The sequence below is a fragment of the Candidatus Mycoplasma haematobovis genome (assembly GCF_001645765.1).
GTDB lineage: Bacteria > Bacillota_I > Bacilli_A > Mycoplasmatales > Mycoplasmoidaceae > Eperythrozoon_B > Eperythrozoon_B haematobovis.
Window position 1 is genome coordinate 173,015 of the sequence record NZ_LWUJ01000010.1, and the last position, 89,965, is coordinate 262,979.

General features: G+C 30.1%; 94 protein-coding genes, 10 tRNA genes and 1 pseudogene (1 of these 105 only partly in view). 37 read left to right on the forward strand and 68 right to left on the reverse strand.

Annotated elements, in window-relative coordinates; translation table 4 throughout:
- The 13 genes from A6V39_RS01580 to A6V39_RS01640 form a co-directional block, all read left to right on the forward strand.
- Nucleotides 1–269, forward strand: partial view of a hypothetical protein gene (locus A6V39_RS01580; RefSeq protein ID WP_187149928.1) — the 3' end only. 409 nt of this gene lie to the left of the window's left edge; 269 of the gene's 678 nt are visible here — the last part of the coding sequence; its start codon lies beyond the left edge, outside the window; it ends in the stop codon at nt 267–269.
- On the forward strand, nt 269–919 hold the full coding sequence (locus tag A6V39_RS01585) for a hypothetical protein (RefSeq protein WP_187149929.1): 651 nt from the start codon (nt 269–271) through the stop codon (nt 917–919). The genes A6V39_RS01580 and A6V39_RS01585 overlap by 1 nt, the downstream gene beginning before the upstream one ends.
- A gap of 6 nt (nt 920–925) precedes the next feature.
- On the forward strand, nt 926–1,582 hold the full coding sequence (locus A6V39_RS01590) for a hypothetical protein (protein ID WP_187149930.1): 657 nt from the start codon (nt 926–928) through the stop codon (nt 1,580–1,582).
- Nucleotides 1,583–1,588: 6 nt separating this feature from the next.
- The gene (locus A6V39_RS01595) at nt 1,589–2,251 is read left to right on the forward strand and encodes a hypothetical protein (protein ID WP_187149931.1); all 663 of its coding nucleotides are present in this window, start codon (nt 1,589–1,591) and stop codon (nt 2,249–2,251) included.
- Between the two features lie 6 nt (nt 2,252–2,257).
- The gene (locus A6V39_RS01600) at nt 2,258–2,932 is read left to right on the forward strand and encodes a hypothetical protein (protein WP_187149932.1); all 675 of its coding nucleotides are present in this window, start codon (nt 2,258–2,260) and stop codon (nt 2,930–2,932) included.
- Nucleotides 2,932–3,594: a hypothetical protein gene (locus tag A6V39_RS01605; protein ID WP_187149933.1), complete on the forward strand. Its 663-nt coding sequence runs from the start codon at nt 2,932–2,934 to the stop codon at nt 3,592–3,594. Before A6V39_RS01600 ends, A6V39_RS01605 begins: the two co-directional genes overlap by 1 nt.
- A gap of 3 nt (nt 3,595–3,597) precedes the next feature.
- Complete coding sequence (locus A6V39_RS01610; protein WP_187149934.1) at nt 3,598–4,287, forward strand: hypothetical protein; 690 nt, start codon at nt 3,598–3,600, stop codon at nt 4,285–4,287.
- Between the two features lie 6 nt (nt 4,288–4,293).
- Entirely contained in the window at nt 4,294–4,974 is a 681-nt protein-coding gene (locus tag A6V39_RS01615) for a hypothetical protein (protein ID WP_187149935.1), read from the forward strand.
- 9 nt (nt 4,975–4,983) lie between these two features.
- Nucleotides 4,984–5,661 (forward strand): hypothetical protein, encoded by a 678-nt coding sequence (locus A6V39_RS01620; RefSeq protein ID WP_187149936.1) that lies wholly within the window; start codon nt 4,984–4,986, stop codon nt 5,659–5,661.
- 3 nt (nt 5,662–5,664) lie between these two features.
- The gene (locus A6V39_RS01625) at nt 5,665–6,309 is read left to right on the forward strand and encodes a hypothetical protein (protein ID WP_187149937.1); all 645 of its coding nucleotides are present in this window, start codon (nt 5,665–5,667) and stop codon (nt 6,307–6,309) included.
- Nucleotides 6,309–7,007, forward strand: a complete 699-nt coding sequence (locus A6V39_RS01630; protein ID WP_187149938.1) for a hypothetical protein — start codon at nt 6,309–6,311, stop codon at nt 7,005–7,007. The genes A6V39_RS01625 and A6V39_RS01630 overlap by 1 nt, the downstream gene beginning before the upstream one ends.
- 11 nt (nt 7,008–7,018) lie before the next feature.
- The gene (locus A6V39_RS01635; RefSeq protein WP_187149939.1) at nt 7,019–7,678 is read left to right on the forward strand and encodes a hypothetical protein; all 660 of its coding nucleotides are present in this window, start codon (nt 7,019–7,021) and stop codon (nt 7,676–7,678) included.
- Between the two features lie 62 nt (nt 7,679–7,740).
- The gene (locus tag A6V39_RS01640; protein ID WP_187149940.1) at nt 7,741–8,364 is read left to right on the forward strand and encodes a hypothetical protein; all 624 of its coding nucleotides are present in this window, start codon (nt 7,741–7,743) and stop codon (nt 8,362–8,364) included.
- A gap of 329 nt (nt 8,365–8,693) precedes the next feature.
- Here the strand turns inward: A6V39_RS01640 and A6V39_RS01645 are convergent, their stop codons facing one another.
- Genes A6V39_RS01645 through A6V39_RS01655 form a run of 3 tightly spaced genes read right to left on the reverse strand, consistent with a single transcriptional unit; the run spans nt 8,694 to nt 12,024 of the window.
- Entirely contained in the window at nt 8,694–9,197 is a 504-nt protein-coding gene (locus tag A6V39_RS01645) for a hypothetical protein (RefSeq protein ID WP_187149941.1), read from the reverse strand.
- Nucleotides 9,197–10,297 (reverse strand): bis(5'-nucleosyl)-tetraphosphatase (symmetrical) YqeK, encoded by a 1,101-nt coding sequence (yqeK, locus tag A6V39_RS01650; RefSeq protein ID WP_245633476.1) that lies wholly within the window; start codon nt 10,295–10,297, stop codon nt 9,197–9,199. The genes A6V39_RS01645 and yqeK overlap by 1 nt, the downstream gene beginning before the upstream one ends.
- Nucleotides 10,273–12,024, reverse strand: coding sequence for a PTS transporter subunit EIIC (locus A6V39_RS01655; RefSeq protein WP_245633477.1), 1,752 nt, complete (start codon nt 12,022–12,024; stop codon nt 10,273–10,275). Before A6V39_RS01655 ends, yqeK begins: the two co-directional genes overlap by 25 nt.
- A 125-nt stretch (nt 12,025–12,149) precedes the next feature.
- Here A6V39_RS01655 and A6V39_RS01660 point away from each other — a divergent pair, with 125 nt between their 5' ends.
- From A6V39_RS01660 to A6V39_RS01685, 6 genes are all read left to right on the forward strand, one after another.
- The gene (locus A6V39_RS01660) at nt 12,150–12,614 is read left to right on the forward strand and encodes a hypothetical protein (protein ID WP_187149942.1); all 465 of its coding nucleotides are present in this window, start codon (nt 12,150–12,152) and stop codon (nt 12,612–12,614) included.
- Nucleotides 12,615–12,616: 2 nt separating this feature from the next.
- On the forward strand, nt 12,617–13,081 hold the full coding sequence (locus A6V39_RS01665) for a hypothetical protein (RefSeq protein WP_187149943.1): 465 nt from the start codon (nt 12,617–12,619) through the stop codon (nt 13,079–13,081).
- Nucleotides 13,082–13,816: 735 nt separating this feature from the next.
- Nucleotides 13,817–14,935 carry an iron chelate uptake ABC transporter family permease subunit gene (locus A6V39_RS01670; RefSeq protein WP_245633478.1) on the forward strand — a complete coding sequence of 373 codons (1,119 nt, stop codon included), beginning with the start codon at nt 13,817–13,819 and terminating at the stop codon, nt 14,933–14,935.
- Nucleotides 14,935–15,948, forward strand: coding sequence for an iron ABC transporter permease (locus tag A6V39_RS01675; protein WP_187149944.1), 1,014 nt, complete (start codon nt 14,935–14,937; stop codon nt 15,946–15,948). The genes A6V39_RS01670 and A6V39_RS01675 overlap by 1 nt, the downstream gene beginning before the upstream one ends.
- A complete protein-coding gene (locus A6V39_RS01680) occupies nt 15,948–17,447 on the forward strand; it encodes an ABC transporter ATP-binding protein (protein WP_187149945.1) in 1,500 nt (499 codons plus the stop codon). The genes A6V39_RS01675 and A6V39_RS01680 overlap by 1 nt, the downstream gene beginning before the upstream one ends.
- Nucleotides 17,434–18,840 carry an ABC transporter ATP-binding protein gene (locus tag A6V39_RS01685; protein ID WP_187149946.1) on the forward strand — a complete coding sequence of 469 codons (1,407 nt, stop codon included), beginning with the start codon at nt 17,434–17,436 and terminating at the stop codon, nt 18,838–18,840. Before A6V39_RS01680 ends, A6V39_RS01685 begins: the two co-directional genes overlap by 14 nt.
- On the opposite strand, the gene rplA is transcribed toward A6V39_RS01685, so the two are convergent.
- From rplA to A6V39_RS01795, 22 genes are all read right to left on the reverse strand, one after another.
- On the reverse strand, nt 18,824–19,447 hold the full coding sequence (gene rplA / locus A6V39_RS01690) for a 50S ribosomal protein L1 (RefSeq protein ID WP_187149947.1): 624 nt from the start codon (nt 19,445–19,447) through the stop codon (nt 18,824–18,826). The two genes, A6V39_RS01685 and rplA, sit on opposite strands and share 17 nt — an antisense overlap.
- Complete coding sequence (rplK, locus tag A6V39_RS01695) at nt 19,440–19,862, reverse strand: 50S ribosomal protein L11 (RefSeq protein WP_187149948.1); 423 nt, start codon at nt 19,860–19,862, stop codon at nt 19,440–19,442. The genes rplA and rplK overlap by 8 nt, the downstream gene beginning before the upstream one ends.
- Entirely contained in the window at nt 19,862–20,137 is a 276-nt protein-coding gene (rpmA, locus tag A6V39_RS01700; RefSeq protein WP_187149949.1) for a 50S ribosomal protein L27, read from the reverse strand. Before rpmA ends, rplK begins: the two co-directional genes overlap by 1 nt.
- A 12-nt stretch (nt 20,138–20,149) precedes the next feature.
- Complete coding sequence (locus tag A6V39_RS01705; protein WP_187149950.1) at nt 20,150–21,370, reverse strand: phosphoglycerate kinase; 1,221 nt, start codon at nt 21,368–21,370, stop codon at nt 20,150–20,152.
- 5 nt (nt 21,371–21,375) lie between these two features.
- Nucleotides 21,376–22,383: a type I glyceraldehyde-3-phosphate dehydrogenase gene (gap, locus tag A6V39_RS01710; RefSeq protein ID WP_187149951.1), complete on the reverse strand. Its 1,008-nt coding sequence runs from the start codon at nt 22,381–22,383 to the stop codon at nt 21,376–21,378.
- A 6-nt stretch (nt 22,384–22,389) separates the two neighbouring features.
- Complete coding sequence (gap, locus tag A6V39_RS01715) at nt 22,390–23,403, reverse strand: type I glyceraldehyde-3-phosphate dehydrogenase (RefSeq protein WP_187149952.1); 1,014 nt, start codon at nt 23,401–23,403, stop codon at nt 22,390–22,392.
- Between the two features lie 54 nt (nt 23,404–23,457).
- Complete coding sequence (locus A6V39_RS01720; protein WP_306303057.1) at nt 23,458–24,444, reverse strand: aminotransferase class V-fold PLP-dependent enzyme; 987 nt, start codon at nt 24,442–24,444, stop codon at nt 23,458–23,460.
- Nucleotides 24,444–24,602 carry a 50S ribosomal protein L33 gene (gene rpmG, locus A6V39_RS01725; protein WP_187149953.1) on the reverse strand — a complete coding sequence of 53 codons (159 nt, stop codon included), beginning with the start codon at nt 24,600–24,602 and terminating at the stop codon, nt 24,444–24,446. Before rpmG ends, A6V39_RS01720 begins: the two co-directional genes overlap by 1 nt.
- Nucleotides 24,603–24,611: 9 nt before the next feature.
- Nucleotides 24,612–24,687, reverse strand: a tRNA-Phe gene (locus tag A6V39_RS01730).
- A 9-nt stretch (nt 24,688–24,696) separates the two neighbouring features.
- Nucleotides 24,697–24,773, reverse strand: a tRNA-Asp gene (locus A6V39_RS01735).
- A gap of 3 nt (nt 24,774–24,776) precedes the next feature.
- A tRNA-Met gene (locus tag A6V39_RS01740) sits at nt 24,777–24,854 on the reverse strand.
- Nucleotides 24,855–24,889: 35 nt separating this feature from the next.
- Nucleotides 24,890–24,979 (reverse strand) — tRNA-Ser (locus A6V39_RS01745).
- Between the two features lie 2 nt (nt 24,980–24,981).
- Nucleotides 24,982–25,058 (reverse strand) — tRNA-Met (locus tag A6V39_RS01750).
- A 6-nt stretch (nt 25,059–25,064) separates the two neighbouring features.
- Nucleotides 25,065–25,141: transfer RNA gene (locus A6V39_RS01755), tRNA-Pro, on the reverse strand.
- A 1-nt stretch (nt 25,142) separates the two neighbouring features.
- Nucleotides 25,143–25,219: transfer RNA gene (locus A6V39_RS01760), tRNA-Arg, on the reverse strand.
- Nucleotides 25,220–25,224: 5 nt separating this feature from the next.
- A tRNA-Cys gene (locus tag A6V39_RS01765) sits at nt 25,225–25,298 on the reverse strand.
- 79 nt (nt 25,299–25,377) lie between these two features.
- Nucleotides 25,378–26,307 carry a deoxyribonuclease IV gene (locus tag A6V39_RS01770; protein ID WP_187149954.1) on the reverse strand — a complete coding sequence of 310 codons (930 nt, stop codon included), beginning with the start codon at nt 26,305–26,307 and terminating at the stop codon, nt 25,378–25,380.
- On the reverse strand, nt 26,297–26,692 hold the full coding sequence (locus tag A6V39_RS01775; RefSeq protein ID WP_187149955.1) for an iron-sulfur cluster assembly scaffold protein: 396 nt from the start codon (nt 26,690–26,692) through the stop codon (nt 26,297–26,299). The genes A6V39_RS01770 and A6V39_RS01775 overlap by 11 nt, the downstream gene beginning before the upstream one ends.
- Complete coding sequence (locus A6V39_RS01780; RefSeq protein ID WP_187149956.1) at nt 26,685–27,158, reverse strand: hypothetical protein; 474 nt, start codon at nt 27,156–27,158, stop codon at nt 26,685–26,687. The genes A6V39_RS01775 and A6V39_RS01780 overlap by 8 nt, the downstream gene beginning before the upstream one ends.
- A 599-nt stretch (nt 27,159–27,757) precedes the next feature.
- Nucleotides 27,758–28,183, reverse strand: a complete 426-nt coding sequence (locus tag A6V39_RS01785; protein ID WP_187149957.1) for a hypothetical protein — start codon at nt 28,181–28,183, stop codon at nt 27,758–27,760.
- 1 nt (nt 28,184) lies between these two features.
- A complete protein-coding gene (locus A6V39_RS01790; protein ID WP_187149958.1) occupies nt 28,185–28,535 on the reverse strand; it encodes a hypothetical protein in 351 nt (116 codons plus the stop codon).
- Between the two features lie 171 nt (nt 28,536–28,706).
- Nucleotides 28,707–29,000, reverse strand: coding sequence for a hypothetical protein (locus A6V39_RS01795; protein ID WP_187149959.1), 294 nt, complete (start codon nt 28,998–29,000; stop codon nt 28,707–28,709).
- A 37-nt stretch (nt 29,001–29,037) separates the two neighbouring features.
- Here A6V39_RS01795 and A6V39_RS01800 point away from each other — a divergent pair, with 37 nt between their 5' ends.
- The gene (locus A6V39_RS01800) at nt 29,038–31,020 is read left to right on the forward strand and encodes a cysteine peptidase family C39 domain-containing protein (protein ID WP_187149960.1); all 1,983 of its coding nucleotides are present in this window, start codon (nt 29,038–29,040) and stop codon (nt 31,018–31,020) included.
- A complete protein-coding gene (locus A6V39_RS01805; RefSeq protein WP_187149961.1) occupies nt 31,004–31,360 on the forward strand; it encodes a hypothetical protein in 357 nt (118 codons plus the stop codon). Before A6V39_RS01800 ends, A6V39_RS01805 begins: the two co-directional genes overlap by 17 nt.
- Here A6V39_RS01805 and A6V39_RS01810 read toward each other — a convergent pair.
- From A6V39_RS01810 to gmk, 10 genes and pseudogenes are all read right to left on the reverse strand, one after another.
- Nucleotides 31,338–34,373, reverse strand: coding sequence for a hypothetical protein (locus A6V39_RS01810; RefSeq protein ID WP_187149962.1), 3,036 nt, complete (start codon nt 34,371–34,373; stop codon nt 31,338–31,340). The genes A6V39_RS01805 and A6V39_RS01810 overlap by 23 nt on opposite strands.
- Before the next feature lie 11 nt (nt 34,374–34,384).
- Complete coding sequence (locus tag A6V39_RS01815) at nt 34,385–37,438, reverse strand: hypothetical protein (protein ID WP_187149963.1); 3,054 nt, start codon at nt 37,436–37,438, stop codon at nt 34,385–34,387.
- A 13-nt stretch (nt 37,439–37,451) separates the two neighbouring features.
- A complete protein-coding gene (gene deoD, locus A6V39_RS01820) occupies nt 37,452–38,159 on the reverse strand; it encodes a purine-nucleoside phosphorylase (protein ID WP_187149964.1) in 708 nt (235 codons plus the stop codon).
- A gap of 77 nt (nt 38,160–38,236) precedes the next feature.
- Entirely contained in the window at nt 38,237–41,257 is a 3,021-nt protein-coding gene (locus A6V39_RS01825) for a hypothetical protein (protein WP_187149965.1), read from the reverse strand.
- Between the two features lie 13 nt (nt 41,258–41,270).
- A pseudogene (locus A6V39_RS01830) lies at nt 41,271–41,791 on the reverse strand (phosphorylase family protein).
- Between the two features lie 41 nt (nt 41,792–41,832).
- A complete protein-coding gene (locus tag A6V39_RS01840) occupies nt 41,833–41,979 on the reverse strand; it encodes a hypothetical protein (protein ID WP_187149967.1) in 147 nt (48 codons plus the stop codon).
- A gap of 16 nt (nt 41,980–41,995) precedes the next feature.
- The gene (gene deoD, locus A6V39_RS01845; RefSeq protein WP_187149968.1) at nt 41,996–42,706 is read right to left on the reverse strand and encodes a purine-nucleoside phosphorylase; all 711 of its coding nucleotides are present in this window, start codon (nt 42,704–42,706) and stop codon (nt 41,996–41,998) included.
- A 13-nt stretch (nt 42,707–42,719) separates the two neighbouring features.
- Nucleotides 42,720–43,217, reverse strand: a complete 498-nt coding sequence (locus tag A6V39_RS01850) for an NADPH-dependent FMN reductase (RefSeq protein ID WP_187149969.1) — start codon at nt 43,215–43,217, stop codon at nt 42,720–42,722.
- A 343-nt stretch (nt 43,218–43,560) separates the two neighbouring features.
- On the reverse strand, nt 43,561–44,418 hold the full coding sequence (locus A6V39_RS01855; protein WP_187149970.1) for an HAD-IIB family hydrolase: 858 nt from the start codon (nt 44,416–44,418) through the stop codon (nt 43,561–43,563).
- Between the two features lie 13 nt (nt 44,419–44,431).
- Nucleotides 44,432–45,001: a guanylate kinase gene (gmk, locus tag A6V39_RS01860; protein WP_187149971.1), complete on the reverse strand. Its 570-nt coding sequence runs from the start codon at nt 44,999–45,001 to the stop codon at nt 44,432–44,434.
- Nucleotides 45,002–45,102: 101 nt separating this feature from the next.
- Here gmk and ileS point away from each other — a divergent pair, with 101 nt between their 5' ends.
- Nucleotides 45,103–47,679 (forward strand): isoleucine--tRNA ligase, encoded by a 2,577-nt coding sequence (gene ileS / locus A6V39_RS01865; RefSeq protein ID WP_187149972.1) that lies wholly within the window; start codon nt 45,103–45,105, stop codon nt 47,677–47,679.
- Here the strand turns inward: ileS and A6V39_RS01870 are convergent.
- The 5 genes from A6V39_RS01870 to A6V39_RS01890 all read right to left on the reverse strand — a co-directional run bounded on the left by A6V39_RS01870 (nt 47,612) and on the right by A6V39_RS01890 (nt 50,767).
- Nucleotides 47,612–48,670 carry a calcium:cation antiporter family protein gene (locus A6V39_RS01870; RefSeq protein WP_187149973.1) on the reverse strand — a complete coding sequence of 353 codons (1,059 nt, stop codon included), beginning with the start codon at nt 48,668–48,670 and terminating at the stop codon, nt 47,612–47,614. The two genes, ileS and A6V39_RS01870, sit on opposite strands and share 68 nt — an antisense overlap.
- 12 nt (nt 48,671–48,682) lie before the next feature.
- Nucleotides 48,683–48,758, reverse strand: a tRNA-Trp gene (locus tag A6V39_RS01875).
- 1 nt (nt 48,759) lies between these two features.
- A tRNA-Ser gene (locus tag A6V39_RS01880) sits at nt 48,760–48,851 on the reverse strand.
- A 16-nt stretch (nt 48,852–48,867) separates the two neighbouring features.
- Complete coding sequence (locus tag A6V39_RS01885) at nt 48,868–49,914, reverse strand: DHH family phosphoesterase (RefSeq protein WP_187149974.1); 1,047 nt, start codon at nt 49,912–49,914, stop codon at nt 48,868–48,870.
- Complete coding sequence (locus tag A6V39_RS01890) at nt 49,907–50,767, reverse strand: MPN551 family DNA-binding protein (RefSeq protein ID WP_187149975.1); 861 nt, start codon at nt 50,765–50,767, stop codon at nt 49,907–49,909. The genes A6V39_RS01885 and A6V39_RS01890 overlap by 8 nt, the downstream gene beginning before the upstream one ends.
- 14 nt (nt 50,768–50,781) lie before the next feature.
- Between A6V39_RS01890 and A6V39_RS01895 the strand changes: the two genes are divergently transcribed.
- The gene (locus A6V39_RS01895; protein ID WP_187149976.1) at nt 50,782–51,282 is read left to right on the forward strand and encodes a hypothetical protein; all 501 of its coding nucleotides are present in this window, start codon (nt 50,782–50,784) and stop codon (nt 51,280–51,282) included.
- On the opposite strand, the gene A6V39_RS01900 is transcribed toward A6V39_RS01895, so the two are convergent.
- Entirely contained in the window at nt 51,270–51,824 is a 555-nt protein-coding gene (locus tag A6V39_RS01900) for a hypothetical protein (protein ID WP_187149977.1), read from the reverse strand. The genes A6V39_RS01895 and A6V39_RS01900 overlap by 13 nt on opposite strands.
- Before the next feature lie 141 nt (nt 51,825–51,965).
- Nucleotides 51,966–52,364: a hypothetical protein gene (locus A6V39_RS01905; RefSeq protein WP_187149978.1), complete on the reverse strand. Its 399-nt coding sequence runs from the start codon at nt 52,362–52,364 to the stop codon at nt 51,966–51,968.
- A 99-nt stretch (nt 52,365–52,463) separates the two neighbouring features.
- Between A6V39_RS01905 and A6V39_RS01910 the strand changes: the two genes are divergently transcribed.
- The 3 genes from A6V39_RS01910 (at nt 52,464) to A6V39_RS01920 (ending at nt 54,507) form a co-directional block, all read left to right on the forward strand.
- On the forward strand, nt 52,464–52,943 hold the full coding sequence (locus tag A6V39_RS01910) for a restriction endonuclease subunit S (protein WP_187149979.1): 480 nt from the start codon (nt 52,464–52,466) through the stop codon (nt 52,941–52,943).
- 76 nt (nt 52,944–53,019) lie between these two features.
- Nucleotides 53,020–53,634: a restriction endonuclease subunit S gene (locus A6V39_RS01915; protein WP_187149980.1), complete on the forward strand. Its 615-nt coding sequence runs from the start codon at nt 53,020–53,022 to the stop codon at nt 53,632–53,634.
- Nucleotides 53,635–54,192: 558 nt separating this feature from the next.
- Nucleotides 54,193–54,507 (forward strand): hypothetical protein, encoded by a 315-nt coding sequence (locus A6V39_RS01920; RefSeq protein WP_187149981.1) that lies wholly within the window; start codon nt 54,193–54,195, stop codon nt 54,505–54,507.
- A gap of 1,227 nt (nt 54,508–55,734) precedes the next feature.
- Here the strand turns inward: A6V39_RS01920 and A6V39_RS01925 are convergent.
- The 4 genes from A6V39_RS01925 to A6V39_RS01940 are packed head-to-tail and all read right to left on the reverse strand — an operon-like array spanning nt 55,735 to nt 62,103.
- Complete coding sequence (locus A6V39_RS01925; RefSeq protein ID WP_187149982.1) at nt 55,735–57,855, reverse strand: class I tRNA ligase family protein; 2,121 nt, start codon at nt 57,853–57,855, stop codon at nt 55,735–55,737.
- The gene (gene aspS, locus A6V39_RS01930) at nt 57,855–59,531 is read right to left on the reverse strand and encodes an aspartate--tRNA ligase (RefSeq protein WP_187149983.1); all 1,677 of its coding nucleotides are present in this window, start codon (nt 59,529–59,531) and stop codon (nt 57,855–57,857) included. Before aspS ends, A6V39_RS01925 begins: the two co-directional genes overlap by 1 nt.
- 5 nt (nt 59,532–59,536) lie before the next feature.
- Nucleotides 59,537–61,282, reverse strand: coding sequence for an ATP-dependent helicase (locus A6V39_RS01935; protein ID WP_187149984.1), 1,746 nt, complete (start codon nt 61,280–61,282; stop codon nt 59,537–59,539).
- The gene (locus A6V39_RS01940) at nt 61,267–62,103 is read right to left on the reverse strand and encodes a hypothetical protein (protein ID WP_187149985.1); all 837 of its coding nucleotides are present in this window, start codon (nt 62,101–62,103) and stop codon (nt 61,267–61,269) included. The genes A6V39_RS01935 and A6V39_RS01940 overlap by 16 nt, the downstream gene beginning before the upstream one ends.
- 216 nt (nt 62,104–62,319) lie before the next feature.
- Here A6V39_RS01940 and A6V39_RS01945 point away from each other — a divergent pair, with 216 nt between their 5' ends.
- From A6V39_RS01945 to A6V39_RS01965, 5 genes are all read left to right on the forward strand, one after another.
- Nucleotides 62,320–62,604, forward strand: a complete 285-nt coding sequence (locus tag A6V39_RS01945) for a hypothetical protein (RefSeq protein ID WP_187149986.1) — start codon at nt 62,320–62,322, stop codon at nt 62,602–62,604.
- An 81-nt stretch (nt 62,605–62,685) separates the two neighbouring features.
- Nucleotides 62,686–63,075 (forward strand): hypothetical protein, encoded by a 390-nt coding sequence (locus tag A6V39_RS01950; protein WP_187149987.1) that lies wholly within the window; start codon nt 62,686–62,688, stop codon nt 63,073–63,075.
- A gap of 248 nt (nt 63,076–63,323) precedes the next feature.
- Nucleotides 63,324–63,533, forward strand: a complete 210-nt coding sequence (locus A6V39_RS01955; protein WP_187149988.1) for a hypothetical protein — start codon at nt 63,324–63,326, stop codon at nt 63,531–63,533.
- A gap of 358 nt (nt 63,534–63,891) precedes the next feature.
- Entirely contained in the window at nt 63,892–64,365 is a 474-nt protein-coding gene (locus A6V39_RS01960) for a restriction endonuclease subunit S (protein ID WP_187149989.1), read from the forward strand.
- Between the two features lie 88 nt (nt 64,366–64,453).
- Nucleotides 64,454–65,068, forward strand: coding sequence for a restriction endonuclease subunit S (locus tag A6V39_RS01965; protein ID WP_187149990.1), 615 nt, complete (start codon nt 64,454–64,456; stop codon nt 65,066–65,068).
- Nucleotides 65,069–65,825: 757 nt separating this feature from the next.
- Here A6V39_RS01965 and A6V39_RS01970 read toward each other — a convergent pair.
- From A6V39_RS01970 to der, 3 genes are read right to left on the reverse strand one after another with little or no spacing between them, the layout of a single operon-like run.
- A complete protein-coding gene (locus tag A6V39_RS01970) occupies nt 65,826–68,690 on the reverse strand; it encodes a hypothetical protein (RefSeq protein ID WP_187149991.1) in 2,865 nt (954 codons plus the stop codon).
- Between the two features lie 35 nt (nt 68,691–68,725).
- The gene (locus A6V39_RS01975) at nt 68,726–69,181 is read right to left on the reverse strand and encodes a hypothetical protein (RefSeq protein ID WP_187149992.1); all 456 of its coding nucleotides are present in this window, start codon (nt 69,179–69,181) and stop codon (nt 68,726–68,728) included.
- 12 nt (nt 69,182–69,193) lie between these two features.
- On the reverse strand, nt 69,194–70,501 hold the full coding sequence (gene der / locus A6V39_RS01980) for a ribosome biogenesis GTPase Der (RefSeq protein WP_245633481.1): 1,308 nt from the start codon (nt 70,499–70,501) through the stop codon (nt 69,194–69,196).
- Nucleotides 70,502–70,679: 178 nt separating this feature from the next.
- Between der and A6V39_RS01985 the strand changes: the two genes are divergently transcribed.
- The 3 genes from A6V39_RS01985 (at nt 70,680) to A6V39_RS01995 (ending at nt 72,368) form a co-directional block, all read left to right on the forward strand.
- A complete protein-coding gene (locus A6V39_RS01985) occupies nt 70,680–71,036 on the forward strand; it encodes a hypothetical protein (protein WP_187149993.1) in 357 nt (118 codons plus the stop codon).
- Nucleotides 71,037–71,103: 67 nt separating this feature from the next.
- Nucleotides 71,104–71,940 (forward strand): hypothetical protein, encoded by an 837-nt coding sequence (locus A6V39_RS01990; RefSeq protein ID WP_187149994.1) that lies wholly within the window; start codon nt 71,104–71,106, stop codon nt 71,938–71,940.
- Complete coding sequence (locus tag A6V39_RS01995) at nt 71,940–72,368, forward strand: hypothetical protein (protein ID WP_187149995.1); 429 nt, start codon at nt 71,940–71,942, stop codon at nt 72,366–72,368. The genes A6V39_RS01990 and A6V39_RS01995 overlap by 1 nt, the downstream gene beginning before the upstream one ends.
- Nucleotides 72,369–72,483: 115 nt before the next feature.
- Here A6V39_RS01995 and A6V39_RS02000 read toward each other — a convergent pair whose 3' ends face one another.
- The 3 genes from A6V39_RS02000 to A6V39_RS02010 all read right to left on the reverse strand — a co-directional run bounded on the left by A6V39_RS02000 (nt 72,484) and on the right by A6V39_RS02010 (nt 73,790).
- On the reverse strand, nt 72,484–72,624 hold the full coding sequence (locus A6V39_RS02000) for a hypothetical protein (RefSeq protein ID WP_187149996.1): 141 nt from the start codon (nt 72,622–72,624) through the stop codon (nt 72,484–72,486).
- A gap of 540 nt (nt 72,625–73,164) precedes the next feature.
- Nucleotides 73,165–73,413 (reverse strand): hypothetical protein, encoded by a 249-nt coding sequence (locus A6V39_RS02005; RefSeq protein WP_187149997.1) that lies wholly within the window; start codon nt 73,411–73,413, stop codon nt 73,165–73,167.
- 68 nt (nt 73,414–73,481) lie between these two features.
- Nucleotides 73,482–73,790, reverse strand: coding sequence for a hypothetical protein (locus tag A6V39_RS02010; protein ID WP_187149998.1), 309 nt, complete (start codon nt 73,788–73,790; stop codon nt 73,482–73,484).
- A gap of 128 nt (nt 73,791–73,918) precedes the next feature.
- Between A6V39_RS02010 and A6V39_RS02015 the strand changes: the two genes are divergently transcribed.
- Both A6V39_RS02015 and A6V39_RS02020 read left to right on the forward strand, forming a co-directional pair.
- Nucleotides 73,919–74,413, forward strand: a complete 495-nt coding sequence (locus A6V39_RS02015; protein WP_187149999.1) for a hypothetical protein — start codon at nt 73,919–73,921, stop codon at nt 74,411–74,413.
- A gap of 138 nt (nt 74,414–74,551) precedes the next feature.
- Nucleotides 74,552–74,833: a hypothetical protein gene (locus A6V39_RS02020; RefSeq protein WP_187150000.1), complete on the forward strand. Its 282-nt coding sequence runs from the start codon at nt 74,552–74,554 to the stop codon at nt 74,831–74,833.
- 380 nt (nt 74,834–75,213) lie between these two features.
- On the opposite strand, the gene A6V39_RS02025 is transcribed toward A6V39_RS02020, so the two are convergent.
- Complete coding sequence (locus A6V39_RS02025) at nt 75,214–76,968, reverse strand: ATP-dependent helicase (protein ID WP_187150001.1); 1,755 nt, start codon at nt 76,966–76,968, stop codon at nt 75,214–75,216.
- Between the two features lie 3 nt (nt 76,969–76,971).
- The gene (locus A6V39_RS02030) at nt 76,972–77,886 is read right to left on the reverse strand and encodes a hypothetical protein (protein ID WP_187150002.1); all 915 of its coding nucleotides are present in this window, start codon (nt 77,884–77,886) and stop codon (nt 76,972–76,974) included.
- A gap of 338 nt (nt 77,887–78,224) precedes the next feature.
- On the opposite strand from A6V39_RS02030, the gene A6V39_RS02035 reads away from it, so the two are divergent.
- Nucleotides 78,225–78,362, forward strand: a complete 138-nt coding sequence (locus A6V39_RS02035) for a hypothetical protein (RefSeq protein ID WP_187150003.1) — start codon at nt 78,225–78,227, stop codon at nt 78,360–78,362.
- Nucleotides 78,363–78,580: 218 nt separating this feature from the next.
- Here A6V39_RS02035 and A6V39_RS02040 read toward each other — a convergent pair whose 3' ends face one another.
- The 14 genes from A6V39_RS02040 to A6V39_RS05955 all read right to left on the reverse strand — a co-directional run bounded on the left by A6V39_RS02040 (nt 78,581) and on the right by A6V39_RS05955 (nt 89,961).
- Nucleotides 78,581–78,889 carry an ATP phosphoribosyltransferase regulatory subunit gene (locus A6V39_RS02040; RefSeq protein WP_502692842.1) on the reverse strand — a complete coding sequence of 103 codons (309 nt, stop codon included), beginning with the start codon at nt 78,887–78,889 and terminating at the stop codon, nt 78,581–78,583.
- A gap of 320 nt (nt 78,890–79,209) precedes the next feature.
- Complete coding sequence (locus tag A6V39_RS02045) at nt 79,210–79,791, reverse strand: restriction endonuclease subunit S (protein WP_187150005.1); 582 nt, start codon at nt 79,789–79,791, stop codon at nt 79,210–79,212.
- The gene (locus A6V39_RS02050) at nt 79,763–80,344 is read right to left on the reverse strand and encodes a restriction endonuclease subunit S (RefSeq protein WP_187150006.1); all 582 of its coding nucleotides are present in this window, start codon (nt 80,342–80,344) and stop codon (nt 79,763–79,765) included. The genes A6V39_RS02045 and A6V39_RS02050 overlap by 29 nt, the downstream gene beginning before the upstream one ends.
- Nucleotides 80,345–80,346: 2 nt before the next feature.
- The gene (locus A6V39_RS02055; RefSeq protein ID WP_187150007.1) at nt 80,347–83,436 is read right to left on the reverse strand and encodes a type I restriction endonuclease subunit R; all 3,090 of its coding nucleotides are present in this window, start codon (nt 83,434–83,436) and stop codon (nt 80,347–80,349) included.
- A 6-nt stretch (nt 83,437–83,442) separates the two neighbouring features.
- Nucleotides 83,443–85,311 carry a class I SAM-dependent DNA methyltransferase gene (locus A6V39_RS02060; protein ID WP_187150008.1) on the reverse strand — a complete coding sequence of 623 codons (1,869 nt, stop codon included), beginning with the start codon at nt 85,309–85,311 and terminating at the stop codon, nt 83,443–83,445.
- A 12-nt stretch (nt 85,312–85,323) separates the two neighbouring features.
- Nucleotides 85,324–85,896 carry a restriction endonuclease subunit S gene (locus tag A6V39_RS02065; protein ID WP_187150009.1) on the reverse strand — a complete coding sequence of 191 codons (573 nt, stop codon included), beginning with the start codon at nt 85,894–85,896 and terminating at the stop codon, nt 85,324–85,326.
- Entirely contained in the window at nt 85,868–86,446 is a 579-nt protein-coding gene (locus tag A6V39_RS02070) for a restriction endonuclease subunit S (protein WP_187150010.1), read from the reverse strand. The genes A6V39_RS02065 and A6V39_RS02070 overlap by 29 nt, the downstream gene beginning before the upstream one ends.
- Nucleotides 86,447–86,505: 59 nt before the next feature.
- The gene (locus A6V39_RS02075) at nt 86,506–87,087 is read right to left on the reverse strand and encodes a restriction endonuclease subunit S (protein ID WP_187150011.1); all 582 of its coding nucleotides are present in this window, start codon (nt 87,085–87,087) and stop codon (nt 86,506–86,508) included.
- Nucleotides 87,059–87,637, reverse strand: a complete 579-nt coding sequence (locus tag A6V39_RS02080) for a restriction endonuclease subunit S (RefSeq protein ID WP_187150012.1) — start codon at nt 87,635–87,637, stop codon at nt 87,059–87,061. The genes A6V39_RS02075 and A6V39_RS02080 overlap by 29 nt, the downstream gene beginning before the upstream one ends.
- A gap of 58 nt (nt 87,638–87,695) precedes the next feature.
- Nucleotides 87,696–88,232, reverse strand: coding sequence for a hypothetical protein (locus A6V39_RS02085; protein WP_187150013.1), 537 nt, complete (start codon nt 88,230–88,232; stop codon nt 87,696–87,698).
- 4 nt (nt 88,233–88,236) lie between these two features.
- Nucleotides 88,237–88,944 carry a TIR domain-containing protein gene (locus tag A6V39_RS02090; RefSeq protein WP_187150014.1) on the reverse strand — a complete coding sequence of 236 codons (708 nt, stop codon included), beginning with the start codon at nt 88,942–88,944 and terminating at the stop codon, nt 88,237–88,239.
- A 10-nt stretch (nt 88,945–88,954) separates the two neighbouring features.
- The gene (locus tag A6V39_RS02095) at nt 88,955–89,236 is read right to left on the reverse strand and encodes a hypothetical protein (RefSeq protein ID WP_187150015.1); all 282 of its coding nucleotides are present in this window, start codon (nt 89,234–89,236) and stop codon (nt 88,955–88,957) included.
- Between the two features lie 22 nt (nt 89,237–89,258).
- Nucleotides 89,259–89,837: a restriction endonuclease subunit S gene (locus A6V39_RS02100; protein WP_187150016.1), complete on the reverse strand. Its 579-nt coding sequence runs from the start codon at nt 89,835–89,837 to the stop codon at nt 89,259–89,261.
- Nucleotides 89,809–89,961, reverse strand: coding sequence for a restriction endonuclease subunit S (locus tag A6V39_RS05955; protein ID WP_370664255.1), 153 nt, complete (start codon nt 89,959–89,961; stop codon nt 89,809–89,811). The genes A6V39_RS02100 and A6V39_RS05955 overlap by 29 nt, the downstream gene beginning before the upstream one ends.
- Between the last annotated feature and the right edge of the window lie 4 nt (nt 89,962–89,965).

An 89,965-nucleotide genomic window follows, 5' to 3' on the forward strand; every position in this document is an offset into this window, starting at 1 on the left:
ATGTAACAATAAAGGATCAAGCAGGAAAAGAACAACTTAAGGTAATAGATACAAAAGGCAATGACAGTTTATGAACTGAAAAAGTTCAAAATAAAGCAAACCTAACCACACACTTTAATAATCTTGAAATAAGAGCTTCTTCAGGAAGCGAAATTACAGCTAGCGATATCAAAGGGGGCTGTGAAAAAGCTGTAACTAGAAATACATCACAAGATAACTACGATAATGCTTACAATTCATACAAAGAAGTTTGTGCAAATAAAGGATAATGTCTCCAATAGCTAAAGTAGGAATAGGTGTAACTTCCCTAGGAACTTTAGCAACTACTGGATACTTTGGTATTTCTTATTTACAGCAAGATACAGCAATAAACAAATTAATAAAGGAAAAATTTGAATACGTGCTTTTAAATACATCACAAGATTCAGGAAATAGCGATAATAAACATTGAAATACTAAATGGACAAAATACAATAATGACAATGCTACTGCAACAACCGGAAAAGACTTCTTGCAGTTAAATGGATGGACTGCAAATAATCAAATAGATTTAACTTCAGAATTAAAGAAAAAATGTGAAGCTTTAGCAAAATCAAATGAACCTGTAGCTTCTCTTTATGAAAAAATAACTAAATACTGTGCAAGAGGAGTAACTTTCGAAGAACAAGCAAGGAAAGATAAATTATCAATCTTAATTACAGATGCCCAAGGAAAAGATGCATCAATTTGAACATCAAGATTTACAAACAAAAATACACTAACAGACCAACTAAGCAAATTAACAATAACTGACACAAGTACTGCCGACAAAATTAGAGAAGGTTGCGAGACTGCAAAATCCAAAAATAAACAAGTACCTGATTATTCGGCAGTTTACGAAGCATACAAAAAAGTATGTACTAAACAAGCTGGAGAATAATCAATTATGCCATCTCTAGCAAAAATAGGTGTGGTAGTCCTATCTATTGGTTCTTGTACAGCTGCTGGCTGTATAGGAAGTATTTATTTAAGTGGAACACCAATTAAAGATTTAATTAATGAAGAATATGAATACATACTATTAGATACTACAGGAGATAAAGACAGTACAAGTTGAGATGCCAACTGAACAAGTTACAAAAAAGACAATACAGATAAGGATTCCAATAAAGATACTTTTAAATTAGAGGGCTGAACAAAAGGTAGTCAAGCAAATTTAGTAAACAAACTTAAATCTAAGTGTCAGCAACTAGCTGCTTCAAAAGTTTCCAATAAACAAGATAGTCTTTACTCTAAAGTAACTAGTTATTGTGCAAGAAGAGTTACAGTTGCGGATGAGATTGAAAAATTGAAACTAAGTACAAAGATTTTAGATACTTCAGAAAGAAATGGCCAAAACGAAGGAATTTGAGACAATAGAGTGTCAGGAAAAGCAACTTTACAAAGTGAATTGAAAACATTAAATATTGACTTTAATAGCGCAAATAAATCCACAATGAAAACAAAATGTAATGAAGCAAAAACAAAAAAGAAAGGTGAAAAAGGTTATCAAGATACACTTAATGCTTACAAAAGAGTGTGCATTAAGCAATCTGACGAATAGTAGATAATGACATTAACTACTAAAGTTGGAAGTGGTGCACTAATTGCAAGTTCACTTGCCGGACTTGGTGCCGCAGGAGGTAGACAATTAAGACAGGAAGAGCCAAGTACTACACAACAAAAAACAAAAATAATTAATTTAATAACAAATAGATACGATTACATAATATTAGATGATACTGATGCATCTAATCAGTATTGAGGTGAAAATTGAAATGCTTACAGAACAGCTGGAGATAATATCTTTCAATTAACCGGTTGAAAGGCAGGTGACTCAAGCTTAGATTTAACTACAGAACTTAAATCCAAGTGTGCAACATTAGCAAACAAATCTATTTTGGAAAATGACAACACTTCTTATGATAATTTTGCTAAGTATTGTACAAGGGGAGTAACAATAAAGGAAAAAGTAGCTAAATTAGGGCTGAGAATTGTAAGTGTTACAGCTAGCGGTAATGATCCGGATTGAAGTATTTGGGACAAAAGATCTAGAGGAGCTTTAAATAAAGAGTTAAAGGCTCTAAAAGTAAACACAAATTTTCTTGGTAACGCATACAAAATTAGAGATGCTTGTAGAGATATTATTACAACAAACAAAAAGGAGGATGGATATGAAGATATCCTTAAAGCTTATGAGAGAGTATGTGCTAAACAAAAAGGGGAGCCATAATCATTAATGACATTACCTGTAAAGGTTGGGGGAGGCGCCTTAACCTTTGCTACTATATCAGGTTTAAGTGGTGTAGGGAGTGCATATATGAGTGACAAGAAAGTAGTAAATAATACACAGCAAGGAACAGCAATAAGCAAGATAATTGAAGATAAATTTGATTACATACTACTAAGTACAAAAGATGATGAAGATAGTTCCTATTGAAATGCCAATTGAGGTAGCTACAAAAGAGATAACAAAGACAAAGATCCAAAAGAAGATGCATTTAAATTAAAGGGTTGAATTGAAGGAGATAAAGAATCTTTAAATTTAGTTGATCAACTTAAGAAAAAATGTTCTGAGCTATCAGATTCAATTGTTTACGATGGTGGAAAAGCACTTTATGATAATTTAACTAAATATTGTGCAAGAAGTATAACTATAAAGGATCAAGCAGAGAAAGAAAAATTAAAACTTTTAAGTGTTGAGGGTACTACTGGAGGGGGAGATTGAGATGCTTGAACAAGAAAGTCTGGCACAAGAAATAGTTTATTGGTAGATCTAGAAACTTTGGGAGTAGTACAAAAAGACAATGCATACAAAATTATAGAACGTTGCAAAGCTGTTATTACGATTGATAAAAAAGATCCTAATTATTCAAATATCTTTAAAGCTTATGAAAAAGTGTGCACTAGATAATGACATTAACTACTAAATTAGGTGCAAGTTTGCTTGCTACAAGCTCAATAGCAGGGCTTGGATATGCAGGAAGTAAATATTTTGAAAAAGATACAAAAAAAGTAAATACTGTACAACAAGTTACAACAATAAATGATTTAATAACTGAAAGATATGATTACATACTATTAAATACTTCAGATGATGGTGGCGATCAAGATAAATGAAGTGAAAAATGAGAAAGTTACAAAAGAGCTAAAGATAATGTCTTTAACTTAAATGGTTGAGACGCAAACAATGCAAGATTAGATTTAACTAACCCGCTTAAAAAGAAATGCGAAGATCTTGCAAAAGAGGACAGCGCTAAAGTTTCCTATGAAAATGTTACTAAGTATTGTGCAAGAGGAGTAACACTCGAAGAACAAGCCAAAAAAGATACATCAGAAGTTTTGAACACTAGCAATTCAGACCATGCAAGTGTGTGAACAAAAAGGCATGGCGAAAAAGGACAAATAGACGCTGAACTAAAAAAATTAGGAATGACAGGAGATCTTGCAAATGGGGACGCAATTAAAAGCGGTTGCAATAATGCCAAGTCTTGAAATAAACAAGTAAATGATTATCCAAATGTTTACAAAGCATACAAAAGGGTATGCACTAGACAAACAAACGACCCTAAATAAATAATGACGCTACCTGTAAAGATTGGAGTTGGAGCTTTAACTGTTGGTACTATATCAGGAGTAAGCTATGCTGGTAGTGCATATCTTATGAATAGTAAAGAAAAAGCAAGCGATATTAAACAACAATTAACAACAATAGATGAATTAATAAAAGATAAATTTGAATACGTACTATTAAGTACATCACAAGATACAGGAAATACTGATAACAATTTTTGAAAAACTAATTGAGAAAAATACAATAGTGAAAATTCTGCAAGCGAAACCGGAAAAGATCCACTTCAATTAGCAGGTTGAACAAAAAACAATAAGACAGATTTAACATCAGAACTAAAGAAAAAGTGTAGTACATTATCAACTTTAAATGTTCCAAAAGAAGGAAACGCTACTTATTTAAATGTAATTAAGTATTGTAGTAGAGGTGTAACATTAGCAGAACAAGCCAAAAAAGATGGTCTAACAGTTTTAGATACCAGTTCTACAAATAAAGATTCTGCCATTTGAACAAAGAAACACAGCGAAAAACAAACTTTACAAGATAGCCTAAATAAGTTAGAGATAACTAATTCTGATACAGGAGACAAGATTAAAGAAGGTTGTGCAACTGCCCAATCCAAAAATAAACAAGTAACTAATTATCCAGCAATTTACGAAGCATACAAATTAGTCTGCACAAAACAAACAAGTGAATAGTAGATAATGACATTAGCTACCAAAATAGGCGCAGGTATATTGGCTACAGGTTCAGTAGCAGGACTTGGATATGCAGGAAGCGCATACTTTAAAGATGACAAAAAAGAAATAAACAACACACAAAAAGGAACAGCAATAAGTAAGATTATTGAAGATCAATTTGATTACATACTACTAAATACATCTGTCAACAATGACAGTGCGCAATGAAGCTCTAATTGAGCAAAATACAAAAAAGAGAATACTACTAGTAAAGATATTTTTGAACTAGAAAATTGAACTGTAAATAGCCCAACCGATTTAATTCCAGCACTTAAAACAAAATGTGCATCATTAGCAAACACAAATGCTGTAGACAAAGCTGATGCTAATTACCTAAATGTAACTAAATATTGTGCAAGGGAAGTAACGATAGCAGATCAAATTGAAAAATCAGATTTAAAGACAAAGATTCTTGATACTAAAGAGGGTGATACAGAGCATAAAGCTATTTGAGGCAAAAGAGTTTCAGAAAAAACAACATTTAAAGACCACTTCACAAATTTAAATATTTCTTTTGATGACGCAGATATAGCTAAAGTTAAAGCTGGATGTAAAGGAGCTACTTCAAAACCCAAAACAGGAGAAAAATACAAAGAAACCTTGGAAGCCTACAAAGCTGTATGTGTTAAACAAAAAGACGAGTAATAATAAATCATGTCTTTACCTGTTAAAGTTGGAATAGCTACTCTTACGGCAGGTTCGATTGCTGGAGCAGGATATGCTGGTATTGCTTATTTTGGAAAAAATAAACAACAAGGAACAACAATAAGTGATATAGTACAAACAAAATATGAATACATCTTATTAAATACCAAAGACAATACAGATAATACACATTGAAGTATTAACTGAAGTAACTACAAAAAAGATAACGCAAAGAAGGAAGCTAATAAAAATACATTTAAATTAAAGGGTTGAGTTAAAGACAGTACACAAGATTTAGATTTAACTAACGAACTTAAGAAAAAATGTGAAGAATTATCAAAAACCACTGTTTATGACAAAGGAGTTGCTCTTTATGCAGATGTAACTAAATACTGTGGTAGAGGTGTAACTGTAGAGGATGCTGCAAAAAAAGCCGGTGCAGAGATATTAGATACTGTAACTAGAGATAATAATAAGGATTCAAAAATTTGAACATCTAGACATACAAACAAAACCACTTTACAAGATAGTTTAACTAAGTTAGGAATACCAGATGCAGGGGATGCAGACAAAATCAAAAAAGGATGCGAAGATATCAAAACCAAAAATAAACAAGCTGACGATTATCAAGCGGTTTACAATGCCTATATTGCTATTTGTACAAAACAAGAAGGAGACATTCGTTAATACATGTCATTGCTTATTAAAGCTGGAATAGTTACACTTACAATAGGTTCAGTATCAACAGCTGGTTATTTTGGAGGTACATATTTATTTGGAAGAACCCCCATTAAAGATTTAATAAATAAAGAATACCAATACATACTACTTGATACTACAGGAAATAATGATAGTAGTTATTGGGATGCTAATTGAAAAACCTACCAAGATACCAATACCTCAAAAGATTCAGATGATTTAGGATTAGAGGGTTGAATTAAAGGACAGAAAAAAGATTTGAAAGATAAGCTTAAATTAAAGTGCAAAGAATTATCAGGTACATCTGTTTATGGAAATGAAAATTTAACCTACAAACATGTAACTAAATATTGTGCAAGATATGTAAATGTAAAGGATCAAGCCAAAAAAGAAGGATTAACAATAATAGATGATAGCAACGCTGGAGAATCTTGAAATAAGAGAGAACAAAATAAATCAAATTTAACAAATCACTTTACTAATTTAGGAATAAGGCCTTCTGCGGGAGGTGACATTAAAGCTAACGATATCAAAACTGGTTGTGGAAGTATAGCAACTAAGAATAAGTCTGAAAATAACTATCAAACTATTTACGATTCCTACAAAGAAGTTTGCGTGAAGAAAAGTAACGATTAATGACATTACCAGCAAAAGTAGGTATAGGAGTAGCTACTTTAAGTTCTATTTCTGCAGTTAGTTATGTGGGTAAATCATATTTTTCAAATAGTAATTATGATAGTAGTAAAGTTATTGATGAACAACCCCAAAAAATAGCAACATCTAAATTAATCGAAGAGAAATTCGAATACATATTATTAGACTCAAAAACAGAAGGTGTAAATGCAGATGATAAACATTGAACTGAAATTTGAACAGCCTACAAAAGAGATAATGCTAACAACGATGTTGATCCTCTTAATTTAAAGGGATGAAATAAATCAAAACCTAGCGATCTAACAGCAGAACTTAAAAAGAAATGTTCAGATTTATCTAAAGAACAAATACTTAAAGATAACAAAACACATTATCAAAAAGTAACCAAATATTGCGCCAGAAACGTAACAATAGCAGACCATATTAAAAAAGATAAACTAACAGCCATTGACACAAGTAATGCAGAGGGGCTTTGGAAAACAAGAGAATCTGGTAAATCAGCTATCGAAAAATATTTCACAACTTTAGAAATTACTCCTACATCCGAAAATAATGTTACTGCTGAAAATATAAAAAATGGTTGCAAAACAACCATAGAAAAAAGCAAAAAAGAATCAAATTACGATGCTATTTACAGTGCCTATAAAGAAGTATGCGTAAAAAAGAATGGAGAACAATAAATAAGATTTAAATGAATACCAAGCCTTTATTAATTAAATCTGCAATAGGACTTGCAGGAGCTGGTGGAATTGGTTTTACCGCACACCAAGGTTATCAAGCATTCCAATCAAAATATGTAAGAGAAGAGAAGAATAAAGTAAAGAGCCAACTTGAAAGTAAAGGATACATACCTCTTACCAAAGGAAGCACACACTTTACAGCGATACTAAGTAGTTACACAACTATTTCAAAAGCCAAAGCAGCTTTAAAATTTGGTACATTTACCGGAGAAGGAGATACAAGGGACCCTAAGGATATCTTATGAGAACATTGCCAAAATGCATTCAATGATGATGTATCAGATGACTTATTTAACAAAACTAGAAAATGATGTGTTGAACCAATATCCGTTTCCTCTATATTAACTAAACAAGGACATACAAAATTAGATACATCTAGTCAAGATGTTGGAATTAAAGGAAAATGAGATGCAAAAATAACAAAACATAGAAAACAAGACAGTACTCAAAAAATTGCTACTTTAGACGTTGGTACAGGTGTAACTGAAATCACTGACGAACACAGAAATCGCATTAAACAAAAATGTAATGAAATTGGAGAAGTAAAGAGTCATGATGACAAATATGAAGATAATCTAGGTATTTTTAAAATTTGATGTATAGATAATTAAATACAAAAATTACTTAAATAAGTAATCCTCTTTATTCAGAAATAAAAGTTAAATAAATTTAAATGGCTAATCTTAAGACAGCAGGAATTATTGGAGCAGGAGTAAGTGGTGTTAGTGTCGCTTCTGGATTAGGCGCTCATTATTTCTTATCTTCACCTACCATTGAACAATTACTAGATAAGAAATACATAATTTTAGATATTAGTGATACTACCGACACTGCAAAACACTGAAATAAAGCTTGAGATAAATACAAACAAGAGAATCAATCTGCAGGCGCTGGAAAAGATTCATGAAAGTTATCTGATTGAAATGGGCATAGTTCAGCAAGCGCAATTTCAACTCAATTCAGAAGCAAATGTGGGGAATATAGAACATCAAAAGCTTCAGACACAAATGATCCTACCTACAAGCAATTTGTTTCGTTCTGTACCAGAGTAACCAATATTGAAGATCAATTAAAAAATGATGGATTAACTCCTTTAAACAATACAGGAAATGATGCAAAATGAACAGCTAATGTTAAGAAGACAGCGGAATTAAAACAATTAGGAATTGATACTAGCGCAAGTACTTCAATCAACGAACAAACTCTTAAAGAAAAATGTGCATCAGTAAAAACTAAAGACAAAGATGCAACAGATTTCGATACTGTTTATGATGCTTACAAAGAAGTTTGTGTTTAATTAAGCGCTTTTTGGAACAATACAATCACCTTTAACAATTAAATAGTTAATCCATCACTAATATAGTCATATAGTTTTTCTTTCTTATAATTCTCAACACTATTAGTAAAGTTTAATGCATCTTCTTTAATCCTATGCCCCTCAGAAATTAATCTATATGCTACTTTCTTAGGTATGTAACAAAAATCTAATACGTCTTTAAGTCAAGGCTTTACTTGATTACTAATACATCAATCCTTTAATTTATGTTCATCAAAAACACTATTCTCAATTCTTTCTTTTTATTCTTTAAGTACTAACTAAAATAACTCTGTAGCATTCTGATATTCTTAGTTTTGTTTCTTTAACTCCATACAATTACCTTTAACTATGAAATAATTAGTAGTTGTAGCACCATCACTAACATAATCAAACATCTTCTCTTTTGTGCAATCCTGATTAGAATCTGTGGAATCTACAGGATAGTTATTCTTAACTCTATATCCCTCTGTTATCAATCTGTAAGCAACCTTCTTAGGAATGTAGCAAAGCTCAAGTACGTCCTTAAAGTCCTTAACCCAAGGCTTTGCTTGATTACTAATGCACCATTGCTTCAATTGCTCATATCCTGCATGACTACTTCCAAACTTCTTAGTGATCTTATCTCTATTCTCTTTTACTATTAATTCAAATAATTCCTTTTGATTAACATTATCATCCATTATTTTTTTAAACCCTAATTGATAAGGAGAGGGTCTAGTCTTAGACATCCACACTCCTATATTACTAGCAGAAAAACATAAAGTTCCACCCGCAAAAGACGCAAGAATAAGATTATGTCCTCTTAATATCATTATTTACTCTTCTTAGCTCTTACAGCATCACAATAAGCAATTAATGTACTAAATGCTTTATCTATATCTTTTGCCTCTATTAAATTCCATATATTCTCATATACTTCTTGAGGGTATCTATCCTTCTTATTTAACTCTAAATGATCAGCTAAGAAGAGTAATTTAGTTATAGGTTTAGGATTAACAGAAGGTACTGTATGTTGAGCTATAGCCTCTAATATATCAGTGCCTTTAGGAAATAAATAATACTTACTAATATACCATGCGCCTACTGGTCCATGTAATACTTTAGGATGTGGAAATTTAAAGATACCTAATTCACTAGCAGCTATTTCAATAAGAGCTTCATTAGAGAACTCTTTACAAATATCATGATATAGAGCTGCTATGTAAGAATCGTATCTTAATTCCATATCCTTTAATTCAATAATTTCATGTATTTTTTGTACAGTACCAGCCACTCTTAAAGAATGTTTAAATCTTGAATCAGATAAATGATTTTTTATTCTCTTAATAGCGCACTCACTTGATTTATTCATATATTCAATAATTAATGGAGAGAAATAACTCTCGTGCACATTAAATATTGAAGCTTTAGATAATTTACTTATCTCTACAGAATTAGCTATTAATAAAGGATGATGTGTTGTCATAGGAAGTCTTTCCAAGATTTCTTTATCTTCAGGAAATACATAAAGCACTAATTTACATATTGTCAATATGTAAATCAAATCTGTTGAATCCTTTAACCTATTAAATTCTCTTGAATCTAATAAGAGAAAAAGATCTGCATCCTTATGCTTCTCTTTTTGCATCTGTATATTCTCATAAAGAGAAGTATTAATATCCTTAAATGAATTCCCATCTATTATGTACTTAGGTGATAAAGAATTAGGTATTGCTGATCCCAGCAATACTAATTTCTCTTCCTGTGTAAATATCCTATCCCCTTGACTCCTCTTCTCATATATGAATATTACCGAATTAGTATCTAATACTTTTTGGGCTTCCTTTATTAACTCTAACTTGTAATTACTAATGGGTTCATATTCATCAGGCACTAAGAGAATATTCATTACTCTAGCGCCTCTCCCCTCCACTTAACCATCTCGTTATTTATTTCTTCTGCTTTTGGTCCCACTATTACTTGAACATGATTATCTCCCACTCATTTAACTGCTAATGCTCCCGCTGCTTTTAGACCTGCTTCATTTACTTTTGACTTATCAATAATGTCATATCTAAGTCTTGAAGCACAGTTAGATATTTTCCCTAAATTATCTCAACCACCAAAAGCTATAGCTAATTTTCTTGTTTTTTCAGGTACTTTAGAGTTAGATTCTTTTGTTGCTTCTTGTGTAATAGCAGAAGCTATTCTGCCGGGTGTTGGTAAATCATATTTTCAAATAGCAAATGTAAATACTCAATAATAAATAGGAGCTAATATTCCTCCTACAATAAAGATGCATTCAGGCTTAGTCCCTTTAGCTAAAGGAAGCACGCCTAATAGTAAGAATTCAAATAATCCTCCAGAGAATATTGAAGGAATATGAGCTCCCAATATATTCATAAGTGCAAAAGATGCTCCACACATTACTGTGTGGAAACAATAAAACAATTTAGGAGCTAAGAATAAAAAAGTAAACTCTATAGGCTCTGTAATACCCATTAAGAAAGTATTAAGTGCTGCTGGCACTAAAGTAGCAGAAGCTTCTTTCCTATTCTTAGGATCAGCAGCCAATCACATAGCCAAAGCAACGGCAGGCAAGCCAAACTGCATAACAGGATACTTTCCCTGTGTAAATCTACCAACTTTAATGCCTTTCTCATCTAAAAAATCCATTACTTTTTTTCCTCCATTTACTTCATTTGAAGGTAAAGATATAGCAGACATACCAATAAATGAGTCTCCATGTCACATGGCTGATGAAAGTTCTCTCTTATCTAATAAATCTTTAAGTACACCAGCAGCACAATTTAAACCTCCATTATTTCCATTCAATTCATTTGGGCTTTGAAGGCTTTGAACAACATCACCACCTAAAGATGAATACCAAAGAGGAGAATAAAACATATGATGCAATCCAAAAGGAATAAGACTCTTCTCAAGAAAACCAAAAATAAAAGAATCAACACCCTTAGCGTTTGATATTTTGTTACCTACCCAACTAAAACCATGCCCTATTCAAGGTCAAAATAACAAGAATATAGATCCTAATCAAGCTCCTCCTAATGCTGCTGCTAAAGGAATAAATCTTTTGCCAGAAAAAAAAGAAATATAGGTAGGAAGTTTAACCTCTCCCCAATTTTTCTTTAAATAGGGCATCATAACCCCACCTATTAATAAAGAACCAAATATAGATGTGTTAAGTGAAATTATTCCTAAATTTCTGGTAACCAAAAACTTACCTGCTTCATCTCTACCTGCTCCAGGAAATAATACTTTGTATCCTTCAGTGCCAGTGCCATTAGGTTTTATGAAAGCATTTTGTGTTGAAAGAAATACTAGATAGCCAATAATTGATCCTCAGACATACGTTGGATCATTGTTACAAAATGCTACTGCGAAAGCTACACAAAAAAGTAATGGTATTGCTTGAAGTATTGGGAAGGATATAGACTTAACAGCTTGTCCGACAGCTTTAAGTCCCTCATTACTGTTGCCAACACTTTGTAAAAAACCTCCTAAGGCCAAAAACAATGCGGTTATTGCTAAAGTAGATATCGGGAGCATGAATGCTCCAGATATCCCTGATAAAGTAAGCTTTAACTTATTCTTAAATTCAGGAGAATGTCTAAAATTAAAAAATCCTTGTGATTCGATCACGCTAACTAAATATTATGTTTTAGATTAAAAATAGAAAAAATAGGTTGAAAAATATTTATTTTTAAAAAATTTTTTATCTTTCAATAATTTTTTGTTATTAAAATTGTTTTCGTATTAATCAAATCATGTCCTTATTACTACAAAATTGTTTAAGTTTGGTTTTGTTGAATGAAAAACCTAATTGAGATGCTTGAGTAAGCGTTGCTCTTTGTATTCTTGGTTGTATTGGACTTATGTCCGCTATTTTGCCAGGTTGTATTCAAGTTTACAAAACTCAGAATACTATTGACGTTCCGGAAAAAATTTATTTTTTATTAACTGCAATGTGTTGTTGTTTTGCCCTAGGTGCTGAATTTTGATTAATTGAGACTGTACAGGATTTCAAAAACACTTCTGGTAATGCATGAGGGTTGTTAACGGTTCAAGCCTCTCTTTTCCTATTAATGAATATAATTAACGGTTCTGGTAATCTTTATGTGTTGTTATTAAAAAAGGAAAACGATCGTAAAGCAAAAGAGCTTGGTCTTTCTCCAGAAGAATATTATCAACAACACTGTGTGCCAAGAGTAGAGGCTAGAAATAAAAAATAATTATGCTTACTTTTTTGAATGAATTATCTGTGTTGGGGAGTTGAGAAGCTTATCCTTCAGCTTTCTTCAATGTTATTGCAGGTACTTGTCTTTTCTTGGTTATGTTTCCTGACCTTAAAACTGTCATCAAAACTAAGAAAAATTTTTCCATTCCAACAAAATTCTTTGCATCCTTATTTTTTGCTTCTTTCATATTGCTAGTTCATGCTTGTTTTGGAGTTTATGGTGTTTCGAAGGGTGCTCAAAGTGCAAGTAATATTGGAGAAAAAATAAAATTAGCCGCTAAATTTATAATGATGGGTGTATTCTTAATAGTTAATCTTTTTGGTACTGTCGCTAACTATTATCAACTAAAAGTTAAATTAGATATTTGTAAAAAAGCCAAGGCTCATAATATGGGTGAAGCTGAGTATTGAGAAAAACATATACAACCTACTCTTGGTGTTAACTCTAAACAAACTGAATAGTTGGTTTTTTGATAATTATTTGAGTTTAATATAATTACATATACCCTTCTTTATCTATCTATCTATCTATCTATCTATCTAAGTTGTATCAATAATAAAAAACTTTATTGAGACTGTACAGAATTTCAAAACAGAAACTGGTAATGCATAAGAAGTATTAGTTTGGTTTTGTTGAATGAAAAACCTAATTGAGATGCTTAAATAATTAAATGCTGATGTTTCGAAGGGTGCTCAAAGTGCAAAAGATACTGGAGAAAGAATAAAAATAAATTAGTATCCAACACACTTTACAACTTGTACAGGATTTCAAAAACAAAACTGGCAATTAATCAATAAATTTAATTTTGTTGAATGAAAATAAACCTAGTTGAGATAATTTATTTTAAATGGTGCTAAAAGTGCAAGTAATATTGGAGAAAAAATAAAATTAACTAAAATTGTACAGGATTTCAAAAACACTTCTGGTAACAAATATTATTAAAATTCCCTATAGCGGTTTGACAATCACTATTCTGCTTTAAATAATTTACCTTCATTAAGAAATAATATTTTGGTGTTTCGCAGGGTGCTAAAAATGCAAATGATATTGGAGCAAAAATAAAATTAGCCGCTAACTTTAATATTAAAATGCTTACTTTTAAAAATTTTCAATAATAGAAACATTAATAACTAAAATTTTTCATTTTAGCGCCTTGCGCAATACTCTTATAAAATCTTTAATGTGAAAAATAAAAATTGCAACTTGAACATTCTTTATTAAATAACGATCTTTTATTAACTCAAAGAAATTACAGTTTTTTAAAGAAGATATTACTTGCTTCTTTATTACTATTAGTTTTCTTTCTATTCTTTTGAGTTAACATAACTCTCATTCTCAAGAAACAACAAATAAGTTTAAGTGAAATAATAACTGTAATATTCTTTAATAGACTAAGAAAAAATGAAAATACTAATGGTGAGGATGAACTAAGAAGTGTTCTCTCTGTCCCTGCCGTCCAAAGAGCTATCTGAATATGCTCTGCTTCAGCTGTAGCAGCAGTTGCTTTCGTAATATGTGGTTCTGCAATACAATCACTAACTCAAAATCCCCTAGCAGATGCTACTACTCTAGGCTTCATTGATGCCACTATATTTGGTATCATATGTATGAAAGGTATATTTGCAGAAAGAATAGATGCTTCTTATTACCAACTATGCTATTTCATATTTGCTTTACTAGGAGGCTTAATAACTCTTACATTAATAAGTATCCTATTTAAGAAACCACAACATAAGAATCAACATCTCCAAATCATATTCATAGGACTAGTTATGAATATGATGTTCAAGACTCTTTCTTACTTAATTAAAACCTCAAATGCTAATGCAGTTAATCCTGCATTCAAATTAGCTATAGGAGGAGCAGAAAATATACATGATCTATACAATAATCAATTTGGCTTCTTACAATGAACAGCAATCTCCATCTTTATTCTTTTCTTATTAACTTGAGCTTGCTCTAATAAATTCAATTTATTTGAACTAGGAGAAGAGCAAGCTAAAACATTTGGAGTAAATGTAAAGCTATTTAAATACTTTGCTTACAGTTTAGCTTTAATAACTACTACTATTGCTGTTACTTTAGTAGGTAATATAGCTTTCGTAGGTTTAATATCTACGCACATAATAAGACATCTATTTAGAACTAGAAAATATCAAATAATTGTTCCTTATGCTTCTGTATTAGCTATCTTTCTTCTATTAACAGGTATTCTTCTAAATGCTATTCTTCCTTTTGTATTCTCCTCTATCTTTATTCTTTGCTTAGGAGGAATCATTTTGTTATTCTTAACCTTTAATAACAAAGAACTTTAATGCAACTATTTAATGAACATAAAAAAGATGACTTAAGTAAAGTAATTGCATTATTAATAATATGCACTACTATTTCTTTTGCAATGATCTCCATTTTTGAATGGAGATATGACTTCTCTGGAAATATTGGAACAATAAGAATATGACAATTCTTATTAGCTTTCTTTAGTGGGGGTGCCTTAGGAGTCTCAGGTTTATTACTTCAAAAATTAACAAGAAATAACTTAGCAGATATCTCAATATTAGGAATAGGCTCTTTAAACCTAATATTCATAATTATCTTTATTATTTGTAAATATGATGGAACTACTGATAGCTCAGCTGTTTTAAGAGTTTATTTACCTCTAATATCTATTGCTTCCTCTATATTAGGAACTTCCATAATTTACACACTATCAAAAAACAAATCAGATAGCTGTGAAAAGTTCACTATCATTGGAATAGCACTTCAATTTGTTTTTGAAGCTATTTCAGTAACATTAACTAATACAAAATTAATTAATGATGCTAGCGATAAAGCAAAAATTAATGCTGAAATACAGAACTTTACTTATGGTAGATTTCCTGATGTAAGTAAGCTTTCTCAAAACATACTATGAAGAGGCATGACTATTGCCTTCGTAATAGCTATTATTTTCATAACTTGTATTATCTATTTTTTCAGAAGAGAAATAGATTTACTAGAGCTAAATGAAGAACTTGCTAAATTCTACGGAGTAAATGTTAAAGTCCTTAAAGGCTTCCTTTATTTTTGTATTTCTTTATTAGTAGGAATAGAATCTGCTATGATAGGTAGTGTTGCCTTACTAGGAATAGTATCAGCTAGTTTTACTAGACTTATTTTTGGTAATAGATCAGAAATAGGCATAATAGTATCATTCTTAGTAGGAGGGATGCTAGTTACGCTAGCATCTTTCATATCTGTAAACTTAAATAAGAATGTACCAATAGGTTTTCTTTCTACTTCTCTTATTTCCCCTGTATTCATTTATTTACTCTTCAAAAGAAATTAGTGCTTGTATACATTAAAAAAAATAGGTCTCTTTTTCTATTAGCTCTATTTACTTTCCTCCAAATATTCTTTCTTTGAGCTTTATTTATTAGCTACTTAAGAAATTATGCTGCTTACACTTACATGTACACTGATCAGTTTAAAGATGAGCAATATTCTTATTGGAAATATTTATCTAAAGCAGGAAAGGCTATGGATGTACAAAAGAACATAGGAAGATATCAAAACTTTAATGATGAAAAGATCCCAATCTTCTTAAAGGCCTTTTTTGAAAAAGAGGGTTTATCTCCCACTTTAGCTAAACACTTCTTCTGATTTAACTTACATCTCCAACTCTCTATCCTTTATTTATCCCTGATTGCTTTCTTTAATATAGCAGGCATATTCATCTTCTTTAACTCTTTAAGAAAATACTTACTAATAGGAAAAACCTTTAATTTTTATAAATTATTCTTAGTTACTTGTTTAAACCTATGAGGCTTTTGAATATGTAAAGAATGAGAGCATTCTCTCACAGAAAGAAAAGATCCTTTACTACATACTAAGTGCTCTTTCTTAGTTAACTCTAAATTATGAAAAAGATTCTGAAAACTTAAGAAAAAATCAAATCCTTTTAGATTTAACAAACCTCAGGATTTAATAGTAGTAGAAAAGCTGTGCTTTTCTCCAGAACTAAAACATAGCTATTTCAAACACCTTAAAGACTATCTCTTATTCTTTAAACAAGATAGAGAAATTAATGAAAAGACTCACATCTACCCTAAAAAATCCCTCTGACATAAACCATACAAATACATCCTAAAAAATATTAATTTAACTATTAAACGTGGCTCTTTCAATGTAATAATAGGATGTAATGGTTCAGGAAAAACTACTCTTATTAAATCCTTAATTAACTTAAATGAAAATATAACAGGAAGAGTATTATGGAATGGTTTAGATATTACAAAAATAAATAAAAATGTATTTGCTAGGAATGTATCTTACATTCCTCAATTCTTAAATATATATCAATCACTTAAAGTAATAGACTTCTTAACTTTTGCTAGATATCCCTACAAAGATAAGAATGAATATGCTATTCTTAAAGCTATTCAAGAAAGTGAATGTGTAGAATTTGCTGATAAAAATTTAGATTCACTTTCTGGAGGCCAAAAACAGAAAATACTATTAGCAAGCATACTAGTACAAGAAGCAGATACCATAATACTAGACGAACCCACTTCCTTCTTAGATATTAAGAATCAACATATCTTTCTTGAATCATTAAAGAAATTGAACTCAGAAGGCAAAACCATAATCATGATTCTTCATGACTTACAACAAGCTATTAATTATGCTAATAATTTAATAGTTATGAAAGAAGGAGAAGTTTATGCTTCTGGTACACCAAATGAAGTAATAACAGAAGAATTATTAAGAGATGTATTTAATATAGGCTGTACACTATACAAAAACAATACAGAATTAGAGATACAAGACATATATGCCATATCTTAAAGAAATCTTTCTATATTCTTTAGGATATTACACTTCTTTAAAGAAACTACTAAGAATATTATTTTGAATGCACATAGTAATATGTGCATTATGACTCTTGTTACTACTTAATTTTATTTGTATTAAAGTAATTGGTTCTTCTCTTTCTTCTCACAATAAATTCTCAGCAGTAAAGCACTTTGATGTTTGATCTAATAATTATGAATTCTTCTTAAGAGATACTAGTGTAAAGCAAAGCTCTATACTAACGTTCGCCTTCTATGTTTTCTTTGTCAAATTATTCTTATTAAATATATTGGCTCTATTAATATGTGCTCCTCTTAAATTTGCACTAGCTTGCTCTATAGATATGCAAGAAACTAATTTAAAGAATAAGAGTCAAATATTCTTAGATGTAGCACTTAATCCTTTCTTTCCTATTATTGCTTACAATACTCTAAATAATAAAAATATTATTCATTATCAAAGAGAAAGAACTTTTTCTTTGGCTAAAGTAATGAATGAATATTTAGAATTTAAGTCTTTTCCTGAAATTAATAGTGAAGAATTAATAAATGTAAAAGATTTATCCTTTATTTACCATGGGGATAATAGTTGAGATAAATATTTACACTTATTCTTAAAGAAATTTTTTCCTACTCTTTACAGAAAACACTTACTCTCTAAGAATTATTACAAATCTCATGGCAAAAAAGAACTATACAACTTACCTGCTTTAAAGAATATTAATTTAACTATTAAAGCTTCTAAATTTACTACTATATTAGGCTGTAATGGTTCTAGTAAGACTACATTCCTAAAAACTATTATTAATTTATTTGAAAAATATACTGGAAATATACTTTGAATCTCTCAAGATTTAAAGAAAATATCTAATAGGTCATTCTATAAGAATGTATCCTATATAGCTCAAAATACAATAATACATAGTAATATCTCTGTATATGATTTTGTTGCTTGTGGTTTATTCCCCTCCCTTTCTTTTTTCCAAATGAATTATCCCCAAGATCATCCTTTAGTACTAGAGAACTTAAAAAAAATAGGAATACTTGAATTTAAGGACAAGAGTCTTAATACTCTTTCTGGCGGGGAAAAACAAAAAGCTATTATTGCTAGAGCTCTTACACAAAAAACTAAAATAATAATATTAGATGAGCCTACAACTTACTTAGATATTAGTAATCAATATTTAATACTTAATATATTAAAAAAGCTTCAAAAAGAAGAGAATAAAACCATAATAGCTATTCTTCATGATTTAAAGCAAGCAAAGCAGTTCTCAGATGAAGTAATAATATTAGATAATGGTGAGGTATTTGCTTATGGAAAAACAGAAAAAGTAATGACTAAAGAGAATATTAATAAAGTATTTGGAATTAATAATCTATTCTAAAAGAAGAACCCATAGTACTAGTTAAATAAACTTTATCTATATATTTACCTTTAAATCCTTTTGGTTTCTTTTGTCTAATTAAATTCATAGCATATTCAAAGTTTTCTTTAAGTTGTTCTTTAGTAAAGTTTAACTTTCCAATAACTACATGTACATTACCAAAAGTATCATTTTTTAAAGATACTTTACCTTTCTTAAATTCTTTTACAGCTCTCTTAACATCAGTAACCACTGTACCCAATTTAGGACTAGGCATAAGATTTCTGGGTCCTAGAATTTTACCTAACTTTGAAATAAGCGGCATCATCTTTGCAGTGGTAATAATTACATCAAAATCTAACCATCCTTCTTTAATCTTATCTACCATTTCTTTGCCGCCGTAATGATCAATCTTTAATTCATCTATTGCTTCTTTAGAAAGAGAATCATCTATTACTAAAATCTTTACTTCTTTAGGAATAGAGTGAGGCAAAGTAAATAAGTCTTTAAAGTTATGTTCTGGTTTCTTAGTATTTAAATTTAATTTAACTGCAATCTCTACAGTTTCAACGAACTTCCTCTTCTTTCCTGCTTGTAGTGACTCTACAGAACTTTCAAAATTACTCACCGATTATTATTCCCATTTGTCTTGCAGTTCCCATAACCATGCGCTCCATAGCCTCTAAAGACGCAGCATTTGAGTCTGGTAATTTATATTTAGCTATTTTAGTTAATTGTTCTTTAGTTATTGTAGCTACTTTATTGCCTTTAGCATTTGAAGAACCTTTTTCTAATTTAGCTTCCTTTTTAAGGAGAATAGCTGTAGGAGTAGTTCTAAGTATAAAGGAATAGTTCTTATTAGGAAAGATAGTAAATACTACAGGAACCACATCCCCATTTCTATCTTTAGTACGATCATTAAAATCTTTAATAAACTGACCCATATTAATACCCAAAGAGGCTAATGCAGGACCAGGTTTTGCTTGGGCTCCAATAAGCTCTAATTTAGCTATTCTTTTTCTAGCTTTTTTAACTACTGCCATTATCTCTTCTCGATGACTAATACTCTTGTTTTATCTTTACCAAACTTTTCATATTTAACTCATCCTTCTTTAAGAGCAAATAAAGTAAAGTCATTTCCTTGACCTACATTAAAGCCAGGATAAACTACATTACCTTTTTGTCTATATATTATTTGCCCAGCATTAGTATATTGTCCATCTCCTAATTTAGCCCCTCTATATTTTGGCTTTGAGTCTCTACCGTTCTTAGTAGATCCTACCCCTTTCTTTGAAGCAAAGAATTGTAAATTATACATACCATATATATTTTATTTATTTGGAATAGCTTCAATACCAGGCATTTTAGATCCTTCAAAGAAAGCTAAAGAAGCGCCTCCACCAGTAGAAATAAAACTCATATCTTGAGTTAATTTAAATTTTTCAGCTGCTGCCGCTGAATCACCTCCACCAATAACCGTATAAGCTCCTTTCTTAGTAATTTCTGCTAATTTAAGTGCTACAGATTTAGTACCATTCTCATAATTATCAAATTCAAATACTCCCATAGGACCATTTCAAATAACTACTTTAGCACCCTCCAAAGCTTCACAATAAAGCTTAACTGTTTTACTACCAATATCTAAAGCCATCTTACCTCCTCAATTTTTTTCTTCTAAATCTAACTCTTCACCCTTAACATCTTTAAATTCAGAAGCCACAATATGATCTACAGGTAATAATAATTTATCTCCATATCTACTTAACAAACTCTTACATTCTTCGATCATTTCATCTTCAACAATAGATTTACCTACTTCTTTACCCATAGCCTTAAGGAAAGTGTAAGACATACCCCCACCAATTAATAACTTATCTACTTTAGGAGCGATAGCATTAATAAGTTTTAATTTATCTGATACTTTACTACCTCCTAAAATTAATACCCTTGGACTATCGGTAGAAGTAACTGCTTTTGAAAGGGCTTCTAGTTCTCTCTTTACTAGGAAGCCTACTCCAGAAGGAAGTAATTCAGAAACACCTACATTTGAAGCATGCGCTCTATGAGAAGTACCAAAAGCATCATTAATAAATACTTCTCCTAGAGAAGCTCAAAATTTAGCTAATTCTGGATAGTTTTTTGATTCTCATTTAACAACATTATTACTTTCATCAACATCATAATATCTAGTATTTTCAAGCACTAAAATATCAGCACTAAAATCAATCTTATCTTTAGAAAATTTATCTCCTTCTCTAGGAACAAACAATACTTTTGCACTTGGCAATTGTTTTTGAATTTCTTTAGCAACTATAGCTAATGATTTCTTGCCTGAATTAATATCATTTAAATCTTTAATTCTGGAAAAGTGACTAAGTACAACTATTTTGCATTGTTTATCCAGTAAGTATTTAAGAGTAGGGAGACTTTGAACTATTCTATTATTATCAGTAATAACGCCATCCTTTACAGGAACATTTAAGTCTAATCTAAGAATTACTTTCTTATTATTTAACTCTAAATCCTCTAAGGAACGTTTATTAAAAACCACTACAACTAAAGAGTAACAAAATGAGTAAGTGTTCTTACTAATTGATTTACGTAGGAAGACTCATTATCATATCAAGTATAAAGTTTCACTTCTCCTGTTGGAAGTACTTTAGTTAGTAAAGAGTCAAAAATAGATCCGGCAGTGTGAGAAATAATATCTGCTGAAACTATTGGATCTGTACAATAGCAAAGTGTTTCTGAAGCAGCTTCTTCAACAGCTTTATTAATCTCTTCAGCTGTAGCAGGTTTTTCTAATTTAAGAGTCATATCTACTAGAGAACCAGTAATAGTTGGAACTCTGTGAGCAACACCATCCATTTTTCCTAGTAATTCAGGAATAACTTTACCAATAGCTGCTGCTGCACCAGTTGATGTAGGAATAATAGAAAAACCAGCTGCTCTTGCTCTTCTTAAATCAGAGTGAGGTGAGTCTTGTAATCTTTGATCTGCAGTGTAAGCGTGAATAGTTGTCATGAAACCAGAAGCAACACCAAATTTTTTGTGAACCGCATTAACTACAGGAGCTAATGCATTGGTTGTACAAGAAGCCGCTGAAATAACTTTGTCATCTCCACTAAGAACTTGGTGGTTAACATTGTAAACAATTGTCTTTAGATCTCCTTTAGCGGGAGCAGAGATAACTACTTTTTTAGCGCCTGCTTCAATGTGAGCCATAGCGGCATCTTTATCAGTAAAACGTCCTGTGCATTCAAGAACACAATCAACATTTAAAGATGCTCAAGGAAGAGCTTTAGGATCCCTTTCAGAAATAACTTTAAAGGAACGCTTTTCGCTAGTACACTTATTTATTAATACAATAGAGTCACCGTCCACAGAAACTTCTCAGCATTTTGTAATCCCTCCGTGGGCTGTATCATATTTAAGAAGGTGTGCTAAAGTTTTTGGATCTGTTAAATCATTAATTGCGACAATGTTAATATCTTTATTAGACAGTAACTCTCTGAAAGCTAATCTACCAATTCTTCCAAATCCGTTGATCGCAATATTTTTCATAATCAATTAAAGAGTAACAAAATGAGTAAGTGTTCTTACTAATTGATTTACGTAGGAAGACTCATTATCATATCAAGTATAAAGTTTCACTTCTCCTGTTGGAAGTACTTTAGTTAGTAAAGAGTCAAAAATAGATCCGGCAGTGTGAGAAATAATATCTGCTGAAACTATTGGATCTGTACAATAGCAAAGTGTTTCTGAAGCAGCTTCTTCAACAGCTTTATTAATCTCTTCAGCTGTAGCAGGTTTTTCTAATTTAAGAGTCATATCTACTAGAGAACCAGTAATAGTTGGAACTCTGTGAGCAACACCATCCATTTTTCCTAGTAATTCAGGAATAACTTTACCAATAGCTGCTGCTGCACCAGTTGATGTAGGAATAATAGAAAAACCAGCTGCTCTTGCTCTTCTTAAATCAGAGTGAGGTGAGTCTTGTAATCTTTGATCTGCAGTGTAAGCGTGAATAGTTGTCATGAAACCAGAAGCAACACCAAATTTTTTGTGAACCGCATTAACTACAGGAGCTAATGCATTGGTTGTACAAGAAGCCGCTGAAATAACTTTGTCATCTCCACTAAGAACTTGGTGGTTAACATTGTAAACAATTGTCTTTAGATCTCCTTTAGCGGGAGCAGAGATAACTACTTTTTTAGCGCCTGCTTCAATGTGAGCCATAGCGGCATCTTTATCAGTAAAACGTCCTGTGCATTCAAGAACACAATCAACATTTAAAGATGCTCAAGGAAGAGCTTTAGGATCCCTTTCAGAAATAACTTTAAAGGAACGTTTCTCATTTTTGCAATGACTATATAAAACTATTGAATCTCCTTCAACACTAACTTCATAACAACAAAGTTTGGTAATAGCTCCGTGGGCTGTATCATATTTAAGAAGGTGCGCTAAAGTTTTTGGATCTGTTAAATCATTAATTGCGACAATGTTAATATCTTTATTAGACAGTAACTCTCTGAAAGCTAATCTACCAATTCTTCCAAATCCGTTGATTGCAATATTTTTCATAATGTAATGATAATTATATACTTACATTTACTCAAAACTCCAAAAAATTTTATATTAAAGACAATCAGAGAGTTTGAAATCTCTTATCACATCAAAGAAATAATTTATTTCTTCAATAGTATTTTGAGCATTTAAAGAAGCTCTAAATATTTCTTTAGGATCATATCTTTCCGCAGACAGCCAAGAACAAGATAGTCCTGATCTAACTAATACTTCTTTCTTAGCTAAATAAAATACATAATCATGGGCTGTTATTTCTTTCTTAACTCTTATTAAGAATATACATCCTTTAGTATCTTTATTTAGTAACTCTAAATATTCATTATTAGGAAAATTAGTAATAAAGTACTTATTTAATTCGCTCTCTTGCTTAGCTCAAGCAGAAGAAGTTAAATTAGCGACAATAGTGGGAAGCGCTTCATTTCAAGCATACAAAGCACATCAGTCTAAGTCATAATTTTCTTTATCTCAAATCATTCCTTCTCTAGCATAAATAACTCCTAATCCATTAGGACCAAAACATTTATGTGCTGAGAAGAATAAGAAGTCAGCTCTCTTACTCCTAATTACCTTATGTTGTATATATTGAGAAATATCAAGAATAAGAATATGTGGAGTATCTTTAAATTTCTCCTCTATTTTTTCTAAAGAGTGCTCTAATCCATCTAAATTAGTCATTAAAGAGAGAGAGAATATAGACCTTTCTTTGGGTAGCTCTAACTTTAATAAGTCTTGGTAGTTAAAGTAATTAATAGAGCTATAAAGGCTTAATCAAATAGCATGATTAGAAGAATGTTCTGAAGTACTTAAATATACACCTAGCTCTTTTGGTAAATAATGAGCTATCTCATTAGCTGCATAAGTAGCATTAGGTACTAAGTAATAATTCTCTGGCTTACCTCCTAAGAATTTAGTTAATAATATTAAAGTTTCTTTCTTTAACTCTCTAGGATTTAGTTCTTTGGATAAAGCTTCGCAATATGCCTCTACTAATTCTTTAGATCTTAAAGAAGTAGCTGCATTATCAAAATAAACAATAATTACTTAATTTTGATCTCTTGATGTACAATGCTCTTTCTACACCACTTGCAATACTTCTTTAATTGGAGCTTGTCTACAGTATTTTTAGGGTTCTTACGAGACAAATAACCAATATTAGAGCACTCTTTACACTTGAATCTTATCTTTAATTTTGGCATAGAAAATAATGGTGGCTTTAGGCGGAATCGAACCACCGACACACGGTTCTTCAGACCGTTGCTCTACCGACTGAGCTATAAAGCCACGTCAATATGGCGGGCCTTACGGGATTCAAACCCGTGATCTCCACAGTGACAGTGTGGTGTGTTAGGTCACTACACTAAAAGCCCAAATGGTAGCGGGGGTAGGATTTGAACCTACGACCTTCAGATTATGAGCCTGACGAGCTAACCAAGCTGCTCCACCCCGCGATAAAGCTCTAACTTCCAATTATAACAAAATAATATGGTGGAAGCTGAGGGATTCGAACCCCCGCGCACTTTAAATGCCTCTCAGTTTTCAAGACTGACCCCTTCATCCACTTGGGTAAGCTTCCTTTGGTAGCAGGAGCGGGACTCGAACCCGCGACATCTCGGGTATGAGCCGAGCCCTCTAACCAGCTGAGGTATCCTGCCTAATAATGGTCGGGATAACAGGATTCGAACCTGCGACCTCCTGCTCCCAAAGCAGGCGCTCTACCAAGCTAAGCTATATCCCGCTGGCCTGCCTAATAAGATTCGAACTTATAACCTTTAGCTCCGCAAGCTAATGCTCTTTCCAATTGAGCTATAGACAGTTAAATGGAGGTGTCTGTCAGAATCGAACTGACGATATGGAGGTTGCAGCTCCAGGCCTTTCCTCTTGGCTAAGACACCCTATTCTATATCTTAGTAAAAATAAGTTTTATAAGGCAAAGAAGTATTCACGTACTACCAACAGTAAATTATATTGGAACTATTGTAAAATAAATTTATTATAAATAGGGATATATTTCTTATTAGGAATAGGTTTTCATTCCCTGCTCCTAATTAACTTAATTTCATGTTTGTAGGGAGAGATTAATTTACCCTTCTCTCTCCAATAAGGAGTTTCAACAATTATTGGTAATTTCCTGAATAAGGGCTCATATGCCCATTCCATTAATATCTCAAAACCTATATGACCATAATCTAAATTAGCATGTCTATCTTTGCCAGAGCCTCTAACATTCATAGAGTCTCCTAAATGTACTACTTTAATTCTCTCTAATCCTATTAATTCATCAAACTTCTTTAAGAATTCATCTTTCTTAGATAAGTCATATCCAGCATCGTGTAAATGTACAGTATCTAAGCATACTGCTAATTTAGGATGATTATCACATCCCTTTATTATTTTTGCTATTTCCTCTAATGTCTTGCCTATTTGATTCTTCTTTCCTGCCATAGTCTCTAAACATATAAAGACATTAGTATCTTTACATTCTTTCAATACTAATTTAAGATTTTCTATTAATAACTCTATACCTTCATCTAAAGTATTCCCTACATGGTATCCTGGATGTAATACTATATAGGGAATACCCATAGCGCCTGTTCTCTTTACTTCTTCACTTAAGAAAGAAATAGTAAAGTCTTTATTTTCTGAATTAGTATTAGCTGGATTAATTATGTAAGGAGCATGTACTACACAATTAGAGAAATCTATTCCATGTTCTTTTCCTAACTTCTGAGCTTCCTCTAAATAAAGCTCAGAAATAGCCACTCTTCTCTTATTCTGGGGCGGTCCTGTAAAGATCATAAAAACATCAGCACCATTATGTATAGTCTCTTCAACTACTCCCAATAAATACTTGGAAGGTCTATTTAAAGAGATATGCGAACCTAATAATAACTTAGGATTCATTAAGAATCTTTAACATTAAATCACAACCTAGCAATAAACAAGCATGTCTTGAAGAATATTTAGAAAACTTCTTAAATTCCAATAGTTTTTCACTAAGTACTTTTGGAATTTGCTTTCCTAAAATCATATTTTTAAATCCTTTAAGAATTGCATTAGCTTCTTCAACAGTCTTATTCTCTATCTCTTCCATTAACACATTAATAGAAGCTCTAGAAAGAATACATCCATTATGCGAGAACTTTAAATTACTTACTATATTTGAATCTTTAGAGAAAGTAATACTACATCAGTCATCACAAGCACTAGTGCTTATTCTTACAGGCTTATCCTCTTTGGATATATATCTACTTACTTTAGAGAATTTAAAAATTTCAGATCTACCCACCCTTCCTTAATAAACAAATCGAATAATTGTTTTCTCTCGCGCATTTGAATAAATGTATCTCTATATTTCATACAATAGTTTGAAATAATTTTTGTAATTTAACAAAGAGAACAATTAATCATGAAAAAGAAATAAATACTCATAGTTGCTTGAAAATTCAAGAAAAAAATTCTACTAGTTTCCTTTTGCTTAAATTTAAATAAAACTTATGAGTGCCATAATCTTTCTTAGCATCTAATCCAAGAACACCAAAAACATTTCTAGGATTTAAACTCTTAACTAATCTATCACAAGTACTGGTTGAAAGATTTAAATTACGTTTAAATATTTTTGAAAAGAAAAAGAGAAAACAAACAAATACTACTAATGCTAAAGTATTTCAGAATGAATCAGATAAAATTGCTTCTTTTAAAAAAAGAAAGTTTACTCTCCTAAAGCTGAAAGAACCATTATTTTTTAATACCAACTAACCTGTAAAAATTCTATACAAAAGTAATTAATAATTTCAAATATTTTTTCTTAATGACTTTAATTTAAACAATAATTTTTTATTTTTGTTTACTTAAAAAGAGGTAAATGATTGGCTATTAATGGTTAGGTAAATTGTTTTCCTATCTTATTATTTATCAAAAAATATCTTCCTAATTAATTATAAGAATTTCTTGAACCAAAATACACCCACCAAGATAGTAAAATCAAACGACCTCTTCACTCTTTTTAGAATCAAGAGATTTGCTTAACCTGTTTACTTACAGCAGTGTCCGCAAGGAGTGGTACAAGAAGAACACTTACACATGCAAGACTTAGAGCTATGACAACAACAAGTGCATGAAACGACGGTACAAGAACCACAAGAGCAATTACACTTATGACAATTACAGGAACAACTGGAACAATTCATATTTATTTAATTCCCACAATAATTATATTCAAAAATATATGATTAAATTCAACAAATTTAATTCTTCACATCATTTAAACTTTTTGAAACTATTAATAAGTAGCTACAAAAACTCCCTAAAAGAGTTTATTCTTAACTCTAAGAATCAATGATATTTAAATAAATTAAGATGTTATTTTCGAGAAAGCGCAAATTTCCTCTTTATTTAACTCTTGTTTATATTTGGCAATTAAAGATTGTTCATCATCTTGTCTTTCACATCACTGCACTAATGATGCTACAGGCATACCCTCATCGTCCATAAAACGTCCATCATCTCCAATAGAAAAAACTACTGCCGTTCCTGATCTTCCATCAATAATTCTTGCTAACTCTTGAGTGGCCGTTGCATCATTCTTATATTTAGCAAATAATTTTTCTAATATTCTAAGCCCATTGCTTCTTTGTCTCTCTTTAGCGACCATATTTTGTTTTCCAATATTAACCTGCTCCTCCTTTTGAGAAGGCCAAGTTGCAAAAATCGTTCCTGCCGCAGTTACGCCAGTTAAAGCCAGTCCTATTAGGGACTTTACAATAGTAGAATTATTCATTCTAGGTTTTACAACCTTCTTGTCTTACTTTTGTAAACTCACTATCCTTAGGTTCAGCTTCACACCACTCCTTAAATTTTTTGCTTAACTCAAGCTCCTCAATACTTCTATTACTTTCCGAATACTTTTTCTTTCAACTAGTTCATTCATTAAATAAACCATTATCACTTCCAATTGCTCTTACCTTTCCATAAAAAGGTCTCCAATTTTTATTGAACCAATCTAAATTGCGTCTTTTTCAAGAATCCAAAGAATCTGAATTAAAATCTAAATTGTTCCATCCATAATAACTTCCTGCTACAGTAATGCCAGTTATTGCCAATCCTATTAAAGATTTTGCTATATTATTCAATTTGATATTTAGGGTTGTTGGATTTTCCCTTCTCTAAATTTTTCAATCTTTTTTAAACTTAATAACATGCCAATATCAATAAAAACTTTGACAATCCTTTAGCAAAACCATTTAAGAAAAGCGCCTTTAACTATAATTAAGGCTAACGAAGAACCTTTCATTTAAATTAATTTACAAATCATCCAACTCCTCCTTTGTCATTTTTTTACCATATCTATATTGTTTATCTCTAAAGAAATATCTCTTTAATTTACGAAAATCTATTCTGTCTTCTAAAGCAGTATTAATTTCATTCTGCAATAGTCTTACTTTAATCTCTAATTCTTGCATATAGAAAGCACAAGTCTTTAATTCCTCTTTAGTTAATTTAGCTCTTAATTCTGGCAAATGTAATTTCTGTAATAGCTCTCATCACTCTTTAGTTTTCTCAAAAATTATTCTTTCGTAGCTCTTAGGTCCAAACATAACACTTCTTTTAACTTTTCTCCATATTAATAAGAATATGAAAGTTTATCCACAAAATAATGAAAATGATTGTGGAATTTCAGTTACTCAATCACTAATAAAGCATTATTACGGTAAAGAAATATCAAGAGAAGAATTATGTAGTAAATCTAATTTAACTGAAGAAGGATTATCTATTCTTGATTTAGAGATGCTAAATCAAGAATATGGTATTCAATTAACTGCATATGAAATGGATTATGAAGAATTTACTAATTATTTAACTAATGATTACTTCTTATTACTAATAAAGTCTGGACATTTAAATCACTATGCAATAGCTAAGAAAAATAAGAAAGAAGTAATTATTTTTGATTCTGCTAAAGGTAAATTAAAGCTTAAGTATGAAAGCTTTAAAGAATACTACTTAAATATATTCATTACTATTGAAGCTAATGGAAAAAAGAATAAATTAATAGCTCAAATACAGAAAGAAGAGAACTTTCATGACTATGAAAAAACAGCCATAAGTGCTTTTCTTAATATTGCTATCTTTTCTTTAACTTTAATTATCTCTTTTGCTACTAAATATAGTATTAATCATATAGTTAATAACTATCCTTTAATTAAGCTGGGCGGAATAGGCTTAATACTAATAGCTAGTTATGCAATAGTTAATTTTGGAGAATACTTACAAAAACAAATAAATCTTAATCATATTAATTACTATTCAAAATCGCTCTTTCAAAGCTTAATTAATGCTTTCAAAAATAAGAAGAATTCTTTTTTTCAAAAAGCAGGAAAAGATCAATTCTTATTAATACAAAAACATATAGAGAATATTGCTACTTACCATACAGAACAATTAAATCAATGAATAATTAGCTTAGTAATATTAATAACTCTATCTATATTCCTTACTTCTCTACACCACTATTTCTTATTAATAATTTTTATTTCTTTCGTTATTCAAGCTTTCTATTTATGAATAATGAAAGAAGAACATAAATACAACTTTCCAAAATTAATTGAAGCACAGAATACCAATAAGAGAAATAACTTTGAATTAGAGGAATTCCTAAAGAATGAAATTAATTTAGTTAAATTAAGTGCAATCTGTCATCAATTTAAAGAAAGCTGATTTAAAGAGATAACTCTTAATAAATCAATTACTCTAAGACAAGCTTTTTTTGAAAAAATAAATACATTCTTTAATAACTTAATTCAATTAACACTCTATTTCTTATTGGCTTATTTCTTCTTTACTAATACACTAGACTTTAGTTACTTTGTAGTAATTAATGTATTCTATGCACACATTAATAAATCCTTTAATAACTTAGTTAATTATTATTTCTTTAGATATCCTTACCAATATTCAAAAAAAATATATTTAAACTTATTAAATACAGATACTGTTGAAGAAACAGAAGAATGAAAACTACCTAATAGTATTCAAATTAATAAACTAAATTATTATTCTTCTTCTAAAAATATCTTTAATAACTTAACTCTATCTCTATTACCTAATACTTTTTTATTTGGCTCTTCTGGTATAGGCAAAACTACTCTCTATAAATTAATTAGTAATAAGCTACCTATACAGGGCAATCAAATTAATTTTGATAATGGTATTAGTATTAATAAGAAAGAGTTTTCTGAGAATGTAATTTATCAATCAAGTAATAGTTGATTAGGTGAAATAAATATAGCTAAATCTATTCGATCTTTAACAGCTAGAGATAAAGCAAAAATATTAGGCATATGTAAAGATATGAAGTTAGATGAGAATATTAAAGTTGAAGGTTTAAGTGCTGGACAAAAACAATTACTCAATTTATTAAATCTAATTCCTTTCAAAAACAAAATAATTCTTCTTGATGAAGCTATTTCTCATATTAATTACATATCTAAAGAAAAGATACTAAAGAGTATCTTTCCCATAATAATGAAACGTAATTTTGTAGTATGTAGTGAACATTGCCAAGAACTAAAGAAATACTTTAAGAACTTTATTAATTTGAATGAATTACTCCAATAATTTATTCATCTTTTGTAGCTCTACATTAGCCTTTGCTTCTTTGGGTTTTGTAATACCTATAGATAACTATGAGAATAATCAATTACTTAATGTAAGTAATAGTCATTCTCAATTATTCTTATCTCCAAAAAGCTTTAAGAAATTAGGGCTTAAAGAAAGCAATTGATTTAAGTACTATACAGAAGGAAAAGAGAAACACAGTAAAGTAATAAGTATTATTGCAGAAGCTAATAGATACGTACTTTACTTATCAGAATCTAAAGATACTAAATTAATAACAAACATCTCTTATTTATTAGATTCTTCTTATTTCTGAGCTAACCTTTTTGACCACCTTTAGAGTACTTAAACTCAAACTTACTTATCTGAAAGCCAGCAGAACCTGCTGCTCCAACAGTTAAATGAGCATAAGCATTCTCAATCTTTCTTGTTACTAAACCAATAGGTCTAACTTGAGTAGCATAATGTAATTCTTTTCCGCTTTTTCAAAGGAATACTGAATACCAGAAAGCCAACATTGAAACGTTAGGTATTTCTTCTGCGGACGGATCTTTTCCAGATGTATGCTGAAAAAATTTTTCTAACTGAGATTGAATTTTGTTAAAGCTATGCTCATCCCCTGTCTGTGGTTTCTTTGATAAATCTCTCTTATCTGCTCTGTTGTAAGTTACTCTAAATTTAATCTCTAAAGCGCTACTTTCTTCAGTCTTAGAACTTAATTCTTTAACATCTACATCTACCTTTTGAGATCCCCACAATTTATGTAATTCAGAAGAAGTCTTATCTTTCTCCTCTTCATCATATTTATTTCCGTCTGCACATTTTCCTGCTTGTCCTGCTTCATATTTCTTACTTAGGCATAATGTTGTCAAAGTACTGAAGTGATTACTATGAAAGAATGAATTGTAAGAATTCTTGGAACCATCCAAATGTAAAGTAATTGATTTAAGATTGTCCAAACTCACATCAGTTAGTTTTCCTTTAGTTCTTCTTGGGTACCAATAATAAACCTGCTGGTTTGACTTAAATCAAGTATCAAGATTCAAAGGAAAACCCTCATCCATTTTTTCTCCATAAGCGGCTATATCTTTAAAGTAAACATCGGCTTTTGTAGATTCATCGGTTTCAATAATAGTAACTATTTCTTTTGACTCCAACTTTGAATTTAATTCTGACAATGTTTTGACAGGATTCTCTTCGCCCGTCTTTTCTTGTTGTGTTAGCTCGCTTGCCCCAGATTGTTTATCTATGTAAAAAGAAGATAATTCAGGCTCTTTATCTAATGAAAAAATTAAATAAGATGGAATATGGATATGTTGTCGATAACTTCAACCACTATCTTCAGAACACTTTCATTTTTGATTAAATGTATTATCTCCATTGTTGTAACCAGATTGAGTTATTTTGTAAAGTCTGTGTCTTAGATCGCAAGACGGGTTTTTTGTGTTTACAAAACCACTGACTCTTGTTGTTAAATTAATCTTTAAATTCTTCTCTATATCTAACTCTAATCCTGCTATTAAAGATAACTTTCCATCAAGTCCGTATTCTTTTTTCTTATGAAGATGTGTTAGAGGATTAAAGCCTTGATAATCTTTACCTATTATTCTATTTTCATTACCAATATCAAATCTAAATACTTCTTTTGAATAAGAACTATTTAAATAAAGATTGCTTAAATCTAATTCTGTTTTCAGAAATAGACTGTGTTTCTTTAAATATCCAGATATAGGATCAAAAAATGAAAAAGATAGTGGATAATAAATCTCTAGTAAAGAAGAAACATCAGGAGATTCATTAAGTTTTTTATCCCCTTCATTTAATTTACCTTGTATTAATTGCTTAATTCAAGTAGCTTTATTAATAATTATGCTAAAGGTGTGACTAGTTTGATTGGCAAGCTCAAACTGAGAACTATATATGCCCTTTTCTTTTAAATTCTCATTTTGCTCAGTTAAATAAGCATTACCTCAGGCCCTAAAAGAAGATTGAACTATTTTGTATTGGGGATAATTTTTTGAATTATTTCCACTTGTAAAGACTTGACTCGTTTGTGAATCTAAATTGATTTCCTTAATTAAAGCATCAGGAATTAATTTTTTTTCAATTGAAGATTTTGGTTCATTTTGCAAAATATGCCCATTATTCACATATTTCTTTAATTGCTCTTTAGTAACTAAATCAACGCCTTTACATTCCTTGTAAAGTTCAGTAGACTCATCATGCGGAACATATGCGCCTTTGTTTTTGATATCTTTCCAATAATATTGCCCATTCCTTTTTGGAGCATCTGTTTTGTAAGAAAAAAATTCAACTCAAGATTTAGTTTGCTTTTCGAGCAGACTTTTTCCGGTGGAATCTATTTTCTCTTTCTTTACCTGTTGTTGTTGTTGTTGTTGTTGTTGTTGTTGTTGTAAATCCTGATCAATAAAGCCTCCTACTTTGTAGGGGTCTTTGCAAGTTGATTTTCAAAAATCTCCATTTGTCTCAAAAGTATATTTTGGCTCTGATGCTTGACCATCTGAGCTATTTTTTCATTTATCAAGAAATACTTTCTTGACTCTGCTACTTGAGGTATCTCCAACTATTGTTTCAAAGCTATCACTATTGGTTGTGAAATAATTTTTTGGGTCTAAAGGAGGACTATCATTAAAGAGAAAATAGAATGATTTGATAATTAAAGATGATGTATCTATTCCTCAAGAAAAACTGGATGGAATTGGTTTTGGAGGATCAAGTTCAAATGTTATTTTTTGTTCTGAGTCCTCTTTCTTAACCTTTAAGTTGTGTGTTTTCTCTTGGCCATTATTCTCTAACTTAGTAGTTACTACAGTGTAAATCTTTTCTGAATTAGTAGTTAAATCTGAAAGTGGAACAATATGTGTAACTGGTATAGGATCAGAATAATTTGCTACTAAATTAAGGGTAATAAGTATATTGATATTACCTTTATCTTGAATAGGAGTAAATCTATCTTTGGCTAGAACAAACTTTTGTGTATTGTGATCTGTTTCTTCTTTAATTATTTCAGTTGCTTCTTGAAATTTGTAATCAGAACTATGACTAAATGTTGAAAGAGGCCTTGTTTCTTCAATTCATAACTCTTCTCCATAAATAGTTTTGGAAATTTTCAAAGCTCCATAATCATCTACATTCTCAGGTAAATCTTGTTGCAAAGAACTTACTAAATTTATTATTGAATCCTTATCTTCTTGAGGATCATTTAATATCGGAGATAAAGTGGCTGCTGGTGCATAAAATGCTAGCTCTTTAGAAGCTAGCGTTACAAGAAATAAAGGAAAAAGGAGGATGAAAGTTCTTTTTAGAAATGAATAGCTCTTGATATATGACATCCAAAAATACTTTACTTTTGTAAGGGTTTGGAATATTTAAGCACAAACTTACTTATCTCAAAGCCAGCGGATCCTGCAGCGCCTATTGTTTCATGTGCATTAGCATTCTTAATTTCTTTCGTTATTAATCCTATTGGTCTAATTTGTGTAGCATAGTGTAAATCATTCTTGTTTTTGTCTTTCCAAAAAAATACAGAATATCAAAAAGCAAGCATTGAAACGTTAGGAATATCTTTCGCAGTAGGTTCTTTTGTATCTGTCTTGAAAAACGTTTCCAATTTTGTCTTTATTTTTTCAAATTTATCATTATCTGTATCTTCTTTCTTTGTTCTTCGATCTGCTCTATTGTAAGTTACTCTAAATTTAACTTCATAAGCTTGTTTTTCATCAGTTTTAGATTGTAAATCTTTTACATCTACATCTACTGTTTGCGACCCCCATAAATCGTGTAATTCAGAAGGTGATTTATCTTTTTCTACTTTCTCATATTTATTTTCATCTCCACATTCTTGCGAACTTGAACTTGAACTTGAAAGAATATATTTATTATTTACACATAGTGTGGTCAAAGTGTTGAAATGATTGCTATGAAAGAATGAATTGTAAGAATTCTTTGATCCATCCAAATGTAAAGTAATCGTTTTAAGATTACTAAAATCGATATTAGTTAATTTACCCTTAGCTCTCTTTGGATATCAATAATATACATTTTGACCACTAGATCATCAACTACTTAAATCTAATAATGGGAAGCCATTTTCTGGCTTTCCATAAGCGGCTATATCCTTAAAGTAAACTTCTGCTTTATTAGATTCATCGGTTTCAATAATAGTAGTTATTTTCCTTTCATTTAATTTAGAGCTTAATTCAGACAAAGTCTTAATTACCTCTTCGCCTTCTTGCTTCTTTACATCTTTTGTCTCTTCCTTTACTCCAGAATCCTTATCTACATAAAATGAAACTACTTCAGGCTCTCCAGTAAGCGAAATTACTAAGAAAGAAGGGATATGAATATGTTCTCTATATTTTCAACCAAACTCTTCAGAACAATTTCATTTTTTGTCTAAAGACTGTTTACTACTGTAATTGCCATTATCTATCTTGTAAAGCCTATGTCTTAGATCGCAAGATGGATTTTTGGTGTTTACAAATCCACTGACTCTTGTTGTTAAATTAATCTTTAAATTCTTCTCTATATCTAACTCTAATCCTGCTATTAAAGATAACTTTCCATCAAGCCCATAATCTTTCTTCTTGTGGGAATATGTTAAAGGATTAAATCCCTGATAATCCTGTCCTATTACTCTATTCTCGTTGCCAATATCAAATCTAAATACTTCTTTTGAATAAGAGCTAGTTAAATAAAGATTGCTTAAATCTAATTCAGTCTTTAGTAACAAGCTATGTTTTCTTAAATAACTTGATACTGGATCAAAAAATGAAAAAGATAAGGGATAATGAACCTCTAATAGAGAAAAGATATCTTGTGATTCATTTAACTTTTTAGATTCCTTCTTTTGTTGTTCGAGTGTTTTCTTAGTTAGATGTTCCGTTCACGTATTCTTGTCAATCTTTATGGTGAAAGTATGATTGCTATGATTCGCTAATTCAAACTGAGAACTATATATGCCCTTTTCTTTTAAATTCTCATTTTGCTCAGTTAAATAAGCATTACCTCAGGCCCTAAAAGAAGATTGAACTATTTTGTGTTGCGGATAGGAGGGGCTATCTCCATTTTGTAATCCTGACGATCCACTTCCATTATTAATTTCTTTAATTAAAGGTTCAGGGGCTAATCTTTTTTCTACGTGTTCTTTAGGTTCAAAAGTTAATGTTTTTGTTCTATTAATATATTCTCCAAGTTTAGTCTTAGTCTCTAATTCAACACCTTTGCAATAGTCATCTGAAGCAGTTGATTCATCATGAGGAACATAAGCTCCTTTATTTTTTATTTGCTTTCAAAAATATTGCTCATTATGCTTTAATTGTTCTTTTTGAAAAGGTTTAACTTCAATTCAAGACTTCTTTTGTTTAGCTAATCTACTACTTCCATTGTTTTCAACATTTTCTTTTGGCGATTCTGATGTCTGGGACGAACCTCCATTGCTCTTTAAGTCTTTATCAATAAATCCACCTACTTTGTAGGGATCTGAGCAAGTAGATGTTCAAAAATCATTATTAGTATTAAATTCATATGTAGGTTCTTCTTGCATGGATGGAGGATTTTTGGGTTTAGATTTATTATTTCATTTATTTAACAGCACTTTTTTGAATCTATTACTATACGTTGTTTCTCCAACTACATCAGACTCTAAATTTTGATTAATAGTAAAGTAACTCTTAGGATCTAAAGGAGGGTTGTCATTAAAGAGAATATAGAACGATTTGATAATTAAAGATGATGTATCTCAACCTATCCGACCACTTGAAGCATAAATGCTAAGAGTAGCATCTAGTTCAAAAGTTATTTCTTGTTTTGAACTATCTTTTGTAACTGTTAAAAAATATGTATTAGCTTGCTGATTAAGGTCTTCAGTTTTTGTAGTAACTATAGTGTAAACCTTACTGGAAACAGTAGTTAAATCTGAAAGTGGAACAATATGAGTTACCGGTATCTTATTATCTCCTAATTCAAAAGTTGTTAGTACATTAATATCTCCTTTATCCTGAATCTGTTCAAACTTATCTTTACTTAATACATACCTTTGTTTATTATCTGTTTCTTCTTTAGTAATAATTTCATCTGCCTCTTTAAATTTGAAATCAGATCTATGACTAAATGTTGAAAGAGGATTAGATTCTTCAATTCAAATCTCTTCTCCTCAAATACTTTTTTGAATCTTTAATGAACCATAATCCTCCACTCCTTCTGGAAGTTCTTTATTTAAAGAACTTACTAAATTAATTATTGAGTCTTTTTCCTCTTTTGGATCGCTTAATATCGGAGATAGAGTAGCTACTGGTGCATAAAATGCTAGCTCTTTAGAAGCTAGAGTTACAAGAAATAAAGGAGAAAGGAGGACGAAAGTTCTTTTTAGGAATGAATATCCTTTAATATACGACACTTAAGTCGTATAACTAAAGAATACCTAAAGCTACTTGAAACATTTTGTCTAACGTGGTTTCTCTTTCTTGTGCTGAAATCTTTTTGCCAGTAACCAAGCTATCTACAACTGTTAATAAAGAAGCTGCTTTCTTGCCTGTATGCATAGCAGTAGCAAACAAAGCATAAGATTCCATCTCAACACAACCAGCTCCAGTCATATCAACTAATTCTTGTGCTGTCTTCTTGTAATAGTGGACTTCTCTAGTAAAGCATCTTTCCTTTATTAAAGGTATTCCTTGTTTACTTGCTGATTTCTCTAACATTTCAACTACTTCAGGGCTAGCTTTAAGTACTTGTTCATCGCTTCCATTCATAATTTGGTTGTAAATTGAAGACTGTACAAAAGCTTCCTTAACCAAAATAACATCCATTACATTAACTTCTGGTCTAAGAGCTCCAGTAGAACCTACTCTTATGATGATATCAACATCATAAAAATTAAATAATTCATAAGCATAAATACCCATTGATGGGATACCCATTCCTGAGCCCATAATAGTTACGGGCTTCCCGTTGTAGTTGCCTGTATAAACAGACATGCCTCTAACATTAGAGACACATTTAACATCCTGTAGAAACTTGTCTGCTGCCCACTTTGCCCTTAAAGGGTCCCCAGGCATTAAGACAATCTTAGCAATTTCGTCTTTATGTGCGCTTATGTGCGAAGTTGGAGTAGACATAAATTGCTTATTTAAATAGATAGTAAATTTTACAAAAAACTTAACATCTTTGAAAATGCTTTTCAAATAATCTGTGTTTATTTAGCTTTTGGAGAAGAATATCTAAATTCAAATTTACTAATCTCAAAACCAGCGGATCCTGCAGCGCCTATTGTTTCATGTGCATTAGCATTCTTAATTTCTTTTGTTATTAATCCTATTGGTCTAATTTGTGTAGCATAGTGTAAATCATTCTTGTTTTTGTCTTTCCAAAAAAATACAGAATATCAAAAAGCAAGCATTGATACATCTGGTATTTCTGTGGCACTAGGATCTCTTGTGTCTGAATCTTTAAAGAGTTTTTCTAATCTATTCTTTATTTTCTCATATCTATCATTATCTTCTTGTTTTTTAGAAAGATCTCTTCTGTCTGCTCTGTTGTAAGTTACTCTGAATTTAACTTCATAAGCTTGAGATTCATCATTTTTTGATGATAATTCTTTACCACTTTGCTCAATAGTTATTTCTTGTGAACCCCATAAATCATGGAGTTCTGAAGGAGCTTTATCTTTCTCTTCTTTGTCATATTTATTGCCATCTGCACACTCCTTGTCGCCTGTTCCTGTTCCTGTTCCTGTTAAATTGTACTTACTTGTTACACATAGAGTTGTTAATGTATTGAAATGATTACTGTGAAAGAATGAATTGTAAGAATTCTTTGATCCATCAAGATAAAGCTTTATTGACTTTAAATTTTCAAAATTAACATTCGTAATAGTTCCAGTTGCTCTTCTTGGATACCAATAATAAACTTGTTGCCCACTAGTAATCCAGCCATTTAAATCCAATGGAAAACCTTCCTTAAGTTCTCCATAAGCCGCTATATCTCTGAAATATACTTCTGCTTTATTAGTATCATCTGTTTCAACTACAGAAACAATCTCTTTTTGTTCTAACTGTGCAGACAATTCAGAAAGAGTCTTAATTGGTTTAGGAGTTTCTTGTTTTAATTGTGCCGGAATTTCAACTATCCCTGATTGCTTATCTATATAGAAAGCGGAGACTTCTGGCTCTTCTGTAAGTGAAATTACTAAATAAGAAGGAATATGAATATGCTTTCTGTATTTTCAACCGGCTTCACTACTGCATTTTCAATCTTGTTCTAAGCTACTTCAATCTCCACTTAAGCTCTTTATTTTGTAAATTCTATGTCTTAAATCACAAGAAGGATTCTTAGTATTTACAAAGCCACTAACTTTTGCAGTTAAATGAATATTTAAATCTTTATTTTGATCTAATTCAAGTTTGGAAATGAAACTTAATGTACCATCCAAACCATATGGTTTGGCTTTATCTGGATTTAAAGTTGGCTCAAATCCTTGATAATCCTTGCCAATTTCCCTATTTGCATTACCAATATCAAATCTAAATACTTCTTTAGAATAAGAGCTAGTTAAATAAAGATTACTTAAATCTAATTCAGTCTTTAGTAATAAGCTATGCTTTTTTAAATAACTCGACACTGGATCAAAAAATGAAAAAGATAATGGATAATAAACCTCTACTAGTGAAGAAATATCAGGAGATGTATTTAATTTTTTAGTCCCTTCTGTTTGATCTAGCTTGCCTTCAATTAAATTCTTAATTCAAATATCTTTAGGTAATTTAATAGAGAAAGTGTGCTGACTTTGATTTGCTAATTCAAATTGTTTACTATATATTCCCTCTTCTTTTAGATTCTCGCCTGTCTTAGTTAGATAAGCATTACCCCAAGCTCTAAACGAAGATTGAACTATTTTGTGATAGGGATATTTAGAGTTGCCATTTACAGCAGAATCTCCATCCTTTACTTCCTTTATTAATGCTTCTGGAGCCAACTTCTTATCAATATAACTCTTTGGCTCTCTCTCCAAATGAGAACTTAAGTGTTCTTTGAATTTAGTCTTAGTTTCTTCATCTAATCCATTACATTTGTCGTAAGTCTCTGTAGATTCATCATGCGGAACATAAACATTTGCTTGTTTAATATCTTTTCAAAAATATTGTCCATTACGGTTTTGAGCTTCTTTTTTCTGTGCTTTAAATTCAACTCAAGATTTAAGTTGCTTCTTTAATTGACTTGTCTCTTTGCCATCTATTTGTTGGTTTTTTAATTCTTGCTGTTGCTGTTTTGATGTCTCACTCTTTAAATCCTTATCAATAAATCCCCCAACTTTGTAAGGGTCCGAGCAAATTGATTTTCAAAAATCATTTTCGCGCTTAAATTCATATTTGGGCTCTTCTGCAGAATTTGATTTTTCATTTGAACTATTATTTCACTTATTAAGAAATACTTTCTTTACTCTACTATTTCCATCATCACCCACCACACTTGTTGTTTCTTCAACAAGAGTAAAGTAGCTTTTTGGATTTAGTGGAGGACTATCATTAAAGAGAATATAGAATGACTTAATAACTAAAGAAGATAAATCTTGATTTAAATAACTACTTGACGGAATAAATTTAGATTCATCGCTTAATTCAAAAGTTATTGCTTGTTTTGAACTATCTTTTGTAACTGTTAATCTATGCTCTCTCTGATGGCTATCTATCTTTGTAGTGATTACTGTGTAAGTCTTGGTAGAAACAGTAGTTAAGTCCGCAAGAGGAATAACATGAGTGATTGGTATTGTTTCTTGTCCTTTAGTTACTAAATCAAAAATAGTTAATACATTAATATTGCCCTTTTCTTTAATTGTTTCAAAATCTTTTTTTTCCAAAACATATTTACTACTATTTTCACTTTTGATTATCTCTTTAGCATCTTGAAATTTGTAATCAGAATTATGACTAAAGGTTGAAAGGGGATTTGCCTCTTCAACTCATAATTCTTCTCCTCAAATACTTTTTTGAATCTTTAATGAACCATAATCCTCCACTCCTTCTGGAAGTTCTTTATTTAAAGAACTTACTAAATTAATTATTGAGTCTTTTTCCTCTTTTGGATCACTTAATATCGGAGATAGAGTAGCTACTGGTGCATAAAATGCTAGCTCTTTAGAAGCTAGAGTTACAAGAAATAAAGGAGAAAGGAGAACGAAAGTTCTTTTTAGGAATGAATATCCTTTAATATACGACATTTAAACCGTATAGCTAAAGAATTCCTAAAGCCACTTCAAACATTTGCTCTAAAATATCCCCTCTTCTTGCTACTGTAATCTCCTCTCAAGCAACTAAACTATCTACTACTGTCAAAATAGATGCAGCTTTTTTGCCAGTCTTAATAGCATTAACAAAAAGAGCATAATTTTCCATCTCAATACAGTCAGCATTAGAAATTTCAATAATTTGTTCAGCAGTTCTTCCAGATCAAAATGATTCAGTAGTAAAACATCTTGCTTTTCTCACTGGAATACCTTGTTCTTGAGCAGAATTTTCTAATTTTGCAACTAATTCTGGGTTAGCTTTAAGAAGCTTTTCATCACTTCCATTCATAATCTTATGATAAGTGGGAGATTCGGCATATGCCTCATCAACCACAATAAGATCTAATAATTTCATATCTGACTTAAGAGCGCCTGTAGTCCCACTCTAATAATAGCCTCAACATTACAAAATCTAAATAATTCATAAGAATAAATTCCCATAGATGAAATACCTATTCCTGAAGCCATAATACTCACAGGCTTATCCTTGTAAGTGCCAGTATAAATAGTTATTCCTCTAACAGAAAAAACTCTTTAGCATTCTTTAAAAATTTATCTACTGCCCACTTTGCCCTTAAAGGGTCCCTAGGCATTAAGACAAACTTAGAAATTTCGTATTTATATGCATCTATGCCTAGAGCAAGGGCTGAAGACACAACCTATTCAGGCTGATTAAAGAACTCCTAAAGCAACTTGGAACATTTTGTCTAATGTAGTTTGTCTTTCTTCTGAAGAAATTTCTTCTCAAGTAACTAAACTATCAGAAACTGTTAATAAAGAAGCTGCTTTCTTTCCTGTCTTAACGGCATTAGCAAATAAAGCATAAGATTCCATTTCAATGCAATCTGCTCCAGAAATATCTACTACTTGTCTCGCTGTTCTACCTGCTCAGAAAACTTCTGTAGTAAAGCACATTGTTTGTCTTACGGGAATTCCTTGTAATTCAGCTGATTTTTTCAATTTGACTACTAACTCAGCATCCGCTTTAATTATTTTGTCATCACTACCATTTATTATTAGGTTGTAGGTTGGAGCTTCAGCTATTGCTGCATCAGCCAAAATAATATCTTTAAGTCCAATCTCAGGTTTAAGACCGCCAGTAGTACCTACTCTAATAATAGTTTCAACACCATAGAAATTAAATAATTCATAAGAATAAATTCCCATTGAAGGAATGCCCATGCCAGAAGTAGCAATGCTTACTGGCTTTCCCTTGTAAGTACCTGTATAAATTAAAGCTCCCCTAACTGATGAAACTACTTTAGGATTTTCTAAAAACTTCTCTGCCGCTCACTTAACCCTTAATGGATCCCCAGCCATCAAAACAAAAGGAGCAATATCTCCCTTATTAGCGCTAATATGAGGGGTAGGTGGAATGTTCATAAAAACAAGAATTCTATAAAAAAGTTTTTACTTTTTCCAGAATATCTTTTATCTTTTCGCTATTCTCCTGAATACTCTTACCATATCTATTAATATTCATAAATTCAAAACTCTTGGGATTGAAAATAGTAAAAGTATTCTCAACGCCTGCCTGCATTATCCTACTAATTCTTTCAGTAATGCTGGCAGAAATAAATAAGACATTCTTACTCTTTAAAAAATCAATCTCTATCCTGCTTAGTCAATCAATAATATTCTTAAAAAAAGCAGAAATATAGCCATTATGTTCCGGAGCAAAGAATACTAATGTTTCGTATTCTTTGAATAGTAAATACAACTCATGTATTTCTTCTGGTACTTTTTGAAATTTAACTAACATTGGTATATTAGAGTATTTAAGAAGATTAAGAGAATCAAATTCAGTCTTCTTTACAATTTCTTGCAATATTTCATTATTAATGGAAGGTTCAGAGTTAGAAGCTGAAATGAGTAAGATCTTTTTCAGTGACATCTTTGTCATTGTTGGTTTAGTTTTTAGTAGTATACCACTTTTATTAGCGAGTCAAATAGAGAGAAAGAGCTTAAGTAGTTATGAAAATGCAAGACTAATAGAGGGATATTAATTGATAATGAAAGATATAGTATTCTTTTTCCAGAAGAAAAATGACAAGAAATTATAGATATTATTGAAGCGGAAGAATTAGATAAATTTAAGAGATGAAATAATGGTGAAAAGTTATTAGGAATTTAAAGAAAATAATAGAGGCAAATAAAAATCAATTTAGTGATTATTTCAACGAGAATAATCAAGAATTAATTGAGGTGTGTGCTATTTGTTCTTTGGGTGATAAAGATTAATAACGACCTGCTCTCTTTAATTCTCTTATTACATTAGCTACAGCTTCACAATATTTATTAGTTGTATGATACTGTATCTTCTCAGGATCTCAATTTAAATGCTTCTTCTCTCTTAAATCTACTCCTGCTCCATAACCAGCACTCTCTAAAGACAAAATATCATTACCTTCATTCCCAATAACAGCAATATTATCTATCTCTATATTTAATAATCTTGCCACTTCTTGAGCAGCATATCACTTATTAATCCTATTATCTATAATTTCAATAAAAAAGCGAGGACCAGAAGAGAAATAAAAATAACTTCCAAATTTCTCTACTAATTTCTTTCTTAAAGCTTTAACTCTAGGAAGCTTTAAGAATATCATTACTTTCTGTATTTTTGCTAAATTAATTTCTTCTGAAAAATACTTTTTTTCATATCTATCTTTAAATAACAATCAAAACATTAATTTAGAAAATAATCTGTTAGTAAAGTAGAGTTCTTTATCGCTATTGGCCAAAAAAAAATTGTATTTATTCTTAACTAAATAATCAACTACAAGCTTACAAGCATTTAACTCAAAATACCTAGTTACTATACTTGGATATTCACTAGTAAATCTAACTATTATTGCGCCATTTAAACAAATTAAATAAGGTATAGATGCAGGAGAAATAGTCTTAGATAAATATTGAGCTACCTTAATAGTTTCAGTAACATCTCTTCCTGTAGATAATATTATTTGACCTCCTGCATCAGCATAATCCTTTAAAGCATCTATATTAGCTTCACTGATACTATTAGGAAAATAGGCACCTTCTTTCATTAAAGTACCATCAATATCAACAAAAATACATTTAATTTTTTGCATATGCAAAGCGAAATTACTGATTTATCGCTTTAAGAAAAATATTTTCAACTTCTTTAATTGCATCCTCCAATACATCATTAACTACACGATATTTAAATAATGGTGCTACTAATATCTCTTTTTCAGCCTTTAATAGCCTGATTTTTATATCTTCTTCGCTCTCTGTCCCTCTCTTTCTAAGTCTTCTCTCTAATTCTTCCATAGAAGGCGCTTCAATAAAGATTGAAACAAAATCATCACATTTCTCTAATATCTGTTTAAATCCCAATGTTTCAATCTCTAATATTACATTCTTTCCTTCATTTAAAGTATTATCTACTCATTCCTTAGAAGTTCCATAATAATTTCCAAAGAAATTAGCATATTCCAACATCTTTCCGCTCTCTATATTTTGTATGAATTCTTCTTTACTAATAAAGAAATAGTGCACACCATGCACCTCATTAAATCTTTTTGCTCTAGTAGTGTAAGATACAGAAAATACTAAATTTAATCTTGGATTTGCAAGAAGTTTTTCAATTATGGCTCTCTTACCAACACCGCTAGAACCAGATATTATGAATAATCTACCCTTGGAAAGCACCTTCTAAGCCAATAAAAAGGTCTATCCTTCGCCATTATAATTGAAAGAATTTATTAGTGTCCTATAAAAAGACTCTAAATATTCCTTCAACTGCCTTTCCCATGAAAGCGGGATTGGTAGAAAATGCAGAAAAATTTAGATCTTTTTGAGAAGAGCAAAAAGTATTTGAAAAGCTAAGTAATAGAGGAGGAGAATTATTCATTCTCCATGATGGTCCTCCCTATGCTAATGGAGATATACATTTAGGTCATGCTCTTAATAAGATACTTAAAGATTTCATACTAAGATATCAAACTCTTAAAGGCTTAAGTATTAATTACATAGCTGGTTGAGATACACATGGACTTCCTATTGAAAATAAATTAGAGAGATCTGATAATAAATACAAAATAAAGAGTTCTCTAGAAAAAAGAGTAGCTTGCGCTAATTATGCAGATGAACAAATAAGAAAACAAAAAGAACAATTTAAACAGCTTAATTTACTCACAAATTTCAAAGAGATATATAGGACTAAAGATAGTTTATTTATTAATGCAGAATTAGATATTTTTTATGCTTTCATAGAACAAAAATTATTGTACTGAGATTTAAAGCCAGTAGCTTGATCTTGGTCTTCAAAAACAGCTCTAGCAGAATCAGAAATAGTCTTTCAAAATAGAGAATGCAAAAGTATTTACTTTACTTTTCCTTTAGATAGATTTAAAGAACTTCCTCTTAATACTAAATTAGTAATTTGAACTACTACTCCTTACACTCTTGAAGCTAATAGATTTGTAGCTCTACATCCGGACTTAACTTATTTATTAATTACTAATCAAAAAGAAGCTTTATTAATTAGTAAAGCTAGATTTAAAGTACTTAAAGAACTATTTCAAAATTATGAAATAACTCAAGAATATTTAGGTAGTTATTTCTTAAATGCTAGCTATACTAATCCTTTAAATAACTACAAAGGAAAAATAATTAATGCTAACTATATTACTGAAGAAACTGGTACTGGCATAGTTCATATAGCTCCCGCTTTTGGTTTAGAGGACTATATGGCTACTGGAGGCAAAGAACTATATTGTCCTATTAATGAAGATGGTTATTTTACTTCTGAAGCTCAATTTCAAAAAATAAGAGGTGTATTTTATGAAAATGCAAATGAGATTATTATTAATGAACTTAAAGAATATTTAATTAAAGTAGAGTTAATAACACATAGTGTAGGGCATGACTGAAGAACAGGAGAACCCTTACTTTACAGAGCTTCTCCCCAATGATTCATAAATATTAAAGAATTACAAAAACAAGTACAAGAAATTAGTTTTGAATCTTCTCCTTCTTGAATAAGTTCTCATCTTAAATCACTCTTACTTTCAAGAGCTGAATGATGTCTCTCTAGACAAAGAGCATGAGGTACTCCAATAGTAATTCTTTTCTCAGAAGGTAAACCTATTCTAGATATAGAGCAAATTAAATATACTATTGAGCTTCTTAAAAAACATGGAATTAATACTTGGTATGAAAAAGAAGCTAGCTTCTTTTTGCATCCAAAATACAAAGAACTTAAAGAAATAACTAAATCACAAGATATCTTAGATGTTTGATTTGATTCAGGCAGTTCTTGGAACATCTTAAATAATACAGCTGATCTTTATTTAGAGGGTTTTGATCAATTAAGAGGTTGATTTAATTCTTCTTCAATTATTTCATTAGCTGTACAAAAGAAATTACCCTTTAAAAAATTAATTGCTCATGGCTTTGTCTTAGATGAACATGGCAATAAGATGTCTAAATCTAAAGGTAATGTAATTAATCCTTTAGATATAGCTAATAAATATGGTGCTGATGTACTTAGATTATGACTAGCTATGAATAATTATTTAGAAGATATTAAGCTTAGTGAGTCTTCTTTAGAAAGCGCTATCTCTCTCTATAGAAAAATAAGAAATACTCTCTTTCGTTATTCACTATCGGTGCTTAAAGATATTAAAGTTGAAAAGTTAGAGCAATTAAAGGAAGAAGAAAATATATATATTTATGCTTTATTTCAAGAAAAATACAAAGAAGCTATTATAGCTTTAGATTCTTATCATTTCTTTAAAGCTATTAAATCCTATTTAGATTTCTTAAATATTTATTCTTCTTGATATTTAGAGATCTCTAAAGACTTACTATATTGTGGAGATCCTGAAAGTATAGCTTTCAAAGAAACTCAATATGTGATTTATGAAATCTTTCATAAATCACTACTATTATTTAGTATATTTATTCCTCAAACAGCAGAAGAAGCATATTCTTATTTAAATAAAGAGAATAAGAAAGAGAGTGTGGCTTTAGAGTTACTTGAACCTATTTCTGAAAGTGCTTTAACTATTAATAAGGAGTGACAAGAGTTCTTTGAAATAAAGGAAGCTATTTATGCAGAAATAGAGAAAGAGAAGATTGGAGGTGCTCCTGAAACTAAAGTATTTCTTAATAGGAGTGCTAGTACTCTTGATTATCAAAAGTATTTAAATGTAGCTGAAATTGAATTTGATGCTCCTGAATTAAAAGTTGTTAAAACTTCTCTACCTAAGTGCTTAAGATGCAGAAGACATAAGTCATTAAATAATGATTTATGTGCTAGATGCTCAGACTATTTAACAAAATATTCAGAGAAATATAAAGAGTTATCATTGAACAACCATTAGCAATCTGTATAGTATTCCTTCATTTTTCTTTCTTTTGGAATGAAAATAAGAACAATACTAGAAGTAGTAAGTTAAGGAGCAATCAGAAACCTATTTTATTATTAGATAAGTCTTGATTTAAATGTCTCTTGCCCATTAAAGAATTAGAGCTTATTCAGTTAGTGTAGGTAGGAAGAGTTAAATTAAATAAAGAAGAGCCAAAGAAACCTCCTACCGCTATTAAATATTCTCGTTTTCTAAATAAGAAATAAAGAGCAGAGAATTCGGGTGTTGAAGTAATAAAGCTAAGTATTATTCCAAATGCTGCGCTCTTTGGAAGGGGCAACATTGAAGTAATATAAAAATTTGCATAAGCTAAAGAGCCAAATACTATTCAAAGAAATAAAGTAATAGCTAATAAAGAATATTTATTTCAATCATTAAAGAAATTGAATTCTAGTCTCCTATTAGAGTTCTTAGAGTCATGTTGATAAGTCTTTTTTAAATATCAAATTCATACTCATAGGAATACTAAATTAATTAAATTGAAACCTTTGAAATTAAAGGATTCAAAAAGAGGTGGAACAAAGAAAATACCAATAAGAAGAATAGTTTCTCAGAAAATTAATTCTCAAGAAAAGATACTATCTTCTCAGAAAATCGTAGAGATTTGATCTAAATCTTGTTGTTTTTTTTTTACTGCACAATTAATAGTAATTACAGCAATGGCTACTGACAAGAATACTACTTGTCAAATATTAGCGCCAGTTACATTGTAGAAAGAATAAAGAGCGTAAGTAGGATTGGTTTGACCTTTATCATGAAAACCAGAAGCAATAGAGTTAATAAATTCTGGAAAAGAAGTTCCTACTGAAAGAAATAAAGCTCCTACAAAAGTATCAGAGAGTTTGTATTTAACAGCTAAAGCCTTTATTGATTCTATTGATCAGTAAGCAGTAATTACTATTCCTATAAAGCATAATAGGAAAGCAAAGAATAATAAAGGATGCAAGAATTTACAATATGGCGGGGGTGGAAGGACTCGAACCCACAACACGCAGTTTTGAAGACTGCTGTTCTGCCAATTGAACTACACCCCCGTGGCGGAACAGAAAGGATTCGAACCTTCGCGTAATTTTTAGATACCTAACAGCTTTCCAAGCCGTCCCCTTCAGCCTCTTGGGTACTGTTCCCTGCAAGCATTCTATTTTATAACTTTTTATAGAACCTAAAGAATTTGAAGAAAGCGAATTTAAGGCAAAACTTAAAGTCAGTTCTTGTAACACCTCCATACCCCGCATTCACCAAATACTCATCCAAAGTTACTAATAATTTATAGTAAGTAGATTTTCTTTTAAATTGAGTTGCTGCAGCATTTTTATGTCCTCCCCCTCCATACAATTTAGCAATATGATTAATTATTATTTCTTTAGATCTAATTGAAGCTCTTCAAAGTCTAGAGTTTAAATCATAAGTTAAAGTAGTTCATACTTCTACATTAAGAATATTTTCTAAGAATGGTACTGTATGTGGAAAGTCTTTAATAAAGTATTTATTAATTAATTTCTTATCAACAACAGCAAATACTAAGCCATTATTAGTTAATTTAGCTCTTCTTACTACATCGGAAATAAAAAGCTTAAATTTGTAATTCTTTACAAAAATAAAGTTATGTATGGCACTTCTATTTAATCCTTTTGAAACTAATTTAGAGAGCGCTTGGTAAGTAGAGGGCAAAACAGCAAGACTCATAAAGTTATTAGTATCAGTAATAATCCCAGCATAAAGATATTGAGCTAATTCAGAATTAAAGACATAGTCTGGCTCTAAATAAAAAAAGATTTCTGCAAGTATTTGGGAAACTGCTGGATAAGTAGGATCAATAAATTCAAGTTGTGCAAAGCCTTTAATTTTAGGATGATGATCAATAATTACTAGCTCTTTACAGTGGATATGCTGTTGAGTTAAGACTCTTTCTGTATTAGGTGTATCTAAGAGTATTCCTAAAGCGGTCTTTAATTCTTTTTCAGAAGGAAGAGGCTTATCATAATCAAATAAGAATTTCTCTTCTTCTCTAAGTATTCCTTGTGGAATCATTAATCTTACATTCTTATTAGGAAAGTTATCTTGCAATCATTTCCTAAGTCCAAATGCTGAAGCATAAGCATCAAAATCTGGATCTATATGTACAAAAATAGCAATATTTTCGTACTCGTTTAATTTAACTAAGAACTTAGAAACAAAATTCTTAAGCAAGGCTTAAATCAGGATAACCATATCTAAATCACTCTAAGTCTTTAGTACTTAATTCAGGACTAATACCTTTAATAATATGTTCTTCATATCACTTCTTAGCCTCTTCAACTCTCTTTGCTTCTTTCTCTAAATCTATCTCAAATTTCTTCCAAAGTAAAATTCTCTTACCATCTTGACTATTAAATTCAGAGCTAAATTCTACTTTGTCTGGATCTAAATAATCTTCATGTTTAAGAAAAGCAACACAAAAATAACCAACACTTATGCCTCTTAAATAAAGATATAGTGAAAGCTGATCTTTGTAACTCTCTGGTATTAATACTTCGCCATTCTTAAATCATTTAATCAGCCCTCCTCCCTTTTGGGACACTACTGGTTCTCCATTCTCATATACTAATTTAAATTGATTATCTTGAAAATTTCACTTGTATTTATCTAACTGTGCTGTTTTGATCTCTAAAATAGAAATAACTTTGCCATTCTCATCAAATTCTTCTCCATCTGGTATTCCGCCAAATATTCTGTTAGTTGAGAATAAGTCATATTTAACTTTAACTGGATCATAGCTTATGAACTTAAATCCCATCTTCTCTTCTGCATATTTCTTTAATTTAGGCTCTATTACTCTACCTGCATTAATAAAGAATAAATCTGGATCTTCTTTAAAGAAGCCTAAGATATCACATCAAGCTTGGAAGGGAGTTCTGAAAGTATCATTACCAAATACTGCTCCTATTCTTGAGCCAGTTAACTTCTTAGGTCTTCATAATTTTCTTAATCCTTGTGGAGTTAAATGTATTCTGTTATTTTTGAAAATAAAATCCTCTCTAAATACGTACTTATCAAACTTCATGAATATTTAAATTAATGGAAACTCTACCTAGTGCTTGACGTCATCCCATAAAGAGATTTAGAGTAAAGACAGAGGCAGAAATAGCTCTGATCAGACTAAGAAAAGCAATAACAATATTATTTTATAGTAGTGTAGTAGATCATATGGAAGAAGAACATAAGAATATATTAACTAGTAGTATGGGAGATACAATAGTTACACCAAGACAAAGTTTTATTGCTCATTTTGAAAGTGGAACTCCTAGACATAATTATGAAACTTTTAAGATTAGATTTGTAGAGATATTTGATACTTGTGGTAAGCATATATTAGCTAATGTTAAAGTAAGTAAAGAAGAAGGTAAGAAAGGTGCAGATATATTTGATTTCTGACATAGATTTGAAATACTATTCTATGATGTACAACCAAAGAGAAAGAAAGCAGGTTTCTTTAATTACATAAAACATGGGATATTTACTGTACTAAAGATATTTAAGTTGACTTGAAAATCAATAGCTAAATCTTACGTATTGTAATAACAAAACTCATATACACTTATTGATAAAGGTCTAGTTGCTCTTCACAGAGGTTTTGATTTATTCTCTTGACACCATGAAAGTCATTTTTTTCCTAATTCCTCAACATTTTTTGGTTCAACAATAAGATATTGTTTGACAAATCTTGAGACTTTACCATCCTCCAAATTTTTGACCGAATCCAACATTTTTTTACCTGTATCTTTCGCGCTGTCTTCTATTGCCATAACACAATATTTTTTATGATCTTCCATAGTTCTGAAAAAGCTATTATTATTTACGCCTAAATCACATCAAAAACTAAGTGCCTCTCATTTTCTGTCATTATCAATTAAATATTGATCCAGAGATATTGAATTAATTCCTTCTTTATGTCTCTCTAATATATCGTTGTAAATCTCTTTCTTCTTTTCTGAATTAGATACTAATTGAAAACCTTCTTTAATTAATGATTGTTGAATAGTTGGGGATCGTTTGTAAAGAGCATAAAAAACAGCTAAAGTAAAAGCTATTCCCGCAAGAGCTAAATTCTTATACCTCACAACTTGGATGTGACGCCACACAACCAAGGTACTTAGGAAGAATAGAACATCCTGAAACCCCTACAAAGGATATCAAAATGTTCAGATTCTTAATACTCAAGAATTATGCCCTAATAACTCCCAAAAATATCTTAATACCAATTATGAAATTTTTGGACATTTTTTAAATTTTGTTAGTAATTTATTAATTCTCTGCAAGCCCTTCTTAATTCTTTCAGACTCCTTAACTTTCTTAGACATTAATATTCCTGTTTCAGAACTTATTTCTTCTTTAATTTGTTCTGCTGAAAGATTGCAAATCTCCAAAGAAATATTTTCAAGTATCACATAACTCTTTAATAACTTATTCATATCTCTCTTTAAATCTCTTAAACTCTTAGAAAATCTCTTTGCATTATTCTCATCAATATTAGGAATAAATCCTGCTACTTTATCTAACTTTACTTTAAGTCTCTTCTCCCTATCTTTCAGTTTTTGGGCCTGTTTAGAAGTGTCTAAAACCAGCGTTGACAAATTCTTCAATAATTCAAGAAATGACATCAAATAAATCCAAACTTAAAAAATGAGACTTAATATAGAAAATTAAAATTATTTTAAACATTAAAGCAAGTTTCCTAAAGAACATATATTAATCCTCAAATGTCGCTTAAGAATCTAAGTTTAGGGGAGGTGTGTGAATTAAGGATGGGATTTGCTTTTCAAAAGAATAAATATAGAGATAAAGGACTACCTATCTTAAGAGTAACAGATATTCATAACAACAAAATAAACTCTGAAAAACTAGTTTATTTTGATCCATCTGACTATCCCAATAATATAGAGTTTGCTTTAATAAATATTGGAGATATTTTTGTATCTTGAATTGGTACTATTGGTAAAGTGGGATGAAATCAGACTAATTCTTCAATTTATCTTAAGCATGGATTATTTGCTTTAATCCCTAATGAAGAACTATTAAATAAGAGATATCTATTTCACTGATTAATAAATAATCAAGAAAAAATAAATTCAACTCTTGTTGGAGTAGGTGCTATTCCATACTTAGATATCAATAAATTCAAAAAGCTAATTATTTCCCTTCCGTCTTTATCAGAACAGAACAGCAAAGATATTAGATAAATTCTTAGAGTTATCTGAGGAGCTTTGTGAGGAGCTAAATTTAAGAAAGAAACAATATGAGTATTATAGGGATGAGTTGCTTTCATTCAAACAAGATAACAAGATCAAATGATTAACTTTAGGAGAAATAGCAACTGAACTATATAGGGGCGTTGGAATAAAGAAAGATGAAGCTATTGAAGGGGTTGGACATCCGTGCGTTAGATATGGTTGAATTCATACTTCAAATTTAATTTATTTTGATAAGTGTCCATTTGGAGTGGATGAGAATCTATTGAAAACTAAGAAATATGCTGAAAAAGGAGATATATTATTTGCCATAATTAGCGAAAATACCAAAGATATTGAAAAAGCTTGTACTTACATTGGAGAAGAAAAGATATTAGTTGGTGACGGCATTGTTGTTATGAAACATAAGCAAAATCCAAAATACTTAACTTATGCTCTATCTACTACAGATGCTCAAAAACAAAAAAAGCATGGAAAAATAAAACTTAGAGTTGTTAATTCTGGTGCGCCAAATATTAAGAGGTTAATAATTCCTATTCCTTCTTTAAAAAAACAACAAGAAATTGTTAATTTATTAGATAAGTTTTGAGAATTATCAAATAGTATTAAAGAAGGATTGCCTTCTGAAATATTTTTGAGAAAACAGCAATATGAATATTACAGAGATAAATTGCTAATTTAAATTTAAAAACTACTTTTTTAAAAAATGAATAAAAAATTAATTGGTAGTTTGTTAGGGGGGGGGTAGCTATATTAAGTTCTTTTGGTGGACTTAAGTTAAATGACAAGATTGCTTATAATGGGCAGGTTAGAAAATTTGGGGTCGCAAGATCATCTTTCAATGAAGTACTTCCCACTTTACATAGTGCTGAAGGATATCGTGTACCAAGATGAGAAGATGATAGGGTTTGAAAGGAACTTTACAACAAAAATAACGATAGTAAAAAAATTAGTATTGGCGATGGAGCTACGGAAACTATTAAATTTTTAGGTAGTCCTGAAGAATTAAGAGATATTTGTTACGAAATGATTTTGAAAGAAGTCGTAAATGGATACAAGGGTTGTAATGTTTCCTCGGGATGATGTGTAACTTGTTTAATTGGAAAAAATTGATACAACACTCCTGATAATTACTAATTTTTCAAGAAATTAATAAAATTAAAGTTTTCAAATTCAGAAATATGAACAAGAAAATAGTGAGTAGTTTAGTAGGGGGGGGGTTACGGCTGTAGTTGCTTCTTTGTCTGGAGTTAAGTTAAACAATACTACAAATTGAAATAAAAAGGTTGCCCATTTTGGGAAGTTAAGAAACCACTTTAACAAAAATGTTCCTGATTCAGAATTAAGAAACAATTGATACTTTCCGCGATGAGAAGATGACGCTATTTGAAAAAAACATTGAGAAAGAGGAGATAATAAGAAAGCTTATGCATCCCCTGAAGCTTTTAGGGACTGGTGTTACCAAAAATTAGAGCAACAACAACAAACTTGGGTTGATTGCAACCCTTCACAAGGATGATGTGAAATATGCACTAGAGGAAAAAGTTGAGATTAAATTAAGTACATAAATCTTTCATGACTTCTGGATAGTTTTCAATTGTTGAATCCTCTTTATCCCAACTATAGTTACATAATATGCTGGTTTATCGACAATTTCTCTATCTCCCGTCCGAAAATTACCATTCTATAATTCAAAAAAATTAATCCCCAATAAGCCTATCTCTTCTCCTATTTTTTCAAGATTACTATGGATAGACTTAACAATGGAACTTCAACCAACTTCTTTGGTGTAGTTTTTTAGTTTCTTCTAGTCAAAAACTATTGTTATGAATGACAAAATAACCCCTTGATCTTAGAGCTTTCAATAATGGATATTTAGACTTTAGAGTTTTTCCAACATAATTTACATCAGGCTTTGAAGAATTCAATAAAATAACTGTAGCCACAATTTCGCCAGCCACTAAAGTTTCTGCAAAAACAGCAAAACCAATACGGTGTAAATTCATTTAGATCTAAATAAAGTTTTTGGTTAACACTTTCAAAATCAAACAAAAATAATTTATTTATTGAATAGCTTCAAAAAGGCCACAAGCATGACTTAAATATGAATCAAGTAAAGAAACATATTTATCGCTCATAATCAGGAAGATCCTTTTGTAAAAAAGTTGAAACTTTCCTAATTAAGGAAAAATTTAATCCAATAATTATGGAAGAAATTACTAATAAATTGAAAGATATTGAATTTAATATGGCTATTATCTTATTAACTGAAGATCTTAAACTAACAGAAGAAAGCCAATTTAAAACAAATTTTATTTTTGAGAGATTGGATATCTTGAAAATATTTCAAGTTTAGTTATTATTTATGATGGAAGAATATAAATTCCTTCCAATATTAAAGCATCTGAATACATAAAGATAGATGAAAACTGCAAGCACAACTTATCTAATTTCTTAAGAGCCAGAGCCAAAAAAGATAATTTAAAGAATTAGTTGTGGGAAAAGATTATTAAAGTTTTTTCTTTATTTGCTATTGGAAATTAACAGAAAATTAGTCGTTAACTTGTTGGGGGATAATTATTTTTGTTGTTGCTATTGGGTGTGTTAAATCAAAAGATTTAATTTCAAGTAACGCCAAAATTAATCATTACTCAGTAAAAATTTTCATAAAAAAATAGCCACTAGATGACCAAACTTAAAGTTAAGCACAATATGAAAATGATAAAGCGGAAAAATTTTCTAAATTTGAAGAAATGAGAGATTATTGTTATGAATTTACATCTTAAAGCACTAAAATTATTCCTTTTTTTTCTTTAACTACTATTTTTGAATTATGTTCTTTTTGAATTAACTCTATTATTTCTGATTCACTTAAATTAACTGGAATATTAATTAAATACTTAAATTTACCTTTAATGAATACTTTAAATTCAACTTCTTGCTGCTCTCCTTCTTCATTTAGAGTAGGAAAAGGAGAATCATATATAGAACTATCTTTTTCATAAAGCTCTTCAGCTAAAGCTGGAGCATAATAACTAAGAAATTTCAAGAAAGTAACTAGAGCTTTCTCGCTATATTTCTTAATTCTCTGTAACTCATTAATAAATATCATTAATTCTGTTACTCCCATATTTACTTTAAGGCTAGGAATAACCTGTTCAAAAGACCTAATTAACTTATTCTCTATTTGATTCACTTCCTCATCTATAGCTACTTTCTCAAGCTTACTTAAATCATTAAAGAAGTAATAAACCTTTCCAAGCCACTTCTGCATAGCTTTAAGTCCTTCTTCCTCTCATTTAAATGAAAGTGACGTAGGACCAGAAAAAGCCTCATAAACTCTTAAAGCATCAGATCCATACTTATCAACAATCTCATCAATATTTACTGAATTCCCCTTAGATTTAGACATCTTACTTCCATCAGAGCCCAGTACCATTCCCTGATTAAATAAAACTTTAAAGGGTTCCTTAACTTCAACTATTCCTAATTTGTAAAGAAACTTATTTCAAAAACGAGCATAAAGTAAATGCATAGCTGCATGCTCCTGCCCTCCCACATATATGTCTACAGGTAGTCATCTCTTTAATATAGCTTTAGCTTCTTTTGAATCTAAGTCATAATAACTTCCATCTTCTTTTTTCAATAAATAAGCAATAAAGTATCAAGAAGAGCCTGCCCAATTAGGCATAGTGCTACTCTCCCTTATGTACCCCACCTTAGACTCCAACCACTCTTTACAATTAATTAAAGGAGAACTACCATTCCTACTTAAAGAATACTCAATATTAGTTGGAAGTACTACAGGCAACTCCTCATCCAAATAATCCTTTCCCTCCTTATCAAAAACAATAGGAATAGGCTCCCCCCAATATCTCTGTCTTGAAAATACTCAATCCTTTAATTTGTAAGTAACTACTGGAACAAAGCCCTCTTTAACTTCTTCCTCTACTTCTTTTCCTAATATAGGCAATAACTCCTCTGTCCTAAAATCAACATTCTTTATGTAATGAATAGGTAACTCTTTATTATTAAATAAACTCTTAATTAAATAATTAGTTTCTCTTAAATTCTCATTTATTTCTAACTTCTCTCTTAGCTTAGAAAAAGCATGTATCCCTACTGCCTTCAGTCTCAGAATATCACTAGGCTTATCTAAATTTAAGTAATACTTATTATTCTCAAATTCAAAAGCAAATTGATATTTCTGACCCTTTCCAATTCAATTCTCTTGTATTTTCTTAATATTCTCTGGCCAATCTAATTCCTTTAAATCCTCTAACAATTCATCAGCATAAGCAGTAATTCGTAATACTCACTGCTTCATTCGCTTAGGAACTACTTCATATCCGCCTCTCTCAGAATATCTCTTCCCATCTTCTCCCTCTATTATTTCTTCATCCGCTAATACAGTGTTTAACTCTTCGCACCAATTAACTAAAGTATCTCTAAGTTCAGCTAATCCATGCTTGTACATTTGTGAAAAAATTCATTGAGTATGTTGATAATAAAGAGCATCAGAAGTATTTATTTCTCATTCAAAATCATAAGAAAGAGCTAATCTCTTTAATTGCTTTCTGAAAGCATTAATATTCTTTAAAGTAAAGTCTGCTGGAGAATTACCAGTCTGAATAGCATATTGTTCTGCTGGTAATCCAAATGCATCTCATCCCATGGGATGAAATACAACATAGCCCTTCATCCTATAATACCTTGTTAAGATATCAGTAGCTAAATAGCCCTTTAAATGTCCTACATGTAACCCTGCCCCAGAAGGGTAAGGAAACATATCTAGAATGTACTTTTTCTCTAACTTAGGATGATCTAGAAACTTGTAAGTCTTTTTCTTCTCTCAAATATCTATTCACTTTTCTTCAATTAACTTAGCATCATAAACACCCATTACTCAACAATTTTAGGTGCTCCTGTTAAAGGACAAATACCATGATTATTCTTAGGAAAAGCTATTACTTCTCTAATATTCTCCACTCCTAGTAATAGTTGTATTAATCTATCAATACCAATAGCTATTCCCATATGGGGAGGCACGCCATAATTAAATGCCTCTAAAAACCATCCAAAACTACTCTCAATCTCTAAATTACTTAATCCAGCCATCTTAAACACATAATGTTGCACCTCTAGATCATTATTTCTTTCAGAACCAGAAGCTAACTCAATACCATTAAGTACTAAGTCATAGCCCCTAGAAAGCTCTGTTTTCATCTCAAAAGTAGTGCTATTTGAAGCGGGCTTAGTAAATAAGTGATGAGCTATAGTCCACTTTCTTCGCGCCTCATTGTATTCAAATAAAGGTCAATCTACTATTCAAGCAAATTTAAATTCTTTAGCTAATTCTGCTTTAGGTCTCTTAGAAAATCACATTCTCATAGCTCCCATAGAAGTCAAAGCATTCTTAAAAGTAAAGTCGTCACAAGTCACTAATAATAAAGTACCACTTCCCTTAGTAACAGCAGTTCCTAATTCCTCAATACCATACTCTGGATAGTCCATTGTTAATAGTGAACTCTTAATTATTTCTCCATTCTCTATTTTCAAAATATAGATCTGATTAGTAGTTACTATTGATTTAATTCACTTAGATTCAACTTGAAATATCTCTATATTTGGAATAAATAAACCAAATGCTTTAGTATGTTTATTTTGATTTAATAAATAAGGAAAATAAATAGTGTAGTCTTCTATTAAATATTCATATCTTAAATCTGGCTTATCTGAACCATATTTAGCAAGAGCATCATAATAACTTATTTTAGGAAAAGGTCTAATAAGCTCTTCTCCCTTTAATTCCTTCCATACTAGAGCTAAAGAACTCTCTATTATTTCAAATAACTCTTCTTGTGAAGCATAAGCCATTTCCATATCAATTTGTGAGAATTCATATTGCCTATCTGCCCTTAAATCCTCTAATCTAAAACAATTAGCAAATTGAAAATATCTCTCTAAGCCTCCAATCATTAATAATTGCTTGTAAAGCTGAGGAGACTGAGCTAAAGAAAAGAGATATTTAGATTTATCTTGTTCAATAATAGTATCAAAAGTATTAGCTCCTTCTTGACTTGAAACTGATAATGCTGGTGTATTAACTTCAATAAAGTTATGATTAAGTAAATTATTCCTAAAGATACTTAATATTTTTGATTTCTTTATTAAGCTATCTTTAAGTCCTCTTCTTAAATCTAAATATCTATATTTAAGTCTTGTGGGCTCTAAAGGCTTATCTACTAAAGGATTTATTTCAAAAGGTAATACCTTTAAAGCTTTTGAAAGTATTTCATACTCATCCACTATTAATTCCCACTCCCCATAAAGAACTGCACTATTAACATTCTTTCTCTTCTTTAAAGTACCCTTAATAAGTAATATAGATTCCTTCTTTAATTCAAGTATCTCCCTATCAAAAAATAAAGCCTGAATAGAACCAGAAAGATCTTCAATGTTAGTAAATATTAATTTACCAATATTCTTTACTACTCTAAGAAAACCAGCTATTACTCAGCTACTATTTTCTTCAAAGACTTGCTCCTTAATTAATTTCCTCTCCCTAAGTAATACCATCCATTCTATTTAATCAAAAACAGTTTAGTCTTAGCTCTTGTAACAGAGACATATTCTAAAAACTCATTCTCTTCATCCCTTCTCCTAGCGCATTCTTGTAATAAATCATATTCCAAAACTGCCACATTATTTCATCCTAAGCCCTTAGATTTGTAAATAGTAATAAGAGTTAAATAATTAGGATCTTCATTTTCTTCTGGCTCTTTAAAGAATTTAGCTTTATTCTCTATATCTAAAACTATTTTCTCTGCTGATTCTCTAGTTTTTTCTGGTTGTATATTATCCAATCATTTAATAAATAAAGAAATACTCTCTTTCTTAATTCCCTTTAACTCTACTTTAAATAAGTGTGGTATTAAGCTTTCTGCTAACTTTGATAAATTAGAGATATCTTGTGTTCTAAGTTCCTTTATTTTTCTCAAAAAAGTATTTAATTTCTCACAATCTTCTGGATTATCAAACCAATTTTGCTCTTCTCCCTCTATTCACCTAGCATAAAGAGTTAAATGTTCTCCAGTAGGATTTATCTTAAATAATTTCCATCTTGCATCTCCACTTAACTCTATACTCTTAAGCTGTACTAATCTTCAAAATGAATTGAAATTATTAAAGTAAATAAGTCTTAAATAACTAATAATTATCTGTATCTCATCTCTCTCAATAAGCTTAAATAAAGAAGCTTTAAAGGGTATTCCATTCTCAATAGCATGCTTTATTAAGAAATCAGCATGTTTATTTTCTTTAAATAATACTACTCATTGAGATAAATCTTCAGTCTTTAATTTCTCTATTAAATCAGGCACACTAATAACCTCTACTAGCCCTTCTTCATCTTTAACTACTTTTGCATAAGGCTCAAATAATTTAATCTGATTCGAATAATCAACTATCTTTCTTGTAGATCTATAGTTCTCTAATAAATCAATTTGTACATAATTCTTATTTTTGAAAAAAGCTTTAAATTTCTTAAATATATTTTTTTGTGCTCCAGCAAAAGCATAAATACATTGGTGTGGATCTCCCACTCCAAAGAAAATAGAGTTTTCTCCTATTAATCTAGTAATTAATTTAAATTGAAGTAAACTTAAATCTTGACATTCATCAACTAATACTACTCTATATTTATTTCTTCAATAATTTAATATTCTTGGATTCTCTTCAAAGAGCTTATCCATATAAATAAGTAAGTCATCATAGTCCACCATCTTCCGTCTCCTAAGAATCATTTCATATTTTTCATAAACAGAAACTAATCCTTCTTTTTCTAGATCAGTAGTATTTTGAGGATTTAAATGCTTACTAACTTTATGTTTTGAAATTAAATTACTAAGTTTGCGTAATTGCTTAATGTATTTAAAGTTACTAATAACTTTAATTTCTTTATTCTCTAATATTGAACACTGTTGTAACTCATCTGCTATCTTAAATCTGTAATCTAAACTAGTATTTAAATCATCAATATCATATCTAAGCATTTGACCATAAAGAGAATGTAAAGTGCCTATTGCAATAGGCATTCTTCTCACATCATTAAATTTCTCTTTAATACGCTGTAACATTTCATTAGCTGCATAATTAGTAAAAGTAATAGCGCATATCTCTTCTGGTCTTATTGAGTTCTCTAATAAATAAAGAATTCTTGATACTAGTACTTCAGTCTTTCCTGTTCCTGCTGGTGCTATTACTAATGTATGACTATTAAGTGGTGCGTATACAGCCTCTTTTTGCTTCTCGTTTAATGTCCATTCCATGCTTCTTTAACAAACTGTGTATCTTGATTAACGTCTAAATCAGGACTCTCATGTTTATGTTTTCAATATCAATTTTCAAATTTCTTCATTATTGCTCCATACTTTTCCATATCTATCTTTACTTTCATTAAATGTATTTCATATTTACTATTAGTGTATTTCTTAGATTCCAAAATATCAAAACCAAAAGGAGAATTATTAAATTCTTTTCATTGAGAAGGAAGTAAAGTATCTCATCTTCCTACTTTAAAGAATGGCTCTAATTCAGTGAAATCAGTAAGAAATAAATCAAGATGTTCATCTTTCCTTTTCCATACTTCTCCCATTCCTAAAAAAGCTACACATAAATAACCTTCATCTAAATTTCTCAAATACAAATAAAGACCTAATTGCAATAAGAATTCATAAATATCAACTGTATTAGGTTTCTTTCAATGGGGTGTCTTAATTTCTAAAATTGAAGTTACTTTTCCATTAGCATCAAACTCCTCACCATCTGGCACTCCTCCAAATACTTCATGATCAAATACATTACATCTATCAGGAGAATACCCCTTAAAGTCCATATTAATTTCATCATTAACAAATCCCCTTATCTTAAATTCAATATTTATTAAATATCTTTCTCAAGCTTTAGGGTCCTTACTTATTTCATAGAAATTATTAATTCTTGCTCAACTCATAAAGGGAGAATATTTAAGATCAAAAAAGAAAGGTATCTTAGTGCCTGTTATCTTTGATGATCTAACTCTTTCCCTTCCTGCTCTAGTTAATAAAACTCTTTTTTCCTTAATGAAAAAATCCCTATCCGGTAAGAACACTAAAATTTAAATCTTAAATTATGAAACATAAAATGCCAAGTTTTTATTTTTTAAAATAGCAGAAAAACATATGAATCGAAAAGTAATAAGTGGCTTACTAGGGGGGGGGTTACGATTGTAGTTGCATCTTTTGGAGGAATTAAATTAAAGGATAATATAGATTACAACAATAAAGTTAGGCATTTTGGAGGTCTAAGAACTTCGTTTAACGATATATTGCCAAAAAAAGGTCTTGGTTTTGATGACAATTGACGGATTCCAAAATGAGAAAATATTGAAGTTTGAAAGAAACTTTACAGTAAAGAGGGGGGCAAAAAAATTAATATTGGTGGTTGAGGTACAGAGAACACTAAGATTTTAAGTGGGCCTGAAGAATTAAGAGATGTTTGCTACGAAATGGTTACGAAAGAGTCGCTAGAAAATTGCAGCTCTTCTTCTGGTTGGTGTGAAAGTTGTTTAATAGATAAAAGTTGGCTCCCAATATGGAACGTAAAAGATTAATTTGTAAACTCTTAAATATCATCGCCAAAACGATTTCTTGTTAAATATTTAATAAAATTAGCGCTTCTTAGGTTTTCAAATATGAATAAGAAAATAATCGGTGGCTTGTTAGGAGGGGGGGTTACAATTATTTTGGGTTCATTCGGAGGAATAGAGGCCAAAAAGAAAATGGATTACGATGGACAAGTTAGATATTTTGGGGGCTTAAGATCTCAGTTTAATGATGCTATTCCCAGCATAAATGAAGGGTTTAAAGGCTATCACATTCCAAAATGAGAGGATATTAGAGTTTGGAAAAAACATCACGAAAGAGACAATAAAGCAGATGGAAAAATACTTAAAACTTGAGAAGAAATGAGAGATTATTGTTATAGTTTCATAACTCGTCAAAAGGGAGGATGAGATGACTGTAACCCCAGTGCTGGTTGGTGTAATGTTTGTGTGATAGACAAAAGTTGATATCAGGGCTAAACTACCTAAAATTTTTTAATTAACCTAGCATATTAATTTTGTCTCATTTACTTTAATAAAAGTTAAATTTTCTGAATTTAAAAGTGAATAAGAAAACTGTAAGCTATTTGATAGGAGGGGGGTAACTTTGGTAGCGGCATCTTTGGGAGGAGTTAAATCTAAAAACACTATAGATTACAAGAAAAAAGTAGTCAGACTAGTCAAACTTTCTCAAAAGATCCTGTTCTCAAGGGATGATATTTTCCTAATTGAGAGGATGATGAAATTTGAAAAAACAGTATGATAAATTAGATAAACAATTTGATTTGATAGGAAGTTGTAAAAATCAATATCCAAACTTTAGATCATTTAGAGATCATTGTTTTGAACAAGCACAAAAATTCAAGAATCTTGAAAATTGTATTAGTGGCGATGGTTGGTGTACGGAGTGTGGAAGGGATAAAGCATGAAATAGTTAAGATATAGCCAAGAAATTTAAATTATGAATTAAAGGTGGATTATCATCTTTCTGTGAAACATTTATTGCTACGACCACATTAAATAAGTTTGAATTAAGTAATTTGTCTTCAAATAATACCAAATCTAGTTATTATTCGAAAATAAATAAGAACTTTGGTCCAAAAGTACTGAATAGAGTTTTAGGGATACAAAATTCACACATTAATTAAATAAAAAAACATTGCTATAAATAAGCAATGATCAAGGAAACTACAAATATTACAATGAAAGTTTAATTTGTATGAAGCCTACAACATAAACTAATAATCTACACAACCATTTTCTTTCAAGAACTTTAAAATTCACTACGAATGACTTATGAAATTAGTAACTCTTGGAGATGTTTGTAAATTCCAAAAAGGCTTTAATTTCAAAGCCTCAAAGCAAAGAAGTCAAGGACTACCAATATTAAAAATCAAGAATATACAAAATGGAAAGATTATTACAGAAGGATTAACATTTTTTAATCCTTCAGAATTTAAAGAAAATCTAAGCAAATATCAAATAAAGTCTAATGACATTGTCATTGCAATGTCGGGCAATACAACTGGTAAAGTAGGGATAAATGATACTAATACAATATTTTTCTTAAATACCGCTACCGGCAGAATTGATCCTGATGAAACAAAAATAAATAGGAGGTGACTCTATCATTTTTTACTTTCAAAAAGAGAGGATTTCTTTAATCTTGCAGAATGTGCTACTCAACCTAATCTTTACTTTTCGCAAATTGAAAAAGTAGAATTGCTGCTTCCGTCTTTATCAGAACAGAACAGCAAAGATATTAGATAAATTCTTAGAGTTATCTGAGGAGCTTTGTGAGGAGCTTTGTGAGGAGCTAAATTTAAGAAAAAAGCAATATGAACATTATAGGGATGAGTTGCTTTCATTCAAACAAGATAACAAGATCGAATGATTAACATTAGGAGAAATAGCAATTGAACTATATAGAGGAATTGGAATAAAAAAGGATGAAGTTATTGAAGGGGTTGGACATCCATGTGTTAGATATGGGTGAATTCATACTTCAAATTTAATTTATTTTGATAAGTGTCCATTTGGAGTGGATGAGAATCTATTGAAAACTAAGAAATATGCTGAAAAAGGAGATATATTATTTGCCATAATTAGCGAAAATACCAAAGATATTGAAAAAGCTTGTACTTACATTGGAGAAGAAAAAATATTAGTTGGTGACGGCATTGTTGTTATGAAACATAAGCAAAATCCAAAATACTTAACTTATGCTCTATCTACTACAGATGCTCAAAAACAAAAAAAGCATGGAAAAATAAAACTTAGAGTTGTTAATTCTGGTGCGCCAAATATTAAGAGGTTAATAATTCCTATTCCTTCTTTAAAAAAACAACAAGAAATTGTTAATTTATTAGATAAATTTTGAGAACTATCAAACAGTATTAAAGAAGGATTGCCTTCTGAAATATTTTTGAGAAAACAGCAATATGAATACTACAGAGATAAATTGCTAATTTAGATTTAAAAGCTACTTTTTTAAAAAATGAATAAAAAATTAATTGGTAGTTTGTTAGGGGGGGGGTAGCTATATTAAGTTGTTTTGGTGGACTTAAGTTAAATGACAAGATTTCCCATGAAGGTAGAGTTAAACATTTTAAAAATCTAAGAAACACAGCCAATAGATATTTTCTGTCAGAAAGTCGTTTTGGTGGGTATCGTTTACCAAAATGGGAGGATGATAGAGTATGGAAGGAACATTACAACAATAACAATAAAAAAATTGGTATTAGCAATGGAGATGGTACAGAAAATACCAAGAGTCTAAGTGGTCCTGAAGAATTAAGAGATGTTTGCTACGAAATGGTTACGAAAGAGTCACCAGAAAATTGTAGCCCTTCTTCTGGTTGGTGTGAAACTTGCTTGATGGGTAGGGGATGGTACAGCACACCCGATAACTATTAATTGCTAATATTAAAGATTTCAAAAATGAAACTAAGATTTTTAAACCCAAAAATATGAATAATTTAATGGGGGGCTATGGCTGTAGTAGCTTCTTTTGGAGGAGTTAAATTAAGTGTTTTGGAGGTCTAATCACTGCATTTAATGAGAAAATTCAAAAATTAGTTCCTGCCCTTAAAGGTCAACAAATTCTAAGATAAGAAGATAGTGGAATTTGTGCAAGACATTAAAAACCACCGAACAAATATATACCCACGAAGAACTAAGGTGTTACGAAATTTTATCCAAATTGATACAAGTAATTTAACTACCGACAGTTATTTTTTTTGCAAAAATAAATTAGCCAATCAGCCAAGATTTAACTTCTCATGGTCTAGGCTTGGATCAACCTTTAATCAAATTTCACTATTAGGATAATAGTTCATTTTCTTTGTTACCTTTACATCATGTTTAGTAAATATTCCATGTTCATGCATTAAATTAATATTTATTCAAAAACCATCTCTAACCAAAGCTTCTCCAAGAATTTTGTGGAAATAAATTCCTGCAAAATTTAAAGCTGTTCCAGAAACTAATCCACTTCAAGTATTTTCCAATGCTAATACTGACTCAATTGCTTTCTTTAAATTTAATTGAGCAAATGAAACTTTTGCTTTACCTCAATCTATTTCTCTCTTACCTACAAATGAATTCTTATTGTAATTTTGCTTAACTGCCTCAACAATCTCTTTAGTTCCATTTAATACTCCTTGTGAAGTTTTTCCAGCCCCCTCATCCCCTAGAAACTTCTCATATTGACCACCACTAATATTATTCAATACTATTGGTGAATAAGGTGCGTACATAGAATGATTGAAAGTTAAAGAACGAGAAATTAAATCTACTTCGTAATTTTTTGGTTCAGCTATTTTGTTTCGCTTAGAAAAATCAAAACTGGTACATCAATGTTGTTGTTGTTGTTGTTGTTGTTGTTGTTGGCCTTTACAATCTTTATCTAATTTATTATCCTTTCCTCATCATTCAGGGTATTTAAAAAATAACCTGCTATAGCCTGTCATCATTTGTGCACGATCAAAAACTAAAGGATCAGCAAATAAAGATCTAAAGAAGACAGGCCAAGGGCGTTTAGTTTCATCTTGTCTTTGAGAACTTCCAGAACCATATGACTTATCAAATATTGAATTAATAGCATGTGCAATAAAGGAGATAGGGCTTTTCTTAAGTTCATCTCCTGCTTTAGTTAATTCAATAAATCCTAGAGACTGTCTTTCCTTAATTCCAGAATCAAACTTCTCATAAAGGGAGTGGAAAAGCTTAGTGAATTTAGATAGATTTAAGGCTGCACTAACATCAATAGCTTTTCATCCAATATTCATTCTTGGGAAGTGTTTCTCTTGTAAATCAGAAATATCATCTAATGCTAGTGTTATTGGAGAACCTGTTGTCTTGTAAATATATGAAATACTTTCATTCTCATTAATAGTTAAAGCATCTATACCAATAAACTTACCAACATCAGGAATTAAATCGTCCATAACATTTATTCCTTCTAATGATTGATTTAAAGAACTAATAACACTCGTTAAAGGAGCTAAGATATCTTTAAGGTTAGTTAATTTATTAGTAATATTAAATTTGTGCTTACCATCCTCTGTTGATCCTGTTGATCCTGTTGATAATTCTTCATACTTATTTTTTTTAATACTTCAAATACCATTCAAAGGTATCTTCATTTCTTTAACTCAAGTAATTTTCTGTTCAAAATTAAATGCAAAAGTAGGGTATTCTCCATATTGTCCTGCTTGGGAATAAACTTTCTTAGGTTTTTCTTTTCACTCTATCTCAACCTTAATTGAATCTTGAATTTGTTTAAGTTGGTAAACTCAGCTCTTTAATAATCCTGTTATTTCTTCAATTGTTATTCTGATTCCTTTATTACCATCATTAGTTAATAATTTATTTAAAGCTTTTTTGTAAGTATCACTAAATTTAAAGTGATTGTATAGATTATTCCTAAATTGATAATTATTTAAGACTTGTTCAAATACTGATTCTTTAATACCTCTATCATTCTCAATAGTTTTCTTTTGTAATAATTCAATTAAATTCTGAATATCATCAATTCTTGTACGTATTAAATAAGCAAAATAACCTCCATATCAACTTTCAATATCCTTCTCAATATCATCGGCAGTTATTGAATTTAAAAAAGGACTTAATTTATCTTTGACATAGGCATAATCAATTGTATTAATTGCTGTTCTTCTTTGTGTATTTCTAGATATTGAATGAGGAATAAATCTACTTTCGCCATAAATTAATTGCAATGAATCATGAGAAGATGTAGCGGTTTGTTTCTTAGGTTGCTGAATATTCTTTACTACTTTTCATTGCGTATTCTTAGGAAATAAATTTCAAGTTGTATATTTAAGGCCATGATGACCTGTAGCAACTGGTGTAGATCTTATTTCACCATTACTTAGTAATACATTTATTTCTGCTTGTGTATAGGGATCTAAATCTATTTTTCTTAATACTTGTGCTTTTCTTGTACTTAAATTAGATACTTTAAATGAAAGAGAGAATTGTTTAACTATTGAAGGTTTACTTGTCTTATCTAACTGTAAATCTACTTTAATTGTTTCTGCATGAATAACAGTTCCGTTGTATTTTGACTCTTCTCATAAAGATCAAAGAATATCCTGAACTAATTCTGCTTCTCCAAGTTCTGCTACTTTGTCAGAAAAATAAGTATCTCCATAAATTACCTCTCTATCTGAAAGATTGGCGCAAGACAAACAATATTGTTCACTGTCTATTATTTCTCCAATTGCTCCAACGTTAGATTTCCATCAACTAAAGCTTTGTTTTTCAAAGATTTTCTTATTATCTAAGTATTTAGATAAAGAAGGGTGAAATCTTGCTTGATTTTGCTCTAAATTTTTTAAAGAAGTTAATTCAAGTACATTATGTACTTTAGGTATAGGAGCTTTAGCGAGCTTTATGGAATGCCTATTCTTTCCCTGCAGAATATTTGAACCATCTACCTCCGTTACAGCTTTTGCAGAAGATGGCCTTATTGCTCCAACATAAGCCCCATAAGTAATAGTGCTACCTAGAACAAATTTAATTAATGCTTTCTTACGTGACAGTAATAAGAATACTAATTCAGCAATAGACATAACAAAAGGCTTACTTTCTTAATGTTTATAGTAAATTAAGGAGCACAAAGATTTCTCATTATTTCTGGATAATTCTCAATATCTTTCTCTTCGCTATTTCATTTGACTTTACAATATTTGCCCAATGTTTCAGCAACATAACTCTCTCCATCAAAATCACTACTTCCTTGTCTTTCTTTAAATGCAAACTCCTGAAATGAATAACCGGCTAATGTAGCATTGCTTCTAAAAGATGCTAAGAGCTTATTTCAAGTTTCTCCCTTATTGTAGTATTCATTTTTTAGTCTTTTAGTTTTTTGTAATCAGAAACTATTGTCATAAACTCCATCGCTACTATACTGTCCATACGCTGGCACTTTCAATGTTGGATAACGTGTTTTTGCTGTTTTTCCATGAGGATTAAATGTTATTTCCGAAAAAAAGAAGTAACAACCTAATGCTGCTCCTGTAGCTGTTAAAGTAACTAATGAGCCAACAATCTTTAAATTCATAATAAACTTACTTTAAGATCTCTTGGTATTGTAAATTACTGTTATTGGTGTAATTTTGTAACCAAAAGACTTCCTTATTTGATTCTCTATACACCTAGCATAAGAAAAGTGCAATAACTTAGAATTATTGCACATTATTAAAAAAGTAGGTACTTGTCCTTTAACTTGAGTTAAAGAATAAAGCTTTATCTTATTACCTTGTACCGTAGGAACAGTAAATAAAGATACTACTTTACTCAAAAATAACTTCAAACTACTATCATTTATTCTCCTATATCTCTCTTCTTCAATCTCCCTAATCTTTAAAAAAATATTCTCTAACTTCTCATTATTCTTAGCGCTTACAAATACTATAGGTGCCCACTTTAAAGCGGGAAATCTAACTCTTATTTCTCTTTCTAAAACAACTCTATTCTCATTAGTTCTCACTACTAAATCTCACTTATTAGCTACTATTAAAGTTGGAATATTAGCATCATAAATAAGCCCTCCCACTCTTTCATCTAATTCTGTTATTCCTTCTGCAATATCCAACATAAATAGAATCATATTAGCTCTAGCAATAGCTTTCTTAGATCTAAGTATTGAATATTTCTCTTTTTCATCAGACCTCATTTGAGCGTGTCTCTTAATTCCAGGTGTATCAATAAGAGTGTAATTATCTCCCCTAAAACAAAAATCTAAATCTATTGCATCTCTAGTAGTTCCTGCTACTTCAGATATCAATACTCTATCTTCTTGAAGTAAAGTATTGACCAAAGAAGACTTACCTACATTAGGTTTGCCAATAATTGCTAATTTAACTTTCTTTAATTTCTGTGTCTCTTCCTCCTTTAAATTAAGTAATTCAACAATCTTATTAAGTAATTCTCCAGTATTAATTCCGTGTTCGGCAGAAATTAAGATACCCTTACCAAATCCTAATTTTTCATGCTCTACAGAATGTTTAGCAAAAATATCACACTTATTTATTACTAATAGTACATTGTTAGCTTTCTCTTTCTTAAGTGTCTTAGCAATAGCAAAATCATCACTATTTATTCCTTCTTTAAATGAAGTTAAGAATATTATTAAATCAGCTTCTTCAAGTGCTATCTTAGTTTGAATATTAATTTCTTTCTGAAAAGAATATATTTCTTCTGTATATCCACCAGTATCAGTAAGAAGAAAACTCTTATTCCTTCAAAAACACTCTAAAGATATACGATCTCTAGTAACTCCAGGTTCAGAAAAAACTACCGAATGATTTTCTCCTATTAATCTATTAAATAATTGTGATTTACCAACATTAGGTTTACCAACAATTACTACTTTTTTCAAGATGCACTATTCCCATAAATATTAATTTAAGGAAATAAAAGAATATTTGAAAGACTTTATAAGATACTTATTTTAAGCAAAAATAAACGTACATAAAATAATTAGAATTGCAAATAAAAACCTAAGTTTTTACAATGAAAAAAAAATTAATTGGTAGTTTGTTAGGGGGGGGGTAACTTTGGTAGCGGCGTCTTTGGGAGGAGTTAAAGCTAAAAACACTATAGATTACAAGAAAAAAGTAAGTTATTACGGCAAAATAAGTAGTAAATCTACTCAAATTTTCTCGAATGATAGTATTCTCAAGGGATGATATTTTCCTAATTGAGAGGATGATGAAATTTGAAAAAAACAATACGGTAGATTATCCGGATCAGTGGGTTATTCTGCTAATATTAAAAAAAAATATACAACTCCCCAGTCTTTTAGAGATTATTGTTTTGAAGAAGCCAAAAAAGCTACGAATTTAGAAGGTTGTCCAAGTAATGAAGGATGATGTACTACTTGCGGTAGAGAAAAAGCATGAGATAGAAAATAATAAATCTTCTTTGAAAATTTAATTATTTAATTATGCTCTTTTCCAATCTTAAGAATATTAGTGAAGTATGTTTAACATACAAAATTACACTCTTAAGATAGAGCCATATTATTATCAACTTAAAGTAACAGGAAAATACGAAGTAGTTACTGATACTCCTTTAAATACCAAAGCTCTATTTACCAAATATCGTCTGCCTAATCAAGAAATAAACAAAATTTATCTCATTAAATCAAATAGCAAATGTTCTACAAAATACAACAATCAAACATGTCAAGTATACGAATCAACTACTTACATAAATCAAGCTGGAGATTCATATTTCAAAAGAGAAATACAAAATTATGAAGCTATTCCAATTTCAATAACTTTTGATATAGACACTACTAATTCATATGTATGGCCTTCTTTAATAGATGAAATTAATAGATATTCAATAAATACTTTTTTCAATTACAAAAATAGTATTTATGTTGAAAGAGAATCGTATGAGGATTCTTACAAAACACTAAAGATACCTACAAATATTACTATTAACAAAAACAATACTTATTATGACTACGAATATGTGAGTTTACTCTTGCCTAAAAACAAAATATCTTTCGGTATTAAACACAAAAAAGACCTAAAGATAGAGAATTTAATTGCTAAAGTCAATGACCAAGACATAAAACTAAATACAAGATTTACTAATGGATGACTTAATTACTATGCAAATTCCAATGAAAATCAAGGAATTCTAAAAAGCAAATTCTTATTATTCCTTAAGAATCAAGCAGTATCAATAAATTTAACCAATAACTTTACTAGATCTAATCATACTAACGAAACAACAGAACTTATTATCAATTCTACTTCTAATACTCATCCAATAACTTATTCACATAACTACATAGATCTTTAATGCTTAATAAATCCAAAATACTAGGAAGTATTATCTTTCCTTTAACAATAGGGGCTTCTTTATTTAGTAACAAAATGCATATGGATCATGAACTATTTTCCGCTCCTAGTTCAGCCTACAAAAGAGTTATTCTTTACCCACAAGAACACATTCAAAAAGTAAATACTATATATGACTTAAAGGAAGTAAGGGGAAATATAAGAAAAGAAATACAGAAAGATAAATTAGAGTCAACTTTAAAAAATATTGCTTTAAACTCTCTAAATGATTACTTTAGAAAAAACACTTGAAATATGGATAATTTAAGGGGCAGAATATATTATCAAATAAACTCTAATAAGAATGTTGAAGCTTCTTTACTTTGAAATAATATACCCCAACAAGGAAAATTAAGATTCTTTGATCAATGAAATATAGAACTTAAATAATGGATTTGAAAAAATTAATGATTTATTACTTTGGGCTTGCTGGCTGTTTTACTATTATTTATTTGATTGGTAAATATGCCTTTAAATTGAATACTATATCCAAGTCTTTAAAATGTTAGCTTCTTTTTGGATTACCTACAGACCTAACATATAACTTATATGAAAGATTTTCACTAATAGAATTTTGATTTAATTTATCATTACATAAATCTTTAAGTAGTTCTATATTCCTATCCATATTTACATCATACATCATTAAACTCCTTTATTATTCTTAAGTTCTTTAAAGACTTTCTCCCATTCTTGTTTAGTAGCTTCAGTATATAATTCTTGAATTAAACATACTCTATCTTCTTCAAGAAACTCAATTACTTATGTAACTTTACAAATATCTCCTAGTTCTTCATAAAACTACACTATCTCAACTAAAACTATTAAATGCTTCTCTACATCACCTATTTAAATAATAAGCTCCTTCTGCATCTGAAGCTTTATTAGTTAAATAAAGAATAAAGTTTTCTCTAAATAAGTCTGCTCTATTAGTAACAAAAGTTCTCTTTCACTTATTAAATGGTTCTTTCTTAATTTCTAGAAAAGCCTTAAATCCTTGTGATCTTACTACTAAATAAAGAAGTGGTTTTCTATAAAGACTAGAGAAAATTTCGAAGACGATTAACTTGGTTACACCTGCAAGAGATAAAGTAGTAAATAATATCCAAGAACTCCTAAGAAGGACAATTCTTGTTGAAAATGATAATTTACTAAAGATTTCAAAATTTTTAAGCTATCAAAAAAACTAAGCTGGTTCTGTACATCATTCTATGGCCTGTTTAGTTTTTAATTCTAAATCTTCTTCAAAACTTGAAGTAGTTAATACATTCACACAAGCATCTTTGAATGAATCAAAGTCTCCATCCAAATCTTTATTATCAATTACTAATTCTTCGGAATTCTCTCAACTTTTCGCCATCTTTAAACTAGGTTCTTGGTTTTTCATATATTTTTCAGCTAAATCTCTTAACTTTACTCTGTCCCAATCCCTCATTTCGTTATTAATTGTGTAAATATATTTCCTACCATTACTTATGAGTATTTCTCCAACCTCTCTAGGCTTTACACACCATCTTTTTCTTCAGTAGGGCTAAGAGTGTCTTTGGATTCCAAAGAATTACATAAACTTCTTAACTTCGAACTTTCTGTTCCGTCTTCAATATTCTTTGCCTTCTTAAAGGCTTCTGTAATCCTTGGAAAATATTCAAAAGGATCCCCTAATGACACGGGCACATAGCCCTGCTTAATTAAAGATGTCTTTCAAAATGCATTACTCTTTTTGATTTCTGGTAAAGGTTCAGAACCACTTTCAATAATTTCAATAGGAGCAGAAGGAATTAATAAATAAGTAGCTACAGGAACGCCAGACAATAATGCAAAATAAAATAATTTGTAAATTAATTTCAAAATTTTTTAAATAACAGCTAATTACCAAGTAAGGCGTTAACTACTTATTCTTATACATTAATTAATAACGCTTAAAATTGTTAGTGGCTTAGATGTTTAGTGATTTACTAAAGAAATCTGAAGAGTTGATTGCATGATGAAAAATAGAATTGGGCATCACAATAATGTCCCTTTCGATACTACTATTTATTTTTGGAATATCAACAAATTGAGAAATACCTTCTTTGGAATCTTTAGATTCAGAAAAAATAAATGAACATGCGCCTTTATTTGCGGCAACAGGAATAATACTAGTGTTGCTGATTGGTTTAATAATTATTAGTGTAATCAAAAGCTTTAGAGCTCTAAGTTCATTCAATCATTTATTTGAAAGAATATCTGAAGGAAAAAGTAAATATATTCTTAAGAAATCAAAAATATTATTAACTAGTATTATCTGCTTAACAACCTTTCCATTAATAGTAATTGCGCCAGAAATATCAAGTGTACTTGCTTTAGGTATTATGGTTTGTAAATTTCTCTTCTATAAAAACAATAAAGAAATCTACAACCTAGCTAATGACGCAACAAAAAGACGAGTACCCTAATTAAATCTTTGAATTAATAAATTTATTTAACTAAATTTAAACCTCTAATGCTCAAAGGAAGAAAATATACCATTGTAACTTTATCAGAAATTATTAAATTTTTTTAATTTATTTACATTTTGAGTTTACAAACAGAATATGAAGTTTTTCCTAATTTGTTATTATTTATGAAGTCAAGATAAAGACCAAAAAGAGTTAGAAGAGCTGAACGTTCCTCTATATTTTTTTCTTGCTACAACCATAGGTGTAATAATTATTTACACCCAATATTCAAAAGATAATTCAATTTTAGAAAAGTTAATGGATTTATTACGTTTGTCAAAAGCAGAAAAAATAACTACTGGAGACTTCTATGATCAATTAAATAAATTAAATGTTTCAGCTACAAAGAAAACAACAAAAATGGCGTGTGCTAAATAAAAATACAATTTTTGTAAAATTTATTTCTTTAAATGTCAACAAAAAAAGTAATTAGCGGTTTATTAAGGGGGGGGGAGTTGACTTTAGTTGCTTCTTTCGTAGGGATTAGTAAGTAAACTATTTAAACAAAAAGCTCCCGAATCTTTAAAGGGATATTATTTACCTAACTGAGATGATGAAAATAATTGAACCACCCATTATGAAAATTCAATAGTCAGAAATGCATCGTACAAAAAAGAAAAAGAATTCAAGAAAAAATACCCCAACATGGATGCATTTAGAAGTTATTGTTATGGGCATGCTGCAAAACTAAAATCATACGATCACTGTAGTGATCAGGATGGATGATGTGAGGAATGTGTAAGGCCCGAAAAAAGCGATTAACACAAATACAACGCATTCTTAGCTCTAGTTATTGCAACATACTCTAAATATTTATCATCACTTATTGCTCTAGAGGACTGAGCTAAAGCGTCATACTTTAATATCACAACATTCTCTCACTCCAATCCTTTAGTCTTATGAATAGTACTAAGTGTTAAATAATTATGTCTCTTAGCATTAATATCCTCTTTTGTAATTTCTGCATAATACCTTAAATTACAAAGTATCTCTTCTGAAAATGCTTCGCCCTTTTCTTTCTGTATATTCTTTAATCATTTAATAAACAAGTTAATTTTCTCTCTACTTGAAGGAGCAATCTTTCTCAAAAATATTTCTGGTAGTATTTCCTCTACTAAAGCTGCTAAATGACTCTTATCACAGCCCCTTAATCTCTTTATTTTTGTAATAAACTTTTCTAAATTAGCTAAAGAAGCATCAGTTATTGGTAAGTCTTTTCAAGCCTCTGATTTCATTAAGTAATCAAATAAAGTGGTTTCGGGAAAATTAAGATTGGAGGCAATTTCCTTTCTAGAATAAGTATCTAAAGAAACATCTTTAGTTCATAGAATAGTCTTCAATGGCTTAGAGTTATCAAAATAAATAAGTCTTAAATAATTAATTATTTTTTCAATAACAGGATCATCTAATAAAGAAAAATAAGAAGTTCTAAAGGGTATTCCATTCTCAATAAGCAACTCAATTAAGAACTTAGAGTCAGCATTATGTCTAAATAATACAGCCCACTTAGAAAGCTCTATATTTTCAGTACATAATAAATCCTTTAATAAAGAATCTTCGACTTTTCCAACTCTTATTATTTGACCCTTTTCACTTGAAGCAGATTTAGCTATCTTAGGCCTATTTAAAACTTTAATAGTATTAGAGTAATCAACAATATCTTTAACGGAGCGATAATTAGTAACTAATTCAATCTCATGACATTCTGTTAATAAAGTTCTAAATTCTTCAAAAATATTCTCTTTAGCTCCTGCAAATATGAATATGCACTGATTTGGATCTCCTACAGCAAAGAAATTTGGCTTCTCTTTTGAAATTAATTTCTTAATTATTCGAAATTGTATTTCATTTACATCTTGCAATTCATCCACTAATATTGCTTTATACTTGTCTTTTCAAAATTCTAAAATTGCTGGAATTTCCGAAAAAAGCCTATCTACAAAAATAAGAATATCATCATAATCAAGTAAATTCTTGTCTTCAAGAAGTTTCTCATATTGCGGAAATACTTCTTGAACTTTATTTAACTCTATTGGAGAAAGTTTATTTTCTTCTAAATAAGTAGAAATTTTGTATCTTGAAATTAATTCTTTAAGATCTTGTAAATGATATCTACTATATTTAGAATCGGTCTTAGAGCGTCTCAAGGCTTTTCTCAATACTGAATCTTGAAACTCACCATAAACAACTTCAAAATTAAAGTTCCTATTTCTGCATACCAAACCTATATCTTTTCTAAGTATTTCTGCAAATAAAGAATGAATAGTTCCAATAGCATCAGGAATTTTATGCTTATCTTTAATTCTTTTTCCCACTCTATTAACCATCTCATTAGCAGCTAAATTAGTGAAAGTAATAGCTAAGACTTCATCTGGCCTCACTATTCCTTCTTCAATTAAATAAATAATTCTCTCTGTAAGTACTCTTGTTTTTCCAGTGCCCGCAGGAGCAATTACAAGAATTGGAGATAGCTCAGCCTTAACGGCCCTTTCTTGTTCGGCATTCAACTCCATCAATTAAAGATTCTTATTTTTTGAGATAAACTTATTTAGCTCTTCATCAGTCATATCTGGGCTTTCATATTTATGCTTGTCATACCAACTACATAACTTTCTTATCAAAACATCATATTTCTCTAAATTAATTCTTACTTTGAAAAGTATTAATTCATTATCCTCTAAAAAATTATTAACATAAGCCTCTAATATTTGATATTCGAACTCACATTCTCCTATTTCTTCAATTAATGATTCAATAATTCCCGACTTTGTTTCTTGTTCTCCGCTGTAAAGGCTTATCTTAGTATTAAGTAATAAACTCTCTAAACTACTTCAATTATCATGATGCAAATAAGTAATACATATTCAACCAATATCAACTTTTCTTAAATACAAATAAAGAGCTATTTGCAATAAATAAGAAAGAGGAATATCAGAAAATCTAGAGTCCATTTTTTTAGACCCAGCATCCGTCATTGTTTTGATTTCAAGAATAGAAAGTGTATTTCCTGCAGGAGATATTTCTTCTCCATCAGGTACACCGCCTAAATAAGCTAAATAGCCCTCTTCAGAAGCATCAAAAACATCGTATTTTTTTGTAACATAACTAATAAAGTTCTTATTTAACTGTGTCGAAATATAATCTCTTATCTTCCTCTCTATACCTTCATATTTCTCTTCCTTTCTAGGACTACGCCTCTTTGAAAAAGGAAAATTAATTATGGATGATCAAACTCAAAAAGGAGTTTTTGTAGGTTCTTCCTCGCCTTCTTCTAATTCTTCCTCTTCCTCGTCAGGAGCATTTAATTTAAGTTTAAAAAACTTAGGTATCTTAGTCCCTGTAAGCTTTATTCTCTTATGTCTTTCAATTCCTTCTTTAGTTAAAAGAACTTTATTTCCCTTTCTGAAAAAATCTTTGCAAGCAATAAACACTTCTTAGTTTCTTAGTTTCTTAGTTTCTTAGTTTCGAAAATACTAGAAAACAAACCATTAATATGCGAATATATTTAATATGGAAGAAAAGTAACAGCTATTTTAATACTTAAATTAAAGAATTAATTTCAAAAAATAACCTATTTTACTTTTTGTTGTAATATACAATTTTTTTCTTAAATTTGTCCAAAATATTTATTGTTCATGGACAAGATCATAAATTGAGAGACCAAGTTACTAAACTTATAAAGTCTGTAGGTTTAATGCCTTAAATTCTAGAAAAAGACAGCACATCTGGAAACACTATTATCATATGATCATTTACTAAAAGAAATTCAATGATTTTAAGGTTGGCCCTCTCATGAAAAAATAAAAAAATAGCGAAAGCAGTACTAATGATTTGCTATGAGAAAAAAATAAAGAAACTGAAAAAAGAAGAGATATTTAATATTCTTGAGAAAGAATTAAAGGAATAAGCTTATTTATTATTTTTTCATTAAATTCAAAAAAAGTCTCCTTCTTTTTCACTTCCTAAAAACTTAAAAGTAATTCCTTGTTGTTCTTGCTCTTTAGCGACATAAATAAACATTACTTTTGATTCAGTTTAACAATACTAAAGTCTGCCCAATAAGCTATATTATGTTTCTCAAAAACCTTTAATAATCAATTTAATTTAGCATCCAAACCAACAAGACTAGCTATATATAGGGGGGGGTGCCTCTCTATTTTTTCATACACAATTCTCTTTTTCCAGAAGTAATTTAAATCTTTCTATTCCTATTGCTAATCCCAAAGAAGGAATTAAAGAATTATTAAATTTACAAAAGAGTTCATCATATCTTCCTCCAGCAATTATTGTTAATCCTTTATACTTTCACTCATAAATTAAACCTGTATAATAATCAATTCCTCTTACTAAATTAGTATCTCATTCAAAAACCATATCAAAATCTTTCTGCAATCGTTCTTTAATATTCTCTATCTGCTGCTTTCTCTTTACTATCTAAAAATGGTTCTATTTTAGGAGTATTTTTTACTATTTCCAATTTTGAATCCTCTTTATCATCTAATATTCTTAGTGGATTCTTATTAATTCTTTCTTTAAGGCCTAAATAATTAAATATGAAAAATTAATTTCTTCAATGCCTAACTGAATAAATTCTCTATATCTTCCTTCTTGGAGCCTTTCATAATAAAAACATACACCTAAATAATAAAGCTCTTTACATCTATAAACTTAAATACAAAAAAGTAAATTATTTAATTTCTTGCAAATATCCTTTAAAGTATTCTTTTTCAGTCTATTGCTAAAACAGAAAAAAACTAATCAATTTTAATATTTTGACTATAAATTCTTTCAATTAATTCTTGTTTAATAACTTGAAAAGTATCCATTTGCTGAGAAAGACTATCTATATGTTTTTGAATAGGTTCAGCAAATTTATTGAATAAGTCTAATAAATTGTCTGGAGGAATTGCGATTTCTTGTTTTTCTAAAGTGCTTTTTCTTAATTGAGGATAGCTTGTAGTTCCGGCCTGTTTAACTAAAGATGACAAAAAATAATTTAATTTCTCTAGTAAAAAAATAAATAAATTTTTGTTATTAGCTCTAATAATATAACTGCCATCACTAACTTCAAATTTTCCAGAATAATAATTAGCTACAAAATGTCTAGCAGACGTTATTAATATAGCGGTAGTATCATAAGAATAACTATCTATTTTTTTAGGACTGTCTATCGAGGATGTAAAAAATGGATACCTACCTTCTGGGTTTTCTTGACTAGCAGGAGTTTTGCCTTTTGAAATTTGAACAACGTCTTTAAGTGGTAGTTTTTTTCAATTAGATGGAGAGGCATCTATATTTGCAGGAAATTTATGATGTATGAATCATCTTTCAAACAACTTGCTTCTTTGCTTCTTCAATTTGCCTTTGATAATTCTCTATTAATAAGTCATAAGTAGATAAGATCTTTCCTATTTTTTGTTGAAGTTCAAAGGGAGGATTTGGAAACAGGATTTTAAGGAGCCTATCAATAGTCAAAACTTTTGTTTCAGTATTAGCAGATGCAATATTTTGACATAATTTTTTTATTTTGCTGAAATCAAAAGAATACTTAATAAATATGGCATCTGAAACGCCTACAAAAGGAGTTAGTCCATGTACCCTTGAACTTAAACAAGAAGGAACTTTAATTATTGAAGTTTTTGCAACATTTCCAGTTCTAGTAATGCAAACAGTATCAGCTTCAAATATCGTACTTTGTCCAACTCCAAATGTATTGTAATATCTTCTTACATTCCTAACAAAAAGCTGATCATTTTCTATTAACTGAGATTCAATTAACGGAACCGACCCTTCACAAAATAAAGAAGGATCATACTCTGGTTTATGAACTTGCCTTCCACTCTTTAAAATACCTAAATTATCTAAAGTTACTATTTCTCAAGCACACATAATTAATTATTTAAGAATCATTCAAATAGTTTTTCTAATAGTTGATCAATATCTTTCTCTGTTCAAGATTGAGGCCCATCGCTAAATAATTTTCTTCTTATTGTATTTTTCACAACACTTTTTGTTGAAGGTTTTCCTTTTCAATTGTGTGTTGTAGCTATCTTCTTTTGCACATCTCTGTAAAGCTCTTTTGACAATTCTTTAAGAACTAATCTATCCTCATCAGAATGATCTTTTTTGTGCATACATAATATATGTCAAACAATTAATTCATATTCATTTTCAAAACCTTCTCTATTTGCTCTTCCTTTTTCGCTCTTCAATTTTTCACACATCTCCATAAGCTCTCTAAATGCTTGCTCTTTAGCTTCCTTCGTAAGTGCATTATTCCAATCATCAATAATTCTTTGATATTCCTCTTGATAACTAATTCAAGAAGGATTTCTCATTAAAGTCTCATTAATCTCTTTTCCTATAGCTACTGATACCGTATAAAAAATGTGATTTTGCCTACCTGATTTATTAACTACATCACATAAATTATTAAGATTTATCTCATCTATTGCAATTCTAGAACTCTCATTAATTTCCCCAAGAGTTACATATTCATCAATAATTTTGTGTACTTCTCGAATTAAATCAGCATGTTTATTGTGATCTCTTGGTTTTCTTAAATTTTGATAAATGTTAATAATGCAAGACCGTTTTCTTCTTTCAATATCAGTAAGTTCTTTCTCTACAATTAAATTACCAATACTTAAAAAGCCCCTATAAAGCCTTCCAAATTCTCGTCTAATTTTCTTTTTTTCCAATAACTTTTCTTTAGCATCATTTATCAACCTTCTTTTTTGATTAGCATCCTCACAATAAACAATTTCAACTAAAGAGATTTTGTGTGATTGAAGAAAAATTTCAATTTCTTGAAGAAACTTCAAGAAATTTTGAAATGCCTCTTTCTTATCTACAATGGGCAATACACGTCTTGAATCTTCGCCCGTATATGTTTCGAGTGCATCCTTTAAGTGCTTAATAATATTGTTGTAATCAACAATAAGACCATATGTTTTTCCTTCGCTAATTCTGTTAGGTCTTGCAATAGCTTGCATTAAAGTATGAGCTTTAAGTGGCTTATCTAAATAAAGAAATGACAAACACTTAACATCAAATCCTGTAAGTCACATAGCACATACAAAAACTACATTAAAGTTATCATTCTTATCTTTAAATCTCTTATCAAGTTTTTCTTTACGCATAGCCTCTCTATGAGGCTTAATATCCAAGCCTTCCTCTTTAAACTTAGTTTCATCGCCAACATCTTCACTAATTACTACATACATTTTTGTTTTTTCCATAAACTCAATTCTTTTTTGTAATTTATCTTGCTCCAAAAAAGGTGCAATCTGTAGTTCTTTTTTAAGATCCTTAACTTTCTCTTGTCAGTATTCTTGGACATATTTATGCATAAGCACACAAGACAATTTATTTAGACATACAAACATTGCTTTACCGACATCAATAAGTTCTGAATAATGCTCTACAAAATCTTTAGCATTAGCTCTAAGCCTGTCCTCTTTCATTCATAATTGCTTAATTGTTCTTGTTTCTCGAGTCACTTCTTCTTGTTCAAAAACATCTTCAGTATTAGACTCAACTAAATTTCTTATTTTTTCATCCATTTCTGGATTATTTAATTCTCCAAATGGCAATGCATGATTTTCATAAAGCAAAGGGACTGTGACTCCGTCTTGCTTAGCTCTTAAGAAGTCATATCTAGAAACATAATGACCAAATTGATCTATAGTAGTTACATCTCCTACAAGTAAAGGAGTACCAGTAAACCCAATCTTTATTGCATCAGGCAATAATTTTTGAATATTTTCGAAAAGGCCCCCATACTGACTTCTGTGTGCTTCGTCAGCAACAATAATTACTTCATTCTTAAGTTCAATAGGCTTTAATGTTGTTCCTTCTTTAGGCTTACCAAATTTCTGAATTAAAGAGAATAAATACCTTGGAGTTCCCTTTAATTTCTCAGCCAACTCTTCTTTAGTTTCAACTGAACAATTCTTATCTGTAAGTACTCCACAAGCTGCAAAAGTATTGTGTATTTGTTCATCTAATTCTTTCCTATCGGTGAGAATTAAAAAAGTCGGATTTCCAGAGAACTTTCTCAATACTTTTTCAATAAAGAAAAGCATTGAATAACTCTTTCCGCTGCCTTGAGTATGTCAAAATGTACCTAACTTTCCTTTATTTTGCTCTCTTTGTGCATAACTTTGAATTGCTTTATTAACGCCTAAAAACTGGTGGTTTTTTGCAAGAATTTTGAAAAAACCAAGATCTGAATCAGAATAAAGAATGAAATTCTCTAATAAGTCAAGAAAATTAGTTTTTTCACATACACCTTTAATTAAAGTAGTAATATCTGTATCTCCATCCTCATCTTCTGAAAGTCTCTTTCACTCATGAAAATTTTCTCAACTACTACCAACAGTACCTATCTTTGATTCATCGCCATTTGAAAATACACAAAAAGCATTAAAAAAAAATAAGTGATAAATCTCATCTAAACACTTCAAATAATTATCCTCATAGCCTTCTCTTGGTTTTTTTGAATTATGCTTAAATTCCATAAAAATTAATGGAATTCCATTAACAAAACATATTACATCTGGAGTTCTTTGATAATTAATTACTCTTCCAAAAATAGTTAATTGAGAAACAGCTAAAAATTCATTATTATCAGGCTCATTAAAGTCAATTAATCGAAGAGTTCTAGTTGTTGTTCTTTCAAATTTATCTTTAACGGTAACATTAATTCCCTTCCTTATTAAGAAATACTTTTCGCGATTTTCTTCAAGTAAAAAAGTAGATGATCTGTAATTTGTTAGTTCTTGAAACGCTTCTTGTATTTGATGTGTAGATGCTCAAGGATTAAGTTTCTTAATAGCTTTTGAAAATTCACTAAATAAAATTACTTGACTTTTGTCTGGTCTAATTAAAGAGCTACCCTTCTTAATTCTTCAGCCTAAATTTTCTAATTCATCTAAAGCAGGCTTTTCAACAAGGCTTTCTTCTGAAAAATTATCCAAAACTTATTATTCCTTTGCCCAAAGCTTCATATTTTCTTTAATTTGTGCAAAGTATTCAAGTGATTCCTTATGTAATCTTTCGGCCTCATCATGCATCTCTTTCATTTTTGCTTGCCATACATCTTCAGGTTCAATTTCCGGCTCAGGTACTCCAACATAAACTCCTGGAGTTAAATTTCAATCATTTTTACAAATTTCAGCAATAGTTGCTACTTTGCAAAGTCCAAGAATATCCCTATATTCTCCATTTCCAAATTTAGAATAAACTCAAACCGATTCTCTCGCCACCTCTAAATATTCTTCAAAAGATTTAATCTTTTCATCTCATTCTTTTTTGATTTTTGCCTCCTCTTTTTTATTATTAGCCTCAACAATAAGTTTGTTAGACTCTTGCTTTAAATTTGAATAATGCTTTTCAAAAACATCTAATATCTCAATAAAGTTATTATTTTTAAATTCAATAAGCAAGTTAAATTTCGATATTGCTGCCTCAACTGAATCTTGATATTCCTTTAATAATTTATGATACTTCTCTATCTCTCCCTTGTAAAGTCAAACAATAGCATTTAAATTCTTACATTGTTTTGGAGTCCATTCATATAGTGATTGTCTAACTTTAGTACGATATTCAGAACTATCAATAAACAATACTTTATCTAAAAACTCCTGAGGTTTTTGCCTATTAAAGAACCATAAATGACAAGCAGCATTAGTATTCGCAAAGAAATTTTCTGGTGTATTAATCATGATATCAATATGGCCTGTTTCAATAACTTTACGTCTAATATCCTTATCTGCTTGATTTCCAGCAGCAATTGAAGCCATAACAAAACCTGCTTTTCCTGTTTCATTTAAATAAGCATAGAAGTAAGAAATTCATAAATAGTTAGCGTTTTGTATTTTTCTATCTTCTCCAACTGGAGGTAAACCAAATGGCAATCTACCTGCCGCTTCTGCTTTAGTAGCATCTACCTCTTTAACATTAAATGGCGGATTAGCCATTACATAGTCACACTTACCAGTTAAACAATGAGGATCACAATAATAAGTATTACCGCCAAACTTAGAAGCAACAAATACTTGAACTCCGTGTATGTACATATTCATGGAACATAAATTGGCATTAAATTCAACTTTTTCATGGCCATAGAAAGTCATAACTTTATTAACTGATAATCCTTGAGAATCTAAATATTGCTTAGTTTCAATAAACATACCTCCGCTACCGCAAGCAGGATCTAACAAATAACCCTTCTTTGGTTCGAGAATGTTTACTATCAGCTTTACCAAAGATTTGGGAGTAAAGAAAATTCCGTCCTGTCTTGCATCATTGAAAGAAAACTTACCTAAGAAATATTCATAAATAAAGCCAATAATATCTACAGAAGCTTCACTATCGACAGGAATTTTACTATCAAATTTTCTTAATAATTCCCAAAGAATATTGTCAGGAATATCTTGAAAATTCTTAGGTAATGAATCTGTTAAAGCTTCGCAATTAATCTCTAATAATCTCATGGCATCATTCATAATGCCTGCTAAAGAAGTTATTTGATGCCCATCTAATCCTCTTATTTTTTCCACAGAAACATCTTCTGGTAAATTAAGAATTCAATCCCACTGAGCTTCTTTAGGCAAAAAAATAGCTCCTTGTTCAATAAATTCATCTTCATTTATTGGCAAAGGTACGCCATTTCTTATAGGTCTGTTGTGATTAATTTTCCTCTCAGCTATTTTGAAACGAACAAAAACATATCTTAAGAAGATAATTCCTAATACTGGGGTTCGGTACTGCTCAGAACTCAGCTTAGAATCTGCTCTTAATTTATTACAGATCTTTCAAAGATCTTCAGCTATCTTATGACAATCAGACATAGATGTTACTAATTAAACGAATAATGCCTCGCTATAAATCCTTTCTATTAGCAAATCTCTAATATTTGAAAGAATGCTAATCGTTTGAGTTAAATAGTCTATCTGATTTTGAATAGGTTCAGCAAATTTATTGAATAAGTCTAATAAATTGTCTGGGGGAAGAGGGACTTCAAAATTTCTTAAGTCTCCCAAACATAAACCAGTAATACCAGTGCCTCTTGAAATTCGATCAAATATTGGAATGGAATATTTTATGATTTCAAGCAATCAAGAAATATATTTATGGCTAGCGTCAAGAACATAAACATGACCAGTGGTATTAAATTTTCCAGAAAAATATTTAATATGTCTTGCTCCATCTGCAATTAATATTAAAGCTTCTTGATCAAAAGAATATTCATTTATTTTTTGTGTTTCTTTAGATCCAGTGAAGAATGGATAAAGCCCATTATCTATTGCATCTCCTGCTAATTTTTTTCCTTTCTTAAAAGTAACAAAATCTTTAAGTGGTAGTTTTTTTCAATTAGATGGAGTGGTATTTATGTTCTTGGGAAATTTATGATGTATGAATCATCTTTCAAACAACTTGCTTCTTTGCTTCTTCAATCTGACTTTGATAATTCTCTATTAATAAATCATAAGTAGATAAGATCTTTCCTATTTTTTGTTGAAGCTCAAGTGGTGGATTCGGAAATGGAATTTTTTTTAAACGCTCTATTGTTAAAGCTTTTGTTCCAGTATTGGCAGACGCAACATACTCGCAAAGCTTTTTTATTTTACCAAAGTTAAAACAGTACTTCATGAACTTAGGATCTGAAACATTTTCAAATGAGCTAAAGCCAAACAAAGTGTCTGCTAAGCAACTATCCTCTAAAAGAATAGATGCATCACCAATTCTACCATTATTTGTGATGCATACTGTACTAGCGGGGAACAATCTACTTTGTTTTTTGCCTATTTCATTGTAATTTTTTTCAACATTTCTTACAAACAAATTGTTCTTTACACATCAAACTTGAACAAAAGGAACGGTTCCATTTTCAAATAAAACAGGATCACTAGCTGGCTTGTGAGTTTTTTTACCAGATTGTAAAATTCCTAACTTATCTAGAGTTGTTTGTTCTCAAGTGGCCAAAGTTTAATATTTTTTAAAAAGAGCACATTATTTTAAATTTATTTTTCCGCCAAATGAAATTAACTAATTTTAAGATTCTGACTATAGATTCTTTCTATTAATTCTTTTTTAACAACTTGAAAAGTATCTATCTGTTTAGAGAGGCTATCTATATGTTTTTGAATAGGCTCCGCAAATTGATTAAATAAATTTAATAGATTATCTGGAGGAATTACGATTTCTTGTTTTTCTAAAGTGCTTTTTCTTAATTGAGGATAACTTGTAGTGCTGGATTGTTTAACTAAAGTTGGCAAAAAATTATTTAGTTTCTCTAATAAAAAAATAAATAAATTTTCATTATTAGCTTTAATAATATAACTACCATAACTTGCTTCAAACTTTCCAGAAAAATACTTAGCAACAAAATGCTCAGCGGATGTAACTAATATAGCGGTAGTATCATAAGAATAACTATCTATTTTTTTAGGACTGTCTATCGAGGATGTAAAAAATGGATACCTACCTTCTGGGTTTTCTTGACTAGCAGGAGTTTTACCTTTTGAAATTTGAACAACGTCTTTAAGTGGTAGTTTTTTTCAATTAGATGGAGTGGTATTTATGTTCTTGGGAAATTTATGATGTATGAATCATCTTTCAAACAACTTGCTTCTTTGCTTCTTCAATCTGCCTTTGATAATTCTCTATTAATAAATCATAAGCTGAAAGAATTTTGCCTATTTTTTGTTGAAGTTCAAAGGGAGGGTTTGGAAACGGGATTTTAAGAATTCTGTCTAATGTTAACTTTCTTGAACTCGATACTGCAGAAGCTATATTTTGACAAAATTTTTTTATTTTTTGAAAATCAAAACAATACTTTACAAAGAGATTATCCGAAACGTTTTCAAAACAATTAAAGCCGTGCAGTTGGGTGCATAAACTCGAAGCTTCTTCTAAAATAGCAGAATCCGCTACACTCCCGCTATTTACAATGCAAACTGTACCCTTAGAAAATGTTTTACTCTGCTTTAAGCCTACCTCATTGTAATACTTCCTAATATTATTTACAAATAAGCTTTCATTTACGCACCAAACTTGAACAAAAGGAACGGTTCCATTTTCAAATAAAACAGGATCGTATTCGGGTTTATGGGTTTGCTTTCCTCTTTGGAGAATACCTAACTTATCTAAAGTTGTTTGTTCTCAAGTAGCCAAAAGAAAGAATGTCTTGAAAGAAAAGTCTTAATTTTAAATGTGAATTAACAAAAACAGCTTATTCTTTAGTATCAATATATCTGTGTTTAACTATCTTAAACATCCTTAAATGGTTTTCTAATTCTAATTTATCTTTGCCAATAAGAACAATCTTTGCCTTTTTCAAAAGCTCCAAAATATTTTGAATAAAGTCATCTTTTTTTACTGATTTTTGTATTAAATAATAAAGTTCATTGGCTCAATTAGAAAGCTCATCAGAATAAAAAAGATCATTATTTAAAGTAGAAAATTTACTATTATCATTAAGATACTCTTCTGATTGATTCACTAAAGCAATTATTTGTTTGTGAAGTGTTTTTTTTGGCTTATTTAAATATTTAAAAAATATATCAAATTTATTTATTAATTCGCTGTCTGAATCATTTATTCTTTCTTTAGAGGCGGGTAGATTTAAATTATCAACAATTTCCTTTAACAAAGTATCTGAACTCTTCTTTTTTTGTAACAAATAAAGTAATTCTTCTCTTCAAAGAAGTTTTTCTTCAAAAGAATTTATTTCATCTTTCTTTTGAAAAACTTCAGCTATCTTTTTCATCTGTTTAATAAAAAAGACTTCTTTCTCATTCTTCAGAAAATTCTTCTAATTTCTTCATCAAATCTTTTTCTCACTGACCATTTTCTTTTATATCTATTGTGTAACAGCCTCCAAAATCAGATATTAAATCTCTAGTAGAAATTTTTTCATCCCAAAGAAGAATAACATTATCCTCACTTAAAATTCCAAAACTTAAACCTGCCTCTAATACAACATTTAATCTTGGTCTTAAAGTAAATTTTTCTTTACTTTTGTTTAGCTTTCCTTTGTCGTCTGCACTTAGAATAACAATAACTTTAAAGCTTGCTGAAATCTTTTCAATTAAAGTTGGAAAAATAATCTTAGTTCCTCCTTTTATTTTTTGGATTGATAACAAATCACATTCAAATCCGCTTTGCTCAATACAATCACGAACAATTTCAAAGTGTTTTTTGTTTCTTCCAAAAACCAAAAAAATTTGCTTCTTTAAAAAATCTACTTTTCTCTTTTCAAAATAAGCAATAAGTTTATTAAAATCTGATTTTAAGTGTGCAGATTTTAAAAACGCCAAAACTTTCGAAGTAAATTCTTTATCTCTTAATTGATAAACGAAATTAATTAATTCTTCCTCTAGAAAATCAAAAAGTGCATCATTTGAAGCAAGGGTCTGCTTGTCTAAAATATTTTTTACTCTTAAAATAACTCCAAAAGCTTTTTTAAAGCAAAAAGACATCCTTTCACAATTAACTTTTTCTTAATTTTTCTGCCTCATATTTTTCAAAGACAGACAATTTAACTTTGACCAAAACAATTTTCTCTTTCAATAAATTCTTATTATTACTGAAAAAAAATATTTGCTCAATTATTCTTCTTATCTTCGGTGTAATTGAGCTTGAAAAATCCAATTTACCAAAAAGATAATGCAATTCTTCAAGTCACTCTAAAACATGTTCATAATTGAGTGGTTCAGAACACATTTCTTCTCTTTTTGAAATTAATTCCAGCAATCTTTTTTTATCGTTCATTATTTATTTAACATTTTAAAATTTAAAAGTTAATCTCAAGATTTTCGCTATAGATTCTTTCTACTAATTCTTGTTTAATAATTTGAAAAGTATTCATTTGTCTAGAGAGAATATCTATTTGTTTTTGAATAGGTTCAGCAAATTTATTGAATAAGTCTAATAAATTGTCTGGGGGAAGAGGGACTTCAAAATTTCTTAAGTCTCCCAAACATAAACCAGTAATACCAGTGCCTCTTGAAATTCGATCAAATATTGGAATGGAATATTTTATGATTTCAAGCAATCAAGAAATATATTTATGGCTAGCGTCAAGAACATAAACATGACCAGTGGTATTAAATTTTCCAGAAAAATATTTAATATGTCTTGCTCCATCTGCAATTAATATTAAAGCTTCTTGATCAAAAGAATATTCATTTATTTTTTGTGTTTCTTTAGATCCAGTGAAGAATGGATAAAGCCCATTATCTATTGCATCTCCTGCTAATTTTTTTCCTTTCTTAAAAGTAACAAAATCTTTAAGTGGTAGTTTTTTTCAATTAGATGGAGTGGTATTTATGTTCTTGGGAAATTTATGATGTATGAATCATCTTTCAAACAACTTGCTTCTTTGCTTCTTCAATCTGCCTTTGATAATTTTCTATTAATAAGTCATAAGTAGATAAGATCTTTCCTATTTTTTGTTGAAGTTCAAATGGAGGATTTGGAAACGGGATTTTAAGAATTCTG